The organism is Pseudomonas sp. A25(2017) (assembly GCF_002001065.1).
GTDB classification, from domain to species: domain Bacteria; phylum Pseudomonadota; class Gammaproteobacteria; order Pseudomonadales; family Pseudomonadaceae; genus Aquipseudomonas; species Aquipseudomonas kilonensis.
The window spans coordinates 171973-266570 of record NZ_MUOA01000089.1 but is presented as its reverse complement, the minus strand read 5'-3'; the positions used below and the strand labels follow the sequence as shown (position 1 = coordinate 266570).

The window sequence follows — 94598 nt, the reverse complement described above, 5'->3', positions numbered from 1 at the left end:
CGGCGGGGGCTGCGGGCGGGGGCGGTGTCGCGTTCTTTCGCCGCCGGAGCCGCGCGTTCGTCCTGGAATACCGCAGCCACTTCCACTGCCATGGCCTTGCTAGGCAAGGGACCGGCGACTTGCTCGCCGTGGTAGTTGATAATCCACCACTGGCCGTCCTTGCCCTGGCTGACCGAATAACCGTTTGCGTTTCTTGTTGCCGACATCTAGCTGCCTCATTGGCGTGATCAAGGACGACATGATACGTCAAATGCTCGCAAACAGCGCCTACTGGCGTACAGTGGGTCCGCTGCAGCCATCGAAACGAAAGGCGATTGAACTATCCGCCGTTTTTTATTTCTCTATGATGGCACCGGTTGGCCAGTGCGGGCATTGTAAGGTGCCCGTCGCCTGATTAGACTGCGCCGAAACTCGTACACACCGCCTTTTCAAGGACTTATATGATCAAGAAATGCTTGTTCCCAGCAGCCGGTTACGGTACTCGCTTCCTGCCAGCGACTAAAGCCATGCCCAAAGAAATGCTGCCGGTGGTGAACAAGCCACTGATCCAGTACGGCGTCGAAGAAGCCCTCGATGCGGGCCTGACGGAAATCTCCATCGTGACTGGCCGCGGCAAACGCGCGCTGGAAGACCATTTCGACATCAGCTACGAGCTGGAAAACCAGATCAAGGGCACCGACAAGGAAAAATACCTGGTCGGCATCCGCAAGCTGCTGGATGAGTGCTCGTTCTCCTACACCCGCCAGACCGAAATGAAAGGCCTGGGCCACGCGATCCTGACCGGCCGCCCACTGATCGGTGACGAACCGTTCGCCGTGGTCCTGGCGGACGACCTGTGCGTCAACCTCGAAGGCGACGGCGTCCTGACCCAGATGGTCAAGCTGTACAAGCAGTTCCGCTGCTCCATCGTGGCGATCCAGGAAGTCGATCCGCAGGAAACCAACAAGTACGGCGTGATTGCTGGCGAAATGATCCGCGACGACATCTACCGCGTTCACAGCATGGTTGAAAAACCAAAACCTGAAGACGCGCCGTCGAACCTGGCGATCATCGGTCGCTACATCCTGACCCCGGACATCTTCGACCTGATCGAACAGACCGAGCCAGGCAAGGGCGGCGAAATCCAGATCACCGACGCCCTGATGAAACAGGCCCAGAACGGCTGCGTCATGGCCTACAAGTTCAAAGGCAAGCGTTTCGACTGCGGTGGCGCCGAAGGCTACATCGACGCGACCAACTTCTGCTTCGAGAACTTCTACAAGACGGGCAAGGCTTACTGATAGCCTGCGCCACGCCTTGAAAAACGCCCCGACTGGTTCGGGGCGTTTTTTTATCTGGAAAACCCTCCAGCAGTTTCACTCAGTGTGAAAAACACACAGAACCCTGTGGCGAGGGGATTTATCCCCGCTGGGCTGCGCAGCAGCCCTAAAGCCTGCAACTGCGGTGTATCAGGCTGATTGCATCTGGATTTTGGGGCTGCTGTGCAGCCCAACGGGGATAAATCCCCTCGCCACAGGAATGAGGTAGGCCTTAGGTAATCATTACGCTACAGGAGGGCACTCGCGCCTGGCCACCTGGCTTTTCCGTTTTCCACCCCCATAACCATCGCAACGCTGCCTCAGGTGAAAACAGCAGGTATGCTGATGATCTGCCGAAGGAGATAGAGAATGGCCTACGATTTTGACTTGTATGTGGTTGGCGCCGGTTCCGGTGGTGTGCGGGCTGCGCGGTTTGCCGCCGGTTTCGGCGCCAAGGTGGCCGTGGCGGAAAGCCGTTACCTGGGCGGTACCTGCGTGAACGTGGGCTGCGTGCCGAAAAAACTGCTGGTCTACGGCGCGCATTACGCCGAGGACTTCGAGCAGGCGTCGGCCTATGGCTGGACGGCGGGCGAGGCGAGTTTCGACTGGGCCACGTTGATCGCCAACAAGGACCGGGAAATCAATCGCCTCAACGGCATCTACCGCAACCTGCTGGTCAACAGCGGCGTCGAGCTGCACGAAGGGCATGCCAGGTTGACCGGGCCCAATGAGGTCGAGATCAACGGCCAGCGCTACACCGCCAGGCACATCCTGATCGCCACGGGCGGTTGGCCGGTGATCCCGGACATTCCGGGGCGCGAGCATGCCATCAGCTCCAACGAGGCGTTCTTTCTCAAGGAACTGCCCAAGCGCGTCATCGTGGTGGGCGGTGGCTACATTGCGGTGGAGTTCGCCGGGATCTTCCACGGCATGGGCGCGCAGACGTCCTTGCTCTATCGCGGTGAGCTGTTCCTGCGCGGCTTTGACGGTGCGGTGCGCAAGCACCTGGCAGAAGAACTGACCCGTCGTGGCCTGGACCTGCAATTCAACGCTGACATCAAGTCCATCGAAAAACTGGACGATGGCAGCCTCAGGGTCGAGCTCAAGGATGGCAAAACGTTGCTCACCGATTGCGTGTTCTACGCCACCGGTCGGCGGCCGATGCTCGACAACCTGGGCCTGGAAACCACCGGTGTCACGCTGGATGAGAAGGGCTTTGTCCAGGTCAACGAAAAATACGAGACCGCTGAACCGTCGATCCTCGCCATTGGCGACGTGATCGGTCGCGTCCAGCTCACCCCCGTTGCCCTGGCCGAAGGCATGGCGGTGGCGCGACGTCTGTTCAAGCCCGAGCAGTATCGCCTGGTGGATTACCGGATGATTCCCACCGCCGTGTTCAGCCTGCCGAACATCGGCACCGTTGGCCTGACCGAAGAGCAGGCCAGGGAGGAGGGGCATGAGGTCGAGATTTTCGAAAGCCGCTTCCGGCCGATGAAACTGAGCTTGACCGAATGCCAGGAACGCACCCTGATGAAACTGGTGGTGGATGCCCGGACCGACAAGGTGCTGGGTTGCCACATGGTCGGGCCGGATGCCGGTGAAATCGTCCAGGGGCTGGCCATTGCGCTCAAGGCTGGCGCCACCAAGCGCGATTTCGACGAAACCATCGGCGTGCATCCGACCGCCGCCGAGGAGTTTGTCACCATGCGCACGCCCGTAGCCTCCTGATCGCCAGGCGAACATAGGGCGAGCGAGGTTGTTCGCCCTATTAGGTTTTCTTCTATCTACTTAGCTGCTCATAGCCAAAACCAATCATTCGCATGAGGTTTGCCAATGAGCCAGCCCGGGGACGAGTGGTTAAGATTCCCTCCATCAACTTTTCAACCCTGATGGAGAAACATCGATGCCTATCATCAACAGCCAAGTTAAACCGTTCAACGCTACCGCTTTCAAAAACGGCGAATTCGTTCCGGTATCGGACGCCGATCTGAAAGGCAAGTGGTCTGTCGTGTTCTTCTACCCAGCCGACTTCACCTTCGTTTGCCCAACCGAGCTGGAAGACCTGGCTGACAACTACGCCGAATTCAAGAAACTGGGCGTCGAGATCTACAGCGTATCGACCGACACCCACTTTGCCCATGCTGCCTGGCACAACACTTCGCCAGCCATCGGCAAGATCCAGTACACCATGATCGGCGACCCAACCCACGTTATCTCCCGCAACTTCGACGTGCTGATCGAAGAAGTTGGCCTGGCTGACCGCGGCACTTTCGTGATCAACCCGGAAGGCCAGATCAAGATCGTTGAAATCAACGACGGCGGCGTAGGCCGTGACGCTTCCGAGCTGCTGCGCAAGATCAAGGCCGCTCAGTACGTTGCCGCTCACCCGGGCGAAGTCTGCCCAGCCAAGTGGAAAGAAGGCGAGGCCACCCTGGCTCCGTCCCTGGACCTGGTCGGCAAGATCTAAGTCTGTGAGTCATCCGAGGGCGATCCGCTCTTAATCAAGTAAGCCGCTTCGCCCCACAAAACGCCCGGGCGAGATTCGCTCGGGCGTTGTTTTTTCTGAATTCAAAAAATGGAAATCGCCCGTATGTTGGACGCCAATCTTAAAGCTCAGTTGAAGTCATACCTGGAACGGGTCACCCAGCCGATCGAGATCGTCGCCTCCCTCGACGACGGTGCGAAATCCCAGGAAATGCTCGCGTTACTCCAAGACGTTGCCAGTCTTTCCCATCAGATTACCTTGCTCGATAACGGCAGCGATGCGCGCAAGCCTTCGTTTTCGTTGAATCGCCCGGGAGCCGATATCAGCCTGCGTTTTGCCGGCATTCCCATGGGCCACGAATTCACTTCGCTGGTGTTGGCCTTGCTGCAAGTGGGCGGTCACCCTTCGAAGGCCAGTGTCGACGTCATCGAACAGGTCCGCTCCCTCAAGGGCGAGTTCAACTTCGAGACCTATTTCTCGCTGTCGTGCCAGAACTGCCCGGACGTGGTCCAGGCGCTGAACCTGATGGCGGTGCTGAACCCGAACATTCGCCACGTCGCCATCGACGGCGCGCTGTTCCAGGCTGAAGTCGATGAACGCCAGATCATGGCCGTGCCGAGTGTGTACCTCAACGGTGTGAACTTCGGCCAGGGCCGCATGGGCCTGGAAGAGATTCTCGCCAAGATCGACACCAGTGGTATCGAACGCCAGGCCGAGAAAATCAGCGCCAAGGATGCCTTTGATGTGCTGGTGGTCGGCGGTGGCCCGGCCGGTGCTTCGGCGGCGATCTACGCGGCCCGTAAAGGCATCCGCACTGGCGTGGCGGCCGAACGTTTCGGCGGCCAGGTGCTCGACACCATGGCCATCGAGAACTTCATCTCGGTCCAGGAAACCGAAGGGCCGAAACTGGCCGTCGCCCTGGAAGAACACGTCAAGCAGTACGACGTGGACATCATGAACCTGCAACGTGCCGACGGCCTGGTGCCAGGCAAGGACGGCGGGCTGCATGAAATCAAGTTCGCCAGCGGTGCGAGCCTCAAGGCCAGGACCGTGATCCTGGCGACCGGTGCCCGCTGGCGTGAAATGAACGTGCCGGGCGAACAGCAGTATCGCAACAAGGGCGTGGCGTACTGCCCGCACTGCGACGGTCCGCTGTTCAAAGGCAAGCGCGTGGCGGTGATCGGCGGTGGTAACTCCGGCGTCGAGGCGGCCATCGACCTGGCCGGTATCGTCGCCCACGTCACGTTGCTGGAGTTCGATGTGCAATTGCGTGCCGACGCGGTATTGCAGCGCAAACTGCACAGCCTGCCGAACGTGACGGTGATTACCAACGCCCAGACCACCGAAGTGACTGGAGACGGTCAGAAGGTCAATGGCTTGCGCTACAAGGACCGTCCGAGCGGTGACGTGCGGGATGTGGCGTTGGAGGGGATCTTCGTGCAGATCGGCCTGTTGCCCAACACCGATTGGCTCAAAGGCACCGTCGAGCTGTCGCCGCGGGGTGAGATTATCGTCGATGCCCGGGGTGAAACTTCGATCCCTGGCGTGTTCGCCGCCGGTGACGTGACCACCGTGCCGTACAAGCAGATCGTGATTGCCGTGGGCGAGGGCGCCAAGGCTTCGCTGAGTGCCTTCGACCACCTGATCCGTACCTCTGCGCCGGCCTGAAAAGTCGATAGCGGAAAAAACAAAACCCCATGGGCCTGGCTCATGGGGTTTTTATGTTTGCGCATTGTCTGTGGGGCAGGCGTAGTGTTCACCCTGTTATATCGAGTTGCCTCCTTCGCGAGCAAGCCCGCTCCCACACTGGACCGCGTCGTTCACAGGTTTTGCGTACGACAGCGATCCAGTGTGGGAGCGGGCTTGCTCGCGAAGAGGCCCTCAAATCCAGCATCACTGTCGACAGGCAAACCGCTATCGCGCTGTCACAATGGACGGTGGAGAGTTTTACAGCGGCGCAGGCTGGATGATTTCAACCCAGTAGCCATCCGGGTCCTTGATGAAGGCCAGGCTTTTCATGCGGCCGTCGCTCAGGCGTTTCTGGAAATCGCAGCCCAGTGCCTCGAAGCGCTCGCAGGCGGCGACGACGTCCGGTACCGAGATGCAGATATGGCCGAAGCCGCGTGGGTCGGTGTTGCCGTTATGGTAGGCGAAGGCCGGGTCGCTTTCGGTGCCGTGGTTGTGGGTCAGTTCCAGGATGCCAGGGATCGACTTCATCCATTCGGTCCGCGCCGCCGCGTCCGCCGGGATCTGGCTCTTGTCCACCAGTGCCAGGAAATACAGGCTGAACTCGGCTTCCGGGAAGTCGCGTTTCTCCACCAGCGAGAAACCCAGCACGCGGGTGTAGAAGTCCAGGGACCGGGTGATGTCCTTGACGCGCAGCATGGTGTGGTTGAAGACGAACTGGGTCGTGGCGGCATCAGGTTGTGCGGTGACGCCAGGGAAAGTATTGAGTTCGTGCAGGCTCATGGGCCCTCCGGAAAATAAGTGGGGCAAACGGCGTCGCAAGCGTGGTTGCGACGGTTCCTGGGCTTGCGTCAGACGGCTTCCTTGCAGGTGCGAGCATGATACGCAAGGGGCGCGGTGTCGCCAAACCGCGTGTGGCTATTGCCTGCTTCTGCCTCGGGCTTCAGACTTTACGATTCGCCCTTGAGTGCCAACGCAATGATTCGACCGTTCCTTTCGCTGTTTGTCCTGCTGTTTGCCTGCATTGCGAGTGTCGGCGGCGTCCAGGCGGACGAACCGCAGATCGCCTGGCCCCAAGGCTGGGTTGTCGAGCCACTGCCCGCCGACGCCGCGGCGCCGGGCCCCTTGCGACAACGTGCAACCAAGAGCGATTCGGCAGGCAATGCGGTGATGGTCATGGAATTGACCACGACCACCGTAGAACCCGATCATCAGGTCAACTTGCAAGGCGTGTTGCTGGAAATGCGCAAATCGATCCAGAAGGATTTTTTCCAGGGCGGTTACCAAAGTGTGTGCAATAAGATCCATGCTTCCATGTTGGGCGGCGTAACTGCATTGGAAACCACTTGCACGATCACGCAAAACGGACGACATGTATTGTCTCAGGCACTCGTCGCGGCACTAAATGAGGGCAAGGCTTATGTGCTGTCCTATGCAGGGCAGGCGCAGGTGTTTGTTGAAAGCCAGGATGAAATACAGTCGGTGCGAAACAGTTTGAAACTATAACGCCGTCAGCGTAATACGCTCGGGGTTTAATCCAAAAGTTTAGCCCATAAAAAAGCCCTGAGTGTATTCAGGGCTTTTTTTTGCATCATGGGGGCTGTCAACCACGCACTGTCAACCACGCAACCAGGAATCGACGGTAGCTGCACCGTACTGTTCTTTCCAGGCTTTGAGGCCGCGGTGATTGCCGCCCTTGGTCTCGATCAACTCGCCGGTGTGCGGGTTCTGGTAAACCTTTACCACTCGCGCACGGCGGGTCTTGATGGGTTTGGTCGATTGCAGGCTCGCCTTGGACGGGTTCGGGTCGAGGATCGCGACGATGTCGCGCAGGCTCTTGCCGTAGGTTTTCATCAGTCCCTGGAGCTTTTCCTCGAATTCGATTTCCTTCTTGAGCCCGGCATCGTTCTTCAGTGATTCCAACTGCTTGAGCTGTTCTTGAAGGGCCTTTTCGGCTGCACGAAATTCAGCGAGTCTGGACAAAATCGTTACTCCATTCAAAATATTTGGCTGATACCAACCGCAAACAAAGCTATAAGCCGAGCGCCTTGGTGTTAATGACTCTCCTGCTATCTGGCACAGGTAGAAAAATTGTAGTAGTTAATCTGGAAAGTGTAAATCGTAACTTTTTCGTTATGTAACAACAGCAAAATTTTTTATCAGTTGGGCATCGTCGTCAATAGATCGGCGGCGGTTAACTGCCATTAAGGTCGGTCAAGGTCTCAATGAACGCCTGCCCGCTAATCGGTCGACCAAATAGATAACCCTGTAGAAAGTTCACCCCATGGGCGCTCAGGTAGTCGCTTTGCTCGACGGTTTCGACGCCCTCGGCCACCATGTCCAGGCCCAGCTTGCCCGACAGTTCGATGATGCTGTCGAGCAGGTGCCGTGACAGCGTATCGGCACCGATCCTCGCGACAAAACTCTGGTCGATCTTCAAGAAGTCCACGTTGAACTGGCGCACGTACGCCAAGCTGGAATGACCCGTGCCGAAATCGTCGAGGGCGATCTTGACGCCCAATTCCCGCAGCTGGTCGAACAGTTGCCGGGTAACGGGCGTAGGTTCGATCAACTCGCGCTCGGTCAACTCCAGCGCCAGGGCAATCGTACCGGGCGCGAAGGCGGCGAGAAATTCGCGACAATCGTCCACCAGCGCCAGATCCTGGCAGTGGCGGGCGGTGATGTTGATGCCAACATGAAACGGCGCTTCGAGTTGAGGCGCCAGCGGTGCCAGCAGGTGCATGGTTTGCTGCATCAGCGCCCGGGTCATCGGTACGATCAGGCCGCTGTGTTCGGCGAATGGAATGAACAGGTCGGGGTGAACGAGGCCTTCCTTGGGGTGGTTCCAGCGCATCAGCACTTCGACGCCGGCCCAGCGTTTGCTGTCGCTGTGCACGATCGGTTGCAGATAGGGCACGAACTCGCCGGCTTCCAGGGCCCGTTGCAGTTCACGACTGGGCGAGGAGGCGCGTTTTTGCAGCCAGTGCCCGAGGATCCCGGCCACGACGCCGAAGAACATCAGCAAGCTGAACAGCGGCGGATATTCCCTGGCCATGTAGCGCCAGGTCTCGCCCTCGTCGAAGCCGGCTTCTACATTGAAGGCATAGCGCGATGACCCCAGTTCATTCTGGGCGACCGGCAGCCCGGGCATGGGCGCTGGCCGGACCTTGCCGTCCGCCGCCAGCCAGTTCGTCCCGACTTGCAGCCTTAGCCGGGTCTGGCGGCCGATCAAGTGCAAGACGTTCGTCAGGTGGTACCCGTTAAGCGTGGCCAAGGCGCCTTGATGGCCCTCGTTGAGCCGGTAAATCAGCAGCGCGGTGTCCGGCGTGACCGGGTTGCCGCCCATGAGCCACAAGCTGCCTTGATGGTAGTCGCTCGGGTTGACGCGTTCCTCGAAGGCACCGAACAGCGAGCTGCAATAGAGGTTGTTGTCCCAGATAAGGTTGGTCGAACGGACAAAGGGCCGGCGCGTCACTTGTTCGCGTAAGGCCAGCTTCACCGCTTCGCAGGGCTGGCCGGCCAGGGGCAATAGTTCACGGGCCGCCAAGGCGGTGTTGTCGAGCATCAGCTCGATCTGCCTGACCAGTTCCTCGGCGGTTTGCCGGGTGTGTTGCGCCAGCGTCCGTTCGGCCTGCATGTACAAAATGGCCAGCCCTGACAGCATCGGTACCAGGCCGCACAGCAGGGTGACGAGATAGCGACGGGGCCGGGTGTGCGAGCGGGTGGCGGTCAAGGGCATCGGCACAACCTGAGAAGAAAAGGGGTGAGGGTGAATCGTCGGATGCCGACCATGATAGATGGCTTGCCGGGTGCTTGCTGACCGCAGCATGACTGTGGAGCGAGGTCTGTGGGAGCAAGGCTTGCCCGCGATGAACGATCATGCGGTCCACCTGGAGAACCGAGGTGCCTTCATCGCGAGCAAGCTTTGCTCCCACAGGTTCAATGCCAGGCTCCCCCAGGTTTGATGCCGGGCTCATGACTGCCGGGCCAGCTCGATAAACGCCAGGGTGGCGGGCGAGGCCTGGCGGCTGTCCAGGACTGCCAGGCCAATCTGCCGTGGCACTCGCGGCGACAAGGGGCGTGCGACGAAACCCAGGCTTTCGCCCTCCGGCAACGAGCCTTCGGACACCACGCTCACCGCCTCACCGCGCCTGACGATATCCAGGGTGCTGAGCAATTGCGAACAACGGAAACGCACGTTCGGGGTCAGCCGGGCGGCATTGAACAGGCGCGAAACCAGCTCCGATGATCCCGCCTCGGTGTGCACGAAGGGTTCGTTGCACAGGTCCTTGAGGCTCAGGCTGGCCTGGGCGGCGAGGGGATGGTGAGTGGGCAGCAGGGCGACCATCTGATCTTCCATCAGCATGAACGTATCGAAACGCTCCTCGGGCAGCACCACGAAGCCGACGTCGATCCGCCGTTCGTCCAGCCACTGGAGGACCTGCCTGTCGGGTCCTTCGTCGATGTGCACTTCGATGCCGGGATGCAAGTCTCGATAGCGCCGCAGGATACCGGGCAACAGTTTCATCGATGACGTTGGCCCGAACGAGCCGATGCGCAAGGTGCCGCGGCGCATACCCCGGGCATCGGCGGCTTCCTGGCGCAAGGTGTTGGCCAGCCCGAGCATGGCCCGGGCCCGCAGCAGCAATTGCTGACCAATGTCGCTGAGTTCCACCTGGGATTGATGACGCCTGAGCAATTCCACACCCAATTCTTGTTCCAGGGACTTGATGGCGTGGGATACCGCTGACTGGCCGATGCCCAATCGTGTGGCCGCCGCCGTGAACCCCCGCAGCTCGGCGACCAGGGAGAAGATTTCGAGTTGGGTGAGGGTCATGAGGGATTACTCATTTTACGATGATCAGGCATGAGGCAAATAATGAGGTATCCAGCACCTTGTGGCGAGGGGATTTCACTGTGGGAGCAAAGCTTGCTCGCGACGAACGATGACTCGGTTTGCCTGTTGAATCGCGCCGCCTTCATCGCGAGCAAGCTTTGCTCCCACAATTAATCCCCCTCGCCACAGGTTTTGCGTTGTTCTCATTAGCGTGCCGTGGTGCAACCATGAAAACCCTCGAACAAACCCTCCCAACCCCGTCAGACCTACCGGTCTACCTGAAGCTCGCCATGGTCACCATGATCTGGGGCGGGACCTTCGTGGCCGGCCGGATCCTTGCCGATGCCCTGGCGCCGATGTTTGCCGCCAGCCTGCGGTTCCTGTTGGCGAGTATCGCGCTGCTGGCGTTTCTCGCCCTGGCCGGGATCCCGCTGGTCAGACCCAGTGTGAAGCAGGGGCTGCAGTTGGCTGCGCTGGGGTTCTTCGGCATCTTTTTCTACAACCTGTGCTTCTTCTATGGCTTGCAGTACATCAATGCGTCGCGGGCCTCGCTGATCGTGGCCTTGAACCCGGCGGTGATCGGGCTGGCGTCCTGGTGGTTGTTCAAGGAGCGGCTGAGCCGCTTGAAAGTGGCGGGCATCGTGCTCTGCATCGGTGGGGCGGGGCTGGTGATCGTCAGTCGTGATCCGTCCTTGTTGCAAGGCGCATCGCAGGGCTGGGTCGGCGACCTGCTGATTTTTGGCTGCGTACTGGGCTGGGGCATCTATTCGCTGTTTTCGAAAAAACTCAACGACAGCCTCGGCCCCTTGCAGACCGTGACCTGCTCGATTCTGCTGGGCACGCTGATGTTGTGGCTGGCCTGCATAGCTGCGGGAGAAGTCCGCGTTGAAGCCCTGCGCGGCCTGGACGTGGAGCAATGGCTGAGCCTGTTGTACCTCGGCGTGCTGGGCTCGGCCCTGGCCTATATCGCCTGGTACGACGGCATTCGTCGGATTGGCGCGACCCGCTCCGGCGTATTCATCGCGCTCAACCCGCTGACGGCGGTACTGCTGGGGGCGCTGCTGCTGGACGAACGGCTCACGGCCTTGATGTGTGTCGGCGGGGGCGTGATCCTGGTGGGGATTTTCCTGTGCAACAAACCCCTTGCGCGGTCGAAGGAAAAGGCGATTTGATACAGAAGGCGGACAAACCTGGTTACGCTGTGTAGAATCGAGTTACGCATATAAGAATAACGTCTTCTGGCAGCAGAAGCCTCGCCCACAAGAGCCTTGGGTCGACAATGAAGATACTTGGGTTTCAACTGATCTATGGCGATTTCCTCGCCCGCAGCGTTCGTGGCATTTCCTGCGCGCCGCCCCGTGTCCTCAGCATCGCCAGCAACTAACGTTTTTTGTTAATTGAGCAATGATGAGGCGCCGACATGGCAGATCTATACGAAAACCCCATGGGCCTGATGGGCTTCGAATTCATCGAATTCGCATCCCCGACCCCCAACACCCTGGAGCCGATCTTCGAGATCATGGGCTTCACCAAAGTGGCCACCCACCGCTCCAAAAACGTGCACCTGTATCGCCAGGGCGCGATCAACCTGATCCTCAACAACGAACCCCACAGCGTGGCCTCGTACTTTGCCGCCGAGCACGGTCCTTCGGTGTGCGGCATGGCGTTCCGGGTCAAGGATTCGCAACAGGCCTACAAGCGTGCCCTGGAACTCGGTGCCCAGCCGATCCACATCGAGACCGGCCCGATGGAGCTGAACCTGCCGGCGATCAAAGGCATCGGCGGTGCGCCGCTGTACCTGATCGACCGTTTTGGCGAAGGCAGCTCGATCTATGACATCGACTTCGTGTTCATCGAGGGCGTTGATCGCAACCCGGTGGGCGCGGGCCTGAAAATCATCGACCACCTGACCCACAACGTCTATCGCGGGCGCATGGCCTACTGGGCCGGCTTCTACGAGAAACTGTTCAACTTCCGCGAGATCCGCTACTTCGACATCAAGGGCGAATACACCGGCCTGACCTCCAAGGCCATGACCGCCCCGGATGGCATGATCCGTATCCCGTTGAACGAAGAGTCGTCCAAGGGCGCCGGGCAGATCGAAGAGTTCCTGATGCAGTTCAACGGCGAAGGCATCCAGCACGTGGCCTTCCTCACCGACGACCTGATCAAGACCTGGGATCACCTGAAAAGCATCGGCATGCGCTTCATGACCGCGCCGCCGGACACCTACTACGAAATGCTCGAAGGCCGCCTGCCGAACCACGGCGAACCGGTGGATGAACTGCAATCGCGGGGCATTCTGCTGGACGGTGCTTCCGAGCAGGGCGACAAGCGCCTGCTGCTGCAGATTTTCTCGGAAACCCTGATGGGGCCGGTGTTCTTCGAATTCATCCAGCGCAAGGGCGACGATGGTTTCGGCGAAGGCAACTTCAAGGCGCTGTTCGAGTCCATCGAGCGCGACCAGGTGCGTCGTGGTGTGCTGGCGACCGAGTAAGGCCTGATCCATGAAAAAGCCCGCCCGGCAGTGATGCCGGGCGGGCTTTTTTTGTTGCCGATGCAGTCCCGAATGTGGGAGCGGGCTTGCTCGCGAAAGCGGTGTATCAGTCGATATAAATGGCGCCTGACACGCCGCTTTCGCGAGCAAGCCCGCTCCCACAGGTTCGATGTAGGCTCAGGCCCTGCGCTGCTGCCGCACCAAGTGCTTGAACCCTTCGAACACCAGCACCGCCACCGCCATCCAGATGGGGATGTAGGTCAGCCATTCACCGGCCTTGATGCTTTCGCCCAACAGCAGCGCAACGCCCAGCAGCAGCACCGGTTCGACATAACTCAACAGCCCGAACAGGCTGAACGGCAGCAATCGACTGGCGACGATGTAGGACACCAGCGCGCTGGCGCTGATGACCCCGAGCACCGGGATCAGCAGCGACAACCACGGGTATTGATCGAAAACGTCGAGGCCCTGTTCGCCGCTTTGCACGAACCACAGCGCAATGGGGAGCATCAGGGTCATGTCCAGCCAGAGGCCGCCCAGGTTGTCGGTCTTGATGCGTTTGCGCAGGATGAAATAGATCGGGTAGCCAATCACCACCAGCAAGGTTGCCCAGGAAAAACCACCCACCTGGTACAACTCGTTGAACACGCCAAGGGTGGCGAAGAACACGGCGACTTTCTGCAGGTAGGAAAGGCGTTCGCCATAGACCATGCGTCCGGTCAGGACCATCGACAGCGGCAGCAGGAAGTACCCCAGCGACACGTCCAGGCTGTAGCCATTGAGCGGCGCCCACATGAACAACCACAGTTGCGCGCCCATCAATGCCGACGAGGCGATCGCCGCGATCAACAGCCGTGGCGTGGCGATCAGGCGTTGGATCAGCGCCGTGACCAGGTGCCAGTCCCGCGTCACCAGCAGGAAGGCGGTCATGCACGGCATCGTCAGCAGCATGCGCCAGCCGAAGATCTCCACGCCGGTCAGCGGTGAGAGCAACGAGGTGTAGTAGTACATGACGGCGAACAGCGCGGAGGCCGAGACCGATAGAACGATGCCTTTGGACACGGTGATTCTCTTGAGGGCGATCAATCAACACCTTACCTGTGGCAGGGTTGTTGGTTGTGGGAGCGAGTCATGTGGGAACAAGGCCTGCGGTAGCAAAACCTGTGGGAACAAGGCCTGCGGTAGCAAAACCTGTGGGAGCAAGGCTTGCCCGCGATAGTCACGCCGCGGTTCAACAGGTGAGCCGCATTATCGTTCATCGCGGGCAAGCCTTGCTCCCACTAAGCCTTGCTCCCCACAGGTACCCGCCCCGGCACGAAATGGCTCACATCGTTGAACCCCGGCGTCGAAGCATGCCCCGGCGTCACCAGCGAATCGATGAACGCTTCATCTTCCGCACTGATCTTCACCGCCTGCGCCTTGGTGTACGAATCCCACTGCTCCTCGGTGCGCGGCCCGACGATGGCCGAGGTCACGGCGCTGTTGTTCAGCACCCAGGCGATGGCGAACTCGACGATGCCCACGCCCCGGCCCTGGGTGTATTGCAGGATCTGCTGGGCAATGCGCAGGGACTCGACCCGCCACTCGGTTTCCAGGATGCGTTTGTCCTGGCGTCCGGCACGGCTGTTGGCGTCCGGCGCCACGTCCGGTGCGTATTTGCCGCTGAGCACGCCACGGGCCAGGGGGCTGAACGGCACCACGCCGAGGCCGTAGTTCTGCGCCGCGGTGATCTGCTCGGTTTCCGCCTGGCGGTTGACGATGTTGTACAGCGGTTGGCTGATCACCGGTCGGTCGATGCCCAGGCTGTCGGCGATCCGGATCACTTCGGCGATGCGCCAGCCACGGTAGTTCGACAGGCCCCAGTAGCGGATCTTGCCCTGGCGAATCAAATCGCCGATGGCCGACACAGTAACGTGCAGCGGGGTGTTGTGGTCTTCACGGTGCAGGTAATAGATGTCCAGGTAATCGGTGCCCAGGCGCGTCAGGCTCGCCTCGATGCCATTGAAGATGTGCTTGCGGCTCAGGCCGCTGCGGTTGGGCATGCCGTCCGGCGGGCCGAAACCGACCTTGGTGGCCAGCACCCATTCCTGGCGGTGACGGGCGATCGCCTCGCCGACGATCTCTTCGGAACGGCCGTTGGTGTAGACGTCCGCGGTGTCGATGAAATTGATGCCCTGGTCCCAGGCCTTGTCGATGATCCGCAGCGAATCCTCGGTGCTGGTCTGTTCGCCGAACATCATGGTGCCCAGGGTCAGCGTCGAGACTTGCAACCCGGAATGGCCTAGCGTGCGGTAGCTCATGACAAGATCCTTTTATCCATGGGGAAAGGCTCAATCAAATACCAGAACCGTCGCGTGGATCAAATAGAATTCTCAAACGCCCCCAAATCAACTGTGGGAGCGGGCTTGCTCGCGAAGGCGTCGTGTCAGTCGCCATTGATATTGACTGATACACCGCTTTCGCGAGCAAGCCCGCTCCCACAAGGGATTGGTGTCAGGCCCGCAGGGTGCGGGTCATGCGCAACGCCAGCAGGCTGCCGCAGACAATCACGCCCGCCAACAGGTACAGCGCCGCGTCGGTCGAGCCGGTGGCGTCCTTGACCCAACCCACCAGGTACGGGCTCAGGAACCCCGCCATCTGCCCCATGGAGTTGATCAACGCCAACCCACCGGCCGCCGCGCCAGCGCTGAGCATTGCGGTGGGCACCGGCCAGAACATCGGCAGGCCGGTGAGGGCGCCCATGGTGGCGATGGACAGGCCGATGATGGCGATGGCCGGGGTGGTGGCGAAGTTGACGGCGATCAGCAGCCCGACGGCGCCCATCAGCATCGGCACCACCAGATGCCAGCGGCGCTCCTTGTGCAGGTCCGCCGAGCGGCCCACCAGCAACATGAACACGGCCGCCAGCAGGTACGGGATTGCACTCAGCCAACCGATCACCAGGTTATCGCCAAAACCCAGGCTCTTGATGATCGACGGCAGCCAGAAGTTGATCGCGTACACGCCGCTCTGGATGCAGAAGTACACCAGGCCGAAGGCCCAGATCACCGGGTTTTTGAACACCGCCAACAGCGAGTCGGTGGCGGTCTTTGGTTTGTTGGCCAGGTCTTCGGCGTGGTCGGCGGTGAGCACGTCGCGCTCCTGGTCGGTCAGCCATTTGGCGTTGGCGAAGGTGTCGCTGAGCAGGAAGAACGCCAGCGCCCCGAGGATCACCGTCGGAATGCCTTGCAGCAGGAACATCCACTGCCAACCCGCCAGGCCGCCCTGGCCGGCCGCGAAGTGGTTGAGGATCCACCCGGAAAACGGGCTGCCCAGCAGGCCGGACACCGGGATGGCCGACATGAACAACGCCATGATCCGGCCCCGTCGGAACGTCGGGAACCATTGCGAGAGATAAAGCACCACGCCAGGGAAGAACCCGGCCTCGGCGGCGCCGGTGAACAGCCGCAAGGTATAGAACTCGGTGGGGGTGGTGACGAACAGCAGGCACGTCGACAGGGTGCCCCAGGTGATCATCATCAGCGCGATCCAGCGCCGCGGACCGAACTTGGTCAGGGCCAGGTTGCTCGGCACGCCGCACAGCACGTAGCCGATGAAGAAGATCCCGGCACCGAGGCCGTACACGGTTTCGCTGAATTTCAAAGCGTCGAGCATCTGCAACTTGGCGAAGCCAACGTTGACCCGGTCGAGGTAGTTGAACAGGTAGCAGATGAAAATGAACGGGATCAAGCGCAGGGTGATGCGCTTGTAGACGGTATTTTTTTCGTCGGGGGTAGCCAGGAGGGCTATTGCGCTCTGGGACATGGCGGGTCTCTCTTTATTATGATTTTGGCGAGCCAAGGGGTAACGTTGACCGCCCCTTGAGTCTCGGCCAGCCCAGGGGCCCGTGTCTTTGTGCCCGAGCACAGGGTTTGAATGCAGACCCTGTGCGCCTGACCAAACCCATGCCAACAACAACAATCCACGCCGCCTGCAAGGAACACCGCCCATGTTCGAACTCGATCACGACCTGGCGCAGGACATCGTCGACCGGGCGATGGCGATCCTGCCGTACAACGTCAATGTCATGGACAACCAGGGCCTGATCCTCGGCAGCGGCGAGCGCGAGCGGGTCAATACCCGTCACGAGGGCGCGCAACTGGTTTTGGCCAATGGCCGGGTGGTGGAAATCGACGAGCACACCGCGATGCACCTCAAGGGCGTGCAGCCGGGGATCAACCTGCCGCTGATGCTCGATCAACGACTGATCGGCGTCCTGGGCATCACCGGCGAGCCTGCGCAACTGCGTACCTACGCCGAGCTGGTGCGCATGACCGCCGAGATGCTGGTGGGCCAGCGCAACCAGCAGGCCGAGCAGCAATGGCGCCGGCAGCGCTGCGATGACTTGCTGGCGTTGCTGCTGGGCGATGCCGGGGATTCGCCACGGCTGTTGGACGAAGCCCGGCAAATGGGCCTCAAACCGCAATTGTCGCGGGTGCCGTATCTGTTCGAACTGGGCCTGGAACATGGGCCCGGGCAGACCGTCGAGACGTTGAGCGCGTGGTTGATGTCGCGCTACCCGGACAGTTGGTGCCTGACCTCGTCCAAATCTTCCTTATTGTGGTGTCGGCCGGTCACCGCCTCGGTGGAGAACGAGCGGTTGCTGGGCAAGCTCGATGGGTTGGGCTGGAACATCCTGCGGATCGCCGTGGGTGGTCAGGCTGAAGGGTTGGCAGGCTTGCGGCGTTGCTATCGACGGGTGGCGGACTTGTTGGCCTACGGGCGTGATGTGTTGCCGCAATCGCGCCTGCTGGCGCTCAACCGTTATCGCCTGCCGGTGCTGCTCTGGCGCCATCGCAGCGACGACGCGCTGGACGAATTGCTGACCCCGTTGCGCAAGGTCATCGCCAAGGACAGCAACGGCCAGTTGCTCGCCACCCTGCGCAGTTGGTGCGAACACGACGGCCAGAGCCAGGCCTGCGCCGACGCCCTGGGCATCCACCGCAACAGCCTGCGCTACCGCATGGAACGCATCGCCGAACTCAGCGGCGTGGACCCATTGCGCCTGGACGGGATGCTGGCGTTGTACCTGGGGGTGCAACTATTGCCCCAGACCGAGAGCACACCGATATAAAACTGTGGGAGCGGGCTTGCTCGCGAAGGCGTCGTGTCAGCAGCCTTGAAGTCGACTGATGCACCACCTTCGCGAGCAAGCCCGCTCCCACAATAGGTCTGTGTTGTATGCAGATCCTGAGTTCACGCAGGCCTGTGTGGGAGCGAGCCTGCTCGCGATGAGGCCGGCAGCTTCAACCTGAATCTTCCTGGAAAACCGGTATTTGTGAATTTGAACAATAATGCCCAGTGCCTTTTGTGCAGCGGACCGGCGTCACGGCTGCGGTCAACTGGCAGCATGCTGTGCATCGGAACCGGAGAATAATATGAAAATAGTCATCGCCCCCGACTCGTTCAAGGACAGCCTCAGCGCCCAGGGCGTCGCCGATGCCATCGCCCAGGGGCTGGCCGAGGTCTGGCCGGATGCGCAGTTGATCAAATGCCCGATGGCCGACGGCGGGGAGGGGACGGTGGAGTCGGTGTTGGCGGCCTGTCACGGTGAGTGGCGCCGCACCCGGGTCCGCGGTCCGTTGGGTGTCGCCGTCGAGGCGCGCTGGGGCTGGTTGGCCGAGAGCCGCACCGCGATCATCGAAATGGCCGAGGCCAGTGGCTTGCAACGGGTGCCGCCGGAGCAACGCGACGCCTGTTCCAGCAGCACCTATGGCACTGGCGAGCTGATTCGCGCTGCCCTCGATGAGGGCGCCGGCCGGGTGATCCTGGCGATCGGCGGCAGTGCCACCAACGACGCCGGTGCCGGGGCGATGCAGGCCCTGGGCGTGGTGTTACTGGATGACCAGGGCCAACCCCTTCCTCCCGGTGGCCTGGCCTTGGCGAACCTGTCGCACATCGACCTGAGCGACCTCGACTCGCGCCTGGCCCAGGTCAGCTTCGAGATTGCCGCCGATGTCGATAACCCGTTGTGCGGTCCCCATGGCGCGTCCGTGGTTTTCGGTCCGCAGAAGGGCGCCACTGCCCAGCAAGTGCAGGCGCTGGACCGGGCCTTGGGGCATTTCGCCGAACACTGCGCACGGGCGTTGAACAAGGATGTGCGCGACGAGCCGGGCAGCGGCGCCGCCGGTGGCCTGGGGTTCGCGGCCAAGGCGTTCCTGGGCGCGCAGTTTCGTACCGGCGTGGACGTCGTCGCCCAGTTGACCGGGCTGGCCGAGGCGGTCAACGGCGCCGACCTGGTGATTACCGGCGAAGGCCGTCTCGACGCCCAGACCCTGCGCGGCAAGACCCCCTTCGGCGTGGCCCGCATCGCCCGCCAGCACGGTGTACCGGTGGTGGTCATTGCCGGCACGCTGGGGGAGGGTTACCCGGCGCTGTATGAACACGGCATCGACGCCGCCTTCGCCCTGGCCAGCGGGCCGATGACCTTGCAGCAAGCCTGCGCCGACGCCTCGCGCCTGCTGAGCGAGCGCGCCCGGGACGTTGCACGGCTTTGGCGGGTGGCGGCCCGATAGCACCTGTGGGAGCAACCTTTGCTCACACAGGATTGAATTTGAGATAGGGTTGAGGCTGGATATCGCGCAATCAGGAGAGATACATGCGCTTCTCAGCTTTAACCCAACGCATCACTGGCGATGGTGCCGCCGCCTGGCAGATTCACGACCGGGCGCTGGCCATGCGCGAACAGGGCATGGATGTGTTGTTGCTGTCAGTAGGTGATCCGGACTTCGACACCCCGCGCGCCATTGTCGACGCCGCCGTGGGCAGCCTGCGGGCCGGTGAGACCCATTATTCGGACATCCGCGGCTTGCACACCTTGCGGACCAGCATTGCCCGGCGTCATCGCCTGCGTTGCGGCCAGCCTGCGGGGGCCGAGCAGGTCGTCGTACTGCCGGGGGCGCAGTGCGCGGTGTATGCGGTCGCGCAATGCCTGCTCAACCCTGGCGACGAAGTCATCGTCGCCGAGCCGATGTATGTCACCTATGAGGCGGTGTTCGGCGCCTGCGGGGCGAAAGTGGTGCCGGTGGCGGTCCGCCCGGAGAACGGTTTTCGGGTCGAGCCTGCGGACGTTGCCCGTCTTGTGACCCCGCGTACCCGGGCGATGCTGCTCAACAGCCCGAACAACCCGTCCGGCGCCAGCCTGCCGATGTCCACCTGGCAGGCATTGGCCCGGTTGTGCATCGAACATGACCTGTGGCTGATCAGTGACGAGGTCTACAGCGACTTGCTCTACGACGGCGAACACATCAGCCCGGCCAGCCTGCCGGGCATGGCCGAGCGCACCGCGACGATCAACAGCCTGTCCAAATCCCACGCCATGACCGGCTGGCGCATTGGCTGGGTCATCGGCCCTGAATCCCTCGCCGACCATCTGGCGAACCTGTCCTTGTGCATGTTGTTTGGTCTGCCGGATTTCGTGCAACGGGCCGCCCAAGTAGCGCTGGAGCAGGAGTTGCCGGAAGTGGCGCAGATGCACGAGGAGTATCGCCAGCGCCGGGACCTGGTCTGCGCCATGCTCGACGACAGCCCAGGCCTCAAGCCGGTGCGGCCCGATGGCGGCATGTTCGTGATGGTCGACGTGCGCCGGACCGGCCTCGATGCCCAGGCATTTGCCGAGCGACTACTGGACGACTACGGCGTGTCAGTGTTGGCCGGCGAGGCGTTCGGGCCCAGTGCGGCAGGGCATATCCGTCTCGGGCTGGTGGTCGATCAGGTGAAGCTGGCGGATGCGTGCCAACGGATCGCCTCGTGTGCGGCGCAGCTGCTGCGGGCCCAGCGGTAACGTTTTGTAGTGGCTGTGTGAAATTGTGTAAGGGTTTTGCTCGTCGATGAGCGAGGGCGTATATCCTTGGCAGCTTGAGATTTTCTGCGCCTGTGGTATCGCCATCGCGAGCAAGCTCGCTCCCACATTGAGTCTTTAGTGCGACTCAGGCCCCTGTGGGAGCGAGCTTGCTCGCGATGAGGCCCAACCAGGCGCCACAGCACTTTCTGGAAACACCCATGCCCAACATCCTCCTGGTCGAAGACGACACCGCACTCTCCGAATTGATCGCCAGTTACCTGGAACGCAACGGCTATCAGGTCAGCGTGCTCAGCCGTGGCGATCACGTGCGTGAACGGGCGCGTGTCGATCCGCCGGACCTGGTGATTCTCGACCTGATGCTGCCGGGGCTGGACGGCTTGCAAGTCTGCCGCCTGCTGCGGGCCGACTCGGCGACCTTGCCGATCCTGATGCTCACCGCCCGGGACGACAGCCACGACCAGGTCCTGGGCCTGGAAATGGGCGCCGATGACTACGTCACCAAACCTTGCGAGCCCCGGGTATTGCTGGCACGGGTGCGTACCTTGTTGCGCCGCAGCAGCCTCACCGAACCGCAGACGGTCAACGACCGCATCCTCATGGGCAACCTGTGCATCGACCTGTCCGAGCGCACCGTAACCTGGCGCGGACAAGCGGTGGAGCTGTCCAGCGGCGAATACAACCTGCTGGTGGTGCTGGCCCGGCATTCCGGCGAAGTGCTGAGCCGCGACCAGATCCTGCAGCGCCTGCGCGGCATCGAGTTCAACGGCACCGACCGTTCGGTGGACGTGGCGATTTCCAAGTTGCGGCGCAAGTTCGACGACAACGCCGACGAAGCCCGCAAGATCAAGACGGTGTGGGGCAAGGGCTATCTGTTCAGTCGTTCCGAGTGGGAATGCTGAGCCGATGTGGAAGCTGCTGATCCGCCTTTACCTGGTCACCATCGTGTCCTACAGCGCGGCGATCTACCTGATGCCGGAACTGGTGATCCGCCTGTTCCAAGACCGTTTCATGACTTACAACCTCGATTATTCCCGTGGCCTGCAAACCTTGATGGTCAAGCAGTTCCGTGCCGTGCCCAGCGAGCAGTGGCCGGCGCTGGCGGCGCAGATGGACAAGGAGTTCGAGCCGCTGCGCATCGAGCTGGCGGCGGTCGATGACGGCGGCTTCAGTGCCGCAGAGCAGGCGCGTCTCAAGCGCGGCGAGAACGTGGTGCGTATCGGTGACTGGGCCTGGCGCACCTTGGCGGCGGCGCCGCTGGACGGGCGCACGGCGGTGAAGATGGTCGTGCCGCCGGACCCGGCCGACGTCAGCTGGTTGTACTGGAGCATCAACGTGTTGATCGGCGCGACGATGCTGGCCTGCCTGTTGCTCTGGTTGCGGCCGCACTGGCGCGACCTGGAACGCCTCAGGCGCACCGCCGAGCGTTTTGGCAAAGGTCATCTGGGTGAGCGTACGCACATTGCCTCCAGTTCGAACATCGGCAGCCTGGCCCACGTGTTCGACACGATGGCGGGGGACATCGAGAACCTGCTCAACCAACAGCGGGACCTGCTCAACGCCGTGTCCCACGAACTGCGCACGCCACTGACCCGGCTCGACTTCGGCCTGGCCCTGGCGCTGTCCGATGACCTGCCGGCGGCCAGTCGCGAGCGCCTGCAAGGGTTGGTGGCGCACATTCGCGAGCTGGATGAGTTGGTGCTGGAACTGCTGTCCTACAGCCGTTTACAGAACCCGCAACACTTGCCCGATCGGGTTGAAGTGGCGTTGGACGAGTTCATCGACAGTATCCTGGGTAGCGTCGACGAAGACCTGGCGGCGCCAGACGTGGTGATCGACGTGCTGTTGCATGGGGCGCTGGAGCGTTTCGTGCTGGACCCACGCCTGACCGCCCGGGCGTTGCAGAACCTGCTGCGCAATGCCATGCGTTATTGCGAAAAGCGCATCCAGGTCGGTGTGCGGGTGGGTGATCAAGGCTGTGAGATCTGGGTCGACGACGATGGCATCGGCATTCCCGACAGCGAACGCGAACGCGTGTTCGAGCCGTTCTACCGCCTGGACCGCAGCCGCGACCGCGCCACCGGCGGCTTCGGCCTCGGCCTGGCCATCAGCCGCCGCGCCCTGGAAGCCCAGGGCGGTACACTGACCGCCGAAGCCTCGCCACTGGGTGGCGCGCGCTTCAGGCTGTGGCTGCCAACACCCGCTTGAGCCTCGGTGCGATCTCTGTGGCGAGGGGATTTATCCCCGCTGGGGCACGAAGTGGCCCCCAACTTTCCTCACCCAAACAACCCCGCCGCAATATTGATCGAAAACCCCAGGATCGCCGTGTTGAACACAAACCCGATCAACGATTGCGCCAGGACGATCTTGCGCAGTTGCCGTGTGGCGACGCCCACGTCCGAGGTCTGCACCGCCACGCCGATGGTGAAAGAGAAATACAGGAAATCCCAATAGTTGGGCGTGGTCAGCCCTTCGGCAAACCGCAACGCCGGCTCCTTGCCTTCCCAGGTGTAATACAACCGCGCGTAGTGCACGCTGAAGATCACCCCGATCAGCAACCAGGAACCGATCACGGTCATTGCCGTAAAGCCGTAGTGCAACAGCTTGCCGGCCGCGTGCAGGTCGCGGCTGCCGGCCAGTTCGAGGGTGATGGTTGCCAGGCTGGCCAGCGCTGCGATGCAGACCACCAGCAGGACCAGCCCGGCATTTTCATCTTCGATTTCGGCGATGCGCCGGACGTCGGGCGCCTTGGCCCGCACGGTCAGCCAGGACATCAGCACCAGATAGGTCCAGACGCCGGCATTCCAGCCGATCAGGATCTTGCTGATGATCGAGTCCACGGGAACCAGGATACCCACCGCCAGGCCAAGGACCGTGGCGCTGGACAGACGCGGGTGGGTGCGGGCGAGGAAGGGCATGGAGACTCACTGTCCAGAGGGGAGGCGGCTAGTATGAGCGATCAAGCGAAGGGGCGACCGTCTATCGCGCTGGACTCGATCAATTGCACGCCTGCTTCCTGCATCCGTCGGATTGCCGCCTCCATCGAGCCGTCGATATCGATGCCCCGGCAAGCATCCAGTATCACCACCGCATTGAACCCCGCCAACCGAGCATCCAGCGCCGAGAACATCACGCAGAAATCCAGGGCCAGTCCCACCAGGTACACCGTGTCGATGCCGCGTTCCTTGAGGTAGCCGGTCAAACCGGTAGGGGTCTGGTGGTCCGCTTCCATGAAGGCTGAATAGCTGTCGATGTCCGGATTGCAGCCCTTGCGAATGATCAGCTTGGCATGGGCGAGGTCGAGTGCCGGGTGCAGCGCGGCGCCGTTGCTGCCCTGTATGCAGTGGTCGGGCCAGAGTTTCTGCTCGCCGTAGGGCAATTGGACGATGTCGAACGGTTGCTTGCCCGGGTGGCTGGACGCAAACGAGGCGTGCCCGGCCGGGTGCCAGTCCTGCGCAAGGACGACGTGCCTGAATGAATGGCCGAGCTGGTTGATCAGCGGCACGATCTCATCGCCCCCCGGCACGGCCAATTGGCCGCCGGGGATGAAGTCGTTCTGTACATCGATTACTACCAGCGCGGTGGTCAAAGCCCGGTTGGCGGGAACGCCCATGAATGAATCCTCCTTGAAGTGGTTTTTCGATAATAGCTGAATGGCGTGGGCCAGGTGTTTGTCCGCAAGCGCTCACAAGGTCTTGTGTTGGTCGCGTGCTTCATGACGACACAGATTCCTGTGGGAGCGGGCTTGCTCGCGAAGGCGTCGTGACATTCAACATTAATGTAAGCTGGCCCACCGCTTTCGCGAGCAAGCCCGCTCCCACAAGGGGAATTCGTACTTGCCTGAAAAATAGCTGTGAGTTCTGAAAAATCGACGATGTGTCTTTCGTCGAAAATATCCCAGCGTTGATGGCTTTTTGACATTTGGTTCGTGCGTCCCTGTCACGATTCAGTACAATCGCCGGCCTTCAACCGGGCATGGAAGCAGTCCGGTTCTCCAGTTACGAGAAAAAAACCATGCTCATCGGCAGTTATTCCCCCGCCCTTGTTTCGATTTCCTTGTTCGTTGCCGTGCTGGCTTCCTACACCGCGCTGGACCTGGCCGGGCGGATCGCGACCGCCCAGGGGCGTGCCACGCATTTATGGATGACCGGGGGCGCGCTGGCGATGGGGGTGGGCATCTGGTCCATGCACTTCATCGGCATGCTCGCGTTCAGCTTGCCGGTGGAGCTTGGCTACGACATATCGATCACCGCGCTGTCGCTGCTGGTCGCGATTCTTTCCAGCGGTTTTGCCCTGTGGCTGGTCAGCCAGCCACGATTGCCGGCGTGGCAACTGGCCTTCGGTGCGCTGATCATGGGGGCCGGGATCAGCACCATGCACTACACCGGCATGGCCGCGCTGCGAATGCAGCCAGGCATAGACTATGATCCGACGCTGTTCGGGGCTTCGCTGGTGATTGCCGTCGGCGCTTCGGCGGCGGCGTTGTGGATTGCCTTTCGCCTGCGCCAGAACACCCCCCATGTGCGTCTGGCTCGCGCAGGTGCAGCGGTGGTCATGGGCATGGCCATCGTCGGCATGCACTACACCGGCATGGCCGGCGCGCGGTTCAGCGACGGCAGCTTTTGTGGCTCCCTGGACGGCTTGAGCGGCAAGGGCCTGGACAATCTGGTGTTGATCACCACCCTGGCGGTGCTGGCCATCGCCTTGCTGACGTCGATTCTCGATGCGCGCCTGGAAGCCCGCACTGCGGAGCTGGCGCAATCGCTGACCCTGGCCAACCGGGAACTGACCCAGTTGGCCCTGCACGACCCCCTCACCGGACTGCCCAACCGGGTATTGCTGGCTGATCGTATCGATCAGGCCATGCACCGTGTGCAAGGGCAGGGTGGCTGCTTCGCCCTGATGTTCATCGACCTGGATGGTTTCAAGCCGGTCAACGACGCCTTTGGTCACCACATGGGCGATTTGTTGCTGCGGGACGTGGCCCTGCGCCTGCGCGAAGACCTGCGCAGCCAGGACACCCTGGCGCGGATCGGCGGTGATGAGTTCGTGCTGCTGGTGCAACTGGCCGAACCGGACGATGCCTTGCGACTGGCGGCACGTCAGGTCGGCTTGATCGGGCGCACGTTCCGGGTGGCTGAGCATGACTTGCAGATTTCTGCCAGCGTCGGCATCGCCGTTTACCCTGGCAACGGCCAGAGCGCCGACGAACTGTTGATGAACGCCGACGCGGCGATGTACCACGCCAAGGGCGCCGGCAAAAACGGCTACAGCTTCTTCGACGCCTCGATGAACAGCAACGCCCGCAAGCAATTGCAGTTGTTGCAAGACTTGCGCCTGGCCCTCGAGCAGCGGCAGTTCAGCCTGTATTACCAGCCCAAGTTCGACGCGGCCAACGGCCGTCCAGTCGGGGCCGAGGCCTTGTTGCGCTGGACCCATCCGACCCAGGGCCTGTTGATGCCTGACACCTTCATCGACCTGGCGGAAAAGACCGGGTTGATCATCCCCATCGGCGAATGGGTGCTGAACGAGGCCTGTCGGCAGATGCGCGAATGGTACGTGCTCGGTTATACCGACTGGCGCATTGCGGTGAACCTGTCGGCGTTGCAGTTCTGCCATACCGGTTTGGTACAGAGCGTGGCCAAGGCCTTGGAAACGCATCAGCTGCCGGCCAACAGCCTGACCCTGGAAATCACCGAAACCACCGCCATGAGCGATGCGGACGCGAGCATGACGGTGCTGCAACAGCTCTCGGACATGGGCGTGGACCTGTCCATCGACGACTTCGGCACCGGCTACTCGAGCCTGATGTACCTCAAGCGCCTGCCGGCCAACGAGCTGAAGATCGATCGCGGCTTCGTGCGTGACCTGGAACACGACAGCGATGACGCGGCGATCGTCTCGGCCATCGTCGCCCTCGGCCAGGCCCTGGGCCTGCGGATCGTCGCCGAAGGCGTGGAGACCGATGTGCAACAAGACTTCCTGACCCAGTTGGGCTGCGATTCGCTGCAGGGCTATCTGCTGGGTCATCCGCTGCCGGCCGAGCGTTTCCTGCAGGAGATTCGCCAGGCCAAACGCCTGGCGGTGGTCTGAGACGCCCTCAGGGAACGATATCGAACGCCGTGCTACCCAGTCGCTCGCCGTTGACCAGCAGGTGCACGGCATGCCGGCCCGCGTAATGTTTGCGGGTGGTCAACTCGCGAATGTGCTGGGAGCGACTGAGGTTGACGCAACCCTGGGCGGGCAGGTCGAAGGTCTTGAGCTTGAAGACTTTGGCCGAGGTGCCGCCCGAGGCTTTCACGTAGTCAACGGCGTAGTCGATCACCAGGCGCTGGCTCTGCCCAAGGGTTGATTGCACCGTGAAGGACAGGGTGACCTGTTCCCCCAGGCGAATCACCGCCGGCGTCACCTGCAAATCCAGCACCTGGACCTGTGCCTTGCCGCCGACCCCGATGACACCCAACGCCCTGGGGTTGCCTTGTTTGATCAGGCTACGCAGCGCATGCCGGGCGATCCACGCCGTGTGGCGGTCTTGCAGCGGCCAGCCTTCGATCTGGTCCAGCACCCAGTCGGGATGCTGCTTGGTGACGTCGTTGAGGTGGTTGGCCACGGATTTGCGCACATACAGGCTGTCGTCGGCCTTGAGCGTGTCGAGGATCGCGGCGGCGAGGTCGGGGTTGGCCTGGATCGGCTCCAGGTGAAACGACCACGGCAGGCGCGGCCGGCTGCCTTCGCTGGCCAGGCGGCGTACGTGCTCGTTGGCGTCCAGCGCCCAGTCGTGCATGACCTTGAGGGTGCGTTCCAGGTCGTCGCGCAGAAAGTGCCGCACGGCGAACTCCGAGGAGCCGAACCGGGTGAAATACTTGAGCGCGTCCAGCGACACGTCGAAGCGATGTCGGCCATAAGACGCTACGTAGTGTGGCAGGAACATGCTGACGAACATGCTGTTCAGGCGTGGGGCCAGGGCCTGCAGCACTTCCAGCGACGCTTCGTAATCGAGGGGCAGCACCGCATGCAGGCACTCACTGACCCGGGCCATGCGCTGCATCACCGACAACTCGGCCAGCCCGTCGTTGGCCATGTGCAAAAACGCTTTGGCGTCGAACGCCGGGTACACCGCGCGCATTTCGCCGGCGATGTGCTCCAGGCGGGCGTTGTTGAAGATTTCCTTGAGGGCAGGGGAAGAGGCGGTGGTGCTCATGATGGGTCCGTCCGGCGGGTGTTGGGCCAAGGCTTGCCACTATGCCATGCCAGGCACAACCCGTGGCGAGGGAGCTTGCTCCCGCTCGGCTCTGTAGGAGCTGTCGAGTGCAACGAGGCTGCGATCTTTCCCCAGACACTTGAGTCTCAAGCGAAAGATCAAAAGATCAAAAGATCAAAAGATCGCAGGCTGCGCCAGCTCCTACAGGGTTCAGCGGGAGCAAGCAGGGGGTACAGTTTCCAGAAATTAAGGAATGATTCGCCGCCCGCGAAGTCCCAGATTCAGTCCCTCGAATAACTGGAGTTTTTTCTATGCGCAAACCATTCCTGATCGCCAGCCTGGTCCTGATCGCCGGCCTTGGAGCCCTTGGGCCTGTTGCGCAAGCGGTCGAGAAAACCGGGGAGGCCCTGGAGCATTCGCCAAGCAATGGCCGCAGGCTGGTGGCGAACGACCGGGTACCGGCGGACTACCAGCGCGCAGACAGGGCCATGAAAGACTGGAAACAGAAGAAACTCGAGCAACCGACAAACGAGCAGCAATGGGTGCAGATCGACGACAAGTACTTGCTGATCGAAACCGTGTCCGGCGCCATCGTCAAGATCGTGCCGGCCACACGTTAGAGCACTTCGCCTTTGTCCCACAGGTGAACCAGCTCGCCGGGTGCCCGGTCCTCGGGCACCTGCAGCACCATCTCGTCGTCCTGGTCGTTGGCGCGATAGTGCACCTCGATCTGGAAAAATCGCTGGTCGCCGCGCCCGGGCGTGGAGGACGTCAGTGGCAGGCACCCCTCCAGGACCGAGCAGATGCGCGTGCGCTGGTCGAGGTCGCACTGGGCGAACTCGATTTCCCGTGGTCGGGTCAGCGCATGGATGGCGGCGACGCCACCCTGGCGCGACAGCCGTATCACCGCTTTGTCGTCTAGGTCTGGAAGGGTTTTCATCAGCTCTCCTGTGTCAGGTCGACGCCGACCTGGGCCCAGCCGTTCTGCACCGCTTGCACTTCCCGCGTGCCGAAGCGCTGGCGGGCGTGCTCGACGGTCAGGCGGGCGAAGGCGCTGAAGGACGCGTCATTGGCCAATCTTCGGTCGCACAAGGTTTCATACCAGATCCGGCCGGCCTTTTCCCAGGCAAATCCGCCCAGCGTGGTCGCCACCAGATAAAAGGCCCGGTTGGGGATGCCGGAGTTGATGTGCACGCCGCCGTTGTCTTCACGGGTAATGACGAATTCGCGCATGTGCGAAGGTTGCGGGTCCTTGCCCAGCAACGGGTCATCGTAGGCGCTGCCGGGGTTGGACATGCTGCGCAGGCCGTCGCCGTTGATCTTGTCGGTGAGCAGGTCGGCGCCGATCAGCCAGTCGGCCTGGTCGGCGGTCTGTTCAAGCACGAACTGCTTGACCAGCACACCGAACACATCGGAGATGGACTCGTTCAGCGCACCGGATTGGTTGGCATAGATCAAGCCGGCCTCGCTTTCGGTGACGCCATGGGCCAGTTCGTGGGCCACCACGTCCAGGGAGCGCGTGAAGCGCTGGAAGATTTCGCCGTCGCCGTCGCCGAACACCATCTGCGCGCCGTTCCAGAAGGCGTTTTCATAGCCCTGGCCATAATGCACGCTGCCCACCAGGGCGAAGCCTTTGTTGTCGATGGAGTCGCGCCCCAGGACCTTCCAGAAAAAATCATAGGTGGCGCCGAGGGCGTCGTAGGCTTCGTCCACGGCCGGGTCGCCACTGGCCCGCTGGCCTTCCAGGCGGACCGGCTGGCCGGGCAGTTCCATGCTGTTCTGGGCGTCATGCACGCTGCGTTGCGGCTGTCCGGCCTTGCCGGGCTTGGGCCGGTTCGCGGCGGCGGGAAGGTTGCCGGGCGGGCCGGGGTTGTGTCGCAGGCTGCGCACGTGGGTCAAGGTGCCGAGAGCGCTGGAGCGTTGCTGTTCGGAGCCGTGGGCGATGATGCGATTGAGGATGTATGGCGGAATGAAACCGTGGAGCGGACGAGAGTCGAACATCAGAAAATCCTTATCTGAAATGCAGGGACGATACCCATGTGAACCGAAGAGGCCGTCGCGGTTCCCTGCCGCATGGCATACAACGTTTGCCATGCGCCCGGATTTCTGCGAAAACCCCGCGCCTGGATCACACGAGGGATACCGCCATGAATGAAGAGCTGCAAATCATCGACCTGGAACAGGGCGACGGCAAAAGCGTAGTCAAAGGTGCGCTGATCACCACCCAATACCGCGGCACCCTCGAAGACGGCACCGAATTCGATTCGTCCTACAGTCGCGGCAAACCCTTCCAATGCGTGATCGGCACCGGTCGCGTCATCAAGGGCTGGGATCTGGGCCTGATGGGCATGCAAGTCGGTGGCAAGCGCAAGTTGTGGGTGCCGGCCCACTTGGCCTACGGTGAGCGGTCCATGGGTGCCCACATCAAGCCCAACGCCAACCTGATCTTTGAAATCGAGTTGCTGGAAGTCCTGACGCGGGACGATTGATGGCTGAGCGGGTCATGGCCTGTCGGTAGGTGACCGCTCGCTGAACAGCGGGATGCGGCCGTTGACGGAGGGGCGATAGCACCAGGTCAACTGATCCAGGAGCGGTTCGCGCTCCAGAATCGCCGTCAGCGTGGCGCGGGCGATGTCCATGGCCAGGGTTTGGCCTGGGCATTCATGGCGCCCGCTGCCGAAGCTGAAGCTGCGGCGGTTCGGGCGGTCGAGCAGCAGAGTGTCTGATTGCGGGTTGAGTTGCGGGTCGCGGTTGGCTGAGGCCAGCAGCACCAGGAGCACCTCCCCGGGGTTCAGCGCAGTGCCGAGGATTTCGCAGGGCGCGGCGATGAAGCGGCGAGTGTTTTGCACCGGCGGGTCGAAACGTTGGACTTCGGCCAGCAATGAGCCGATCTGTGTGGGGGCCTCCCGCAGCGTCCGGCGCAACGCTGGATCGCCGATCAGCGCCAGCAACGTGTTGCCGATCAGGCCTGCGGTGGCTTCATAGGTTTGCGAGAGCAACCCGATCAGGTTGGCGATTTTACTGTCTGGATCAGCGCCCTCGAAGCCTTGACCAATGCCCAGCAGCAAAGGGCTGTCCTGTGCCTCGATCCGCTCCTGGATTAAACCGGTCAGTTGCTCGCTGGCTCGGTGCGCCAAGTCCAGTTGTGATGCTTGGCTCAAGGGCGACAGACCGGCGACGAAGTCTGCGGTCAATTCGCTGACCCGGTGACAGTCCGTCGGATTGAAACCCAGCAACGCCGCGACCACGCTGGCCGGCCCGATGAATTGGGCCTGGTGCAGGCCTTCGGCGCCCTCTTGGAGAAAGCGGGCCCTGACCAGTGCCTCGACCTGCCGGGGATCGATGCCCTGCAACCGCGGCGCAATCGCCGCCCTCGGGCAACGCTGCCGTTCACCTTCGTTCATGCGCATCAGGTGGCCGAATACCCGTCCGGCCGCCCCTTCGGCGATGGTCTTTGGCACGGGCTCGTGGGTCGGGCGCACATGGCAATCGGGATGGTGCAGCACCGCGCAAACAGCCTCGGCGCTGCTGGCGATCCACAGGTTCAGCCCGGGATCGAACGCCAGCCCGCCGGCAGCGCGCAGGGCGGCGTAAAAAGGGTAAGGGTCGGAATGTGTCGCGGCGGTGATCGGGTCCATGAAGCGCGGCCTTGTTCGTGATGGAGAAAGTGTTGCTACTATCTCCAGTCGATGCATGGCTTGATTCGTCGGGGAGCGAAATATGAACGCAGAGCACCATGACCTGGGCGTGTCCCAAGTGGCGGCGGCCATTGCCGAACCGGCGCGCACCCGGATGCTGTGCGCGTTGATGGACGGCCATGCCCGCACTAGCACCGAATTGGCGAGCATCGCCGAGGTCAGCGCCTCGACCGCCAGCGCCCATCTGGCGAAACTCAAGCAGATGGCCTTGGTGCGCTTGCATGTCCAGGGCCGTCATCGTTATTACAGCCTGGCCGACCCGCGCGTCGCCCAGGCACTGGAGGCGCTGATGGTGATCGGCCAGAGCGCCGCACCGACCTTCACCCCGCGCACACCGGATCGCCTGCAATTTGCTCGCACCTGCTACGACCACATGGCCGGCACTCTGGCGGTGCGCCTGCATGACCGGATGATCGAGGCTGGATGGTTGATAGAGGTGGAAGGCGATGGCTATCGGCTGAGTGAGTCCGGCGAGGCGGTGTTCGAGGGCTTGGGCATCGATGTCCAGCACCTTGCCACGCAACGCCGCCGATTCGCTTGTCCCTGCCTGGACTGGAGCATGCGCCGCCCGCACCTGGGCGGTGCCTTGGGCGCGGCGTTGCTGCAAGTGGCGATCAAGCGCAAATGGGTGATCCAGGACCTGGACAGCCGGGCGCTGGGGGTGACGGCCAGTGGTCGCCGGGAGATGGCGGGGCGGTTGGGGGTCAGTGCCGAAATCGATGTCAAACCCACCGCCGTCATCGCGAGCAAGCTCGCTCCCACAGTGGGCCTGCGCTGACCCCATGATTGATGGCTACCGACAGACCCTGTGGGAGCGGGCTTGCTCGCGAAGGGGCCGTCACATCCCACATCCCTGCAAGCTGACCCACCGCCTTCGCGAGCAAGCCCGCTCCCACAGGTGGTCGTGGTGTTCATCAATCTCGTGTTCAACGCAGGGCCCACTGTGGGAGCGAGCCTGCTCGCGATGACGATTCCAGCATCGCCTCATCATCCAGCCATATGCCGGCGCCGATACTCATCCGGCGTGGTGCCCATCATTTTGCGAAACATGCTGATGAACGCCGAGGCGCTGCTGTAGCCCAGGTCCAGGCCGATGGTTTCCACGCTCTGGCCGCGTTCGAGCAGGGCCAGGGCCTCGATGACTTTCAGGCGCTGGCGCCATTCCACCAATGACATGCCCAGGTCCCGCTGGGCCCGGCGCATCAGTGTGCGCTCGGTGGTGTTGGCGGCGCGGGCCAGTTGTGGCAAGGAACGCGGGTCGCTGGGGTTCGCCTCCAAGGCTCGCAGCACGGGGCCCAGCAGTGGATCATCCGAGGAGGGCAGGTAGCTGCCAACATGGGGTGCCTGCGCCAGCTTGTCCACCAGCACCTGCAGCAAACGCTGCTGCTCGGGCGTCTGCGGTTGGCTCGGTGGATCGCTGCGCAGCTCTTCCAACAGGGCGCGGATCAGCGGGCTCAAGGTCAGCGCACAGGGTACGGCTGGCAGCGCACTGCACAGTTCGGCGGCCAGGTACAACGAACAATGACAGGCCTCATGCCGATTGAAGCCAACGTGTTCCATGTCCGGCGGCAGCCAGATGCCGTACTGCGGTGGCGCCAGGTAATGGTGCTGGGCGATCTCGATTTCCATCACGCCACTGTAGGAGTAGACGAACTCACCCCAGGCATGCCGGTGCCGGGGGTAAGTGGCATGGGCCGGCATGCAGGCGCTGCGAAAGAAAATCGGCGAGGGCAGGGCCGCTTCGAACGGAGGAATCTTCAGATGTTGGGCTGGAGGCTGCATATCGACCGCAATGGCGGATTACCGAGATGGCTTGTCGGGTAATCACTATATCCAGCAAAGGTGTCAGGCAGACAATCCTTTCATCTCTTTCTGCCCAAGGACCGTTCCCATGACCACCCGCCGCGCCCTGGATGGCCAGGTCTGCGCCCTGATGACCGGCCTCTGTGCCATTTGGGGTTTCCAGCAAGTCGCGATCAAGGCCGGTGCCGCCGACATGGCGCCGATGCTGCAACTGGGCGTGCGCTCGGCCATCGCTGCGGTACTGGTCTGGTTGTTGGTGTTGGTGCGCGGTGAACGCCTGTCCTTGGCCGATGGCAGTTGGCGCCCGGGCATGCTGGTGGGGTTGTTGTTTGCCTTGGAGTTCGTGATGGTGGGCGAAGGCCTGCGGCATACGACGGCTTCGCACATGGTGATTTTCCTCTACACCGCACCAATGTTCGCGGCCCTTGGCTTGCACTGGAAACTGCCGAGCGAACGCCTCAAGCCGGCGCAATGGCTGGGCATCGCCGTTGCCTTCGGCGGGATCGTGGTGGCTTTCAGCGGCGGCTCGGGCGCGGCGAGCGGCAGTTCGTTGCTCGGTGACGGCATGGGCTTGCTGGCTGGTGCGCTGTGGGGCGCAACCACGGTGACGGTACGCTGTTCGCGGTTGACGAATCTGCCGGCCAGCCAGACGCTGCTTTACCAATTGGTTGGCGCCGGGGTGCTGCTGATCGGAATGTCGATAGCGCTGGGGCAAACGACGATCAACCCCACGCCACAACTCATCGCCAGCATGGCGTTCCAGGTGTTGCTGGTGTCCTTCGCCAGCTTCCTGATCTGGTTCTCGCTGCTGCGCCACTACCTCGCTTCGCAACTGGGGGTGCTGTCGTTCATGACGCCGCTGTTTGGCATCGGTTTTGGCGTCTGGTTGCTGGATGAGCCGCTGGAGCCGAACTTCATCGTTGGCGCGGCTTTGGTGCTGGGCGGGATCTTGCTGGTCAGCGGTTACGGATGGTTTCGCCAGCGTTGGGGGCGATGGCCGGTTTTGCGTCGGGGGTAACTGAACGAAGTATAAAAAAGCCCACCCCTGCAAGGACAGGGGTGGGCTTTTTACTGAGGTCGCGCAATCTCTGTGGCGAGGGGATTTATCCCCGCTCGAGTGCGAAGCGCTCGCAAGGTTTTTGTGGCTCACCCAAGTACTTGGGGGTTGCTTCGCAACCCAGCGGGGATAAATCCCCTCGCCACAAAAAAGCCCTCAAGTGCCTAGGGGGCTTGGATCAAACCTTGACGATCCAACCCGCTGGCGCTTCCACGTCGCCGGTCTGCACGCCGGTCAGCTCTTTGTAGAGCTTCTGGGTGATCGGGCCGACTTCGGTTTCGCTGTGGAACACGTGCAGCTTGTCGTTGTAGCTGATGCCGCCAATCGGGGTGATCACCGCAGCGGTACCGCAGGCGCCGGCTTCCTTGAAGTCCGACAGCTTGTCGATGAACACGTCGCCTTCGATCACTTCCAGGCCCAGGCGCGATTTGGCCAGTTCGATCAGCGACAGGCGAGTGATGCCCGGCAGGACCGAAGGGGATTTCGGGGTGACGAATTTGTTGTCGTGGGTGATGCCGAAGAAGTTGGCCGAGCCGACTTCCTCGATTTTCGAGTGGGTTATCGGGTCCAGGTAGATGCAGTCGGCGAAACCGGCCTTCTTGGCCTGGGAACCGGGCATCAGGCTGGCGGCGTAGTTGCCACCGACCTTGGCCGCGCCGGTGCCTTGTGGGGCGGCGCGGTCGAAGCTGGAGATCAGGAAGTTGTGCGGGGTCAGGCCACCCTTGAAGTAGGCGCCGACCGGGATGCAGAAAATCGAGAAGATGAACTCGGGTGCGGAGCGCACGCCGATGTTGTCACCCACGCCGATCACGAACGGGCGCAGGTACAGCGAGCCGCCGGTGCCGTAAGGCGGGATGAAGCGCTCGTTGGCGCGGACCACTTGCTTGCAGGCTTCGACGAACTGCTCGGTGTCGACGTGCGGCATCAGCAGGCGGGCGCAGCTGCGTTGCATGCGGGCGGCGTTCTGGTCCGGGCGGAACAGGTTGATCGAACCGTCCTTGCAGCGATAGGCCTTCATGCCTTCGAAGCACTGCTGACCGTAGTGCAGGGCGGTGGAGCCCTCGCTGATGTGCAGCACGTTGTCTTCGGTCAGGGTGCCCGCGTCCCAGGCGCCATCGCGCCAGTGCGACAGGTAGCGCTTGTCGGTCTTGATGTAGTCAAAGCCCAGTTTGTCCCAATTGATGCTCTCGTTACCCATGACACCCTCTTATTTCTTAACAACCGTCGAAACGGTTCAAGGCTTCTGACGTTTTTTGGATGGGGACAACAATACTTCATTCCGGGGCTGTTTCGCAGCCTGTTACATGAATCCTGTAGTTGAAAAACAGCCCTGCAGTCGTTGTGGGGATTGTGGGAGCAAGGCTTGCCCGCGATACAGCCGACGCGGTCCTTGGTGAACCGAGGCGCCTGCATCGCGAGCAAGCTTTGCTCCCACAAGTTACTCACCCACAGCTTTTACAGATGCAACGCATGCCCCAACGCCCGCAACGCCGCTTCCTGCACGGCCTCGCCCAGCGTCGGGTGGGCATGGATGGTGCCGGCGATGTCCTCCAGGCGCGCGCCCATTTCCAGGGATTGGCCGAACGCGGTGGACAGCTCCGACACGCCGACGCCGACCGCTTGCCAGCCAACGATCAGGTGATTGTCCCGGCGCGCCACGACCCGGACGAAACCGCTTTTCGATTCCAGGGTCATGGCCCGGCCGTTGGCCGCGAACGGGAAGCTCGACACCATGCAATCGAGCCCGGCCGCCTTGGCCTCGTCCGGCGTCTTGCCGACCACCACCAGTTCCGGGTCGGTGAAGCACACCGCCGCGATGGCCGTTGGGTTGAACTCGCGATGCTGGCCGGCGATCAGCTCGGCGACCATTTCACCCTGGGCCATGGCCCGGTGGGCGAGCATGGGTTCACCGCTCAGGTCGCCGATGGCCCAGACGTTGCGCATGCTGGTCTGGCAACGGCTGTCGATTTTCAGCGCCGAACCGTTCATTGCCAAGTCCAGCGCTTCGAGGTTCCAGCCCTGGGTGTTGGGTTTGCGCCCAACGGCCACCAACACCCGGTCGGTGTCCAGGTTCAGCGTCTCGCCATTGGGATCACGCACTTGCAAGGTGCTGGCCTGGGCATCGAAACCTTCGACGCTGTGCTTGAGGTACAGCTTCACGCCCAACTGCTTGAGCGCCTCGTGCACCGGTTGGGTCAGCTCGCCGTCGTAGGCTGGCAGGATCCGTTCCTGGGCCTCGACCACGCTGACCTCGGCGCCGAGCTTGCGGTAGGCAATGCCCAGTTCCAGGCCGATATAGCCACCGCCGACCACCACCAGGTGCTTGGGCACCGAGGTGGGGGCGAGGGCTTCGGTGGAGGAAATGATTGGCCCGCCAATCGGCAGCATCGGCAAGTTGACGCTTTTCGAACCGGTGGCCAGCAGCAGGTGTTCGCACTGGATGCGCGTGTCACCGACCTCGACCGTCTTGCCATCGATCACCTTGGCCCAGCCGTGAATGACCTGGACCTTGTGCTTTTTCAACAGCGCCGCGACGCCGGTGGTCAGGCGATCGACGATGCCGTCCTTCCATTCCACGCTCTTGCCGATGTCCAGGCTCGGCGCCGCCACCGTGATGCCCAAGGCCGAACCCTGGCTGTGGTGCCGGGTCTGGTGGAACTGCTCGGCCACATGGATCAACGCCTTGGACGGGATACAGCCGATATTCAGGCAGGTCCCGCCCAACGCCTGGCCTTCCACCAGGATGGTCGAGATGCCCAGTTGCCCGGCACGGATCGCCGCCACATAGCCGCCGGGGCCGCCGCCGATGATCAGCAGCGTCGTGTTCAAAGTTTGCATCGCCTGCTCCATTGATGATTAGTCCACAAACAAAGTGGCGGGTTGTTCGAGCAGGCCACGCAGGGCCTGGATGAATTGCGCCGCGTCCATGCCGTCGACTACCCGGTGATCGAAGGAGCTGGAGAGGTTCATCATCTTGCGGATCACGATCTGGCCCTTGATCACCACAGGCCGCTCGACGATTTTGTTCACGCCGACAATCGCCACTTCCGGCAGGTTCAGTACCGGCGTGCTGACGATGCCGCCGAGCGCACCGAGGCTGGTCAGGGTGATGGTCGAACCGGACAGCTCATCGCGGCTGGCCTTGCCCGTGCGGGCTGCCGTGGCCAAGCGGGAGATTTCCGTCGCGCTGTCCCACAGGCTACGGGCTTCGGCGTGACGCACCACCGGCACCATCAGGCCAACATCGCTCTGGGTGGCGACGCCCACATGCACCGCACCTGAGCGGTGGATGACCTGGGCTTCGTCGTCGTAGCGGGCGTTCATCTGCGGGAAATCGCGCAGGGCCACGACCAACGCGCGGACCAGGAACGGCAGCAAGGTCAGCTTGCCGCGACTGGCGCCGTGTTTTTCATTCAAGTGAACCCGCAGCTCTTCCAGGGCGGTAACGTCGATTTCCTCGACGTAGCTGAAGTGGGCGGCGCGCTGGGTCGCTTCCTGCATACGCTGGGCGATCTTGCGACGCATGCCGATCACTGGGATCTGCTGCTCGTCGTGGCGCTCGGCATAACCTGAACCGCCCTTGGCCTGGGTCGACGGACCCTGGGCCAGATAAGCCTCGAGGTCTTCGTGCAGGACCCGCCCGGCGGGGCCGCTGCCCTGGACCAGGCGCAACTGAATGCCCAGGTCCAGCGCGTGTTTGCGCACGGCCGGCGACGCCAGTGGACGCTCGTCGGGGTCGCGGGCTACAGGTGCTTGCGGGGCGCAGCGGGGCGCGGCGGTTTTTTCCAGTACCGGCTCAGGTGTCGCCACGGGTGCCGGCTTCGGTGCTTGCGCAGCCGGCGCTGGCGTTGGCGCTTGTTGGGCCGATTCTTTCAGGTTACCCGCACCTTCGACTTCAATGCGGATCAGTTCGCTGCCCACCGCCATGACTTCACCGGGCTCGCCACCCAGGGCGATGACCCGGCCATGCACTGGCGAGGGGATATCCACCATGGCCTTGTCGGTCATGACATCGGCCAGCACCTGGTCTTCGACCACCATGTCGCCGACCTTGACATGCCACACCGACAGTTCAACTTCCGCGATGCCTTCGCCGATGTCCGGCATCTTGATAACGTGCGTGCCCATTCAGACCTCCATGACCCGTTTCAACGCCGCGCCCACACGGGACGGCCCTGGGAAATACGCCCACTCCTGCGCGTGCGGGTAGGGGGTGTCCCAACCGGTGACACGCTCGATAGGCGCTTCCAGGTGGTGGAAGCAGTGTTCTTGCACCAACGACACCAGCTCGGCGCCGAAACCGCAGGTGCGGGTGGCCTCGTGGACCACCACACAACGGCCGGTCTTCTTCACGGATTTGACGATGGTCTCAAGGTCCAGCGGCCAGAGGCTGCGCAGGTCGATGACTTCGGCGTCGATACCGGTCTCTTCGGCAGCCACTTGGGAGACATAGACCGTGGTGCCGTAGGTGAGAACAGTCACGTCCTTGCCCGGACGGGTAATGGCGGCGACGTCCAGCGGCACGGTGTAGTAACCGTCCGGCACCTGCGCCGAGGGGTGTTTCGACCACGGCGTTACCGGGCGGTCGTGGTGGCCGTCGAACGGGCCGTTATACAGGCGCTTGGGTTCGAGGAAGATCACCGGGTCATCGTTTTCGATGGAGGCGATCAGCAAGCCCTTGGCGTCGTAGGGGTTGGACGGCATGACGGTGCGCAGGCCGCAGACCTGGGTGAACATCGCTTCGATGCTCTGGCTGTGGGTCTGGCCACCATAGATGCCGCCGCCGCAGGGCATGCGCAGGGTCATCGGTGCGGTGAACTCGCCGGCCGAGCGATAGCGCAGGCGCGCTGCTTCGGAGATGATCTGGTCCGACGCCGGGTAGACGTAGTCGGCGAACTGGATCTCGGCCACCGGACGCAGGCCGTAGGCGCCCATGCCCACCGCCACGCCGACGATGCCGCTTTCGGAAATCGGTGCGTCGAACACCCGCGAGGTGCCGTACTTGTTCTGCAGGCCTTCGGTACAGCGGAACACACCGCCGAAGTAACCCACGTCCTGGCCGAACACCACGACGTTGTCGTCGCGCTCGAGCATCACGTCCATGGCCGAGCGCAGGGCCTGGATCATGGTCATGGTGGTAGTGGTCATGGCGGTGTCCAACGCAATATTGTTGTTGTGATCGTTCATGTCAGATCCCCAACTGCTGACGCTGGCGCTTCAAGTGCTCCGGCATCTCTTTGTAGACGTCTTCGAACATGGTCGCGGCGCTTGGAATCTGCCCGCCGGCGAGGGTGCCGTACTGCTCGGCTTCCTTCTGCGCGGCGATCACCTCGGCTTCGAGTTCGGCGGTAACTGCCGCATGTTCCTCTTCGGACCACTGGCCGATCTTCACCATGTGCTGCTTGAGGCGCGCAATCGGATCGCCCAGCGGAAAGTGGCTCCAGTCGTCGGCGGGGCGGTACTTCGAAGGGTCGTCCGACGTGGAGTGCGGGCCGGCGCGGTAGGTGACCCATTCGATCAGCGCCGGGCCGAGGTTGCGGCGGGCACGCTCGGCGGCCCAGCGCGAGGCGGCGTAGACCGCCATGAAATCGTTGCCATCCACGCGCAGGGAGGCAATGCCGCAACCGACGCCGCGTCCGGCGAAGGTCGTGGCTTCACCGCCGGCAATGGCCTGGAAGGTGGAGATCGCCCACTGGTTGTTGACCACGTTGAGGATCACCGGCGCCCGGTAGACGTGGGCAAAGGTGAGGGCGGTGTGGAAGTCCGATTCGGCGGTGGCGCCGTCACCGATCCAGGCCGAGGCGATCTTGGTATCGCCCTTGATCGCCGAAGCCATGCCCCAGCCCACGCCTTGGACGAACTGCGTGGCGAGGTTGCCGGAAATGGTGAAGAAACCCGCGTCCTTGACCGAGTACATGATCGGCAACTGGCGGCCCTTGAGCGGATCGCGCTCGTTGGACAGCAGTTGGCAGATCATGCCCACCAGCGGCACCTCGCGGGCCATCAGGATGCTTTGCTGGCGATAGGTGGGGAAGCACATGTCGTCGATATTCAACGCCAGGGCCTGGCCGCTGCCGATGGCTTCTTCGCCGAGGCTTTGCATGTAGAACGACATTTTTTTCTGCCGTTGGGCAACGACCATGCGGTTGTCGTAGATGCGCGTCTTGAGCATGGCGCGCATGCCTTTGCGCAGGATTTCGAGCGGCACGTCTTCGGCCCATGGACCGTGGGCATTGCCCTGGTCATCGAGCACGCGGATCAGGCTGCGAGCCAGGTCGGCGGTGTCGGACGGTTCGACGTCGATGGAAGGTTTGCGCACCGTGCCGGCATCGGACAGATGCAGGTAGGAGAAGTCGGTCTTGCAGCCGGGACGGCCCGAGGGTTCGGGAACGTGCAGGCGCAGTGGTTCATACGCTGGGTTCATGGCTTTCTACGCTCGATCTTGTGAATTTCTTGTAGTGGGCGCGCTAGCTGACGAATTTCCCTGGGTACGGGAAATTGTCCTACAACAATCATAGGCTCGACGAAGAAGAATATTTTTCTCTGTTGGCTTGCTGTTCAGATCATTTGCAGATAAAAAATCTGCACAACGATAAAAAACAGGATTATTTGTCTCATGCGTAAATTGGATCGCACCGACATCGGCATTCTGAACAGCCTTCAGGAAAACGCCCGCATCACCAACGCCGATCTGGCTCGTTCGGTCAACCTGTCGCCGACTCCGTGCTTCAACCGTGTCCGGGCCATGGAGGAGCTGGGAGTGATCCGCGAGCAGGTCACGCTGTTGGATGCCGACCTGCTGGGATTGCACGTCAATGTGTTCATCCATGTCAGCCTGGAGAAGCAGGTGGAAGAGGCGCTGCAGCACTTCGAGGAGGCGATCTCCGATCGGCCGGAGGTGATGGAGTGCTACCTGATGGCTGGCGATCCGGATTACCTGATCCGCGTGCTGGTGCCGACCATCCAGTCGCTGGAGCGGTTCATGATGGATTTTTTGACCAAGGTCCCGGGCGTGGCGAACATCCGCTCCAGCTTTGCCCTCAAGCAGGTGCGCTACAAGACCGCACTGCCGTTGCCGGCCAATGGGTTGACCCTGGGCACCTGACCCCCTGCTCGCGAAGGCGTCGGCACTTCAACATTGATGCCAGCAGACCCAGCGCTATCGCGAGCAAGCTTTGCTCCCACAGTGGACCTGCGTTTGGCCGCGGATTTATTGGCAACCCAAAAACTCTGTGGGAGCAAAGCTTGCTCGCGATGCAGGCGCCTCGGTTTCCCAGGAGACCGCGTCCACTTCATCGCGGGCAAGCCTTGCTCCCACAGGGAAGTGGGCCTTAGAGCAACCGACACTGCATCGAAAACCCCAGCGCCACCGACTGCCCTTGCTCCAGCAAACGCAACCCTGGCCGCCCCGGCAGGTGATGGGCGTTGACCGGATGACTGACCGGTTCGATGCAAAAGAAATCCAGGCCCACGGGGCAATACAGCAGGAAATAGCCGCTGCCACTGGCGCGGCATTCGAGCTCATAACCCAGGTCCGGTTGCTGGATCAGACAGTGCCCGTCCCAGCCGCCGAAACCATTGTCGACGAGGGTATCGGGCAGGGCGCGTATCTCTTGGAAATCCCATTCGACGGGAACTTCGCTCAGCTCGGTCGGCAACTTCGAGGCGTCGCACTTCCAGACTTCGGTTGCCCGGGTTTGCAGGCGAGTACTGGCGGTGCGCGGAAAATACGGGTGCAAACCCAACCCGTGCCACGCGGCCTGTTCGGCCATGTGGGTGACGTGGATGGCGATTTGTAGCTGACCACCGCTCAGACGGATCCGCAGGCTGGCGCGGTAGGCAAAGGGGTATTGGCTGTCGAGTTGCAGCAAGGCTTGCTGGGCACTCTGTTCGACCACCTGCCACGGCTGTTGCCAGGCACTGCCATGGATCGGGAACGGGTCGTTGGGGCTGTTGGCTTCCAGGGCCAGCCAGCCGTCGGGACAGTCGAAACCGCCGTTGGCGATCCGGTTCGACCAGGGGATCAGCGGGAAGCCGCCGAGTTTGCCCGGCAGGCCGTTTTCCACGGCTTGCGGCTCGGGCGGGCGTAGCAGGGGAGCACCGGTGCTGCGCACTGTCCATTCAACGAGACTGGCGCCCAGGTGCGGGGCGAGGGTGAGGCGGGTGAGTTCGTCTTCGAGATGGAGAAGAGGCGGCGTCATGTTGGCCTTGTTCTGCAAGGTTGAAAAAACTGATGTGGGAAAAGCCGGATTCTTGTGTGCGAACCCTGTTGTGGCGAGGGGATGTAGAGAAACGTCGCACCGCACTGTGGGAGCAAAGCTTGCTCGCGATGCAGACTCCTCGGTTCCCAGGGAGACTGCATCATCTTCATCGCGGGCAAGCCTTGCTCCCACAAGGGGTTGTTGTCGTTTGTTCGTTACAACACCAAGTGCGGCAACCACAGCGAAATGGCGGGAATGTAGGTCACGAGCATCAGCACCACGAACAGCATGGCGTAGAACGGCAGCAGCGCCTTGACGGTGCTTTCGATGCTGACCTTGCCGATGGCGGAACCGACGAACAACACCGCGCCCACCGGTGGCGTGATCAACCCGATACCCAGGTTCACCAGCATGATCATGCCGAACTGCACCGGGTCCACGCCGATGCCGACGATCACCGGCATCAGGATAGGTGTCAGGATCAGGATCAATGGCGCCATGTCCATCACGGTACCCAACAGCAGCAACATCACGTTGATGCACATCAGGATCACGTAGCGGTTGTCCGACAGCGTCAGGAATGCGGTGGTGATCTTCGCCGGGATCTCCATCAGCGTCATGATGTAGCCGAAGCTGGCGGCGAAGCCGATCAGGATCATCACGATGGAGATGGTGCGTACCGTACGGTGCATCAGTTTCGGCAACTCACTCCACTTGTAGTCCCTATAGATGCACATGGTCACGAAGAACGCCCACACCACGGCAATGGCGGCCGATTCGGTGGCGGTGAAAACACCCGAGAGAATGCCGCCAAGGATGATGAACAAGGTCATCATGCCCCACATGGCTTCCCGGCAGATCTTCAATGCTTGCTTGAGGGGAATCACTTCGCCCTTGGGGTAATTGCGCTTTTTCGCGAAGACCAGGCACAGCGCCATCAGGCACAGGTTCATCATGATGCCGGGGACGATGCCGGCCATGAACAGCGAACCGATGGAGACGGTGCCGCCAGCGGCGAGCGAATACAGCACCGCGTTGTGGCTGGGCGGTGTCAGCAACGCTTGCACCGAACCACTGACGGTGACAGCGGTGGCGTAATCACGCGGATAGCCTTGGCGCGTCATTTCCGGGATCAGCACCGAGCCGACCGAGGCCGTATCGGCCACCGAGGAACCGGAGATCGCGCCAAAGAAACTCGAAGCCACGAGGTTGACCAAGGACAGGCCACCGCGCACGAACCCCACCAGCACACTGGCGAATGCCACCAGTCGGCGGGACATGCCGCCTTCGGCCATGATCGCACCGGCCAGGACGAAGAACGGAATGGCCAGCAACGAGAATTTGTTCACCCCGCCCGTGACCTGGATCATCATGGCCTGGAACGGAATATCGATCCACCACGCCCCGATCAGGGCGGCAGCGCCCAGCGCGTAGGCGACCGGCATGCCGATCAGGATCAACAACAAAAAACTGCCCAGCAGAATCAGCGCGTCCATTAAGCGGCACCTTCGTTTTCTTCAACAAGGTCGAACTGCACGACCCGACGCTTGCTTTGATCACCCAGCAAGAGTTTTTCCAGGACAAAAATCAGGGTCAGGAAACCACCGACCGGGATCGGCATGTAGGTGATGCCGACGCGCAGGGTGGGGATGGCGCTCATGAATTGATTCCAGGTGGTCATGCACAGCTTGGTGCCCCAGATGGTCATGAAAATGCACACCGCCGCCATCAAGAGCTGGGTGAAAACCGAGGCCAAGGTTTGCCAGTGCGGTGGCAGGCGACTGGTGACCATGTCCACGGCCATGTGCGAGCCGGAGCGGTAACTGGCGGCGGCGCCGATGAAGGTGAACACGATCATCAGCAAAATAGCGGTGGGTTCCGGCCAGCTTGAGCCGGTACCGAGTACGTAGCGGGCAAACACGCCCCAGGGAATCATCAGCGCAACGGCGAGGACAGAGAGGCCGGCCACCCAGATGCAAGTCATGTAGATCGTGTCGTTGATACGCAGCAGCAAATTCTTCATCGGGTTCCACCGTAACCGGGCGCGCCTTTTAACCGCGGGCGCGCCCAGCCTTTTTCATGAGTACAGATTGAGGGACCTTACTTGACGGCTTCGATACGCTTGATCAGGTCCGCATACGGCGCGCCGTATTTGGCCCGGACCGGAGCGGTGGCGTCATAGAAAGGTTTCTTGTCGACGGTGATGAATTCGACGCCGGCGGCCTTGAGTTTTTCCTCACTGGCGGCGGACTTCTTGTCCCACAGATCGCGTTCTTCAGCCTGGGCTGCCTTGGCGGCTTTTTTCACCATGTCCTGCTGTTCTGGCGTGAGCTTGTTCCAGGTGATTTTCGACATCACGATCGGTTCAGGCAGGATCAGGTGGCCGGTCAGGCTGTAGAACTTGGCGTTCTGGTAGTGGTTGTGTTCGAGCAGCGTCGGTGGGTTGTTTTCCGCGCCGTCGATCACGCCGGTCTGCAAGGCACTGAAGATTTCGCCGGTGTCCATCGCGATGCCATTGGCGCCCATGGCGTTCATCATCTCGATGAACATTGGGTTGCCTTGCACGCGGATTTTCATGCCCTTGAGGTCTTCGAGCTTGCGCACCGGTTTCTTGGTGTAGATGTTGCGCGTGCCGCCGTCCATCCAGGCCAGGGCCACCAGGCCAAACTCGGAGTTGGTGATCCGGTCGAGGATCGCATCGCCCACATCACCGTCGATGACGGCGCGCATGTGCGCCTGGTCGCGGAAGATGAATGGCATGTTGAAGACGTTCACGTCCGGCACCACAGGGCCAACGATACCCAGGCTGACCCGGGACATCTGGATCGCGCCGGCTTGCATCTGCTCAATGACTTCTTTTTCAGAGCCCAGCACGCCGCCTGGGAAATACTTGAATTTCAGCTCGCCGTTGCTCTCCTTTTCCAGGGCCTTACCCATGGATTCCTCGGCGACCACGGTCGGGTAGCCCTTGGGGTGGATGTCGGCGATCTTGATGTCCAGGGCGTGTGCCGCCTGGGCCAGGAAGGCCAGGGGCAGGGCGGCGATCAGAAGCGTGCGTTTGAAATTCATGGTCAATCTCCAGTGTTGTTGTTTTTATGTCTATCGATGTGAAGCGGCAAAGCAGATCAGTTCGCGGAGGGTTGCCGTCCTCCGAAAGCAGGTTCGGCCAGACCCTTGACGCCGGGGTTCAGCGCGAACACGCCACCGGCCAGGGACTGCGGATCGTTGTCGTCGCCCGGACGAATCGAGGTCACGAAAAGGGTGTCCAGCTGGCTACCGCCAAAGGCGCACATGGTCGGTTTTTTCACCGGCACTTGCAGCGAACGGTCGAGACGTCCGTCCGGGGTGAAGCGGTGAATCAGCCCAGCATCGTTGGCGCAGATCCAATAGCAACCGTCGGCATCCACGGCAGCGCCGTCCGGGCGACCGGCCAACGGCATCATGTCAACGAACAGCCGCCGGTTGGATGGGGTGCCGCTGTCGACGTCGTAGTCGAAGGCCCAGATCTGCTGGATCAACGGGTGCGAGTCGGAGAGGTACATCGTGCGGCCGTCCGGGCTGAAGCCCAGGCCATTGGGCACGATAAAACCGCTCAGTTGTGCCTCGACCGGGCTGCGTAGCCCGGCCTCATAGCGGTACATCCGGCCTTCGTCAGCATTGGCCCCCATGTTCAGCACCATGCTGCCGGCCCAGAAGCGGCCCTGGCGGTCGCAACGGCCATCGTTGAGGCGCATGTCGGCGCGGCTGTGCTCCACGCTTGCGCACAGTTCGCTGTCCAGGCTGCCGTCGTCATGGGGGTGCAGGCGAAAGAAACCGCTTTCCATGCCTGCTATCCAGCCGCCGTCCTGGTGACGGGCAATGCAGGCGAGCATTTCAGGGGCTTCCCAGCCCTGGATTTTTCCGCTGCTGGCACTCCAGCGTTGCAGGCCACCGGTGGGGATGTTCACCCAGTACAGGGCGTTCTCCTCGGGGACCCACACCGGGCTTTCCCCGACGGCGTTGCGTGCATCGACAATCAATTCGGCTTGCATGGTGATTCCTTTGTGCGTGCGTATCCCATGAAAAACAGCGAATCAGTTGTCGAACGGGCCGGCCGCCACAAAGGCGCCGCCCTGGTAAACCATGGCCGGGTCATCGGCGGCCGGCATGGGCTGCGCTTCGACCTTATCGCGGAAGATTTCCGAGGTGTCCTTGGGCTGATAGCCCAAGTGCGCGGCGTGGCTGTTGTCCCACCAGACGTCGCGGTTGGCGGACATGCCGTAGACCACGGTGTGACCGACCTTTGGCGTGTAGAGCGAGCATTCGATCAGTTGGGTGAGGTCGTCGAAGCTCAGCCAGGTGCTCATCATCCGGCGGTTCTGCGGTTCGGGGAACGACGAGCCGATGCGGATGCTCACGGTCTCGATGCCGTAGCGATCGAAGTAGAAGTTGGCGACATCTTCGCCGTAGGACTTGGACAGGCCGTAGTAGCCATCCGGGCGGCGAGGGCAGAGGGCGTCGATAGTCTGGTCCTGTTTGTAGAAGCCTATGACGTGGTTGGAACTGGCGAAGATCACCCGCTTGACGCCGTGTTTGCGCGCGGCTTCATAGATGTGGAACACGCCGCTGATGTTGGCGCCGAGGATCTCTTCGAACGGACGCTCCACCGAAACACCGCCGAAGTGCAGGATGGCATCGACGCCTTCGACCAGTTGGTGCACGGCCTGCTTGTCCGACAGGTCGCACGGCACCACTTCCTCGCTTTCGTCGATGGCTGGGGCCATGTTGGCGATGTCCGACAGGCGAATCTGGCGAGCGTAAGGCTTGAGGCGCTCGCGCAAGACTTTGCCAAGGCCGCCAGCGGCACCGGTCAATAGGAGGCGATTGAAGGGGTGGCGAATCTGTGTCGTGGTCATGGCATTACCTGAGCAAACAATGAGAGGTACAGTTGTTATAAGTTGTCGTACGACCTGGAGGGAATATCCTTATCCTTCCGCTACCTTGTCAACGTTTGATCGACGAACCGCTCTGGATCGGCGTCCCTGCCGCAGGTTGCCATGGATGCGCTCATGGCAACGGATCCTGGTATTACAGAAGCGAAAGCGGGTAGCTGATGAAGATACGGTTCTCGTCGAATTCGTTGGTGCTGAAGTCGCGACGAATCGATGCGTTACGCCATTTCACGTTGAGGCTCTTGAGCGCGCCGCTCTGCACGGTGTAGGCCAGTTCGGTCTCGCGGCCCCATTCCTTGCCGTCATCAACGGTGGCGGTGTGCACGTTGTCACCGCTGATGTAGCGGTTCATCAGGGTCAGGCCCGGCACGCCGACGGCGGCGAAGTTGAAGTCGTGGCGCAACTGCCAGGATTTTTCCTTGGCGTTGTCATAACTGGAGTTGTAACTGTCGTTCGCCAGGGTGCCGCCGCTGGTGCCGTTGACGCGCATCCAGGCATCGTCACCACCGACTTTCTGCAGGCCGACGTAGAAGGTGTTGCCGCCGTATTTGGCTGAGAGCAGGGCGAACGCGGTTTTGTTGTCCAGGTCGCCGGCCAGCGCGCTGCCGTTTTCCTTGCCGGTGAAGTAGCCGAGGTTGGCGCCCAGGGTCCAGTCGCCGATGGGCTGGCTATGGGTCAGGTTGAAATACTGCTGCTGGTAGATATCGGACAGTTCCGCGTACCACACGCCGACCTGGGTGCGTTTTTCGTTGAAGGCATATTCGCCGCCACCGAAGTTGAAGCGGTCGGAGGTGAACGCGCCGCGGCCGTTCATCGACATGTCTTCCATGCTCGCGTCGTTGCGCGGGCTGTTACCACGGAACTGGCCGCCGTAGAGGCTCAGGCCGTTGATTTCGGTGGAGGTCACCTGGCCGCCGCGGAAGGTTTGCGGCAGGGAGCGGCCGTCGTCGGAACGCAGGATCGGCAGCACCGGCATCCATTCACCGACCTTCAGTTCGGTCTTCGATACCTTGGCCTTGAGGGCGACGCCGAGGCGACCGAAGTCGTCGGCCGGGCGACCATCGTCATGCACCGGCAGCAGTTGTGTACCTGCCGTGCCGCGACCGCCGTCGAGCTTGACCGAGTACATCCCCAGGATGTCCACACCGAAACCGACAGTGCCTTGGGTGAAACCGGACTTGGCGTCGAGGATGAAACTCTGGGTCCATTCCTCGGCTTTGCCCTGGGTGGCGTTGTCGTTGACGAAGTTGCGATTGAAGTAGGCGTTGCGCAGGTTCAGCGTGGCCTTGGCGTCATCGACGAAGCCTGCGGCGCTGGCGGTCGTTGGCAGAAACGCGGCGAGGCTGCTGCAACCGAGCAGGAGCAGCGTGGGGCTGGCATTGAGGAGGGTACGGCGGTTTGGACGGTGGTCAGGCGAAAAACGGACACGTGTGCTCACTATGACGCTCCCTTACTTTTTTGTTGTTTTTATTTGTCATACGTCGTCGTACAACATGAGAGGATTATTTGGAAGCGGCTCCTCGTTGTCAACTGGCCATTATCGGAATTATCCAACTCGGGGGTGCTTCAAAATGAGGCGTTTCAATGGTCGTCACCGATCGAAGTCAAGATCGCAGGCCGTGGCGCCGGGCACATCCGGGGCTTGAGAATAGCGGGGAGGGCGCTTGGTTGTGCGATGACTGGTCTAAGACATTAGTCGAATGTTGGTGATCGGAAGGCTTAAGCGGGCTCTTGTGGCGAGGGAGCTTGCTCCCGCTGGACTGCGTCCGTAGGAGCTGTGTAGGAGCTGTCGAGTGCAACGAGGCTGCGATCTTTCCGTTGCCAATTGAGTCGCGAGTGAAAGATCAAGATCAAAAGATCGCAGGCTTCGCCAGCTCCTACAGCAGCCTAGTGGGGCGGTATGACGATTCGCTAAATTCCCTCGCTACGGGGCCTGTGTTTATCCAGATGTAGGATCGTTCGGGATCGGGCTACGTTGTCTTGCGCCGTTGCCTACAACTGCGCCAGAATCCGCCGGCTTGTGCGCCTTGGGGCCAGGGCTTTATCGTTTCCGGGTCGCTGATTGAATCAGCGATCGGGTTTGGTAGCCCTGGTGTCGGTGCATAGCGTCATCGCTTGCAAGTGCAATCATGCACTTCGCTTTTTGGTGGCCATGCGCAGGGCCTCTTCGGAGGCGCCGGCTCCGATGCCCGGTCTACCAACCTTCGTATGGCCGCCACCCTAATTCGTTTGGTAGCGAGAAGGTGTTGGCTCCCATCTACAGCATCGGAGCTTCATCTATGTTCAAACCAACACCCAACCCACCGGATACAGATCCATCCAGCTCAAAAGCGTTCGACAAAGTCGCCGACCGCATCCTCGACTCCTACCTCAACCCCAAACCCAGCAAACCCGAGGCCGATCCCGGCCAACTGTTCACCGTCGTCAACGGCGTCGACACCGAAACTCTGCTCGCCAACCTCAGCGAAAACCTGGCCTCGGCCAACGCCATGGTCAGTGACCTGGCCTTTGACCTGGAGGGTCCCAGGCGTCACATCGCCCTGGGCATCCAGCAACTGATCGAACTGAGCGCAATGCTGGCGAACCGCGCGCTAGACAACGTCGAAGCGCGCCAGCCGACATAGCGCAAAACCCGCTTTTGTGGCGAGGGAGCAAGCTCCCTCGCCACAAAAGCCTTCCCACAGGGATCCCCAGTGTTTTCAAAGTTGGGTGAATGCTAGTCTTGACCAACGCTGTTGCCAGGGAGCCCTCATGGGCAATCACAAGATCGAGATTCGTCGCAGTAACGTCGAGAAAATCCTGTTGGCCGCCGAGAAGGTCTTTGCCGAGAAAGGCTTCGGCAGCACCGCCATGGCCGACATCGCCGCCGAAGTGCAATTGCCTCGTTCCAACCTGCATTACTACTTCAGCACCAAGAGCGAGCTGTACAGTGCCGTGCTGTTCGACCTGCTGGAGGTCTGGAAACAGGACGCCTTGTGCTTCGAAATGTTCGACGACCCGCGGGTGGTGCTCAGCAGCTACATCCGCGCCAAGATGAACCACTCCCGCAGCCGGCCCTACGGCTCCAAGGTCTGGGCCAACGAAATCATCCACGGCGCCCCGACGCTGGGCCAGGCGCTGGATGCCAGCCTCTATGACTGGGCCAAGATGAAAGAAGCGAAAATCCGCCAGTGGGTGGAGGACAAACGCATCCTCCCGGTGGAGCCTTCAAGCCTGCTCTACATGATCTGGGCCTCGACCCAGCACTACGCCGACTTCGATCACCAGATCAATATTCTCAACGACCACCAGCCGCTGTCGGACATGCAGTTCGAACGGGCGGTGCAGACGGTGACCAGTGTGATTTTGCGGGGGATTGGGTTGGAGCCTTGAGGTTTTGTGGTGAAGCTAATGGCCTCATCGCGAGCAGGCTCGCTCCCACATTGGATTTGTGGCGAACACAATTTTTGTGTTCACAACCGGTCCCCTGTGGGAGCGAGCCTGCTCGCGATGAGGCCAGCCCAGGCACCTCAAGTTTCAAGCAGTGACATGATAGGGATTACGCGGATCATGATTCCAATCCAGAAACGGCTTGCCGGTGTCCACCGTCACCATCTCGATGCAGTCCTGCACCGGGCAGGTGATCTGGCACAGGTTGCAGCCCACGCATTCGTCATCGATCACCTCATACACATGGGTGCCATCCGCCTGCTTGAGGCTGGCGATGGCCTGGTGTGAGGTGTCTTCGCAGGCGATGTGGCAGCGCCCGCAACCGATGCACGCCTCTTGATCGATCTTGGCGATGACCTGGTAGTTGATGTCCAGGTACTTCCAGTCGGTGGTGTTGCCCACGGCGCGGCCGGAGAACGCCTGCAGGTTGGCGTGGCCCTGGCTGTCCATCCAGCGCGACAGGCCGTCCTTCATCTCTTCGACGATGCGAAAACCATGCAGCATCGCCGCCGTGCAAACCTGCACCGCGCCGCTGCCCAGGGCGATGAATTCGGCGGCGTCGCGCCAACTGCCGATGCCGCCGATGCCGCAAATCGGCAAACCTTGGGTCTGCGGGTCGCGGGCGATTTCGGCGACCATGTTCAGCGCGATCGGTTTGACCGCCGAGCCGCAGTAACCGCCATGGGTGCTCTGGCTGCCGACGCTGGGCAGGGCGACCATGCGGTCCAGGTCGACGCTGGTGATGGAGTTGATGGTGTTGATCAACGACACCGCATCCGCACCGCCGCGATGGGCCGCGCGGGCGGCGACGCGGATATCGGTGATGTTCGGCGTGAGCTTGACGATCACCGGCAGCGAGCAATAGGTCTTGCACCAGCGAGTCACTTGCTCGACGTACTCCGGCACCTGGCCGACCGCCGCGCCCATGCCCCGTTCCGGCATGCCGTGGGGGCAGCCGAAGTTCAGTTCGATGCCGTCGGCGCCAGTGGCTTCCACCAGGGGCAGGATGTTCTTCCAGGACTCCTCAACGCAGGGCACCATCAGCGACACGATCAACGCCCGGTCCGGCCAGTCCTTCTTCACCTGGGTGATTTCCCGCAGGTTGATCTCCAGGGAACGGTCGGTGATCAGCTCGATGTTGTTGATGCCCAAGACCTCGCGATTGGCACCGTAGTGGGCCGAATAGCGCGAGGACACGTTCACGGCTGCTGGGTCCTCACCGAGGGTTTTCCAGACCACGCCACCCCAGCCGGCCTCGAAGGCACGGACCACGTTGTAGGCTTTGTCGGTGGGCGGCGCGGAGGCCAGCCAGAACGGATTGGGCGCTTTGATGCCGGCGAAGACAATCGACAGATCGGCCATTTACGCAGCCTCCACGTTGAGCATCAGTTGAGCGTTGATCGCCTCGGCGGCGAGCTTGCCGTGTTGCACGGCCTGCACGGTGAGGTCCTGGTCCAGGCTGGTGCAGTCGCCGCCGGCGTAGACCCCGGGAATGCTGGTGTGCAGGTGTTCGTCCACCAAGATCCGCCCGTCCTGGCGCTTGAGTTCCCGGGCCAGCGGATCCACCAGCGCGTTGTCGTCGAAGGCTTGGCCGATGGCTTTGAAAATGGCGTCGGCGGGCAGGTCGAAGGTGTCGGTGCCGATGACCAGCCGGCCGTTCTCCAGATGCGTGCGAGAGAAGCGCATGCCGCGCACCTGCCCGGCGTCATCGAGCAACACCTGTTGCGGTTGGGCCCAGGTCAGCAGGCGTACCTGATTGGCCTTGGCGATGTCTTGCTCGTGCAAGGTGGCCCCCATGTCTTCAAGGCCGCGACGGTAGACCAGGTTGACGTCCCGGGCGCCGAGGCGAGCCATTTGCACGGCCATGTCGATGGCGGTGTTGCCGGCGCCGACGACGATGCAACGCTCGGCCAGGGGCAACTGGCTGAGGTCGTCGGCCTGGCGCAATTCGCGGATGTATTCGGTGGCGGCCAGCAGCCCTGGCGCTTGTTCGTCACTCAGGCCCAGTTGTTTGCTGGCGGCCAAACCGAGGCCGAGAAACACTGCGTCGAACTGCTGGTGCAGGTCGCTCAGGCTCAGGTTCTCGCCGAGTTTCTGGCCGTGGCGGATTTCGATGCCGCCGATTTCCAACAGGAAGTCCAGCTCACGTTGGGCGTAATCGTCCACCAGTTTGTACTTGGCGATCCCGTATTCGTTGAGGCCGCCAGCTTTCTCCCGGGCTTCGAATATCACCACCTCATGGCCGTGCATTGCGCTGCGATGCGCACACGACAAGCCTGCCGGCCCGGCCCCGACCACGGCGATGCGCTTGCCGGTGGCGGCGGCACGCTGGAAGGGGTGTTCGCTGAAGTGGGCGTTGTCCACCGCGTAGCGCTGCAACGAGCCGATCAATACGGGGGCGCATTCATGGGCGTTGTTGCGCACGCAGGCTTGCTGGCACAGGACCTCGGTGGGGCAGACCCGAGCGCAACTGCCGCCGAGGATGTTGGCCGAAAGAATCTTCTGCGCCGCGCCTTGGACGTTGTCCTGATGGATGTTGCGGATGAACGAGGGAATGTCGATTTCGCTTGGACAGGCGTTCACACACGGCGCGTCGTAGCAGTACAGGCACCGGGACGCTTCCAGGTGGGCCTGGCGCGCGTTGAGTGGCGGTGCCAGGTCGCTGAAGCGGGCGGCGAGGGTGGCCGGGTCTTCCTGGGAATGGGGGAGGTGACTCAAGGGCTGGATCATGGAATGGGCCTCACGGTGTTTGAGGTGCTGCCTCTGGTGGGCAGTGTTTTTTTCGGTGTCCGGGCTGACGCCTTCGCGAGCAGGCTCGCTCCCACACTGGATCTTGGGTGGGCGCGAAATCTGTGTGAGCAGCAGATCCCTGTGGGAGCGAGCCTGCTCGCGAAGGCCGAAGGCCTGGATTTCAGCGTTTCACAGCCGTTGGCTTATTCAACTCCGCCCGCTTGCTCAGCAAATCGAACACCGCCGGATACGCCGGCCGTTCGATATAACGCCCCGCGCTGCGTTCGGCGCGCAGGTCGCCATCGGCCCAGACCAGCCGACCCTGGCTGATGGTGTGGCTGGGCACGCCGCGCACGGTCTTGCCTTCGAAGATGTTGAAGTCCACTTGCTGATGGTGGGTCTTGGCGGAAATCGTGCGGCTGCCTTGAGGGTCCCAAAGCACCAGGTCGGCATCGGCGCCGACGCGGATCGCTCCCTTGCGTGGGTAGAGGTTGAAGATCTTCGCGGTGTTGGTGGAGGTGAGGGCGACGAAGTCCTGCATCGACAATTTGCCGCTGTTGACCCCTTCTTCCCAGAGCACCGCCATGCGGTCTTCGATACCGGCGGTGCCGTTGGGGATCTTGCTGAAGTCGTCACGGCCGGCGGCTTTCTGTTCGGCGCAGAAGCAGCAGTGGTCGGTGGCGGTGGTGTGCAGGTTGCCGGACTGCAAGCCGTGCCAAAGTGCCTCTTGATGCCCGCGTGGGCGGAAGGGCGGGCTCATCACGTAGCCGGCGGCGGTCTGCCAGTCCGGGTCGCGATAGACGCTGTCGTCCAGCAGCAAGTGGCCGGCGAGTACTTCACCGTAGACCGGTTGGCCCTTGCTGCGGGCGTAGGTGATTTCATCCAGTGCTTCCTTGGTGGACACGTGCACCAGGTACAGCGGTGTACCCAGGGTTTCGGCGATGCGGATGGCGCGGCTCGCGGCTTCGCCTTCCACTTGCGAAGGACGCGACAACGGATGGGCTTCGGGCCCGGTGATGCCCTGGGCCAGCAACTTGCGTTGCAGGTGATAGACCAGTTCGCCGTTCTCCGCGTGCACGGTGGGCACCGCGCCCAGCTCCAGGCAGCGCTCGAAGCTCGCCACCAAGGTGTCGTCGGCGGCCATGATTGCGTTCTTGTAGGCCATGAAGTGCTTGAAGCTGTTCACGCCGTGATGGCTGACCAGCTCGGCCATTTCCTCGCGGACCTGCTCGCTCCACCAGGTGATCGCCACGTGAAAACCGTAGTCGCTGGCGCTTTTCTCGGCCCAGCCACGCCATTGATGAAAGGCTTCCATCAGCGACTGCTGGGGGTTGGGAATCACGAAGTCGATGATCGAGGTGGTGCCGCCGGCGAGGCCTGCCGCCGTGCCGCTGAAGAAGTCTTCACTGGCGACCGTGCCCATGAACGGCAACTGCATGTGCGTATGGGGGTCGATGCCGCCGGGCATCAGGTATTGGCCGCTGCCATCGAGCACTTCGACGCCGGCCGGAACATCCAGGTTTTCACCAATGGCCTTGATCACGCCGTCGGCACACAACACATCGGCGCGATAACTTTCATCATGGGTAATAACGGTGGCACCACGGATCAACAGAGACATTCCGAGTTCCTCGCAGGCATGACCGACTGTTGCCGGTTCTTTATGTTTTATCGATCACGGTTGTTAAGTGACGTGTCATGCAGATTTATATTCTTGTCACGACTGTCAGGATTAGACGCTAGCTGGAGTCATTGAAATGAGCAAGATAATTTTTTATAAGCTTATGCTCTTGTTAACTCATTGAAATTAAAGGATTAAATAATAAAATCACCAAAATGGTGAGCGTGCTCACCATTTTGACGCACTTGACAGGATCGTTATTTTAGCGAGATTTGTCATGGTAAATCAGCGGCTTGAAAGCGCTTGAAGTGCGGTCCAGACACCTCGCCTTGATTCGGGGTGCACCACTTTGAATCTCCAACTCGACAGGACGTACAGGTCATCTAGCCTCAAGTTGATGAGTACGAGGTGAAGCAGGGCGGTTAATTGGCTTTAAATCTTTAGATATCAAATGTTTGAGAAGGTTATATCGATCATCTGGTCAGCTCGGCGCGTTATTCGGCACGGTTATTGAGTGCCGTCGTGGTCTGGCGGGGTGGTCGGTAGCACGCGTGCAAGTACTCCGGCCATCGCCAGTCGATGAGCAAAAATAATGAAAACAGTGGAGCGGACATGACCAGATCAACAGTGACTGAGCGCGACGGGTTGTTCGAGCTTGAAGCCGGCAACGACGTCCTCGACAGCCCCCGTTATAACCACGACATCGCGCCGACCAAGGTGCACGAGCGAACCTGGAACAAATGGCACATCACCGCCTTGTGGGTGGGCATGGCGATCTGCGTGCCGACCTACACCCTCGGCGGCGTGCTCACCGCCTATTTCGGCTTGACGGTGGGCGAGGCGCTGCTGGCGATACTGTTTGCCAACATCATCGTGCTGATCCCCCTGACCCTGAATGCCTTCGCCGGGACCAAGTACGGCATTCCGTTTCCGGTGCTGTTGCGCTCGTCCTTTGGCGTCATCGGCTCCAACGTGCCGTGCCTGATCCGCGCGCTGGTGGCGTGCGGCTGGTTCGGGATCCAGACCATGTTCGGCGGGCTGGCGATCCACCTGTTTCTCGGCTCGGTGTTCGACGGCTGGAAGAGCCTGGGGGGCACCGGCGAAGTGATCGGCTTCATGGTGTTCTGGGTCATCAACCTATGGGTGGTGCTGCGCGGTGCCGAGTCGATCAAGTGGCTGGAAACCTTGTCTGCGCCGCTGCTGGTACTGGTGGGCGTCGGGCTGTTGGTGTGGGCGTTGCCCAACGTTTCGTTGACTGAACTGATGGCGGTCCCGGCCAAGCGGCCCGAAGGCGCCGGGGTGACGAGCTATTTCCTCGCCGGGCTGACGGCGATGGTCGGTTTCTGGGCCACCCTGTCGTTGAACATTCCGGACTTCAGCCGTTATGCCAAGAGCCAGAAGGACCAGGTCGTGGGGCAGATCATTGGCCTGCCATTGACCATGTTCCTGTTCGCCTCCCTCGGCGTGGTCATGACCGCAGCCTCGGAAAAGCTGGTGGGGGTGACCGTCTCCGACCCGGTGACCTTGATCGGGCACATCCAGAGCCCTGTTTGGGTGGCCCTGGCGATGGTGCTGATCATTGTCGCCACGCTCTCGACCAACACCGCCGCCAACATCGTCTCGCCCACCAACGACTTCCAGAACCTGGCACCCAAGCTGATCGGCCGCACCAAGGCGGTGATGCTCACCGGGCTGGTGGGGCTGGCGCTGATGGCCCACGAGCTGCTGAAAAAACTCGGCCTGATCGTGTCCGAGGTTAGCCTGGATTCGGTCTATTCCAATTGGCTGCTGGGTTATTCGAGCCTGTTGGGGCCGATTGCCGGGATTATGGTGGTGGACTATTTCCTGATCAAGAAACAGCAACTGGACCTGGCCGGGTTGTACCGCGACGACGTTTACCCAGCGTGGAACTGGAACGGCTTCATCGCCTTTGGCGTGCCGGTGGTGCTGACGCTGCTGTCCCTGGGCAGCGATGCGTTCAGCTGGTTCTACAGCTATGGCTGGTTCACCGGCTCGGCGCTGGGCGGGGTGATTTATTACGGGTTGTGCAGCATGCAGGGAGCCAGCCCGGCTGTCGCCAAGTCACCGCTGCAATAACAGATGAATGCGGTTCCTGTGGGAGCGGGCTTGCTCGCGAATGCGGTGGGTCAATCAACATCACTGCTGGCTGATACACCGCCTTCGCGAGCAAGCCCGCTCCCACACTGGACCGCGTCGAAATGAGATAACTGCCTGAAGGAGATCCCCATGAACGCAGCCATCGACGTTCTGCAATCCACCCATCAGCACATCAACCGCGACCGCCTGTGGCAATCGCTCATGGACCTGGCCCAGCTCGGTGCTACGGTCAAGGGCGGAGTGTGCCGGCTGGCCCTGACCGACCTCGACCGCCAGGCCCGCGACCTGTTCGTGCAATGGACCCAGGCGGCGGGCTGCACCGTCAGCATCGATGCGGTGGGCAATATCTTCGCCCGTCGCCCGGGGCGCAATCCGAACCTGCCGCCGGTAATGACCGGCAGCCACATCGACACCCAGCCCACCGGTGGCAAGTTCGACGGCTGCTTTGGCGTGCTTTCCGGGCTGGAGGTGCTGCGCACCCTCAATGACCTGAACATCGAAACCGAAGCACCGCTGGAAGTGGTGGTGTGGACCAACGAAGAAGGCTCGCGTTTCGCCCCGTGCATGATGGGCTCCGGGGTGTTCGCCGAGAAATTCACCCTCGAAGAAACCCTCGCCAAGGTCGACGCCGAGGGTATCAGCGTGGGCCAGGCGCTCAATGCCATCGGCTATGCCGGCCCGCGCCCGGTCAGTGGGCATCCGGTGGGGGCGTATTTCGAGGCGCACATCGAACAGGGGCCGATCCTCGAAGACGAGGGCACGACCATCGGCGTGGTGATGGGCGCCCTGGGGCAGAAGTGGTTCGACCTGACCTTGCGCGGCGTCGAAGCCCACGCCGGCCCGACGCCGATGCACCTGCGCAAGGATGCCCTGGTGGGCGCCTCGATCATCGTCGGCGCCGTCAACCGTGCCGCCCTCGGTCATCAACCCCATGCCTGCGGCACGGTCGGTTGCCTGCAAGCCTACCCGGGATCGCGCAATGTCATCCCCGGCGAAGTGCGCATGACCCTGGATTTTCGTCACCTGGAACCGGCGCGGCTGGATTCGATGATCGCCGAGGTCAAGCAGGTGATCGAAGACACCTGCCGGCAGCACGGCCTGACCTTCGATTTGAAACCCACGGCCGACTTCCCGCCGCTGTATTTCGACAAGGGCTGCGTCGACGCCGTACGCGGCGCTGCCCAGGGGCTGGGCCTGTCCAACCTGGACATCGTCAGCGGTGCCGGCCATGACGCGATCTTCCTCGCTGAACTGGGCCCGGCCGGGATGATTTTCGTACCCTGCGAAGGCGGCATCAGCCACAACGAAATCGAAAACGCCGCCCCGGACGACCTCGCCGCCGGCTGCGCGGTGCTGCTGCGAGCGATGCTGGCCGCCTCACAGGCGATTGCCGAGGGGCGTATGGCGGCTTGAAGGCTAAAAGATCGTAGCTCCCACGGGGGAACGCCTATGTAGGAGCTGGCGAAGCCTGCGATCTTTTGATCTTGATCTTTCGCTCTGGACTCAATTGTTTATGGAAAGATCGCAGCCTCGTTGCACTCGACAGCTCCTACACATGGGGAACGTGTCGTCTCTGGGGGTGGTCGTAATCTCCATGTGCTTCCGACCACATGGAGACCCAATGAATCAGCAAGTCCCGACCACCGATACCAACCGTCGTCAATTGCTGCAGATCATTGCCGGGCTGTCCGACGGGGTGATGTTGATCGAGGTCGACCAGACCATTGCCTGGGCCAACGCGGCGGCCTTGACGATGCACGGGGTCGAGGACCTCAGTGAGCTGGGCACCACGGCCAGGCAATACGCCCGGCGTTTCAATCTGCGTTATCGCAACAATCACCCGCTGAGCGACGACAACTATCCCATCGCCCGGGTTGCCCGTGGTGATGAGTTCAGCGATGTGCTGGTGGAAGTCACGCCTCAGGCCGACCCGGATCGCACCTGGGTCCATCGCATCCGCAGCATGGTGCTGGCCGACCGCAACGGCGAGCCGGAACTGCTCGTGCTGATCCTCAGCGATGCCACCGAATGGGCCAGCGCCGAGCAGCGTTTCGAAAAAACCTTCGGGGCCAACCCGGCGCCGGCGGTGATCTGTCGCCTCAGTGACCTGCGTTACATCAAGGTCAATCCGGGGTTCCTGGAGATGACCGGCTACAGCCGCGAGCAGGTGATCGGGCGTTCGGTGTACGAGCTTGATGTGCTTGAAGCCGCCGAAAGGCGCGACCTGGCCATCGAACGCCTGGGGCAGGGCGCGACCATTCCGCAAATGCAGGCCGAGTTGAAATTGCCCGATGGCACCATCAAGCAGGTCATCGTCGCCGGCCAGCCCCTGGACCTGCATGACGAAGACTGCATGCTGTTTTCCTTCATGGACATGGAGCCGCGACGCAAGGCGGAAACGGCGCTGCGCCAGAGCGAGGAGCGCTTTGCCAAGTCGTTCCGCCTGTCGCCCGTACCGACCCTGGTGTGCAGCGCCGAACAGCAGTTGCTGGAAATCAACGAAGCGTTTCTCCAGACCACCGGTTACGCCAGCGAAGAGCTGTTGGGTAAAACCGTGGAGGAAATCGGCTTTCTCGACAAGAACGCCAGCGCCGCGCTGTTCGCCCGGCTGGAAAAGGCCGCCGCGGTCTCGAGTATCGACGTCAAGGTGCACAAGAAGGGCGGCGAACTCATCGACTGTGAGGTGGCCGCTGATACGGTGCTGATCCAGGACAAGCCCTGCTATCTGCTGGTGCTGATGAACATCACCGAGCGCAAGCGCTCGGAGCTGGAGCTGGTGGCGGCTATCGAAGAGGTGATGAAAGACGCGTCCTGGTTCAGCCGGACCCTGATTGAAAAATTGGCTAACGTGAAGAGCATCAACGCCCAGGTGCCCAGCGTGTCATTCACCGAGCTGACGGCCCGGGAGCGCGACGTGCTGGGGCTGATCTGCGAAGGCCTGGCCGACAAGGAAATCGCCGCGCGCCTGAAGCTGGCGCCTAACACTGTGCGTAATCACGTGGCGACGCTGTATTCGAAACTGGATGTCCATAGCCGCAGCGAGGCGATTGTCTGGGCGCGGGAGCGGGGTTTGTTCGCTAACGAATGGCGAATGAAGGCACCATGATAGCCAGTGCAAATGCACCGGGCAGGCTGGTGCAAATTCGGGTTTTGCAGGGGGGGGCGGTTCCTTAGGCTGTCAGTGTGCGACATCGTCTGTGATGTCGCGTCCCCACGAAACAGTCAAGGAATACGCCACAATGTGCAGCGAACCAACCCAGTATGAGCGCGACAGGATGCCTATGCGGACCAGGAAGTCGGCGCTGTCCACCGTTCATTTGCGCCCCCGGGGCTGAGGTGCATCGCATGACCCATCTGGCCCCCTTGCGCACCCGCCTGGAAGAAAGCTTTACGCCGCTGGCTTGTGAATGCAGCCTCAATGGTGACGGCACCCTCACTGTGCGCCTGTATCACCGTGAAAGCGGTGAGGTGGACCTGGTGGTGAGTGGCATGAGTGTCGACAGCGTCCGCTCGGAAGAAAGTATCGCCAAGTTGATCGATGAGCTGCGCTATGAGCTGCAAAACACCCCGTTGCATCGCAGTGAGTCCTGATCGAGCAGTGAGCAGAATCCATTGTGGCGAGGGGATTTATCCCCGCTGGACTGCGAAGCAGGCCCAATCAGTTATAACGACTGGCGTCTGCTTCGCAGCCGAGCGGGGATAAATCCCCTCGCCACAAGTATGTGTTTGCACCTCATGCCCTGCAGTGTTTACAACAACGTCGCCCGGCAATCGAGCACCAACCGCGCGCCGCCGTGTTCGCTGCTGCCCACCTCCAGCGTGAACCCATGCAGATTGACGATCGCCGCGACGATCGACAGGCCCAGGCCGAATCCGCCGTGCTGGCTGCTGCCCTCGGCGCGGTAGAAGCGGCGAAACACGGCCTTGCGCTCCGCCTCGGGGATGCCCGGGCCCGAATCGAGCACTTCGATGCGGGTGCTGTCGCCCTGATCGACCCCACACAGGATCACGGTGCCTCCCGGCGGCGTGAACTTGATGGAGTTGCTCAGCAGGTTCGACACAGCCTCGAACAATAATGCCCGGTCGCCGTTGAGCAGGGGCAGCGCATCAGGCACTTCGAGGATGAAGGTCAGTTCGCCTTCCTCGGCCAGCGGCAGGTAAAAGTCATGCAGCTCCTGCAATAACTGCAACGGGTCGAGGCGCACGAAGCCCGAGCGCCGCTGCTGGTCTTCCAGCTCGGAAATCCGCAACAAGCCACGAAACCGCGCCATCAGCGTGTCGGTCTCGGCGATCACCTGGTCCATTTGCAAGGCCTCGGGCGAGCCGTCCGGCGCTTGCTGCTGGATGCGATAAAGTTGGGCACGCAGACGCGTCAATGGGGTGCGCAGGTCATGGGCGATGTTGTCGCACACGCCCTTGACCTCATTCATCAAGCGTTCGATGCGCTCGAGCATGGCGTTGACGATCGCCGCGAGCATGTCCAGTTCATCACGTCGGCTCGACAGCGGCAGGCGATGGGTCAGGTCGCCGGCGACGATGGCTTCGGCACTGGCCTGCAGTTTGCGAATCCGCCGCAACGGTCGCCGGCGCAGCAGATGCCAGCCAGCGATGCCCGGCAGGATCGTCAGCGATACTCCCCAGAACAGCGCGTGCAAGATGATCCGCGTCACCGCGAACAGCGAGCCGTTGTCCCGGGCCAGGACCAGCCAGCGGCCGTCCTGGGTCCGGGTCGCCACCGCGTCGCAGCTGTCGGAAGGCACGCCCGGTTCATCGGAATCGACGCAGCCGCCGAGCATGTGGATCTTGCCGTCCAGCGGCAGGTCAGCGGGAACGCGCTGGATCGGCCCGCTCAGATGGCGCAATTGCGGATCGAACAGGCCGTAGGCATCGACGCCGCGCTCGTCCAGCGTCAGGCTGGCCATGAGCGCGTCTTCCAGTTGATTGCCATGGATGCGGGCGAACAGGTGCTGGCGTTGCATCAAGGAGTGCTTGGCCAGGCTGTCGAGGTAGCCGAATACTTCGTAATACATGACCCCCATCAGAATCGCGCTCCAGATCACGAACAGCGAGCTGTACAGCGCCAGCAGACGGCTGCTGGAGGAGCGCCAGCCCTTAGCGGGGTTCAGCAATGACATAGCCGGAGCCCCGTACCGTGCGAATCAGCGGTTCCAGGCCCGGCGGGTCGATTTTCTTGCGCAGGCGGCCGATGTGGACATCGATCAGGTTGGTGCCGGGGTCGAAGTGATAGCCCCAGACTTCCTCGAAAATCATCATGCGCGAAAGAATCTGCCCACTGTTGCGCATCAGGAACTCCAGCAGCTTGTACTCGGTGGGCAGCAGGCTGAGCAGTTGGCCGTTGCGGCTGGCTTCGCGGCTGATCAGGTTCAGCTCCAGGTCGGCTACCCGCAGCACGGTTTCCGGCTCGCGGGTACCGTTGTTGCGTCGCAGCAGCACTTCGACCCGGGCGGCCATTTCGTCGGTGGCGAACGGCTTGGTCAGGTAGTCGTCGCCGCCGGCCCGCAGGCCACGCACACGCTCATCCACATCGGAAAGGGCGCTGATCATCAGGATCGGTGTGGCCACGCCCATGGTGCGCAGCGTGGTGACGATCACCAGGCCGTCGAGCTCGGGCAGCATGCGGTCGAGCGTGATCAGGTCGTAGTCGCCGCTGACCGCCCGTTCCAGGCCTTCGCGGCCGTTGTCGACCCAATCGACGTCCAGGCCGTTGCGGGTCAGCTCGGCGACGATTTCACGGGCGGTCACGGCGTCGTCTTCGATGGTCAGGATGCGGTTCATGGGCGGTACCGTGTTGGGAGGTTGGTGCTATTGCGCAGCATTCTGCCAAAGAATACCTGTCGGCTTTCTGAAAAAAAGTTCATGAGCCGACGAGCCGATTCGCTGGCCTGGATCAACACTTGGTCACAAATAATCCCTAACATAATTTTCTTGCGCACTATCATGTGGCGTCTGTTGCCCTGCTTTGGCGCACCGCCGCTGCCGGGTACTGATGCGAACCGGTGATGGTGTGCCGCAAGGAGCCGAGCCCCCACAGAATCTTCAAGGAAGAGCCGTATGATGCAACCTTCAGACCTTCTACGCCGAAAATTCGATATCCAGCCGCTGGCACAGGCCGATATGACGGTGCGCCTGGACGGGCAGGCTGTCAGTGCTGCCCACGGTGAAACCGTCCTCACCGTCATCCAGTCCCTGGGGCAACGCCAGGTGGCCCGCAACGACCACGACCAGATCAGCGGCGCCTACTGCGGCATGGGGGTGTGCCAATGTTGCCTGGTCAGGATCGACGGTCGTCACAAGCGCCGCGCCTGCCAGACACTGGTACGCCCCGGCATGCAGATCGAAACCCGGGTCAACCGCGTCACCGAAACGGAGGCGCCATGAGCCTCGATCCGGTGATTGTCGGCGGTGGGCCGGCGGGCATGGCCGCGGCCATTGAACTGGCCTCCCACGGCGTGCGCTGCACCTTGCTCGAAGAAGCGCCGCGCCTGGGTGGCGTGGTGTATCGCGGACCGTTACGCGATGGCGTGCGCCTGGATTACCTGGGCCCGCGCTACAGCGACGCCCTGGAGAAACTCCACGGTGAATTCCAGCAACACGCCGGCCTGATCGACGTGCGATTGAGCAGCCGGGTCATCGGTGCCGAAGGCTTCCGGGCGCTGATGCTGCTGGATGCCGACGAGCGCCTGGGCGAGGTCGCCTATTCCCATCTGGTCCTGGCGGCCGGTTGTCACGAACGCAGCGTGCCGTTTCCTGGCTGGACCCTGCCGGGCGTGATGATGCTCGGCGGCCTGCAATTGCAGATCAAGAGCGGTGTGGTCAAACCGCCGAGCCCGGTGGTGATCGCTGGCACCGGTCCGTTGTTGCCACTGGTGGCTTGCCAACTGCACGCATCGGGCGTGGCGGTGGCGGGGGTGTATGAGGCCTGTGCGTTCGGCCGGATCGCCAAGGAAAGCCTGGCGTTGCTGAACAAGCCGCAACTGTTCCTCGACGGCCTGAGCATGCTGGCCTACCTCAAGCTCAAGCGCATTCCCGTGCGTTATGGCTGGGGCGTGGTGCAGGCTGACGGCGAGGGTGAGTTGAGCGTCGTTACCGTCGCGCCTTATTCCACGACCTGGGAACCCGACCTCAAACGCGCGGAACAGGTGCCGGCCCAGACGCTGGCGGTCGGCTACGGGTTTATCCCGCGGACTCAATTGAGCCAGCAGATGGGCCTGGAGCACGGTTTCAGCGACGACGGCTATTTGCGGGCCGTGTCCGATGCCTGGCAACAAAGCAGCGAAGCGCACATTCACCTGGCCGGCGACATGGGCGGGATTCGCGGCGGTGAAGCGGCCATGCTGAGTGGGCGCATCGCGGCGCTGTCGATCCTGATGCAACGCAACGTGCTCGATCCGTCCACGGCCCTGGCGCGCCGCGAACGCTACCAGGCGCAACTGGAGCGGATCATTCGCTTTCGCGCCGCCGTGGATCGCTACACCCAGCGTGGCGCCGGGCAAACCGCGTTGCCGGCCGCCGATACGGTGATCTGCCGCTGCGAGCACGCCACCCGCGCCGACATCGACCGGGCGCTGGAGCAAGGCGTGCAAGACATGGCCAGCCTGAAGATGCGCACCCGCGTGAGCATGGGCGATTGCCAGGGGCGGATGTGCGTCGGCTACTGCAGCGACCGCTTGCGCGAAGCCACCGGGCGTGCCGACGTGGGCTGGCTGCGACCGCGTTTCCCCATCGATCCGATTCCCTTTTCAGCGTTCCAGAATGTCGGCATGGAGGCCGTTTCCCATGATTAAGGATTATGACGTGGTCATCGCCGGTGGCGGTGTGATCGGGGCCTCCTGTGCCTATCAACTGTCCAAGCGCAAACACCTGAAGATCGCCCTGATCGACGCCAAGCGCCCCGGCAACGCGACCCGTGCCTCGGCAGGCGGACTGTGGGCCATTGGTGAGTCGGTGGGCCTGGGTTGCGGGGTGATTTTCTTTCGCATGATGTCGGCCAACCGCAAGCGCCAGACCCAGGGCGCCGCCGTGGCGGTGGATGCCAGTACGCCGCACATCCTGCCCCAGTCGTTCTTTGATTTCGCCTTGCAGTCCAACGCGATGTATCCGCAGTTGCACCGCGAATTGATCGACAACCACGGCATGGATTTCAAGTTCGAGGAGACCGGGCTCAAGTTCGTGATCTACGACGACGAAGACCGTTTGTACGCCGAGCACATCGTCGCCTGCATTCCTCACCTGGCTGACCAGGTGCGCTGGCTGGACCAGGCGGCCCTGCGTGAGGCGGAGCCGAGTGTCAGCCATGAAGCCTTGGGTGCGCTGGAGTTTCTCTGCGATCACCAGGTCAGCCCGTTCCGCCTGGCCGATGCCTACACCGAAGGCGCCCGGCAGAACGGTGTCGACCTGTTCTTCAACACCAGCGTGACCGAGGTGCTGCGCAGCGGCACGCGGGTGACAGGCGTGAAAACCGCCGAGGCGGGGACGTTCAACTGCCGGACCCTGATCAACGCGGCCGGTGCCTGGGCGGCGGACCTGAGTGAGCAGGCCACTGGCGTGCGGATTCCGGTCAAACCGGTCAAGGGGCAGATCCTGTTGACCGAGCGCATGCCGAAAATCCTCAACGGCTGCCTGACCACCAGCGACTGCTACGTGGCGCAGAAAGACAACGGTGAGATCCTCATTGGCAGCACCACCGAGGACAAAGGCTTCGACGTGACCACGACCTATCCCGAGATCGAAGGGCTGGTGCAAGGCGCGGTGCGCTGTATTCCGCAGTTGGTCGACATCAACCTGAAGCGAACCTGGGCCGGCCTGCGCCCGGGGTCACCTGATGAGTTGCCGATCCTGGGGCCGATGCGCGGGGTGGAAGGCTATCTCAATGCCTGCGGGCATTTCCGCACCGGCATCCTGACCTCGGCCATCACCGGGGTGCTGCTGGACAAGCTGGTGAACAACGAACCCTTGCCGCTGGACATCACCCCGTTCCTGGAAGATCGCTTCGAGGTGGCGCCGACAGTAAAGCCCCAGGAAATGGAACTGGCCTGAAGAAACTCGGTGAGGAACAAAAATCTCGCAGTCACCCGAAAACAAACTGTGCGCGCCTGTGGGGAGCCTGTGGGAGCAAAGCTTGCTCGCGATAGCGCTGGATCATCCAGCAACAATGTTGACTGGTATACCGCTATCGCGAGCGAGCTTTGCTCCCACAGGTACTCTGATTACCCTCAGGCTTTTTTGTTCACAGCCGGTTATTCCATCGGCGTGCTGACAAACGCCTCCAACCCTTCGGCATAGGCGGTGAATGCGCTGATCAACGGGAAAGCCTTGCCTTGCACCTGGTCTGGCACCACCAGGTTGGTGAAGCTCCAGGCCACTGCCACGGTGATGCCGGCCTGATCGAGTTTGCCATCAGTGCCCAGCGGCTGTTTCTCCAGTTCCTGCTCCAGCATTCCATAAGCCGCCGCCAGTTGGCCTTCCACGCGTTCAACCCAGGGGGCGTGCTGGATCTCCGTTGGCCGCAGGTTGCGTTCGTAGTAGATCTGCACCGACTTCTCGCACGCCGCCAGGGCCAAGCCAATCAGGCGCAGTGCGCGCAGCCGTTGGCCAATGTCGGTCGGCATCAAGCTTTTCCCCGGGGCGGCCAAGGCCTCCAGGTAGTCGATGATCAACGTGGAATCCATCAGCACGTTGCCGTCGTCCAGTACCAGGGTCGGGGCCTTGACCACCGGGTTGATGCGCTGGAACTGTTCGAAATGCCTGAACACCGAAACGGAATCGTGCTCCAGGGCAACCCCCAGGCACTTGGCGGAAATGGCGACGCGTCTTACATAGGGCGAGTCCAGCATGCCGATCAGTTTCATGACTTCTCCTTGAGTAATCCTTTGCGGGCGTTAATCCTCGAACCCGACCTGTTCATGGATTTCATCGACCTTGAGTTCCAGTCGGTAAGCCACGGCGATGAACAACGCCTGGCACAGGCACAGCGTGGCACTCAGCGAACGGAAGGCGAACGAACTGCCTTCGTTGACCAACAACACCGCGTTGGCCCGTTTGGCCAGGGGCGACAGGTTGCTGTCGGTGATGATCAGGGTCTTGGCCTGGTGGTGCTGGGCAATGCGCAGGCAGTGCTGGGTTTCCTTGCCATAGGGCGTGAAGCTGATGGCGATGACCAGGTCGTTGGCGCGCACGCTGCGCATCTGCTCGCGGTAACTGCCGCCCAGGCCGGACACCAGGTGAATGCGTTTATTGGTGTGTTGCAGGTTGTAGACCAGGTAATCGGCCACCGCGAACGAGCGGCGCACACCTACCACGTAGATGTTGTCGGCGTTGACCACCAGGTCCACGGCCTTTTCGAACGCCTGGTCGTCCAGCTCCAATCCCAGTCGCTCGATGCCCGACAGGGTCGCGTTGACGCACTCGCGGGCCAGGTCGCCGCCGCTGGCCTTCTGCGACTTGTTGGCGATCATGCTGCGGATGCGCTGCTGGTAGTTCTGCACCGGCGTGGTCTTGTGGGTGTAGGCCTCGCGGAACAACGCCTGCATTTCGCTGAACCCGCTGAAGCCGAAGCGCTGGGAAAACCTGACGATGGCCGAGGGGTGCACTTCGCATTCCCGGGCGATGTCGCTGATGCGGTCGACCATGATCCGGTCGCTCTGCTGGCTCATGTAGCTGGCGATGCGTTTGAGCTGGCGCGGCAGGCTTTCGTATTCATCGGTGATCAGTTGCAGCAGGCGCTCGGCATTGATCGGTGGGCTCGAGAGGGCGGGTTCGGACGCGCTCTCGGACGGCGCCGGCAGATCATCGGGGCGGGTCATAGAAAATCCTTCTGGCTTGTTCTTATAGGGCGGCCCGAAAAAAGGCCGGCCCTCGACAATAGGTTGGCTGGTCGCAGTCTACAGCGTAGGCGCAGGGAAAATCATGGGCGGACAAATGTTGCAGCATCTGCTGAAACGATGCACTGCGGCTGGCTCGCTTTGCTCATAGCGTATTGGAAAAAATATTCCACGTAAAAAATTTATAGAATAATTATTGATTATTGCGCGCCGCTCGTTTTAGTCTGCATTCACCAACAGCGCTGGCGTCGGTTTTGGCGACAAGCGCAGGCTGATAAAAATAACAGGAGCCAGCATGGGCCAGACTCGTTTTGCCAGTGGGCGTCAATTGGATGTGATCTGCCTGGGACGCCTGGGCGTCGACCTTTACGCGCAGCAAGTCGGCGCGCGCCTGGAAGATGTCGCAAGCTTCGCCAAGTACCTGGGCGGTTCGTCGGCCAACATCGCTTTCGGCACGGCACGCCTGGGGCTCCGGTCGGCGATGCTGAGCCGGGTAGGGGACGACCACATGGGCCGCTTCCTGGTGGAATCCCTGACCCGTGAAGGCTGCGATGTCAGTGGCATCAAGGTCGATCCCGAACGCCTGACGGCCATGGTCCTGCTGGGGATCAAGGACCGGGAAACCTTTCCCCTGGTGTTCTACCGGGAAAATTGCGCCGACATGGCGTTGCGCGCCGAAGACATCGACGAAGCCTTCATTGCCTCCAGCAAAGCGCTGCTGATCACCGGCACGCATTTCTCTACCGATGGCGTCTACAAGGCCAGTACCCAGGCGCTGGATTACGCTGAGAAACACAACGTCAAATGCGTGTTGGACATCGATTATCGACCAGTGCTCTGGGGCCTGGCGGGCAAGGCCGATGGGGAGACCCGTTTTGTGGCCGACCAGAAGGTCAGCCAGCATGTGCAAGGCATCCTGTCGCGTTTCGACCTGATCGTTGGCACCGAAGAAGAATTCCTGATCGCTGGTGGCAGCGAAGACCTGCTGAGCGCCTTGCGCACCGTGCGCTCGCTGACGGCGGCGACCCTGGTGGTCAAGCTTGGCCCGCAAGGTTGCACGGTGATCCATGGCGCCATCCCAGCCCGGCTTGAAGACGGCGCCCTTTATCCAGGCGTACGGGTTGAAGTGCTGAATGTACTGGGCGCGGGCGATGCATTCATGTCGGGCTTCCTCGCCGGTTGGCTGGAGGACGCCAGCGATGAGCGCTGCTGTCAGTTGGCCAATGCCTGCGGCGGCCTGGTGGTGTCGCGTCATGCCTGTGCCCCGGCGATGCCGACCCGGGCCGAGCTCGACTATTTATTCAAGAGCCCGGTGCCGATTACCCGTCCGGACCAGGATGCCGTGCTGCAACGACTGCATCAGGTCAGCGTGCCCCGCAAGACCTGGAAACAACTGTTCATCTTTGCGTTCGACCATCGCTGGCAACTGGTGGAACTGGCCCAGAAAGGCGGCCGTGACCTGAGCTGCATTGGTGACCTCAAGCAATTGTTCATCCAGGCGGTGGAGCGGGTCGAAGCCGACCTGCAACGCCAAGGCGTCGAGGCCGACGTCGGTCTGCTGGCTGACCAGCGCTTCGGCCAGGACTCGCTGAACGCTGCCACCGGACGTGGCTGGTGGGTGGCGCGGCCGGTGGAGGTACAGAATTCGCGGCCGCTGGCGTTCGAGCATGGACGTTCCATTGGCAGCAATCTGATCGCCTGGCCACAGGAACAGATCATCAAGTGCCTGGTGCAATTTCACCCTGATGACGAACCGCTGCTGCGCCTGGAGCAGGAAGCGCAACTGATGGGCTTGTACAAGGCGTCCCAGGTCAGCGGCCATGAATTGCTGCTGGAAGTCATTCCGCCCAAGGATCATCCGTCACCCCACCCGGACGTGCTCTATCGCGCCCTCAAGCGCCTCTACAACCTGGGTATTTTCCCGGCGTGGTGGAAGATCGAGGCCCAGAGCGCGGAGGAATGGAAACAGCTCGATGAGCTGATCCAGCACCGCGACCCGTATTGCCGTGGCGTGGTCCTGCTGGGCCTCAACGCCCCGGCTGCCGCCCTGGCCGAAGGCTTCCGCCAGGCCAGCCAGAGCACCACCTGCCGCGGTTTCGCCGTGGGCCGCACGATCTTCCAGGAACCGAGCCGGGCCTGGCTGGCCGGGGAAATCGATGATGAAACGCTGATCCGGCAGGTGCAGGGCAGGTTTGTGGAATTGATCGAGGCGTGGCGCAGTGCCCGTGCTTGATGGATGTTGCGCCGGCTCTTGTGGCGAGGGGATTTATCCCCGCTGGGCTGCGAAGCGGCCCCTTAAAGGTTTAATTCAATTTGCCTGACACACCGAGCTGCTGGGTTTGGGGCTGCTTCGCAGCCCAGCGGGGATAAATCCCCTCGCCACAATAAGTATTCCAAACGGTTTTCGATATTCAGTTTGAAAACAATAAAAGGTGCAGCCATGCCCGCTATTCGAATTGGCATCAACCCGATTTCCTGGAGCAACGATGACTTGCCGTCGTTGGGCGGCGAGACGCCGTTGAGCACGGCGCTGAGCGAGGGCAAGGAAATCGGCTACGAAGGTTTTGAACTCAACGGCAAATTCCCCAAGGACGCCAAGGGTGTCGGCGATGTGCTGCGTCCTTATGACCTGGCGCTGGTCTCCGGCTGGTATTCCAGCCGCCTGGCCCGGCGTTCGGCGGCTGAGGAAATCGACGCCATCGCCAGCCACGTCGAGCTGCTGGCACAGAACGGCGCCAACGTGCTGGTCTATGGTGAAGTCGCCGATTCCATTCAAGGCCAACGCATTTCACTGATCGAGCGGCCGCGTTTCCATACGGATGAAGCCTGGCAAGCCTACGCCGACAAGCTCACCGAGCTGGCGCGCTTCACCTTGTCCCGGGGCGTGCGCCTGGCCTATCACCACCACATGGGCGCCTATGTCGAGTCACCCGCGGACATCGACAAGCTGATGGCCCTGACCGGCAGCGAAGTGGGCCTGCTGTTCGACTCGGGCCACTGCTACATGGGCGGTGGCGAACCGTTGCAGGTGTTGCGCAAGCACATCGAGCGAGTCTGCCATGTGCACTTCAAGGACGTGCGCAAACCGGTGGTGCAACTGGCGCGCAATAACCTGTGGAGTTTTCCCGACTGCATCATCAACGGCACCTTCACCGTGCCGGGTGACGGCGACATCGACTTCGCCGCGTTGCTCGACGTCCTGCTGGCCGCCGATTACCAAGGCTGGCTGGTGGTGGAAGCCGAGCAGGACCCTGCCGTAGCGCCGAGTTATGCCTACGCCAAGAAGGGCTACGACACCCTGCGTGCCTTGCTGCAAGAAAGGAGCCCGTCATGAGCCTGTTGATCAAGAGCCATGCCAGCGGCCGGACCATGGTCCAGTTGCCGGCAGGTGAGCTGGAATACGTCGGGTTCGCCGCCTACCGCCTGAGCCTCGGTGAAACCCTGCCGGTGGCCGCCGGTGACAAGGAATTGTGCCTGGTGCTGCTCAGCGGGCGCATCAGCCTCAAGGGCGAAGCGCCGGGGCAGGGCGCTTTCCATTGGGACAACCTCGGTGATCGCCAGTCGGTGTTCGAGGACAAGTCACCCTATGCCGCTTACCTGCCGCCCGGCAGTCAGGCCCAGGTCACCGCGTTGAGCGATGTGCAGATTGCCGTGTGCGCCGCGCCGGGTTCTGCGCAAAACAGTTATGCCCCACGGCTGATCCGCCCGGACAGCATGAAGCGCAGTGTGCGCGGCAAGGGCGCCAACACCCGCTATGTCTGCGACATCCTGCCCGACAGCGAACCGGCCCATTCGCTGCTGGTGGTGGAAGTGCGCACGCCGTCGGGGCACTCCTCGAGCTACCCGCCGCACAAGCACGACACCGACGACCTGCCGCACCAGAGCTTCCTGGAAGAAACCTATTACCACCAGGTCAACCCGTCCCAAGGCTTCGTGTTCCAGAGGGTCTACACCGACGACCGCAGCATCGACCAGGCCATGGCCGTGGAGAACAGCGACCTGGTGGTGGTGCCCAAGGGCTATCACCCGGTCAGCGTGCCCTACGGTTACGAGTCGTATTACCTGAACGTCATGGCCGGCCCGAAGCGGGTCTGGCAGTTCCATAACGATCCGCAGCACAGCTGGCTGCTGGACCTCTGATTTCCAACATTCGCACGGAGAACAAGAACAATGAGTGACGCCCCGGTAGTAGGCCATTACCTCAACGGCCACGTGCAGGACCGCGACAGCACGCGTTTCAGCAATGTCTTCAACCCTGCCACCGGTGCGGTGCAGGCCCGGGTGGCCCTGGCCGAGCCGGGCACCGTCGACGCGGCAGTGGCCTCGGCGCTGGCGGCGTTCCCGGCCTGGTCCGAGCAGTCGTCATTGCGCCGTTCGCGGGTGATGTTCAAGTTCAAGGAACTGCTGGACCGGCACCACGACGAACTGGCGCAGATCATCAGCCGTGAACACGGCAAGGTGCTGTCCGACGCCCACGGCGAAGTCACCCGAGGCATCGAGATCGTCGAGTACGCCTGCGGTGCGCCGAACCTGCTCAAGACCGATTTCAGCGACAACATCGGCGGCGGCATCGACAACTGGAATCTGCGCCAGCCCCTGGGCGTTTGCGCCGGGGTCACGCCGTTCAATTTCCCGGTGATGGTGCCGTTGTGGATGATTCCCCTGGCGCTGGTTGCCGGCAACTGCTTCATCCTCAAGCCTTCGGAGCGCGATCCCTCCGCCAGCCTGCTGATGGCCCGGTTGCTGACCGAAGCCGGCTTGCCGGACGGTGTGTTCAACGTGGTCCAGGGCGACAAGGTGGCGGTGGATGCGCTGTTGCAGCACCCGGACATCGAAGCGATATCCTTTGTCGGCTCCACGCCGATTGCCGAGTACATCCACCAGCAGGGCACGGCACACGGCAAACGTGTGCAGGCCCTGGGCGGGGCCAAGAACCACATGATCGTCATGCCTGACGCCGACCTCGACCAGGCGGCGGATGCCCTGATCGGCGCCGCCTACGGTTCGGCCGGTGAGCGCTGCATGGCGATTTCCATTGCCGTGGCAGTGGGCGACGTTGGCGATGAATTGATTGCCAAGCTGTTGCCCCGCATCGACCAACTGAAGATCGGCAACGGCCAGCAGCCCGGCACCGACATGGGGCCGCTGGTCACCGCCGAACACAAGGCCAAGGTCGAAGGTTTCATCGACGCCGGCGTGGCCGAAGGCGCGCGCCTGATTGTCGATGGCCGTGGTTTCAAGGTGCCCGGGGCCGAGCAGGGCTTCTTTGTCGGCGCGACGCTGTTCGACCAGGTCACCGCCGAGATGAGCATCTACCAGCAAGAGATTTTCGGCCCGGTGCTGGGGATCGTTCGCGTACCGGATTTCGCCACGGCGGTGGCGCTGATCAACGCCCATGAATTCGGTAACGGCGTGTCGTGCTTCACCCGTGACGGCGGCATTGCCCGGGCGTTCGCCCGCAATATCAAGGTCGGCATGGTCGGTATCAATGTGCCGATTCCGGTGCCCATGGCCTGGCATTCCTTTGGCGGCTGGAAGCGCTCGTTGTTCGGCGATCACCATGCCTACGGCGAAGAAGGCCTGCGCTTCTACAGCCGCTACAAAAGCGTGATGCAGCGCTGGCCCGACAGCATCGCCAAGGGGCCTGAATTCAGCATGCCGACTGCCCAATAACGCATTTTTCGAATGTCTGCCGGAGGGAGAACAACAATGAACAAGCCCCTGCGTTTTGCCTTGAACCGAATGGTTGCGCCACGCCTGTCACTGCCCGCTTTCATCGACCTGGCCCTGGCGTTGAAAACCGACGCCATCGAGATCCGCAACGATCTGAAGGGCGTCGAGATCGAAGACGGTATGCCGCCGGCCCGGGTGCGCGAGTTGTGCGAGGCGCGCGGCATCAAGGTGCTGTCGATCAACGCCCTGTATCCTTTTGACGTGTGGAACGAAGAGCGTCGTGCCCAGGCCGTGCGGTTGGCCGATTACGCCCGCGAATGCGGTGCCGAGGGCCTGGTAATGTGCCCGCTCAACGACCGCGCCGACCCGCGCAGCGAGGCTGAACGCGCGGCTGGGCTGCGTACAGCCCTCAGCGAACTGGCGCCGATCCTGCGCGCCTTTGGCATCTACGGGTTCATCGAGCCCCTGGGTTTCGAAGAGTGCTCGTTGCGCCGCAAGCGCACGGCGGTGGAAGCGATCAAGAGCATTGGCGGGCTGGATGTGTTCCGCCTGGTGCATGACACCTTTCACCATCATTTGGCCGGTGAACAGGAATTCTTCCCCGAGCTGACCGGGCTGGTGCACATCTCCGGTGTCGAGGATGCCCAGGCGCCGCTGGCGACGATCCGTGACGGCCACCGGGTGCTGGTGGGCGCGGCCGACATCCTCGGCAACGCTGCGCAGATCGAGGCGCTGCGGGCCGGTGGCTACGAGGGCTACCTGTCCTTCGAGCCGTTCGCCGAGAGCGTCCATGACCTGGCCGACATCCGCCAGGCGTTGGGGGCGAGCATGAGCCACCTGCAAAGCTCCCAGGCATGACACCGTTATCAAAATGATGAAGCCCTCCTGTGGGAGCGAGCCTGCTCGCGATGGCGGTAGCACATTCAACGCATAGGCGCCTGACACACCGCTATCGCGAGCAGGCTCGCTCCCACAGTGGACTGAGTCAGCCGCAAATTTGCATTCCAGACAAGGTGCAAGCATGACCACAACACGACTGACCATGGCCCAGGCCCTGGTGAAATTCCTCGATAACCAGTACATCGAAGTCGATGGCGTCCAGAGCAAGTTCGTCGCCGGGGTGTTTACCATTTTTGGCCACGGCAACGTGCTGGGCCTGGGCCAGGCGCTGGAGCAGGATGGCGGCGACCTGGTGGTCCATCAGGGCCGCAACGAGCAGGGCATGGCCCATGCCGCCATCGGGTTTGCCAAGCAGCATCTGCGGCGCAAGATCTACGCCTGCAGCTCGTCGGTCGGCCCCGGTGCGGCGAACATGCTGACCGCCGCGGCCACCGCGACGGCCAATCGCATTCCGTTGCTGCTGTTGCCCGGCGATGTCTACGCCAGTCGCCAGCCGGATCCGGTGCTGCAGCAGATCGAACAGTTCCACGACCTGAGTATCAGCACCAACGATGCCTTCAAGGCCGTGAGCAAATACTGGGATCGCATCAACCGCCCCGAGCAACTGATGACCGCCGCGATTCATGCGATGCGCGTACTGACCGACCCGGCCGAAACCGGCGCGGTGACCCTGGCCTTGCCCCAGGACGTGCAGGCCGAAGCCTACGATTACCCGGATTACTTCCTGCAAAAACGTGTGCACCGCATCGACCGCCGCCCGGCCACCGAAGCGATGCTCAGCGATGCCCTGGCGCTGCTCAAGGGCAAGCGCCAGCCGTTGATCATCTGTGGCGGCGGTGTGCGCTACTCCGGCGCCAACGCCGCGTTGCAGGCCTTTGCCGAGCGCTTCGACATTCCGTTCGCCGAGACCCAGGCCGGCAAGAGCGCGGTGGTGTCCAGTCACCCGCTGAACGTTGGCGGTGTCGGTGAAACCGGTTGTCTGGCGGCGAACCTGCTGGCCAAGAAAGCCGACCTGATCATCGGCATCGGCACCCGCTACAGCGATTTCACCACCGCGTCGAAATGGCTGTTCCAGCACCCGGATGTGCAGTTCCTCAATCTCAACATCAGCCCGTGCGATGCCTTGAAACTCGACGGCGTGCAACTGCTGGCGGACGCCCGTTCGGGGCTGGAAGCGATGTCCGCCGCGATGGGCGACTATCGCGCCGAATGGGGCGGACAGATCGCCGATGCCAAGGCCCAGCTCGACGCCGAAGTGGACCGGATCTATCAGGCGGATTTCCAGACCGAGGATTTTGTCCCGGAAATCAACGATCACATGGACCCGGCGGTGTTTCGCGAATTCATCGAACTCACCGGTTCCTGCCTGACCCAGAGCCGCGTGCTCGGCACCCTCAACCAGACCCTGGCGGATGACGCCATCATCGTCGCCGCCGCCGGTAGCCTGCCCGGCGATTTGCAGCGCAGTTGGCGCAGCAAGGGCGTGAATACCTATCACGTCGAGTACGGTTATTCGTGCATGGGCTATGAGGTGAATGCGGCGCTGGGGGTGAAACTCGCCGAGCCCGACAAAGAGGTCTACGCGCTGGTGGGCGATGGCTCCTACATGATGCTGCACTCGGAGTTGGCGACCTCGATCCAGGAGCGCCGCAAGATCAATGTGGTGCTGCTGGACAACATGACCTTCGGGTGCATCAACAACCTGCAAATGGAACACGGCATGGACAGCTTCGGCACCGAGTTCCGCTTCCGCAACCCGGACACCGGCAAGCTCGACGGCGGTTTTGTGCCGGTGGACTTCGCCATGAGCGCCGCGGCCTACGGTTGCAAGACCTACAAGGTCAAGACCCTCGACGAACTGCACGCGGCCCTGGCCGATGCGCGGCGCCAGAGCGTCTCGACGCTGATCGACATCAAGGTCCTGCCCAAGACCATGATCCACAAATACCTGTCGTGGTGGCGGGTTGGCGTGGCGCAAGTCTCCACCAGCGCCCGCACTGATGCCGTCGCCAAGACCCTCAATGAACGACTGGCCAAGGCCCGTCAATACTGATTGCCCCAACAATACGAAAGGAGTTCTCTACATGTCTTTGAAGCTGGGCGTCATCGGCACCGGGGCCATCGGCCAGGACCATATCCGTCGTTGCAGCCAGACCTTGCTCAACAGCCAGGTGGTGGCGGTGACCGACATCAACCTGCAACAAGCGGCCAAGGTCGTTGCCGATCTGAAGTTGACCGCCGAGGTCTACCCCGACGGTCATGCATTGATCAAGGCGCCGGACGTGGAAGCGATCCTCGTCACCTCCTGGGGCCCGAGCCACGAAGAATTCGTGCTGGCGGCGATTGCGGCGGGCAAACCGGTGTTCTGTGAAAAGCCCCTGGCGGTCACGGCCGAAGGCTGCCGCAAGATCGTCGAGGCCGAAGTGGCCCACGGCAAGCGCCTGGTGCAGGTTGGCTTCATGCGCCCGTACGATGAAGGTTATCGGGCACTGAAAGCGGTGATCGACAGCGGCCAGATCGGCGAACCGCTGATGCTGCATTGCGCCCACCGCAACCCGAGCGTGGGCGAAAACTACAAGACCGACATGGCGATCACCGACACCTTGATCCATGAGCTGGATGTGTTGCGCTGGCTGCTGGCCGATGACTATGTGTCGGTGCAGGTGGTGTTTCCGCGCAAGACCAGCAAGGCCCTGGCCCACTTGCGCGATCCGCAGATCGTCCTGCTGGAAACCGCCCGGGGCACGCGCATCGACGTCGAAGTGTTCGTCAACTGCCAGTACGGCTACGACATCCAGTGCGAAGTGGTGGGGGAGACCGGCATCGCCAAGCTCCCGGAACCGTCCCAGGTGCAACTGCGCAGTGGCGCCAAGTTGTCCAATGCGATCCTGATGGACTGGAAGGACCGTTTCATCGCAGCCTACGACGTCGAATTGCAGGCCTTCATCGACGGCGTGCGCGCCGGGCAGGTGGGCGGGCCGTCGGCCTGGGATGGTTTTGCCGCAGCGGTGGCGGCGGATGCCTGTGTGGCAGCGCAGCAGAGTGGGCAGATCGTCAAGGTCGACCTGCCCGAGCGCCCGCGTTTCTACGGCTGACCACATTTCTCCTTTGGGGATGCGGTCAAATTGTGGGAGCGAGCCTGCTCGCTCCCACAGGGGATCTGTTGTGAGTAGAGTTCCCGCAGTTATCCGAGAACAAACTGTGGGAGCTGAGCTTGCTCGCGATGGCGGTGGATCAGCTTGCATTGATGCTGAATGTGCCGCCGCCATCGCGAGCAAGCTCAGCTCCCACAGGGATTGCACTCATTCAGTGACCAACAAGGAGCTTTCATGCGAATCGGACTAGTGGGCTACGGCAAGGGTGGGCGGTTCTTTCACGCGCCGCTGATCAGCAGTCTGCCCGGGGCTACGTTCGTCGGCGTGGTGACCCGGTCCGCTGAACGGCGCCAGCAACTGGCGAGTGATTATCCGCACGTCCAAGCCTTTGACTCCCTCGAACAACTGGTCGCAGCGGGCGTTGATGCGGTGGTGGTGTCCACACCGCTGGACGGTCGCCCGGCCATTGTGCTGCAAGCCATCGAACTCGGCGTGACGGTGGTCAGCGACAAGCCTTTTGCCTGGGATGCAGCACAGGCCGAGGCGATGGTGCTGGCCGCCGAACAACACAACGTGCCGTTGAGCGTGTACCAGAACCGCCGCTGGGATTCGGATTTCCTGACCCTGCGCAAACTGCTGGCCTCCGGCGCCCTGGGGCAGGTCATTCGTTTTGAATCCAGCGTCGAGCGCTATTCGCCGACCTCGGTCGGCAAAGGCAGCGGTGGCGGGTTCCTGCGCGATTTGGGCAGCCACCTGGTGGACCAGGCGCTGCAACTGTTCGGGCCGGTGGCGCGGGTCTACGCCGAGCTGGACTACCGCCAGCCCGACCAGGTGTTCGACAACGGCTTCTTCCTGTCCTTGACCCATGCCAGCGGCGTGATTTCCCACTTGAGCGGCAACTGTGTGCAGAACGCAGCGCGCCCACGCTTTCGGGTCAACGGCACCCAAGGGTGCTACACCGTAGAAGGCCTGGACGGACAAGAGGCCCAGGCGCTGGCCGGGTTGAGCCCGGCGACCGAGGGCGAACGCTGGGGCGCTGAAGAGCATCGGCGCTGGGGCTGGTTCGAGCACGGCACCGAGCGCGAGCGAGTGACCTCGGAGCGTGGCTGCTGGCTGGCGTTCTATCAACACCTGCAAACCGCGTTGCAGGGCGCTGGCCCGCTGCCGGTGGAGGCCCGTGATGCACTGGCGACCACGCGCATCCTTGATGCTGCCCGGCAGAGTGCCGAGCAGGGCGAAGTGGTGCGGTTGTCCACGCCTGTCGGCCATGGAATAAAAAACGAATAAAATTCTAAAATGAGTTGATATGGAAAATATTTTCCAATAAAGTCGATTCCAGGTTACCGACAATCCTGTCTGTCTCCCGCCAAGCCAGCCTTGAACGGACGATAGACGAAACAAAAACAAGAAACACAGCTAGGTACCGTCGATGAAAACCTTCAGCCGCTCTGCGTTTCACTTGTTACATCTGCTGCGCCTGTCCGCAGTCCTTCCCCTGTTCGAATCCCTGTGTATCCAGCGTAACGGCGCCATGGTGTGTTGCATGCCCGGCGCGCCCATCGTGCGCTTGCCCCGTTCCTGATCCGTCACGCCTTATCCATAAAACCAACAAAAAAGTGGAGAAAGACCGTTCATGAAGACCAAGACCCGTATCGCCTCGCTGGCCCTGTCGTTGATGCTCACCAGCGGCGCTGCCCTGGCGGACCTGAAGATCGGCGTCAGCATGTCCCAGTTCGATGACACCTGGTTGACGTACCTGCGCGAATCCATGGACAAGAAAGCCAAGTCCCTGCCGGACGGCGTCACCCTGCAGTTCGAAGACGCGCGCAGTGACGTGGTCAAGCAGCTGAGCCAGGTGGAAAGCTTCATCAGCCAGAAGGTCGACGCGCTCATCGTCAACCCGGTGGACACCGCCGCGACCCAGCGCATCACCAAGGCCGCCGTGGCCGCCGGTATCCCACTGGTGTACGTCAACCGCCGTCCGGACGATCCGAAGTTGCCAGAAGGCGTGGTCACCGTGGCCTCCGATGACCTGGAAGCCGGGCGCATGCAGATGCAATACCTGGCCGACAAGATGGGCGGCAAGGGCGACATCGTGATCCTGCTGGGCGACCTGGCCAACAACTCCACCGCCAACCGCACCAAGGGCGTCAAGGAGGTGCTGGCCAAATACCCCAACATCAAGATCGAGCAGGAACAGACCGGTACCTGGTCCCGGGACAAGGGTATGACCCTGGTCAACGACTGGCTGACCCAGGGCCGCGATTTCAATGCCGTGGTGTCCAACAACGACGAGATGGCCATCGGCGCCGCCATGGCCCTCAAGCAAGCGGGCACCAAGAAGGGCAGCGTATTGATTGCCGGGGTCGATGGCACACCGGACGGCTTGAACGCGATCAAGAAAGGCGACATGGCGGTCTCGGTGTTCCAGGACGCCAAGGGCCAGGCCGACGGCTCGATCGATACGGCGGTGAAAATGGTCAAGAAACAACCGGTCGAACAGTCCGTCTGGGTGCCGTATCGCCTGATCACGCCGGAAAACGTCGATCAGTTCAAGTGACGTTTGACGCACCGGTCCCACCACAACAATAAAACAGGCAAGGTTGCAACGCCGACCTTGCCGAGGGAGTACCTGATCATGTTCGCTTCAGCGACTGCTTCGAGCGCCCCGGCGATGACTTTCCGGCCGGACGTAATACCTGATGAACCGTATCTGCTGGAAGTCGTCAATGTCAGCAAAGGCTTTCCCGGCGTGGTGGCCCTGTCCGATGTACAACTGCGGGTACGCCCCGGTTCCGTACTGGCCCTGATGGGCGAGAACGGTGCGGGCAAATCCACCTTGATGAAGATTGTCGCCGGCATCTATCAGCCGGACGCCGGCGAACTGCGCTTGCGCGGCAAACCGGTGAAATTCGACACGCCCCTGGCGGCCTTGCAGGCTGGCATCGCGATGATCCATCAGGAACTGAACCTGATGCCCCACATGAGCATCGCCGAGAACATCTGGATCGGCCGCGAGCAGCTCAACGGCCTGCACATGGTCGACCATGGCGAAATGCATCGCTGCACTGCCCGGCTGTTGGAGCGCCTGCGCATCAACCTCGACCCCGAGGAGCAGGTGGGCAACCTGAGTATCGCCGAGCGGCAGATGGTCGAAATCGCCAAGGCCGTGTCCTACGACTCCGACATCCTGATCATGGACGAGCCGACCTCGGCCATTACCGAGACCGAAGTCGCCCACCTCTTCTCGATCATTGCCGACCTCAAGTCCCAGGGTAAGGGCATCATCTACATCACCCACAAGATGAACGAAGTGTTCGCCATCGCTGATGAAGTGGCGGTGTTTCGCGACGGCGCCTACATCGGCCTGCAACGGGCCGACAGCATGGATGGCGACAGCCTGATTTCGATGATGGTCGGGCGCGAACTGAGCCAGTTGTTCCCGGTGCGCGAGCAACCCATCGGTGAATTGGTGCTGTCGGTGCGCGACCTGAGCCTGGACGGCATCTTCAAAGGCGTGTCCTTCGACCTGCATGCCGGGGAGATCCTGGGCATCGCCGGGTTGATGGGCTCGGGCCGGACCAACGTGGCCGAGGCGATTTTCGGCGTGACCCCGAGTACCGGCGGCGAAATCCTGCTGGACGGCCAACCGGTGCGCATCAGCGACCCGCACATGGCCATCGAGAAAGGCTTCGCGCTGTTGACCGAGGACCGCAAGCTCAGTGGCCTGTTCCCGTGCCTGTCGGTGCTGGAAAACATGGAGATGGCCGTGCTGCCTCATTACGTGGGCAACGGCTTCATCCAGCAGAAAGCCCTGCGCGCCTTGTGTGAGGACATGTGCAAGAAGCTGCGGGTCAAGACCCCGTCGCTGGAGCAGTGCATCGACACTTTGTCTGGCGGCAACCAGCAGAAAGCGCTGCTGGCCCGCTGGCTGATGACCAACCCGCGGATCCTGATCCTCGACGAGCCGACCCGTGGCATCGATGTCGGCGCCAAGGCCGAAATCTATCGGCTGATTGCCTTCCTCGCCAGCGAAGGCATGGCGGTGATCATGATTTCCTCGGAGCTGCCGGAAGTACTGGGCATGAGCGACCGGGTCATGGTGATGCACGAAGGCGACCTGATGGGCACCCTCGACCGCAGCGAAGCGACCCAGGAACGAGTCATGCAATTGGCTTCAGGCCTGTCCTGATGCCCGTCAGTCCAGATAAAAAAGGTGAATGGTTATGAACGCGATACTGGAAAACAAACCCGCGGCCGCACCGGCCAGGGCGCGCCGGCGACTGCCGACGGAACTGAGTATCTTCCTGGTGCTGATCGGCATCGGCCTGGTGTTCGAAATGTTCGGCTGGATCATGCGTGACCAGAGTTTCCTGATGAACTCCCAGCGCCTGGTGCTGATGATCTTGCAAGTGTCGATCATCGGTCTGCTGGCCATCGGCGTGACCCAGGTGATCATCACCACCGGTATCGACCTGTCGTCCGGCTCGGTGCTGGCGCTGTCGGCGATGATCGCCGCCAGCCTGGCCCAGACTTCTGACTTCGCCCGGGCGGTGTTTCCCTCCTTGACGGACTTGCCGGTGTGGATACCGGTGGTGGCGGGGCTCGGGGTAGGGCTGCTGGCCGGGGCGATCAACGGCAGCATCATCGCCATGACCGGTATTCCGCCGTTCATTGCCACCCTCGGCATGATGGTCTCGGCCCGTGGCCTGGCGCGCTACTACACCGAAGGCCAACCGGTGAGCATGCTGTCCGATTCCTATACCGCCATTGGGCATGGCGCGATGCCGGTGATCATCTTCCTGGTGGTAGCAGTGATCTTCCACATCGCCCTGCGCTACACCAAGTATGGCAAGTACACCTATGCCATCGGCGGCAACATGCAGGCGGCGCGTACCTCGGGCATCAACGTCAAGCGCCACCTGGTGATCGTCTACAGCATCGCCGGGTTGCTGGCGGGGTTGGCCGGCGTGGTGGCCTCGGCGCGGGCGGCGACCGGGCAGGCGGGCATGGGCATGTCCTATGAACTGGACGCGATTGCCGCGGCCGTGATCGGCGGCACCAGCCTGGCAGGCGGGGTGGGGCGCATCACCGGCACCGTGATCGGCGCGCTGATCCTTGGGGTGATGGCCAGCGGCTTTACCTTCGTCGGTGTCGATGCCTACATCCAGGACATCATCAAGGGGCTGATCATCGTGGTGGCGGTGGTCATCGACCAGTACCGCAACAAGCGCAAACTCAAGCGCTGAGACCCGGGAAGTTGCGACAAAGCGCCACGCCTGACCCGCGTGGCGTTGCCATTTGTCTTCTTAATACAGCTATTGCACCGAATTTCTTGTTATAAACGCACTCCGATGACTGCCAAAAGCCTGTCAGAGAACATTTGAAGGGGTTGTCGGACATTTTCCCTATGTTTTCAGTTGCTGAGGCCTCGACTCGGCCTTAGACTGCCGCCCCTCGTAAATTGAGTGCCGGGTGGCGCTTGGAATAGACGGCGCCTTCCTGATGAGCGTGGCAGCTGCGCTGCGGGACGCTCCATAATTCGCCTTAATGCACGTTTTTTTATAGAGATATCAATGACAAAGGAAAAGTTGCTGGCCATGCCGGCGGATGACTACATGAATGCCGAGCAGCTGGCTTTCTTCACCAAGCTGTTGCAGAACATGAAGGTCGAAACCCACGAGCGCATCGAACAGAACCGAATCGCCATTGAGAGCCTGGACACCCCGGCTGACCCGGCGGACGCTGCTTCCGTAGAAGAAGAGCGTACCTGGCTGGTCAATGCCATCGATCGCGACCAGCGCATGCTGCCTCAGTTGGAGCAAGCCCTGGACCGCATCAACGACGACAGCTTCGGCTGGTGCGACGACAGTGGCGAGGCTATTGGCCTCAAGCGCCTGCTGATCAGCCCGACCACCAAGTACTGCATCGAAGCCCAGGAACGTCACGAACAGATCGACAAGCACCAGCGTCAGGCCTGATTCGCGTTTTCCAACAAAAGATCGCGACCTTTTGACGAAGGCCGCGATCTTTTGCTTTCGCCCGTGCTCGTTCGTCTACTCCTGTTGATCTGCTGCAAGAACGCGACTAATGGACCATGGATAATGGCTCGGTAGTGGCGTTTAATGCGCTCATAACAACGAGAATGTGGGTGACGAACATGGCGACAGACGGAACGCTGGCGGGTGCGGTGCCGGCCTCGGTACCTGAGACAAAAAGCGCGGCGCGCTGGCTGACGCCGACCTTGCAGAGTCTCGCCCTGGCCTTGCTGCTGTGTGGCATGGCCCTGGGCGGCTGGTCGCTGTACTTGGGCCTGCCGCTGGTCATGCTCATCGTCTGGTTACCGCGCCTGCGTTCGCGCGTGGCCGCGGCGCCCGCACCCGCGACCGACACACTGGCCGAGCTGACCCGCGACCTGTCCTACACCACCAGCCATAACGCGCTGTCAGCGGCCGGTGTCGCCTATTCGGTCAAGCAACTGGCCGGCAAGGTCCAGTCCCAACTCGATGCGGCGGCGCAGATCGTCAGCAATGCCGAATCGATGATCGCCACCGAGCAAGCCACTTCGCAACTCAGCCAGCAGGCCCTGAGCGCCGCCAGCGAGGCCCATCGCAGCAGTGTGGCCGGGCGCAGCGAGCTGGTGGAGTCCATCAGCCGCATGCACCAGCTCAGCCAGCGCGCCAACGACAGCCGCGAGTTGATCGAAGCCTTGAGCGTGCGCAGCGATGAAATCCAGCGGGTCAGCCTGGTGATCCAGTCGATCGCCAGCCAAACCAACCTGCTGGCGCTGAACGCGGCCATCGAGGCGGCACGGGCCGGTGAGCATGGCCGTGGGTTCGCGGTGGTGGCTGATGAGGTCCGCGGCCTGGCTGGGCGTACCGCGGCAGCGACCGGCGAGGTCGGGGTGATGGTGGCCGACATCCAGCAGCGCACCGCCCAGGTGGTGGAGCAGATCCGTCAACTGGCCGCTGACCTGGACATTGGCGTGCAGCAGGTCGAGCACACCGGCCAGCATCTGGAAAACATCGCACGGCTCGCCGCCGGCGTCGAAACCCAGGTCAGCGCCATCGCCGAAGGCACCGACACCAATCGCGAACAACTCGATAGCCTGTTCCACGCCATCGAGCAGATGCGCGGCGACCTGTCCATCAGCGACCAGCAGACCCAGCGCCTGGCCGAAGCGGCGGTGCAAATGGAAGGCCAGGCCGAAACCATCAGCGAACGCCTGGCCGAGGTGGGCCTCGACGATTATCACCAACGGGTCTACGACCTGGCGCGCGAAGGGGCGAGCCAGATCGCCGCGCAGTTCGAGGCCGATATCGACCAGGGCCGTGTCAGCCTGGAGGACCTGTTCGACCGCAACTACCAGCCGATCCCCAATACCCAGCCAGCCAAATTCCAGACCCGCTTCGACCGTTACACCGACCAGGTACTGCCGGCGATCCAAGAGCCTTTGCTTGCACGGCATGAGGGCCTGGTGTTTGCGATTGCCTGCACCCAGCAGGGCTACGTGCCGACCCATAACAAGGTCTTCAGCCAGCCGCTGACCGGCGATCCCCAGGTGGACACGCTGAATAACCGTACCAAGCGCAAATTCTCCGACCGCACCGGGATCCGCTGCGGCAGCCACCAGCAGCCAGTGCTGCTCCAGACCTACACCCGAGACACGGGTGAGTTGATGCACGATCTTTCCGTACCGATCATGCTCAAGGGGCGTCACTGGGGTGGTTTGCGCCTGGGCTACAAACCCGAGAAGCCGCGCTAGGCTGTGGGCGCAAAGCTTGCTCGCGATGCAGGCGCCTCGGTTCCCTGGAAAACCGCGTCGTCTTCATCGCGAGCAAGCTTTGCTCCCACAGGTAAATCCCCCTCGCCACAAAAAGCGTTGGTGGCTCTTGAGGCTATTTGCCACCGTGCAGACGCACGTTCAGCTGATCCACCAGCACCGCTTCTTCGCCGTCGGCGAGCAGCCATTCCCGGAGCAGGTCTTTCTGCTGGTTCGACCAGAAATCGGCCTCCACCAGCTTGATCTCCGGGGCCAGGGGGTGGGCGATGATGAAGTCGTCAATGGCCTTGTCGTCGGAGGGCAGGCCCAGTTGGTCGAACAGGGTCTTGAGTTCGTGGGAAGGTTGTTCCATGGGAGTCTCCTTTGGTCGGGGCGCCGTCGTGGCGCCTCGGTGCTTCCCTTTATCTGAGGCAAGCGCTCATCAGGAGTTCGATCGGGCTCAGGCTTTCAAGGCCCCTTCATCCACGGCGGCCTTCAACGCCTTGGCCGCTTCCCTGGCGGCCTCGGCAGCGATCTCCGCGGTCTTGAACCAGCGATCCTTCTCCACCTGGTGGCAACTGACGGTGGTCAAGGGTGGCTTGGCGCGCATAACGATGACGGCCTGGAACTCGCCTTCGACTTCTCTGGCTTCGCCCCGGATAAAAAAATCGCCGATATCAAATTCCGTCACGTCGCGCCTTCTCCTCGAAGTCATACTCATGCTATGGGTGCGCAATCCGTCGATGGGCGACGGCTTCGCTGGGCGGGCAGTATGGCAGCAGTTGCCCGTCGGCGGCTGAGTTAAGTCATGGACGGGCATATATAGGCTCAGGCGCTGCGTTCGAGACGCCTGGCCAGGTAGCAGGCTTCGTTATGGTCGGTTCGGAAACCTCTTACTCGTCCAGTCGATGTTTCCTCAATGTGAAAAAAACACTTGCCGGCCAAAACGACCCGATAACGTGGTTGAATCAACGAAATGGGCAAGCAATCGACCCCGTCAAAGGTGTCATCTGTGTCGACGATGCAAGGGGCGACGGGGTGGGGCAGGGTTGTAAAAGTGGCCATGTGAATTCCTTTTCTATGGTTTACCGACGAATTGTCGGGTACTTCGAGTAGTCTCCACGCTGTCGGCTGCTCTAGAATCGGCAGTGTCGTGTGGACGGTTGCGCCTATCTAAAGCAATTTTTTTTGGGCTCGATGTCAGAAAAATGCTTTTTTAAGTGAGAAATTTCCCTAAAGTTAGTAGTCCCATCTTTTCCGATGCTCAGAGTGGCTTTTTCCTTCAGCCTCTGGCGACCCCCCGGGAAAGACGGCGAGAGCGGCAACCTTTAGTCTGCTCTCGGCCCGGGACAGGGCGCTCCGTTCACTTCGAATTTCAGTTACAGGTCCATTACGACACTACAGTCGGTACGGGTTCTCGTGGTCCGTCCTTTGTGCAGGACGGGCCTTTTTCAAATGATGGGGATGTTTCCTTGGCAGTAAGTAATCTCGACATGCATGCGTTATTCGTACTTGGTGACCTGCGGGCAAAACTGGTCAAACTCTTCCAGTCACGTTTCGTCTACATCACCGAGCAGACCGCCGAAGGTATCTATGTCGCCGAAATCGACACCGAGTCGGCCCTGGTGGTCGATGACAAGCCCAGGCTGGAGCTCAAGGTCGGTGATCATTTTCGCGCGGCGGTATTGCCCAGCCGCGAAGGTGGCAAGTTTGAAATCCGCTTTCGCGAAATCAAGCTGACGGTCTATGGCCTTGGCGATTACGCTTTCGTCACGACCCCCGGTGGTCAGGCAATCCTGTTCAAGGAAGGCCACAGCGTGGTGACCGTGTTTGCGGCCAACGAACAGTTGCAGGAAGGCTTGACCAAGACCTTGAAGGCGGTCACCGCCAAGGCCGCCAAGTGGCGCAAGGGCGAACTGGTGACCTTCAAGGCCAGCGAGTGACCGTTTCGCAAGATCTCGCTGGAACCTCGGCTACAGTCAATTGACTGAACTATTCAGGGCTTGCGTTCGGTTACGCAGGGCCGTTCAGCTATTGCTGTATCTGGCATGAGGTGCAAAGCATGAAACGAGTTCGACAGTGGCTGGCTGCCTGGGCCACCTTCGCGGTGTTGGTTTCACCCCTTCCGACGTCGGCCGCCACAGCGCCGATCCACTTTGCCGACTTGAACTGGGAAAGTGGCAGCCTGATCACCGATATCCTGCGGATCATCGTCGAAAAAGGCTACGGGTTGCAGACCGACACATTGCCGGGCACCACCATTACCCTGGAAACCGCCCTGGCCAATAACGACATCCAGGTGATCGGCGAGGAATGGGCCGGCCGCAGCCCGGTGTGGGTCAAGGCCGAGGCCGAAGGCAAGGTGATCGCCCTGGGCGATACGGTCAAAGGCGCGACGGAAGGTTGGTGGGTGCCCGAATACGTCATCAAGGGCGACCCGGCCAAGGGCATCAAGCCCCTGGCGCCGAACCTGCGCAGTGTCGAGGACCTGGCGCGCTACAAGCACGTGTTCAAGGACCCGGAGAGCCCCGACAAGGGTCGTTTCCTCAACAGCCCCATTGGCTGGACCTCCGAGGTGGTCAACAAACAGAAGCTCAAGGCGTATGGCCTGTCTGACAGCTACGTGAATTTTCGCAGCGGTTCGGGGGCGGCGCTGGATGCGGAAATCAGCTCGACGATCCGCCGGGGCAAGCCGATCCTGTTTTATTACTGGTCGCCCACGCCACTGCTCGGGCGCTTCAAGCTGGTGCAGTTGCAAGAGCCGCCGTTCGATGCCGAGGCCTGGAAAACCCTGACCGACGCCGATAACCCCAACCCGAAGCCGACCCGCTCACTGGCCTCGAAACTGTCGATTGGCGTCTCTGCGCCGTTCCAGAAGCAATACCCGGAGATTGCCGAGTTCTTCAGCAAGGTCGACTTGCCCATCGAACCGTTGAACAAGGCTCTGGCCGACATGAGCGAGAAGCGCATCCCACCCCGTGAAGCCGCCGAGGCGTTCCTCAAGGCGCATCCACAGGTCTGGCAGGCCTGGCTGCCCAAGGAGGTGGCGGACAAGGTGTCTGCCGGTCTCTAGGGCGTTCTCGCGTGCCAGCAGGTTGAACGCTTGATCCTGGGCAATGAATCATTCGCTGGGAACTGGCAATCTGCGCCCGTCCAGCGAAATGCCAAATTCGAGCTAGGATGATTGTTCAACCCTTTTCAGGAGGCTGGCGAATGACGCTTTTATTGGCTCGGTCGCTGGTCGCAGTGTTTGCGACCATCAGCTTGATTCATATGTATTGGGCCCTGGGTGGGCGGTGGGCGGCCAAGGCTGTGGTGCCTCAGGTGCCGGTGAAGCAGGGGGGGGCGCTGCGACCGGCGTTCGACCCCTCGGGCTGGCTGACCTTGCTGGTGGCCCTGGCGCTGCTGATGGTGGCGCTGCTGGTGTGCCTGCGGGTCGGCCTGCTGGCGCAGCCGGTCACTCATCGGGCGTTGCAGTGGCTGATCAGCGCGATTGCCTTGCTGATGTTCGCCCGGGCCATTGGCGAGTCGGAGCTGGTAGGTTTCTTCAAGGAGGTCAAGGGCTCGACCTTCGCCAGGCTCGACACCTGGGTCTACTCGCCGTTGTGTGTGGTGCTTGGGGCCGGGTTGCTGGCGGTGGCGTGGGCTTGAGTCACTCCGTCACCCGGCCTGTGGCGAGGGGATTTATCCCCGCTGGGCTGCGTAGCAGCCCCAAAAAGGCAGAGCACAACTAGCTAGACACACCGAGGTGACTGCACTTAGGGCTGCTGCGCAGCCCAGCGGGGATAAATCCCCTCGCCACAAAGGGTGTTTGCCTTAAGGTAGCGGTCAGCCGTCGTGCCCGGTCCTGCGACTGCTCACTTCCGCCGGCACATCATCCCCAGCCATGCGCTTGCGGAACAACGCCGCCCTGGCCAGGAGCAGGGTGGTCACCGGGACGGTGATGGACAGCAGGATCGAGATCAGCCAGGCGTGCAACACCGGCGCGGACTTGAGCGCCGAAAAATACACGATCGAAGCCAGTGCCACGCACCAGGCGCCCAGTGTGGATGCCAGGGCCGGAGGGTGCATGCGCTGGAAATAATCCTTCAGCCGCACCAGGCCGATCGCTCCGGCCAGGGCGAAGAGGCTGCCGAGCACCAGCAGGATCGCCACCGGGATTTCGACCCACATCGACAGTTCGCCGGTCATTCGATCACCTCGCCACGCAACAGGAACTTGGCCAGGGCAAACGAGCCGACAAAGCCGAACAGGGCGATCAGCAGCGCCGCCTCGAAATAGGTGTCACTGGCATAACGGATGCCCAGCACCAGCATCATCAGCATCGCCACGATGTACAGATAGTCCAGGGCCAATACCCGATCCTGCGCCGAAGGGCCCTTGAACAGTCGCCACAGGGTCAACACCATCGCCAGGGAGAGCAGGAACAGGCTCAACAGGATCGCATTGGACAGCAGGGGGCTCATTGGAAAATCTCCATCAACGGGCGCTCGTACGTAGTCTTGAAATGCGCGATGAAAGACGCCTCGTCTTCCAGATCGAACACGTGCATCAGCAGGATGCTGCGGTCCAGGGCCAGTTCCGACCAGACTGTCCCCGGGATCACCGTGGTGATCATCGACAACGCGGCCAGGCCGTTGGCGTCGTGCAGGTCCAGCGGCACTTTGATGAACCGCGAGCGAGGCGGGCGGCGTCCGGCGTTCAGCACCCCCCAGGCCACCGCCACGTTGGACACCAGCACATCACGGCCCACCAGCAGGAACAAGCGCAACACCACCCACGGCCGGCGGATACGGATGGGCCGTGGGCGCAACGGGCGCATCATCAACGGCGCCAGGAAGCCCAGCGCTGCGCCCAGCAGCAGATGCCCGGCGCTGACGGACAGGTTCAACACCAGCCACAGCAACCACAGCGCCAGGGACAACCACGGGGCGGGCAACAGGCGCTTCATGGCTGCACCTCCCGCAGCGCGGCGCGGCTGTCGGGATTGGGCACGGCGCGGGTGGCGAGTACCGACATCACGTAATGTTCCGGGGTGTTCAGCGCGTCGGCGGCGGATTGGGTGTAGCGCAGCAACGGTTCGGCCTTGAAGGTCAGGGCGATGCCCAGGCCCAGCAGCACGACGATCGGCAGGCATTCGAACGGTCGCAGCAACGGTGACGGGCGTTCCTGGGGCGTCCAGAAACGCTGGATGCCCAGGCGTGAAAAGGCAATCAGCGAGGCCAGCCCCGAGAGGATCAGCAAGGCCAACAGGCCCCACGCCTGTTTTGATACTGATTCCCCGCCGCTGGCTCCGAAGCCTTGGGGATTGAGCAAGGCGCTCAGCAGGCTCAGCTTTCCGATGAACCCCGACAGCGGCGGCATGCCGATAATTAACAGCGCACAGAAGATAAAGCTCAAGCCAAGGAAGGCCATGGTCCAGGGAATCACCTGCCCGACCACGGCTTTCTGTTCGTCGTCGAGGTTGATGCCCTTGGGCGGTTGCAGGGATTCCAGTGGTCGCGGCAACGTGTCGAAGTCGTCGTCCAGGGCCAGTTCATTGGCCGAGCGCGAACGCTCGATCAGCTCGGCCAGCAAGAACAGCGCGCACAGCGCCAGGGTCGAACTCACCAGGTAAAACAGCGCCGCGCCCACCAGGTTCGGTTGGGCGAAGCCGATGGCCGACAACAGGATCCCGGCCGAGACCAGGATGCTCAGGCTGGCCATGCGCTCCAGCCGTTGGGCCGCGAGAATGGCAATGGCGGCGCAGGCGATGGTCGCCATGCCGCCATAGACCAGCCAGTCGGCGCCGAAATACGCCGAGGCGCCGGCCTGGCCGGAGAACAGCAACGTCCACAGGCGCAGGATCGTGTAGACGCCAACCTTGGTCATGATCGCAAACAGCGCCGCCACCGGTGCGCTGGCGGCGCTATAGGCTGGCACCAGCCAGAAGTTCAGCGGCCACATCCCGGCCTTGGCCAGGAACGCCACCGCAAGGATGCCGGCCCCGGCGTGCAGCAAGCCGCGGTCGGCCTCTGGCACCAGCGGGATTTTCAGGGCCAGGTCGGCCATGTTTAACGTGCCGGTGACGCCATAGATCAGCGCGGCGCCGATCAGGAACAACGACGAGGCCAGCAGATTGATGGAAATGTAATGCAGGCCTGACGACACCCGCGCCCGGCCCGATCCGTGCAGCATCAGGCCGTAGGAAGCCGCCAGCAGCACTTCGAAGAACACGAACAGGTTGAACAGGTCCGCCGTCAGGAAGGCCCCGTAGAGGCCCATCAGCTGGATCTGGAACAGCGCATGGAAACTCGCCCCGGCGCCGTCCCAGCGGGCCATGGCGAAGAGCAGGGCGCTGACGCCGATGATGCCGGTCAGTACCAGCATCAGCGCCGACAGGCGATCGACCACCAGGACAATGCCGAACGGCGCTTGCCAGTTGCCGGGCAGGTACACGCCAATGGACGCGGGCAGGGCCTGGTCCTGGGTCCAGTTCAGCAACAGCACGGCGATGCCCAGGCCCAGCAGGCTGGAAAGCATATTGATCCGTGCCTTGAGCGGGCGGTGTTTCTCGCCCAGCATCAGCATCAACGCGGCGGTCAGCAGCGGCAGCAGGATGGGCGCTGCGATCAGATGGGGCGTCAAGATCATTCCTTGGGCTCCCGGCCGTCCACGTGGTCGGTGCCGGTCAGGCCCCGGGACGCCAGCAGCACCACCAGGAACAGGGCGGTCATGGCGAAGCTGATCACGATGGCCGTCAGCACCAGTGCCTGGGGCAGCGGGTCGGTGTAGTGCAGCAGGTCCTGGGGCACGCCGTCCTTGATGATCGGTTCCTTGCCGATGAACAGGCTGCCCATGCTGAAGATGAACAGGTTGACGCCGTAGGACAGCAGGCACAGGCCCATGACCACCTGGAAGGTCCGTGGCCGCAACACCAGCCAGACACCGGAGGCGGCCAGTACGCCGATTGCGATTGCGATGACTTCTTCCATCAGACGGTGGCTCCTTTGACGGCGGCGACGGGTTTGGCTTGCAGGCCCGGCTTATGGGCCCGTACCGACTGGTGAGCCAGGGCGGTGAGGATCAACAGGGTGGAACCGACCACCACGGCGTACACACCGATGTCGAAGAACAGCGCGCTGGCCAGATGGATATCCCCCAGCAGCGGCAATTCGAAATGCCAGGTGTGGGTGGTCAGGAACGGATAACCCACGGCCATCGATCCCAGGCCGGTGGCGGTGGCGAACAACAGCCCGGTGCCCATCCAGCGCAGCGGCCGCAGGCTCATTTGCGCCTCGACCCACTGGGTGCCGGCGACCATGTATTGCAGGATGAACGCCACCGACATCACCAGCCCGGCCACGAAGCCGCCACCGGGTTGATTGTGGCCGCGCATGAACAGGTAGAACGACACCACCAGGGCAACCGGTAGCAGCAGGCGCACCAGCACCGACGGCACCATCATGAAGCCCAATGCGGTGTCGCTGGCATGGCGCGGGTTGACCAGGTCGGTGACCACGTCCGGCGCCAGCAGGCGCTGTTGCGCCGGTAGCTGCATGCTTTCCTTCGGTGGGCGGAAACGCCGCAGCAGGGCGAACACTGCCAGGGCCACCGCCACCAGCACGGTGATTTCCCCGAGGGTGTCGAAGCCCCGGAAGTCCACCAGCATCACGTTCACCACATTGCTGCCGCCACCTTCGGGCAGGGCACGGCTCAAGTAGAACGAAGAAATGTCGTTAGGCGTCTGGCGCGTGAGCATCGCATAGGACAACAGCGCCATGCCGCCGCCGACGGCGATGGACAGCAGCAAGTCCCGCAGGCGCCGGATGCGCGCGCGCCGCTCGCTGTTGGGCAGCGGCGAGACGTCCTCGATCCGCCGTGGCAGCCAGCGCAGGCCCAGCAGGATCAGCACGGTGGTAACCACTTCCACCACCAGTTGCGTCAAGGCCAGGTCGGGGGCGGAGAACCAGACGAAGGTCACGCAGGTCATCAGGCCGCAGACGCTGACCATGGTCAGGGCCGCGAGCCGGTGATACTTGGCCTGCCAGGCCGCGCCCAGGGCACAGGCGATCGCCAGCAGCCACAGGGTGACGAAGACGATGGAGCCGGGGATCTTCGGCCGGTCGCCCCAGACCAGCGTGCTGTGCAGCATCGGGATCAGCCCGGCCAATACCGCCGCCAGCACCAGGAAAAAAAGTTGGGCTTGCAGGCGCCGGGTACTGATCTTGCGCTCCACCCGCCGACTCTGGCGCATCATTAGCACCAGGCAGCGCTCGAACAAGCGCTTGCCACTGAGCCGGCCAATGAACGGCGGGTGCTTGATGTGCCCTTGCCGGAGCTGTTTGCGCAGCAGCAGGTACAGGACGATGCCGCCGGACATGGCCACCAGGCTCATGATCATCGGTGCGTTCAGGCCGTGCCAGATCGCCAGGCTGTATTCAGGCAGCGTCCCGCCCACCACCGGCAACGCGGCGGCCGCGAGCAACGAGCCGACCACCTGGGCCGGAAAAATCCCCACCAACAGGCAGGTGAACACCAGCAACTCCACTGGCGCGCGCATCCAGCGCGGTGGTTCGTGAGGGGTATGGGGCAGGTCGGTGGCGGTGGGGCCGAAGAACACATCCACGGTGAACCGCAAGGAGTAGGCGACGCTGAAGGTCCCGGCGATGGTAGCGATGATCGGCAGCGCCAGTTCGACCCAGGCCGTGGCGGAAATGAACACGGTCTCGGCGAAGAACATTTCCTTGGACAGGAAACCATTGAGCAACGGCACCCCGGCCATCGCCGCGCTGGCGACCATGGCCAGGGTCGCGGTGAACGGAATCAGTCGCACCAGGCCGCTGAGCTTGCGAATGTCGCGGGTGCCGCTTTCGTGGTCGATGATCCCGGCGGCCATGAACAGCGACGCCTTGA

At 62.0% G+C, this 94598-nt stretch carries 86 protein-coding genes (1 of these 86 running past the window's edge); 43 read left to right on the top strand and 43 right to left on the bottom strand.

Features of this window, described 5'->3' with window-relative positions; genetic code table 11:
• The coding region (locus B0E42_RS23665) for a hypothetical protein (RefSeq protein ID WP_077507775.1) at positions 1-206 on the bottom strand (206 nt) is incomplete at its 3' end.
• 234 nt (positions 207-440) lie between these two features.
• Here B0E42_RS23665 and galU point away from each other — a divergent pair.
• The 4 genes from galU to ahpF all read left to right on the top strand — a co-directional run bounded on the left by galU (position 441) and on the right by ahpF (position 5451).
• Positions 441-1280, top strand: coding sequence for a UTP--glucose-1-phosphate uridylyltransferase GalU (galU, locus tag B0E42_RS23660; RefSeq protein WP_003182953.1), 840 nt, complete (start codon positions 441-443; stop codon positions 1278-1280).
• A gap of 387 nt (positions 1281-1667) precedes the next feature.
• On the top strand, positions 1668-3026 hold the full coding sequence (gene gorA / locus B0E42_RS23655; protein WP_077507772.1) for a glutathione-disulfide reductase: 1359 nt from the start codon (positions 1668-1670) through the stop codon (positions 3024-3026).
• A gap of 175 nt (positions 3027-3201) precedes the next feature.
• Entirely contained in the window at positions 3202-3765 is a 564-nt protein-coding gene (ahpC, locus tag B0E42_RS23650) for an alkyl hydroperoxide reductase subunit C (protein ID WP_077507770.1), read from the top strand.
• Between the two features lie 123 nt (positions 3766-3888).
• Positions 3889-5451 (top strand): alkyl hydroperoxide reductase subunit F, encoded by a 1563-nt coding sequence (ahpF, locus tag B0E42_RS23645; RefSeq protein ID WP_077507767.1) that lies wholly within the window; start codon positions 3889-3891, stop codon positions 5449-5451.
• 279 nt (positions 5452-5730) lie between these two features.
• Here the strand turns inward: ahpF and gloA are convergent, their stop codons facing one another.
• Positions 5731-6252 (bottom strand): lactoylglutathione lyase, encoded by a 522-nt coding sequence (gene gloA / locus B0E42_RS23640; protein ID WP_077507764.1) that lies wholly within the window; start codon positions 6250-6252, stop codon positions 5731-5733.
• A 195-nt stretch (positions 6253-6447) separates the two neighbouring features.
• Here gloA and B0E42_RS23635 point away from each other — a divergent pair, with 195 nt between their 5' ends.
• On the top strand, positions 6448-6975 hold the full coding sequence (locus tag B0E42_RS23635; RefSeq protein WP_018605975.1) for a DUF4946 domain-containing protein: 528 nt from the start codon (positions 6448-6450) through the stop codon (positions 6973-6975).
• 111 nt (positions 6976-7086) lie between these two features.
• On the opposite strand, the gene B0E42_RS23630 is transcribed toward B0E42_RS23635, so the two are convergent.
• From B0E42_RS23630 to B0E42_RS23620, 3 genes are all read right to left on the bottom strand, one after another.
• Positions 7087-7452 (bottom strand): histone-like nucleoid-structuring protein, MvaT/MvaU family, encoded by a 366-nt coding sequence (locus B0E42_RS23630; RefSeq protein ID WP_003202992.1) that lies wholly within the window; start codon positions 7450-7452, stop codon positions 7087-7089.
• A gap of 211 nt (positions 7453-7663) precedes the next feature.
• On the bottom strand, positions 7664-9208 hold the full coding sequence (locus B0E42_RS23625; protein WP_053189171.1) for an EAL domain-containing protein: 1545 nt from the start codon (positions 9206-9208) through the stop codon (positions 7664-7666).
• A gap of 234 nt (positions 9209-9442) precedes the next feature.
• Complete coding sequence (locus B0E42_RS23620) at positions 9443-10306, bottom strand: LysR family transcriptional regulator (protein WP_053189169.1); 864 nt, start codon at positions 10304-10306, stop codon at positions 9443-9445.
• 227 nt (positions 10307-10533) lie between these two features.
• Between B0E42_RS23620 and B0E42_RS23615 the strand changes: the two genes are divergently transcribed.
• On the top strand, positions 10534-11478 hold the full coding sequence (locus tag B0E42_RS23615) for a DMT family transporter (protein ID WP_077507761.1): 945 nt from the start codon (positions 10534-10536) through the stop codon (positions 11476-11478).
• 248 nt (positions 11479-11726) lie between these two features.
• Positions 11727-12803 carry a 4-hydroxyphenylpyruvate dioxygenase gene (hppD, locus tag B0E42_RS23610; RefSeq protein ID WP_018605953.1) on the top strand — a complete coding sequence of 359 codons (1077 nt, stop codon included), beginning with the start codon at positions 11727-11729 and terminating at the stop codon, positions 12801-12803.
• 177 nt (positions 12804-12980) lie between these two features.
• Here hppD and rarD read toward each other — a convergent pair whose 3' ends face one another.
• The 3 genes from rarD to B0E42_RS23595 form a co-directional block, all read right to left on the bottom strand.
• Positions 12981-13865 (bottom strand): EamA family transporter RarD, encoded by an 885-nt coding sequence (rarD, locus tag B0E42_RS23605; RefSeq protein ID WP_077507758.1) that lies wholly within the window; start codon positions 13863-13865, stop codon positions 12981-12983.
• Between the two features lie 218 nt (positions 13866-14083).
• Entirely contained in the window at positions 14084-15103 is a 1020-nt protein-coding gene (locus B0E42_RS23600; protein WP_077507755.1) for an aldo/keto reductase, read from the bottom strand.
• A gap of 193 nt (positions 15104-15296) precedes the next feature.
• Positions 15297-16607: an MFS transporter gene (locus tag B0E42_RS23595; protein WP_053180323.1), complete on the bottom strand. Its 1311-nt coding sequence runs from the start codon at positions 16605-16607 to the stop codon at positions 15297-15299.
• A 184-nt stretch (positions 16608-16791) separates the two neighbouring features.
• Here B0E42_RS23595 and B0E42_RS23590 point away from each other — a divergent pair, with 184 nt between their 5' ends.
• The 5 genes from B0E42_RS23590 (at position 16792) to B0E42_RS23570 (ending at position 22851) form a co-directional block, all read left to right on the top strand.
• A complete protein-coding gene (locus tag B0E42_RS23590; RefSeq protein ID WP_018605943.1) occupies positions 16792-17916 on the top strand; it encodes a sugar diacid recognition domain-containing protein in 1125 nt (374 codons plus the stop codon).
• 304 nt (positions 17917-18220) lie between these two features.
• Complete coding sequence (locus B0E42_RS23585) at positions 18221-19357, top strand: glycerate kinase (RefSeq protein WP_077507752.1); 1137 nt, start codon at positions 18221-18223, stop codon at positions 19355-19357.
• A gap of 83 nt (positions 19358-19440) precedes the next feature.
• A complete protein-coding gene (locus B0E42_RS23580) occupies positions 19441-20625 on the top strand; it encodes a pyridoxal phosphate-dependent aminotransferase (protein WP_077507749.1) in 1185 nt (394 codons plus the stop codon).
• 218 nt (positions 20626-20843) lie between these two features.
• Positions 20844-21545 carry a response regulator transcription factor gene (locus B0E42_RS23575; protein WP_018605899.1) on the top strand — a complete coding sequence of 234 codons (702 nt, stop codon included), beginning with the start codon at positions 20844-20846 and terminating at the stop codon, positions 21543-21545.
• 4 nt (positions 21546-21549) lie between these two features.
• Positions 21550-22851: an ATP-binding protein gene (locus tag B0E42_RS23570; RefSeq protein ID WP_077507746.1), complete on the top strand. Its 1302-nt coding sequence runs from the start codon at positions 21550-21552 to the stop codon at positions 22849-22851.
• A 68-nt stretch (positions 22852-22919) separates the two neighbouring features.
• Here the strand turns inward: B0E42_RS23570 and B0E42_RS23565 are convergent, their stop codons facing one another.
• Positions 22920-23561 carry a DUF1345 domain-containing protein gene (locus B0E42_RS23565; protein WP_018605893.1) on the bottom strand — a complete coding sequence of 214 codons (642 nt, stop codon included), beginning with the start codon at positions 23559-23561 and terminating at the stop codon, positions 22920-22922.
• 41 nt (positions 23562-23602) lie between these two features.
• A complete protein-coding gene (gene pncA / locus B0E42_RS23560) occupies positions 23603-24256 on the bottom strand; it encodes a bifunctional nicotinamidase/pyrazinamidase (protein ID WP_053189157.1) in 654 nt (217 codons plus the stop codon).
• Positions 24257-24657: 401 nt separating this feature from the next.
• On the opposite strand from pncA, the gene B0E42_RS23550 reads away from it, so the two are divergent.
• Positions 24658-26736, top strand: a complete 2079-nt coding sequence (locus B0E42_RS23550) for a bifunctional diguanylate cyclase/phosphodiesterase (RefSeq protein ID WP_077507741.1) — start codon at positions 24658-24660, stop codon at positions 26734-26736.
• A gap of 7 nt (positions 26737-26743) precedes the next feature.
• Here the strand turns inward: B0E42_RS23550 and B0E42_RS23545 are convergent, their stop codons facing one another.
• Complete coding sequence (locus tag B0E42_RS23545) at positions 26744-27844, bottom strand: DNA alkylation repair protein (RefSeq protein ID WP_077507738.1); 1101 nt, start codon at positions 27842-27844, stop codon at positions 26744-26746.
• Between the two features lie 311 nt (positions 27845-28155).
• Between B0E42_RS23545 and B0E42_RS23540 the strand changes: the two genes are divergently transcribed.
• A complete protein-coding gene (locus B0E42_RS23540; RefSeq protein WP_077507735.1) occupies positions 28156-28464 on the top strand; it encodes an RcnB family protein in 309 nt (102 codons plus the stop codon).
• Here B0E42_RS23540 and B0E42_RS23535 read toward each other — a convergent pair.
• Together B0E42_RS23535 and B0E42_RS23530 are read right to left on the bottom strand one after the other, a co-directional pair.
• Positions 28461-28784 carry a protealysin inhibitor emfourin gene (locus tag B0E42_RS23535; protein ID WP_014337835.1) on the bottom strand — a complete coding sequence of 108 codons (324 nt, stop codon included), beginning with the start codon at positions 28782-28784 and terminating at the stop codon, positions 28461-28463. The two genes, B0E42_RS23540 and B0E42_RS23535, sit on opposite strands and share 4 nt — an antisense overlap.
• On the bottom strand, positions 28784-29845 hold the full coding sequence (locus B0E42_RS23530) for a M4 family metallopeptidase (RefSeq protein WP_018605883.1): 1062 nt from the start codon (positions 29843-29845) through the stop codon (positions 28784-28786). Before B0E42_RS23530 ends, B0E42_RS23535 begins: the two co-directional genes overlap by 1 nt.
• 146 nt (positions 29846-29991) lie before the next feature.
• On the opposite strand from B0E42_RS23530, the gene B0E42_RS23525 reads away from it, so the two are divergent.
• Entirely contained in the window at positions 29992-30333 is a 342-nt protein-coding gene (locus B0E42_RS23525) for an FKBP-type peptidyl-prolyl cis-trans isomerase (protein WP_003202944.1), read from the top strand.
• A 12-nt stretch (positions 30334-30345) separates the two neighbouring features.
• On the opposite strand, the gene B0E42_RS23520 is transcribed toward B0E42_RS23525, so the two are convergent.
• A complete protein-coding gene (locus tag B0E42_RS23520) occupies positions 30346-31482 on the bottom strand; it encodes a cytochrome P450 (protein WP_077507732.1) in 1137 nt (378 codons plus the stop codon).
• Between the two features lie 82 nt (positions 31483-31564).
• Between B0E42_RS23520 and B0E42_RS23515 the strand changes: the two genes are divergently transcribed.
• Positions 31565-32320, top strand: a complete 756-nt coding sequence (locus B0E42_RS23515; protein WP_077507729.1) for a helix-turn-helix transcriptional regulator — start codon at positions 31565-31567, stop codon at positions 32318-32320.
• A gap of 209 nt (positions 32321-32529) precedes the next feature.
• Here the strand turns inward: B0E42_RS23515 and B0E42_RS23510 are convergent, their stop codons facing one another.
• Positions 32530-33324: a helix-turn-helix domain-containing protein gene (locus tag B0E42_RS23510; RefSeq protein ID WP_018605876.1), complete on the bottom strand. Its 795-nt coding sequence runs from the start codon at positions 33322-33324 to the stop codon at positions 32530-32532.
• A gap of 109 nt (positions 33325-33433) precedes the next feature.
• Between B0E42_RS23510 and B0E42_RS23505 the strand changes: the two genes are divergently transcribed.
• Complete coding sequence (locus B0E42_RS23505) at positions 33434-34363, top strand: DMT family transporter (protein WP_018605874.1); 930 nt, start codon at positions 33434-33436, stop codon at positions 34361-34363.
• 217 nt (positions 34364-34580) lie between these two features.
• On the opposite strand, the gene B0E42_RS23500 is transcribed toward B0E42_RS23505, so the two are convergent.
• The 5 genes from B0E42_RS23500 to B0E42_RS23475 form a co-directional block, all read right to left on the bottom strand.
• Positions 34581-35600, bottom strand: coding sequence for a branched-chain amino acid aminotransferase (locus tag B0E42_RS23500; protein WP_077507726.1), 1020 nt, complete (start codon positions 35598-35600; stop codon positions 34581-34583).
• Positions 35601-35857: 257 nt separating this feature from the next.
• Entirely contained in the window at positions 35858-37240 is a 1383-nt protein-coding gene (lpdA, locus tag B0E42_RS23490) for a dihydrolipoyl dehydrogenase (protein ID WP_018605870.1), read from the bottom strand.
• A gap of 18 nt (positions 37241-37258) precedes the next feature.
• Complete coding sequence (locus tag B0E42_RS23485) at positions 37259-38530, bottom strand: dihydrolipoamide acetyltransferase family protein (protein WP_018605868.1); 1272 nt, start codon at positions 38528-38530, stop codon at positions 37259-37261.
• Positions 38531-39589: an alpha-ketoacid dehydrogenase subunit beta gene (locus B0E42_RS23480; RefSeq protein WP_018605866.1), complete on the bottom strand. Its 1059-nt coding sequence runs from the start codon at positions 39587-39589 to the stop codon at positions 38531-38533. It lies immediately after the preceding gene.
• Between the two features lies 1 nt (position 39590).
• On the bottom strand, positions 39591-40826 hold the full coding sequence (locus tag B0E42_RS23475; protein ID WP_018605865.1) for a 3-methyl-2-oxobutanoate dehydrogenase (2-methylpropanoyl-transferring) subunit alpha: 1236 nt from the start codon (positions 40824-40826) through the stop codon (positions 39591-39593).
• Positions 40827-41018: 192 nt separating this feature from the next.
• On the opposite strand from B0E42_RS23475, the gene bkdR reads away from it, so the two are divergent.
• Positions 41019-41507: a Bkd operon transcriptional regulator BkdR gene (gene bkdR, locus B0E42_RS23470; protein ID WP_003202929.1), complete on the top strand. Its 489-nt coding sequence runs from the start codon at positions 41019-41021 to the stop codon at positions 41505-41507.
• A 226-nt stretch (positions 41508-41733) separates the two neighbouring features.
• Here bkdR and B0E42_RS23465 read toward each other — a convergent pair whose 3' ends face one another.
• From B0E42_RS23465 to B0E42_RS23435, 7 genes are all read right to left on the bottom strand, one after another.
• On the bottom strand, positions 41734-42603 hold the full coding sequence (locus tag B0E42_RS23465) for an aldose 1-epimerase (RefSeq protein ID WP_077507781.1): 870 nt from the start codon (positions 42601-42603) through the stop codon (positions 41734-41736).
• 215 nt (positions 42604-42818) lie between these two features.
• Positions 42819-44099 (bottom strand): TRAP transporter large permease, encoded by a 1281-nt coding sequence (locus B0E42_RS23460; RefSeq protein WP_018605859.1) that lies wholly within the window; start codon positions 44097-44099, stop codon positions 42819-42821.
• The gene (locus tag B0E42_RS23455; RefSeq protein WP_018605857.1) at positions 44099-44626 is read right to left on the bottom strand and encodes a TRAP transporter small permease; all 528 of its coding nucleotides are present in this window, start codon (positions 44624-44626) and stop codon (positions 44099-44101) included. The genes B0E42_RS23460 and B0E42_RS23455 overlap by 1 nt, the downstream gene beginning before the upstream one ends.
• Positions 44627-44703: 77 nt before the next feature.
• Positions 44704-45672 carry a TRAP transporter substrate-binding protein gene (locus B0E42_RS23450; RefSeq protein ID WP_077507721.1) on the bottom strand — a complete coding sequence of 323 codons (969 nt, stop codon included), beginning with the start codon at positions 45670-45672 and terminating at the stop codon, positions 44704-44706.
• Positions 45673-45728: 56 nt separating this feature from the next.
• Positions 45729-46634, bottom strand: a complete 906-nt coding sequence (locus B0E42_RS23445) for an SMP-30/gluconolactonase/LRE family protein (protein ID WP_077507719.1) — start codon at positions 46632-46634, stop codon at positions 45729-45731.
• Between the two features lie 42 nt (positions 46635-46676).
• Positions 46677-47498, bottom strand: coding sequence for an NAD(P)-dependent oxidoreductase (locus tag B0E42_RS23440; RefSeq protein ID WP_077507717.1), 822 nt, complete (start codon positions 47496-47498; stop codon positions 46677-46679).
• Positions 47499-47670: 172 nt separating this feature from the next.
• A complete protein-coding gene (locus B0E42_RS23435; protein WP_371915904.1) occupies positions 47671-48900 on the bottom strand; it encodes an OprD family porin in 1230 nt (409 codons plus the stop codon).
• Between the two features lie 913 nt (positions 48901-49813).
• On the opposite strand from B0E42_RS23435, the gene B0E42_RS23430 reads away from it, so the two are divergent.
• Complete coding sequence (locus B0E42_RS23430) at positions 49814-50158, top strand: DUF6124 family protein (RefSeq protein WP_077507713.1); 345 nt, start codon at positions 49814-49816, stop codon at positions 50156-50158.
• 127 nt (positions 50159-50285) lie between these two features.
• Complete coding sequence (locus B0E42_RS23425) at positions 50286-50906, top strand: TetR/AcrR family transcriptional regulator (protein ID WP_003202912.1); 621 nt, start codon at positions 50286-50288, stop codon at positions 50904-50906.
• 144 nt (positions 50907-51050) lie between these two features.
• Here B0E42_RS23425 and preA read toward each other — a convergent pair whose 3' ends face one another.
• The 3 genes from preA to hydA form a co-directional block, all read right to left on the bottom strand.
• Positions 51051-52325 carry an NAD-dependent dihydropyrimidine dehydrogenase subunit PreA gene (gene preA / locus B0E42_RS23420; RefSeq protein WP_077507711.1) on the bottom strand — a complete coding sequence of 425 codons (1275 nt, stop codon included), beginning with the start codon at positions 52323-52325 and terminating at the stop codon, positions 51051-51053.
• On the bottom strand, positions 52326-53693 hold the full coding sequence (locus B0E42_RS23415; RefSeq protein ID WP_077507709.1) for an NAD(P)-dependent oxidoreductase: 1368 nt from the start codon (positions 53691-53693) through the stop codon (positions 52326-52328). It abuts the gene before it with no gap.
• A 181-nt stretch (positions 53694-53874) separates the two neighbouring features.
• Positions 53875-55314 (bottom strand): dihydropyrimidinase, encoded by a 1440-nt coding sequence (gene hydA / locus B0E42_RS23410; protein WP_018612807.1) that lies wholly within the window; start codon positions 55312-55314, stop codon positions 53875-53877.
• 612 nt (positions 55315-55926) lie between these two features.
• Here hydA and B0E42_RS23405 point away from each other — a divergent pair.
• The 4 genes from B0E42_RS23405 to B0E42_RS23390 all read left to right on the top strand — a co-directional run bounded on the left by B0E42_RS23405 (position 55927) and on the right by B0E42_RS23390 (position 61023).
• The gene (locus B0E42_RS23405) at positions 55927-57411 is read left to right on the top strand and encodes an NCS1 family nucleobase:cation symporter-1 (RefSeq protein WP_077507707.1); all 1485 of its coding nucleotides are present in this window, start codon (positions 55927-55929) and stop codon (positions 57409-57411) included.
• A 150-nt stretch (positions 57412-57561) separates the two neighbouring features.
• Positions 57562-58845, top strand: a complete 1284-nt coding sequence (locus tag B0E42_RS23400) for a Zn-dependent hydrolase (protein ID WP_077507705.1) — start codon at positions 57562-57564, stop codon at positions 58843-58845.
• Between the two features lie 208 nt (positions 58846-59053).
• Positions 59054-60538, top strand: a complete 1485-nt coding sequence (locus B0E42_RS23395) for a PAS domain S-box protein (protein ID WP_053180284.1) — start codon at positions 59054-59056, stop codon at positions 60536-60538.
• A 239-nt stretch (positions 60539-60777) separates the two neighbouring features.
• Positions 60778-61023 carry a DUF1652 domain-containing protein gene (locus B0E42_RS23390; RefSeq protein ID WP_018612799.1) on the top strand — a complete coding sequence of 82 codons (246 nt, stop codon included), beginning with the start codon at positions 60778-60780 and terminating at the stop codon, positions 61021-61023.
• A 158-nt stretch (positions 61024-61181) separates the two neighbouring features.
• On the opposite strand, the gene B0E42_RS23385 is transcribed toward B0E42_RS23390, so the two are convergent.
• A complete protein-coding gene (locus tag B0E42_RS23385) occupies positions 61182-62567 on the bottom strand; it encodes a HAMP domain-containing sensor histidine kinase (RefSeq protein WP_018612797.1) in 1386 nt (461 codons plus the stop codon).
• The gene (locus B0E42_RS23380) at positions 62545-63228 is read right to left on the bottom strand and encodes a response regulator transcription factor (RefSeq protein ID WP_018612795.1); all 684 of its coding nucleotides are present in this window, start codon (positions 63226-63228) and stop codon (positions 62545-62547) included. The genes B0E42_RS23385 and B0E42_RS23380 overlap by 23 nt, the downstream gene beginning before the upstream one ends.
• A gap of 276 nt (positions 63229-63504) precedes the next feature.
• Here B0E42_RS23380 and hcnA point away from each other — a divergent pair, with 276 nt between their 5' ends.
• The 3 genes from hcnA to hcnC are packed head-to-tail and all read left to right on the top strand — an operon-like array spanning position 63505 to position 66489.
• Complete coding sequence (hcnA, locus tag B0E42_RS23375) at positions 63505-63831, top strand: cyanide-forming glycine dehydrogenase subunit HcnA (protein ID WP_077507703.1); 327 nt, start codon at positions 63505-63507, stop codon at positions 63829-63831.
• Positions 63828-65237: a cyanide-forming glycine dehydrogenase subunit HcnB gene (gene hcnB / locus B0E42_RS23370; protein ID WP_077507701.1), complete on the top strand. Its 1410-nt coding sequence runs from the start codon at positions 63828-63830 to the stop codon at positions 65235-65237. Before hcnA ends, hcnB begins: the two co-directional genes overlap by 4 nt.
• A complete protein-coding gene (hcnC, locus tag B0E42_RS23365; RefSeq protein ID WP_018612789.1) occupies positions 65230-66489 on the top strand; it encodes a cyanide-forming glycine dehydrogenase subunit HcnC in 1260 nt (419 codons plus the stop codon). The genes hcnB and hcnC overlap by 8 nt, the downstream gene beginning before the upstream one ends.
• Before the next feature lie 200 nt (positions 66490-66689).
• On the opposite strand, the gene B0E42_RS23360 is transcribed toward hcnC, so the two are convergent.
• Both B0E42_RS23360 and B0E42_RS23355 read right to left on the bottom strand, forming a co-directional pair.
• On the bottom strand, positions 66690-67301 hold the full coding sequence (locus B0E42_RS23360) for a glutathione S-transferase (protein WP_077507698.1): 612 nt from the start codon (positions 67299-67301) through the stop codon (positions 66690-66692).
• Positions 67302-67331: 30 nt separating this feature from the next.
• Entirely contained in the window at positions 67332-68255 is a 924-nt protein-coding gene (locus tag B0E42_RS23355; RefSeq protein ID WP_014337867.1) for a MurR/RpiR family transcriptional regulator, read from the bottom strand.
• Between the two features lie 313 nt (positions 68256-68568).
• Between B0E42_RS23355 and iolC the strand changes: the two genes are divergently transcribed.
• From iolC to B0E42_RS23290, 13 genes are all read left to right on the top strand, one after another.
• Positions 68569-70506 carry a 5-dehydro-2-deoxygluconokinase gene (gene iolC, locus B0E42_RS23350; RefSeq protein WP_077507695.1) on the top strand — a complete coding sequence of 646 codons (1938 nt, stop codon included), beginning with the start codon at positions 68569-68571 and terminating at the stop codon, positions 70504-70506.
• A gap of 207 nt (positions 70507-70713) precedes the next feature.
• Positions 70714-71607, top strand: a complete 894-nt coding sequence (iolE, locus tag B0E42_RS23345; RefSeq protein ID WP_018612783.1) for a myo-inosose-2 dehydratase — start codon at positions 70714-70716, stop codon at positions 71605-71607.
• Positions 71604-72413 carry a 5-deoxy-glucuronate isomerase gene (gene iolB, locus B0E42_RS23340; protein ID WP_018612781.1) on the top strand — a complete coding sequence of 270 codons (810 nt, stop codon included), beginning with the start codon at positions 71604-71606 and terminating at the stop codon, positions 72411-72413. The genes iolE and iolB overlap by 4 nt, the downstream gene beginning before the upstream one ends.
• Before the next feature lie 30 nt (positions 72414-72443).
• Positions 72444-73946, top strand: a complete 1503-nt coding sequence (locus B0E42_RS23335) for a CoA-acylating methylmalonate-semialdehyde dehydrogenase (protein ID WP_018612779.1) — start codon at positions 72444-72446, stop codon at positions 73944-73946.
• A 36-nt stretch (positions 73947-73982) separates the two neighbouring features.
• Positions 73983-74804 (top strand): TIM barrel protein, encoded by an 822-nt coding sequence (locus B0E42_RS23330; protein ID WP_077507692.1) that lies wholly within the window; start codon positions 73983-73985, stop codon positions 74802-74804.
• A gap of 163 nt (positions 74805-74967) precedes the next feature.
• Positions 74968-76899, top strand: a complete 1932-nt coding sequence (iolD, locus tag B0E42_RS23325; RefSeq protein ID WP_077507689.1) for a 3D-(3,5/4)-trihydroxycyclohexane-1,2-dione acylhydrolase (decyclizing) — start codon at positions 74968-74970, stop codon at positions 76897-76899.
• Positions 76900-76930: 31 nt separating this feature from the next.
• On the top strand, positions 76931-77941 hold the full coding sequence (locus B0E42_RS23320; RefSeq protein ID WP_018612774.1) for a Gfo/Idh/MocA family protein: 1011 nt from the start codon (positions 76931-76933) through the stop codon (positions 77939-77941).
• A 234-nt stretch (positions 77942-78175) separates the two neighbouring features.
• Positions 78176-79228 carry a Gfo/Idh/MocA family oxidoreductase gene (locus B0E42_RS23315; protein ID WP_077507687.1) on the top strand — a complete coding sequence of 351 codons (1053 nt, stop codon included), beginning with the start codon at positions 78176-78178 and terminating at the stop codon, positions 79226-79228.
• A 346-nt stretch (positions 79229-79574) separates the two neighbouring features.
• Positions 79575-80501, top strand: a complete 927-nt coding sequence (locus tag B0E42_RS23310; RefSeq protein ID WP_018612769.1) for a sugar ABC transporter substrate-binding protein — start codon at positions 79575-79577, stop codon at positions 80499-80501.
• Between the two features lie 78 nt (positions 80502-80579).
• Positions 80580-82133: a sugar ABC transporter ATP-binding protein gene (locus B0E42_RS23305; RefSeq protein WP_018612767.1), complete on the top strand. Its 1554-nt coding sequence runs from the start codon at positions 80580-80582 to the stop codon at positions 82131-82133.
• Positions 82134-82167: 34 nt separating this feature from the next.
• A complete protein-coding gene (locus B0E42_RS23300) occupies positions 82168-83190 on the top strand; it encodes an ABC transporter permease (RefSeq protein WP_018612765.1) in 1023 nt (340 codons plus the stop codon).
• Between the two features lie 327 nt (positions 83191-83517).
• Positions 83518-83922: a TraR/DksA C4-type zinc finger protein gene (locus tag B0E42_RS23295; RefSeq protein ID WP_003180518.1), complete on the top strand. Its 405-nt coding sequence runs from the start codon at positions 83518-83520 to the stop codon at positions 83920-83922.
• Positions 83923-84038: 116 nt separating this feature from the next.
• Positions 84039-85706: a methyl-accepting chemotaxis protein gene (locus B0E42_RS23290; RefSeq protein ID WP_371915902.1), complete on the top strand. Its 1668-nt coding sequence runs from the start codon at positions 84039-84041 to the stop codon at positions 85704-85706.
• Between the two features lie 133 nt (positions 85707-85839).
• Here the strand turns inward: B0E42_RS23290 and B0E42_RS23285 are convergent, their stop codons facing one another.
• From B0E42_RS23285 to B0E42_RS31870, 3 genes are all read right to left on the bottom strand, one after another.
• Complete coding sequence (locus B0E42_RS23285) at positions 85840-86076, bottom strand: DUF2789 family protein (RefSeq protein ID WP_018612759.1); 237 nt, start codon at positions 86074-86076, stop codon at positions 85840-85842.
• Between the two features lie 87 nt (positions 86077-86163).
• Positions 86164-86394: a hypothetical protein gene (locus B0E42_RS23280; RefSeq protein WP_077507684.1), complete on the bottom strand. Its 231-nt coding sequence runs from the start codon at positions 86392-86394 to the stop codon at positions 86164-86166.
• Between the two features lie 137 nt (positions 86395-86531).
• Positions 86532-86768 carry a hypothetical protein gene (locus B0E42_RS31870; protein ID WP_024619513.1) on the bottom strand — a complete coding sequence of 79 codons (237 nt, stop codon included), beginning with the start codon at positions 86766-86768 and terminating at the stop codon, positions 86532-86534.
• A gap of 428 nt (positions 86769-87196) precedes the next feature.
• Here B0E42_RS31870 and B0E42_RS23270 point away from each other — a divergent pair, with 428 nt between their 5' ends.
• From B0E42_RS23270 to B0E42_RS23260, 3 genes are all read left to right on the top strand, one after another.
• A complete protein-coding gene (locus tag B0E42_RS23270) occupies positions 87197-87646 on the top strand; it encodes a hypothetical protein (protein ID WP_003202850.1) in 450 nt (149 codons plus the stop codon).
• A 119-nt stretch (positions 87647-87765) separates the two neighbouring features.
• Positions 87766-88776 carry an ABC transporter substrate-binding protein gene (locus tag B0E42_RS23265; protein WP_077507681.1) on the top strand — a complete coding sequence of 337 codons (1011 nt, stop codon included), beginning with the start codon at positions 87766-87768 and terminating at the stop codon, positions 88774-88776.
• Positions 88777-88916: 140 nt separating this feature from the next.
• Positions 88917-89354, top strand: a complete 438-nt coding sequence (locus B0E42_RS23260) for a DUF3995 domain-containing protein (protein WP_077507678.1) — start codon at positions 88917-88919, stop codon at positions 89352-89354.
• A gap of 177 nt (positions 89355-89531) precedes the next feature.
• Here the strand turns inward: B0E42_RS23260 and B0E42_RS23255 are convergent, their stop codons facing one another.
• The 6 genes in view from B0E42_RS23255 to B0E42_RS23230 are tightly spaced (each overlapping or abutting the next) and all read right to left on the bottom strand, a layout consistent with a single transcriptional unit that may run on beyond the window.
• A complete protein-coding gene (locus B0E42_RS23255; protein WP_077507676.1) occupies positions 89532-89894 on the bottom strand; it encodes a Na+/H+ antiporter subunit G in 363 nt (120 codons plus the stop codon).
• Positions 89891-90169 carry a K+/H+ antiporter subunit F gene (locus B0E42_RS23250; RefSeq protein WP_018612749.1) on the bottom strand — a complete coding sequence of 93 codons (279 nt, stop codon included), beginning with the start codon at positions 90167-90169 and terminating at the stop codon, positions 89891-89893. Before B0E42_RS23250 ends, B0E42_RS23255 begins: the two co-directional genes overlap by 4 nt.
• Positions 90166-90654: a Na+/H+ antiporter subunit E gene (locus B0E42_RS23245; RefSeq protein WP_053180260.1), complete on the bottom strand. Its 489-nt coding sequence runs from the start codon at positions 90652-90654 to the stop codon at positions 90166-90168. Before B0E42_RS23245 ends, B0E42_RS23250 begins: the two co-directional genes overlap by 4 nt.
• Positions 90651-92336, bottom strand: coding sequence for a monovalent cation/H+ antiporter subunit D (locus B0E42_RS23240; RefSeq protein WP_077507673.1), 1686 nt, complete (start codon positions 92334-92336; stop codon positions 90651-90653). The genes B0E42_RS23245 and B0E42_RS23240 overlap by 4 nt, the downstream gene beginning before the upstream one ends.
• On the bottom strand, positions 92333-92677 hold the full coding sequence (locus B0E42_RS23235; protein WP_003202835.1) for a Na+/H+ antiporter subunit C: 345 nt from the start codon (positions 92675-92677) through the stop codon (positions 92333-92335). The genes B0E42_RS23240 and B0E42_RS23235 overlap by 4 nt, the downstream gene beginning before the upstream one ends.
• A protein-coding gene (locus B0E42_RS23230) for a monovalent cation/H+ antiporter subunit A (protein ID WP_077507671.1) crosses the window boundary here: on the bottom strand, positions 92677-94598 show its 3' portion. The gene runs 1003 nt beyond the window's last position; 1922 of the gene's 2925 nt are visible here — the last part of the coding sequence; the start codon falls outside the window, past its right edge; its stop codon occupies positions 92677-92679. Before B0E42_RS23230 ends, B0E42_RS23235 begins: the two co-directional genes overlap by 1 nt.

Excerpts from the sequence above, each read along its gene's own strand:
- bkdR (WP_003202929.1), top strand. The coding sequence starts at position 41,019 with ATGCGTAAATTGGATCGCACCGACATCGGCATTCTGAACAGCCTTCAG.
- B0E42_RS23460 (WP_018605859.1), bottom strand. The coding sequence starts at position 44,099 with ATGGACGCGCTGATTCTGCTGGGCAGTTTTTTGTTGTTGATCCTGATC.
- B0E42_RS23455 (WP_018605857.1), bottom strand. The coding sequence starts at position 44,626 with ATGAAGAATTTGCTGCTGCGTATCAACGACACGATCTACATGACTTGC.
- B0E42_RS23595 (WP_053180323.1), bottom strand. The coding sequence starts at position 16,607 with ATGTCCCAGAGCGCAATAGCCCTCCTGGCTACCCCCGACGAAAAAAAT.
- B0E42_RS23300 (WP_018612765.1), top strand. The coding sequence starts at position 82,168 with ATGAACGCGATACTGGAAAACAAACCCGCGGCCGCACCGGCCAGGGCG.
- B0E42_RS23615 (WP_077507761.1), top strand. The coding sequence starts at position 10,534 with ATGAAAACCCTCGAACAAACCCTCCCAACCCCGTCAGACCTACCGGTC.
- B0E42_RS23430 (WP_077507713.1), top strand. The coding sequence starts at position 49,814 with ATGTTCAAACCAACACCCAACCCACCGGATACAGATCCATCCAGCTCA.
- iolD (WP_077507689.1), top strand. The coding sequence starts at position 74,968 with ATGACCACAACACGACTGACCATGGCCCAGGCCCTGGTGAAATTCCTC.
- B0E42_RS23385 (WP_018612797.1), bottom strand. The coding sequence starts at position 62,567 with ATGTCATTGCTGAACCCCGCTAAGGGCTGGCGCTCCTCCAGCAGCCGT.
- B0E42_RS23450 (WP_077507721.1), bottom strand. The coding sequence starts at position 45,672 with ATGAATTTCAAACGCACGCTTCTGATCGCCGCCCTGCCCCTGGCCTTC.
- B0E42_RS23590 (WP_018605943.1), top strand. The coding sequence starts at position 16,792 with ATGTTCGAACTCGATCACGACCTGGCGCAGGACATCGTCGACCGGGCG.
- hcnC (WP_018612789.1), top strand. The coding sequence starts at position 65,230 with ATGATTAAGGATTATGACGTGGTCATCGCCGGTGGCGGTGTGATCGGG.
- B0E42_RS23480 (WP_018605866.1), bottom strand. The coding sequence starts at position 39,589 with ATGAACGATCACAACAACAATATTGCGTTGGACACCGCCATGACCACT.
- iolB (WP_018612781.1), top strand. The coding sequence starts at position 71,604 with ATGAGCCTGTTGATCAAGAGCCATGCCAGCGGCCGGACCATGGTCCAG.
- B0E42_RS23415 (WP_077507709.1), bottom strand. The coding sequence starts at position 53,693 with ATGATCCAGCCCTTGAGTCACCTCCCCCATTCCCAGGAAGACCCGGCC.
- B0E42_RS23510 (WP_018605876.1), bottom strand. The coding sequence starts at position 33,324 with ATGCAGCCTCCAGCCCAACATCTGAAGATTCCTCCGTTCGAAGCGGCC.
- B0E42_RS31870 (WP_024619513.1), bottom strand. The coding sequence starts at position 86,768 with ATGGCCACTTTTACAACCCTGCCCCACCCCGTCGCCCCTTGCATCGTC.
- B0E42_RS23240 (WP_077507673.1), bottom strand. The coding sequence starts at position 92,336 with ATGATCTTGACGCCCCATCTGATCGCAGCGCCCATCCTGCTGCCGCTG.
- pncA (WP_053189157.1), bottom strand. The coding sequence starts at position 24,256 with ATGGGCGTTCCCGCCAACCGGGCTTTGACCACCGCGCTGGTAGTAATC.
- gloA (WP_077507764.1), bottom strand. The coding sequence starts at position 6,252 with ATGAGCCTGCACGAACTCAATACTTTCCCTGGCGTCACCGCACAACCT.
- B0E42_RS23620 (WP_053189169.1), bottom strand. The coding sequence starts at position 10,306 with ATGACCCTCACCCAACTCGAAATCTTCTCCCTGGTCGCCGAGCTGCGG.
- iolC (WP_077507695.1), top strand. The coding sequence starts at position 68,569 with ATGGGCCAGACTCGTTTTGCCAGTGGGCGTCAATTGGATGTGATCTGC.
- B0E42_RS23320 (WP_018612774.1), top strand. The coding sequence starts at position 76,931 with ATGTCTTTGAAGCTGGGCGTCATCGGCACCGGGGCCATCGGCCAGGAC.
- B0E42_RS23355 (WP_014337867.1), bottom strand. The coding sequence starts at position 68,255 with ATGACCCGCCCCGATGATCTGCCGGCGCCGTCCGAGAGCGCGTCCGAA.
- B0E42_RS23290 (WP_371915902.1), top strand. The coding sequence starts at position 84,039 with ATGGATAATGGCTCGGTAGTGGCGTTTAATGCGCTCATAACAACGAGA.
- B0E42_RS23505 (WP_018605874.1), top strand. The coding sequence starts at position 33,434 with ATGACCACCCGCCGCGCCCTGGATGGCCAGGTCTGCGCCCTGATGACC.
- B0E42_RS23235 (WP_003202835.1), bottom strand. The coding sequence starts at position 92,677 with ATGGAAGAAGTCATCGCAATCGCAATCGGCGTACTGGCCGCCTCCGGT.
- galU (WP_003182953.1), top strand. The coding sequence starts at position 441 with ATGATCAAGAAATGCTTGTTCCCAGCAGCCGGTTACGGTACTCGCTTC.
- B0E42_RS23440 (WP_077507717.1), bottom strand. The coding sequence starts at position 47,498 with ATGACCACGACACAGATTCGCCACCCCTTCAATCGCCTCCTATTGACC.
- B0E42_RS23575 (WP_018605899.1), top strand. The coding sequence starts at position 20,844 with ATGCCCAACATCCTCCTGGTCGAAGACGACACCGCACTCTCCGAATTG.
- B0E42_RS23380 (WP_018612795.1), bottom strand. The coding sequence starts at position 63,228 with ATGAACCGCATCCTGACCATCGAAGACGACGCCGTGACCGCCCGTGAA.
- B0E42_RS23315 (WP_077507687.1), top strand. The coding sequence starts at position 78,176 with ATGCGAATCGGACTAGTGGGCTACGGCAAGGGTGGGCGGTTCTTTCAC.
- B0E42_RS23570 (WP_077507746.1), top strand. The coding sequence starts at position 21,550 with ATGTGGAAGCTGCTGATCCGCCTTTACCTGGTCACCATCGTGTCCTAC.
- B0E42_RS23580 (WP_077507749.1), top strand. The coding sequence starts at position 19,441 with ATGCGCTTCTCAGCTTTAACCCAACGCATCACTGGCGATGGTGCCGCC.
- ahpF (WP_077507767.1), top strand. The coding sequence starts at position 3,889 with ATGTTGGACGCCAATCTTAAAGCTCAGTTGAAGTCATACCTGGAACGG.
- B0E42_RS23500 (WP_077507726.1), bottom strand. The coding sequence starts at position 35,600 with ATGGGTAACGAGAGCATCAATTGGGACAAACTGGGCTTTGACTACATC.
- B0E42_RS23270 (WP_003202850.1), top strand. The coding sequence starts at position 87,197 with ATGCATGCGTTATTCGTACTTGGTGACCTGCGGGCAAAACTGGTCAAA.
- B0E42_RS23400 (WP_077507705.1), top strand. The coding sequence starts at position 57,562 with ATGAACGCAGCCATCGACGTTCTGCAATCCACCCATCAGCACATCAAC.
- B0E42_RS23405 (WP_077507707.1), top strand. The coding sequence starts at position 55,927 with ATGACCAGATCAACAGTGACTGAGCGCGACGGGTTGTTCGAGCTTGAA.
- iolE (WP_018612783.1), top strand. The coding sequence starts at position 70,714 with ATGCCCGCTATTCGAATTGGCATCAACCCGATTTCCTGGAGCAACGAT.
- B0E42_RS23485 (WP_018605868.1), bottom strand. The coding sequence starts at position 38,530 with ATGGGCACGCACGTTATCAAGATGCCGGACATCGGCGAAGGCATCGCG.
- B0E42_RS23335 (WP_018612779.1), top strand. The coding sequence starts at position 72,444 with ATGAGTGACGCCCCGGTAGTAGGCCATTACCTCAACGGCCACGTGCAG.
- B0E42_RS23530 (WP_018605883.1), bottom strand. The coding sequence starts at position 29,845 with ATGTTCGACTCTCGTCCGCTCCACGGTTTCATTCCGCCATACATCCTC.
- B0E42_RS23550 (WP_077507741.1), top strand. The coding sequence starts at position 24,658 with ATGCTCATCGGCAGTTATTCCCCCGCCCTTGTTTCGATTTCCTTGTTC.
- B0E42_RS23565 (WP_018605893.1), bottom strand. The coding sequence starts at position 23,561 with ATGCCCTTCCTCGCCCGCACCCACCCGCGTCTGTCCAGCGCCACGGTC.
- hcnB (WP_077507701.1), top strand. The coding sequence starts at position 63,828 with ATGAGCCTCGATCCGGTGATTGTCGGCGGTGGGCCGGCGGGCATGGCC.
- B0E42_RS23360 (WP_077507698.1), bottom strand. The coding sequence starts at position 67,301 with ATGAAACTGATCGGCATGCTGGACTCGCCCTATGTAAGACGCGTCGCC.
- B0E42_RS23515 (WP_077507729.1), top strand. The coding sequence starts at position 31,565 with ATGAACGCAGAGCACCATGACCTGGGCGTGTCCCAAGTGGCGGCGGCC.
- B0E42_RS23255 (WP_077507676.1), bottom strand. The coding sequence starts at position 89,894 with ATGACCGGCGAACTGTCGATGTGGGTCGAAATCCCGGTGGCGATCCTG.
- B0E42_RS23305 (WP_018612767.1), top strand. The coding sequence starts at position 80,580 with ATGTTCGCTTCAGCGACTGCTTCGAGCGCCCCGGCGATGACTTTCCGG.
- B0E42_RS23250 (WP_018612749.1), bottom strand. The coding sequence starts at position 90,169 with ATGAGCCCCCTGCTGTCCAATGCGATCCTGTTGAGCCTGTTCCTGCTC.
- B0E42_RS23265 (WP_077507681.1), top strand. The coding sequence starts at position 87,766 with ATGAAACGAGTTCGACAGTGGCTGGCTGCCTGGGCCACCTTCGCGGTG.
- B0E42_RS23245 (WP_053180260.1), bottom strand. The coding sequence starts at position 90,654 with ATGAAGCGCCTGTTGCCCGCCCCGTGGTTGTCCCTGGCGCTGTGGTTG.
- B0E42_RS23535 (WP_014337835.1), bottom strand. The coding sequence starts at position 28,784 with ATGAAAACCCTTCCAGACCTAGACGACAAAGCGGTGATACGGCTGTCG.
- hppD (WP_018605953.1), top strand. The coding sequence starts at position 11,727 with ATGGCAGATCTATACGAAAACCCCATGGGCCTGATGGGCTTCGAATTC.
- B0E42_RS23635 (WP_018605975.1), top strand. The coding sequence starts at position 6,448 with ATGATTCGACCGTTCCTTTCGCTGTTTGTCCTGCTGTTTGCCTGCATT.
- preA (WP_077507711.1), bottom strand. The coding sequence starts at position 52,325 with ATGGCCGATCTGTCGATTGTCTTCGCCGGCATCAAAGCGCCCAATCCG.
- B0E42_RS23285 (WP_018612759.1), bottom strand. The coding sequence starts at position 86,076 with ATGGAACAACCTTCCCACGAACTCAAGACCCTGTTCGACCAACTGGGC.
- B0E42_RS23465 (WP_077507781.1), bottom strand. The coding sequence starts at position 42,603 with ATGACGCCGCCTCTTCTCCATCTCGAAGACGAACTCACCCGCCTCACC.
- B0E42_RS23600 (WP_077507755.1), bottom strand. The coding sequence starts at position 15,103 with ATGAGCTACCGCACGCTAGGCCATTCCGGGTTGCAAGTCTCGACGCTG.
- B0E42_RS23585 (WP_077507752.1), top strand. The coding sequence starts at position 18,221 with ATGAAAATAGTCATCGCCCCCGACTCGTTCAAGGACAGCCTCAGCGCC.
- B0E42_RS23545 (WP_077507738.1), bottom strand. The coding sequence starts at position 27,844 with ATGAGCACCACCGCCTCTTCCCCTGCCCTCAAGGAAATCTTCAACAAC.
- gorA (WP_077507772.1), top strand. The coding sequence starts at position 1,668 with ATGGCCTACGATTTTGACTTGTATGTGGTTGGCGCCGGTTCCGGTGGT.
- B0E42_RS23260 (WP_077507678.1), top strand. The coding sequence starts at position 88,917 with ATGACGCTTTTATTGGCTCGGTCGCTGGTCGCAGTGTTTGCGACCATC.
- B0E42_RS23625 (WP_053189171.1), bottom strand. The coding sequence starts at position 9,208 with ATGCCCTTGACCGCCACCCGCTCGCACACCCGGCCCCGTCGCTATCTC.
- B0E42_RS23395 (WP_053180284.1), top strand. The coding sequence starts at position 59,054 with ATGAATCAGCAAGTCCCGACCACCGATACCAACCGTCGTCAATTGCTG.
- hcnA (WP_077507703.1), top strand. The coding sequence starts at position 63,505 with ATGATGCAACCTTCAGACCTTCTACGCCGAAAATTCGATATCCAGCCG.
- ahpC (WP_077507770.1), top strand. The coding sequence starts at position 3,202 with ATGCCTATCATCAACAGCCAAGTTAAACCGTTCAACGCTACCGCTTTC.
- B0E42_RS23525 (WP_003202944.1), top strand. The coding sequence starts at position 29,992 with ATGAATGAAGAGCTGCAAATCATCGACCTGGAACAGGGCGACGGCAAA.
- B0E42_RS23390 (WP_018612799.1), top strand. The coding sequence starts at position 60,778 with ATGACCCATCTGGCCCCCTTGCGCACCCGCCTGGAAGAAAGCTTTACG.
- B0E42_RS23330 (WP_077507692.1), top strand. The coding sequence starts at position 73,983 with ATGAACAAGCCCCTGCGTTTTGCCTTGAACCGAATGGTTGCGCCACGC.
- hydA (WP_018612807.1), bottom strand. The coding sequence starts at position 55,314 with ATGTCTCTGTTGATCCGTGGTGCCACCGTTATTACCCATGATGAAAGT.
- B0E42_RS23425 (WP_003202912.1), top strand. The coding sequence starts at position 50,286 with ATGGGCAATCACAAGATCGAGATTCGTCGCAGTAACGTCGAGAAAATC.
- B0E42_RS23295 (WP_003180518.1), top strand. The coding sequence starts at position 83,518 with ATGACAAAGGAAAAGTTGCTGGCCATGCCGGCGGATGACTACATGAAT.
- B0E42_RS23310 (WP_018612769.1), top strand. The coding sequence starts at position 79,575 with ATGAAGACCAAGACCCGTATCGCCTCGCTGGCCCTGTCGTTGATGCTC.
- B0E42_RS23445 (WP_077507719.1), bottom strand. The coding sequence starts at position 46,634 with ATGCAAGCCGAATTGATTGTCGATGCACGCAACGCCGTCGGGGAAAGC.
- B0E42_RS23475 (WP_018605865.1), bottom strand. The coding sequence starts at position 40,826 with ATGAACCCAGCGTATGAACCACTGCGCCTGCACGTTCCCGAACCCTCG.
- B0E42_RS23520 (WP_077507732.1), bottom strand. The coding sequence starts at position 31,482 with ATGGACCCGATCACCGCCGCGACACATTCCGACCCTTACCCTTTTTAC.
- lpdA (WP_018605870.1), bottom strand. The coding sequence starts at position 37,240 with ATGCAAACTTTGAACACGACGCTGCTGATCATCGGCGGCGGCCCCGGC.
- B0E42_RS23540 (WP_077507735.1), top strand. The coding sequence starts at position 28,156 with ATGCGCAAACCATTCCTGATCGCCAGCCTGGTCCTGATCGCCGGCCTT.